The organism is Chryseobacterium daecheongense (assembly GCF_003729955.1).
Taxonomy (GTDB): domain Bacteria; phylum Bacteroidota; class Bacteroidia; order Flavobacteriales; family Weeksellaceae; genus Chryseobacterium; species Chryseobacterium daecheongense.
The window spans coordinates 346,030-461,372 of record NZ_RJTX01000002.1; the positions used below are offsets into that span (position 1 = coordinate 346,030).

A 115,343-nucleotide genomic window follows, 5' to 3' on the forward strand; every position below is an offset into this window, starting at 1 on the left:
AGGACCAGAGCAAACGTAATTACTTACAATTGGTGGAAGGTTCATTGGGTTCGAATCTAAATGCCGGACTTTTTAAAAAATAAATAAAAGTCATAAACTCTTTATAATAAGAAGTATGAAAAAATTAAGAACAGTCTTATTTCTTTTCCTATTAGTCTCAGAAAGTGCATACAGCCAAAAAATAGTTTTAGACGAGAGCAATCTTGTACCTAATAAAGTTTATATGCAAATTGTCAGCCTGGAAGGTGAAAAAGTTGTTAGGGTAGTAAAAGACAGTACGGTAAAGGAAGCGGACGAACCTACATTTGTTAAAATAAAGAATACAAAATTCAAAAATGGCAGTATCGAGGTAGAAGTTCTTAGCCGACTGCTCCCTACTGCAGCTCCAACCGACCGTGGGTTTATTGGATTGGCATTCAGAATCGATGACATGAATTCCAAATTTGAATCCATATATGTACGCCCAGCGAATGGCAGAGCCGAAGATCAGGTGAGACGCAATCACTCTATTCAATACTTTTCTTTTCCAGATTATAAATATGAACGTCTAAGAAAAGAAAATCCAGAGAAGTACGAGTCGTATGCCGATATGGGTTTGAATGAATGGATCAAGATGAAAATTGAAATCCAAGGCAGCCAGGCTAAACTTTTTTTAAATAAGAACAAATACCCTTGCCTTATCGTGAATGACCTTAAACAAGGCCCGGATGCGACGGGTGCTGTAGGCTTATTTGTCGATGTAGGAACAGATGGCTATTTCCGAAATCTGAAAATTAGCCCATCAAAATAAAAAAGGAGCATAAAACTTTATACAAAAATTTATACCGCTACGCAATACGAAAGCCTTGAAGCTACACTGCTGTACAACACCTCATTTGCAGATGTTGTCTTTACACTGAAAATTGAAGTGATCAGTAAATCTGGCATCAAGGGGAATTTTTCAGGAATTTTCAGGAATATGGTGAGAGAGGCAGTCAGTATAGCCGGGGGAACTATCAATCTTCCTTATCAGAGACAATCATTAACCCATAAATCAATATCATGAAGTTAAAAAAATATACTGTTGCAATCTTTTATGCATTATCATCAACAGCTATCGTTTCGGCTCAATATAAAGAGCCGGAGAAAAAGGATAAGATTGAAGCGCTTTACCCGCAGGTTCCTTTTGATTCATTACAGGCAAAACAGAAACTTGCCAAAGGTACGGCTGTCATTAAAGGAATAGCTTTTACAAAAGCGAAGAGCAAATGGGGACTCAAAGTGGGGCAACGCATCTATGCCAACCAGATAAAGGTTACCTTGTTCCCGGTAACACCATATCTGGAATCTTGGTATGCTTTGAGAAAGGAAAAAGAAAGCCTAAGAAAAAGACGTTATGTCTATCTTTCCAAAGATGCCTACAGGTACAGGTTTGAAGCAATTACCAATAGCGATGGAGAATTTACGTTTCCTAACATGAAGCCTGGTAAATATTTCCTGCAAGGTTTTCTGGGATATACGCACAATGGGACATATAATGAATATACCGGAACCGGGTACAACAATTATGGCGGTCAGACAGACTACTATCAACAAAAGAGCTATTCTGTTGACTACGAGGACAGAATAGAGGCATTTGTAGAGGTAAAGGAAGACGGCGAAATCGTTAGAGTTAACCTCCATTAGTTTACAAAAATATCTTACATCATGATAACAGATAAAAAAATCAACGGACTACTGTTCCTTGTACTATTGCTCTCAGGAATTGAGGTACATGCCCAACCCAGTGGTATATTTCAAAAAGCAAAAGATAAATCCACAAAAGCTATAGAAAAAAAAATTGACAACAATACCACTGGAGAAGAAGGGAAAACCGCAGATAAATCAGGGAACCGCAGTAGCACTGTAGTGGCTGGTGATTCGCTGATATTCGCAGAAGATTTTTCGGCATTTCAACCAGGTACCATTGCTACAAGCTTCAAAACCAATGGAAAGGCTACTATTAGAATGGTAGCAGATCAGAAAGGTAAATGGTTGGACTTAGGGGATAGGGAGATTTACAAATTTTCCAATCCGCTCAACTATCCCAGCCGGTTTACCTTATCTTTTGACATTATCGCAAAAGCAGAGCACGTAAAAGATATAGCGCCATTGTCGTTTGGTTTTGCCAGCGATAACAGTGTCCACCATTATGATAGCAATATCGGGACTTATGTACAACTGCACTACTACGATACCAATCAGGTTAATATAGGCAGCAGTAAGCCGGAAAAATTTGTAAATACGACCTTTGATCTTGAGCCATGGATCAATCGTCCGCTGCACATCGTCCTGTCGGTTAACGGGGAACGGATGGCGGTTTATCTCAATGATGTAAAGTTAGCCGATGCGGTTCTCTTCAGCCCTACAGAGGCTAAAAATTTTTATATAACGGCACCGTGGCGATATGCCAATGATTCGGGAGTACTGGTAAGTAATTTCAAAGTTTCAGGATTTAAGGAATAGAACTAAATAATATCCGCAGTCTGGCAACTATGGTAATCCACTTGAGGATGTTAAGGGATAAAAACATATATAATGATCATTCCTTTGCAATAGTTTGACAGTTTTTTATAACTTGCTGACATTGCCAGCAATCAATTAGACGCTAAAAAATATTGGAAAACTTTCTCGATATTATGAAGAATGGAAAATTCGATTTTGTTAGAGAATCGATACCAAATACACGTTATAATAAAAAAAATATTTATGAAGGCTTTTTTCAAATGGATTAAACGGATAGGATTAGGCTTAGTTGCATTGATTATATTGTTGCTTATTGCAGGATTTATCTTTGAAAGGATATCCCGAAATGATACTAAAAAAATAACGCCAGACGGCAATTTTGCAGAAGTTGACAATCATCGGCTGCATTATTACAAAAAAGGAAATGGGGGACCAACTGTTGTTTTTGAAACGGCATTCGATCCTGCCGGACATCTGCAGTGGTACCATATTCAACAGCAGTTACCGGTTTCTTATACAAGTTTTTCATATGATAGGTCAGGAATATTATGGAGCGAACGTGGCGAGAATCCAAAATCAGGTAAAAAGATGGCTGAAGAACTGCATCTTCTGCTTGAAAAATCTAACGTACCTAAGCCTTATATTCTGGTTGGGCATTCATTTGGAGGTACACTTGTCCGATTTTTTGTCAATCAATATCCTCAAGATGTTGCAGGTATAATATTGGTAGATAGTCAATGTCCTGACGATAAAAAATATCTGTCACCGGAACTTTTCGAAATGGTCAATCAGGGGTTGCCGAGTGGCTTTTTAAAATTTGCAAATACTTTTGGGGTGGCAAGATTAATGTTTAAAGGTATGTTTCCCGCTGAAAAACAATATAAATATCAAAATTCCATCATGCCCGCTTTGCTTTACAAAAGCGCAGATGCGGTGTTGGAAGAACAGGATCATATGAGTTCTATCAAAAAAGAAGCAGCAAAGATAAAGTCTTTCGGTACTATCCCTCTTTTGATACTTACCGCTTCAGATCCAAAGCGTTATGATTCTTCTATTAAAGATGAAGAATTAAAACTTGAAATGATCAATGCATGGGATAAAATGCAAAAAGACTTTTTACTTCTTTCTACGGACAGTAAGCAAGTCATGGCTCCCAATAGTGGTCACTATATCAATCAGGATAACCCAAAGGTCGTTGAAAAAGCAATCAATGATATGGTAGATAAAATATTACATCAAAAATAAGTGCGATTTGTATGTCACTAAATGCTAGAATTTTATTGAATCTTTATACATTAGTTAAAATATCAACTTCAGTTACCACTTTCGCTTAGCCCTAAACGTTATTTAAATTTTAAAAGTAACAAAATGATCAGAAAATTGTGCATTCCCATACTGTTTTTAATGTCCATTCAATTATCGTTTGCGCAGGAAGTTTCAATTTTTCAGGATAGTATTTCAGCTAATTTCAATGAAATAAAAATTGAGGCAGACAAGCATAAACAACTATGGGGAAAAGATTTATATGGACCGATGCTATTAGTCGATCCTGATACGAGACAAATATTTGCAAACTTTTCTGATAGCACAGGTATTCTTAAACAAGACGGCAAGATCTATTCCGGGATTTTACCTGCCGAAATTAATATTGCAAACACAGCTGTCAATTGGAATGGCAGACGTTGGGCTATGATTATGCTTCCATTGCCAGTCAATAAACAGGACAGAATAAATTTGCTTGCCCACGAATTGTTTCACGTAAGTCAACCATTGTTAGGGTTTCAACTATTTAACGTTGAAAACAATCACCTTGACGAAAAGAATGGTAGAATTTATTTACGTTTAGAACTGGAAGCATTAAAGAAGGCATTACAAGCACATAATGAAACTGAACGAAAAACGTATCTTACTCATGCTTTAACCTTTAGAAAATACAGGTATTTGCTTTATCCCGGAGCATATATTACCGAAAACTTGTTAGAATTAAATGAAGGAATTGCTGAATATACAGGTTCAGTGATTAGCGGAAGAGACAGAAAGCAATCATCCGAACATTTTATTGAAAGCATAAACTCTTTTTTAAGCAATCCTACATTTGTTCGGTCATTTGCTTATCAGACAACTCCTGTCTACGGTTATTTGCTTAATAATACAAAAAAAGGCTGGAACAGAGAAATAACAGTTAAAACAAATCTGACGGAGTATTTTATAAAAGCATTCAATATAACGTTACCAAATGATTTAAGGAAAGCAACAGCCTTAATTTTACATCAGTACAACGGAAAAGCAATTATTTCAGAAGAAGAAGCAAGAGAAAACAAAACGAAAAAGCTAATTGCTGAATATAAAAGTAAATTTATTACCCAACCCCATTTTGAACTGGTATTTGAGAAAATGAATGTATCATTTGATCCAAGAAATATTATACCTATTGAAGACAAGGGAACGGTCTATCCAAATATTAGAGTTACAGATAAGTGGGGAATACTTACCGTAGAGAATGGAGCGTTAATGAGCTCTAAATGGGACAAGATTTTAGTCACCAGTCCTTTGAAAATAGAGAATAAGATTATAACTGGAGAGGGTTGGCTACTAGAGCTTAATGACGGATACTCCGTAATAAAAGACGAAGTAACGGGCAACTATAAATTAACAAAAAAAAGAGAGACTACAAATATCAAATACCAAAAATAATAATGTGCTTGTTGATTAGCTATGTAGATTCTTTAAAATATAAAATGATTTTTTTGATATGAAGATTGATGGGATTTTTAATACAAAAAAGATATGAACACTAAGTTTTCGGAGGAACTGATTCGATTGGCAAAGAAAGATTTGCAGGTAAGAGAAAGATTATTGAGTGAGAACAAACTTTCAGACGGCTATCATCCTGAAATGGAAAAAATACACAAAGAAAACGCCCGACATCTAAGACATATCATTGAGCAAATCGGGTTTCCTACGATTTCTAAAGTTGGTAAAGAAGCGAGTGAAGCAGCTTGGTTGATTATACAGCATTCCATATCTGACCCTGAATTTATGAAAAGTTCTTACCAAATGATGTTTGAACATCAGTCTGACATTAATCTAAAGCATCTTGCCTTTTTATTTGACCGGATTCAGTTTTTTCAGGGGAAGCCACAGAAATTCGGTACCCAATTGAACTCAGATGGCAGCATCTATCCGGTCATCAATAAAGATGAAATCAATGAGCTGAGAAAAAAGCATCTTCTACCGGAACTTTCACAGAAAGAAATCGATAAAATCCTGCCAATAGAACAAATAGAATCCATCGAAAGCCAAAACCCGGATTATATCGCATGGAGACAGAAAGTAGGTTGGAAATAAAACAACGTATTTTTTGAAAATTGAAAAGTAAATAGATTTAATACTTTAGATGTTATATTTTAAAATTTTTATTATGAAAAGAGCTATTGTTTTGCAGGCTTTGCCATTGTTTATTTTTATGTCTTCTTGCGGGATCAATACAATAAATGTCCAGAATACTAAAGATAATACTATGTATTCTAAAACAAAAAAAAGTTCTGAACCATTTGAAAATGTAACGGATCGGGTTTTGATCAAGCATAATTCTGCAATCGATAGTATTATTGAACGCAAAATGAATTCTGCCGGAATTGTAGGAATCGGCGTAGCAGTGATCATTGACAAAAAATTGGTATGGCAAAATGGTTATGGTTATGCAGACAAAGAAAAAGGAATTCCTTTTACGTCTTCTACAATTATGAATATTGCCTCCATCAGTAAAACCTTCACCGGATTTTGCATCATGAAAGCTGTAGAACAGAGCAAAGTTTCATTGGATGAGGATATCAATAATTATCTACCTTTTAAAGTGATCAATCCCAATTTCCCTGATGAAAAAATCACCTTAAGGCAGTTGGCAACTCACACTTCCGGATTAGCAGACCGTTATCCTTTTTACACGGACAGTACGTATTTTTATGATGGAAAGAAACCGGAAGATTTGGGCGTTTTTTTGAAAAATTACTATGTCAAGGGAGGGAAGTATTATTCAAAAGATAATTTTTTGAATGCAAAGCCGGGAAAGATTCGTGATTATTCAAATATAGCAGCTGGCTTGGCCGGCTATATTGTGGAAATAAGAACGGGTAAAAAACTTAATGAGTATAGTAAGCAATTTATCTTCGATCCTTTAAAGATGAAAAATTCGGGTTGGTTTTTGTCGGAAATCGATATTAATAAGCACTCCAAACCTTATGAAAAGAAAGGTGATATTGTTGTGCCCATAAAATTATCTGAAGGTACAACCTATCCTGATGGAGGTGTAAGAACATCTGTAAATGAGCTATCCCGATTCTTCATCACCCTTTTGAACGATGGTGAATATAAGGGAAAGAAGCTGTTGAAGAAAGAACTGGCTGAAGAAATGCTAAAGTTCCAATACACAGAAACAAATAAGCCGGACAGCATTAATATAAAAAAGATGAATTCCGGGATTTTCTGGGCGACCAAAATGGGGGGTACAAGGATCGGACACAACGGTTCCGATGCTGGTGTGAGAACTTTTATGCTTTCTGACTTGGATAGAAAAATCGGAGTTATCGTATTTTTTAATACTTCATTGGCTGAAAAAGATGAAAATGTGTTCTTTGATATTTATGAAGAGTTGTACAAATATGCAAAGGGTATGGAAGAAGAATTCTAGCTTCCAAAAATCGAACTATAAATATCCCAATTGTAAAATTTTGGGTCACAGATTTTTATGATATATAAAAAAAGACACAATTATTTAATAATTGTGTCTTTAAGTGAGCGCGAAAGGATTCGAACCTTTGACCGTCTGCTTAGAAGGCAGATGCTCTATCCAGCTGAGCTACGCACCCTAAAGTGTTAATCAGTCGGGGCGGCAGGATTCGAACCTGCGACCTCCTGGTCCCAAACCAGGCGCGATGACCGGACTACGCTACGCCCCGATTAAGGCCATCTACTAACGAGTTTTACCTCGTTTTTTGTGGGTGCAAATATACAATAGTTTTTCAAATTAAAAAAGTAAAACTGAAATAAAAAATAAAATAATTCAAGATTGAATATTTACTTATTTGAAAACCAGCTGTTTATTTAATAATGATAGTGGGAAGACTTGCTAAATTTATCCTGAAAATTCATCGAGCATATCTAAACTTGGAACAAAAAATAATGTTCCGGTTTGTGCAGTACTGAAATCAAGAATTCGGTCATAATTTCCCGGCGGGTTACCAATGAACATATTGGTTAGCATTTTTTCAACTGTACTGAATGTACTCGCATAGCAGATAAAATAAGTTCCCATTTCATTAGTTGATACATTTCCGAAAGGCATGTTATCACGCACAACCTTAAAGTCATCCCCAATATTAGCCAATGCGATATGTGAATTTTTGGGTTTTACATCATCCTCCATTTCAATATCAAGGTCTTTGGATCTGCCGATTACTTTTTCCTGTTCTTCTACAGAAAGCGATTTCCATGCATCAAGGTTGTGGGTGTATTTCTGTACAAAAAGATAGCTTCCTCCTTCATATTGTAAATCAGAATCATCAACGATGGCAAAATGATCCCGGTCTTTACCGTGCGGGTTTTCAGTACCATCAACAAAACCTAAAATAGACCGGCTGTCCCAATAACGGAATCCCTGTACCTCAACGACACAATCCGCTATTTCCTTCATGTATCCGGAAATTGTAGAGGCCATATCATAAGCAAAACTCTTCTCATCGGCCCGGATGTGGAAATGCAAATCACCTTTCGTACTTACTGCTGTATGTTTACTGCCTCTTATTTCCTGGAATTTCTTAAATTCTTTAGGCAGCGGTTGAGGCAACTCAAGTTGTTGCCATGCTTCATATCCAATACCCATTACACAGCTGGCTTTGGAATCCGGAAAACGGTCAAGTGCTGAATTATTCAGGTTAATTACCAAAGCACAAACTCTTTGGAAAACCGATTTGATCTTATCAGGATCAGCACTGTCCTTAAAATTCCATACTAAAAAATAGGTGTTATTATTCGGATAATCTGTAACATTCTGAGCATTATAATCAGTAGAAAAAGTATTATTCATTGAGATAGGTATATCGGTTTTTAATGATCAAATTTAATAAATGATGTTGGATAATGAAATTGGTTTTGTAAAATAAACAATTCAGAATATTCTTCTCACAAATTACGGTAGAAACTTTTTACTATACCTTCGTATGGCGCCCTAAAAATGAGTATTATTGTAGGAAAATTAATTCTGCACAATATATGGGGCATTGGGAAATCTTTGTGTTTTTTTTAATCATCGCTTTCATTTATTCTTCTGTGGGATTTGGCGGGGGGTCAAGTTATCTTGCGGTTCTGGCAATGTACAGTTTTCCTTATCAGGAAATACGGTTAACAGCACTTATCTGTAATGTTATTGTGGTAGTGGGTGCAGTATTTATTTACATCAGAAATAAGCAGACTGACTGGAAGAAAATACTTCCGCTTGCGATTGTAAGTGTACCTATGGCCTATTTGGGAGCTGCTTTGAAAATAAGCCAGGAAACTTTTTTCCTGATATTAGGGGGTACTTTAATCATTGCTGCATTGTTGCTATGGGTAAAAACAGAAACAAAAAATGGTGAAGAACCTCAGGAATATACCAAAATTTCTCTTTTCAAAAATGGATTTTTAGGAGGGGGGATTGGATTTTTATCAGGATTGGTAGGTATTGGCGGTGGAATTTTTCTTTCTCCGCTGTTACATCTCATGAAATGGGATACCCCACGGAAAATTGCGGCTGCATCAGGTGTTTTCATATTGGTAAATTCAGTGTCGGGTATTTTCGGTCAATTATCCAAACTGTCTGCTGATATGAATTATTTCAGAATCCTGAGTTTGTGTTTTGCCGTATTCATTGGCGGACAGATCGGTTCCAGGATGTCCCTGAAATGGAATCCTTTGGTCATTAAAAGAATGACCGCTGTTCTGGTTTTGGTAGCCGGGATAAATGTTTTAATAAAATATTGGTAATAAGTTAAATGTAAAAATGATACTTAAAATATTAGCATTCGGAATAACGAAAGATATTTTCGGAACTTCAGAGAAAGAGATAGAAATACATGAAGGAGCAAGCGTCAAAGCACTCAAGGAACTTCTGGAAAAAGATTTTCCCGAACTGAAAAGATTAAAATCCTATTTTATTGCCATTGACGATGAATATGCGGAGGAAGATCAGATCATAACAGTCTCTAACGAAATAGCAATAATTCCACCGGTAAGTGGTGGATAACAGATATGATTGATATAAAAATAACAGAAAATATACTGGATCTGACGGATTGCTTTAGACTTGTGTCCGATCCTACGTGTGGAGGAATGGCATCATTCATTGGAACAGTACGAAATCATACCAAAGGTAAGTCTGTCAGCCGTTTGGAATATGAATGCTATGCATCTATGGCTGTGAAGGAAATACAGAAAATAGCAGATAAAGCCATTTCTTTATTTTCGGTAAAGAATATCGTAGTCCATCACCGCACGGGAATCCTGTTTCCAGGTGAGGCCGCTGTGATAATTGTGGTGAGTGATGGGCATAGAAATGCTGTTTTCGATGCATGCAGCTTTATAATTGAAAATATAAAAAAAACAGTGCCTATCTGGAAAAAAGAAATTTTCCAAGATGGGGAAGAATGGGTTTCAGCACACCCTTAATTTTAGGAATAAAAATTTTGTACCTTTACTAGGCCAGTCACTATGTCATGAAAACAAATCTGTTGTCAAGTAAATCTGTAAAGCAGATAGAAATCATTAAAGTCAAGGAAAGTAATAGTTTTCCTTATACAGATGATATCTCTGTAGAAGAACCTCTGGAGATCAGGGTTTCTTACAGCGCTGAAGGTAAAAAAGAGTCAAAAAATATTTCTGTGACCATGCGGACTCCCGGAAATGATGCAGAACTTGCTGCAGGATTTTTATTCACAGAAGGGATTATTTCCAATCGTGAACAAATTAAAGAAATCTATTCTCCGCAGGAAGAATGCTCCAGGAACAGCGAAAATATTGTTATTGTTGAGCTTACAGAAGGCATTGTTCCTAAACTGATGAAAGCCGACAGGAACTTTTATACCACTTCCAGCTGCGGTGTATGTGGAAAAGGATCTATAGAATCCATAAGAACAGTAAGCACTTTTCATAACCATACAAAAGAGAATACAGAAGTTTCCTTGGAAACTTTGTATCGGTTATCCGAAAAGCTACAGTCGTTTCAGAATAATTTTAGTGCTACGGGTGGTATTCATGCTTCCGGGATTTTTGATTTAGTAGAAGGCAATCTTTTGGCACTGCGTGAAGACGTAGGAAGGCATAACGCACTGGATAAACTCATAGGTCATGCCTTGTCCGCAGGAATGCTTCCTTTGCATGATACAATTTTGGTTCTGAGTGGAAGAGCCAGCTTCGAGCTTATTCAGAAAGCTGCAATGGCAGGAATTTCTATTGTTGCGGCGATTGGGGCACCCTCGAGTCTTGCGATAGACCTGGCAAAAGAATTTGATATCACTTTATTAGGCTTTCTCCGGGACAACCGGTTTAATATCTACCATTCCGGCAGCCATTTTAAAATTGAAAATTTGTTATGAAAATAAGAATTAAAGATAACACAGTGAGATTTCGTCTTACCCAATCCGAAGTGGCAAAATTAGGAGAAGACGGCATTATTTCAAGCTTTACTGAATTTGTAGACCGTCCATTTATATACGCTATTGAAAGAACAGAAGATACAGAACTTTCAGCAGCTTTCATCGAGAACAGAATGGTTCTGAAGATGCCTGCAACAATGATAGCCGAGTGGATTTCTACAGACAGGGTAGGCTTTGAAGGGCAGACTGGAAAGATTAAACTCTTAATAGAAAAAGATTTTGTCTGTATTGATAATACGTTGGAAGATCAAAGCGACAATTATCCCAACCCGAACCTAAAATGCTAATTTTTTCATTTTTTAAAGGTAGAGATCATGGAAAACAAAGATGTACTCAATAAAAAGGAAGAAGGCAGCCGATTACCTTCTGCAGAACCGCCCTATAAACTGCTGGATTTGAAGCTGAAACCGCCCAAAGCCTGGGCGGCGGGAGTCCCTGCGGTGTTTCATTCATTGGATCAGTTGGTGCTTAATGCCTCTGTTCTTCGTGGCGGAAGGGCTCTTTTTAGCATGAATCAGTTTGATGGTTTCGATTGTCCGAGCTGTGCATGGCCAGATCCGGATGACGAGCGTTCCAAATTGGGCGAATATTGCGAAAACGGTGCAAAAGCCTTGGCGGAAGAAGCTACCTCAAAAAAGATCGGAGCAGAATTCTTCAGAGAAAATTCGGTATATGATCTAGCGAAGCTGACAGATTTTGAAATCAGCCAGTTGGGAAGAATTGCAGAGCCCATGTATTTACCGAAAGGAGGAACGCATTATCAACCAATAAGCTGGGATGATGCCTTTACGAAAATTGCTGAAAAGCTAAATGCATTGGATTCTCCTGACGAAGCCATATTTTATACATCAGGAAGAACAAGTAATGAAGCGACTTGGGTCTACCAGTTATTTGCCCGTGAATTCGGGACCAATAATTTTCCGGACTGTTCCAATATGTGCCACGAAACTTCCGGTTATGCACTTTCCAGAAGTATAGGTATTGGGAAAGGAACTGTAAAGCTGGAAGATTTCTATGATACAGACCTTATCATGATCATAGGGCAGAATCCAGGAACCAATTCACCGAGAATGCTTTCTGCATTAACTAAAGGAAAGAAAAACGGCGCCAAAATTATAGCGGTTAACCCGCTTCCCGAAGCTGGATTAAAAGGTTTCAGAAATCCTCAGGAAGTTCGTGCTTTGCTCAATAAACCTTATGAACTGTCGGATCTGTATCTTCCTGTAAAAATTAACGGAGATATGGCACTTCTAAAGGCACTTCAAATTCTCGTATTGGAAGAAGAAGCTAAAAATCCGGGAAAAGTCCTTGACCAGGAATTTATAGAAAATAAAACTGCAGGCTTCAATGAATTGATTGAGGAATTAAAAAGATATGACCTTAATTTTTTATCAGAAGAATGTGGTATCCCGGTCGAAAACTTAAGAGAAGCTGCACAAATGATCGCCTATAAAAAACGGATTATCATTTGTTGGGGAATGGGAATCACACAGCAGCACAACGGGGTGGAAATGATTTACAATATTGTGAATCTCCTGCTCATGAAAGGAAGCATAGGGATCCAAGGTGGAGGAGCGTGCCCGGTTAGAGGACATAGCAATGTGCAGGGTAACAGAACATTACTTATTAATCACCATCCTACAACGGAACAATTGGATAGGCTGCAGGAGTATTATGGCTTTGAAGTGCCCAGAAAAGGAGGATATGATGTTGTAAATGCGCTAAAAGCAATGCATGAAGGTAAAGTGAAATTCATGTTCTGCATGGGAGGTAATTTTCTTTCTGCTGCACCGGATACGACTTTTACAGCAGAAGCGATGCGTAAATTAGAAATGTCCGTAATTGTTTCTATAAAATTAAACAGAGGTCATCTTATCCACGGAAAAGAAGCTTTGATCCTACCTGTAATTTCCAGAAGTGAAAAAGATATGATAAACGGCGAACTTCAACATGTAAGCACGGAAAATTCAATGGGGGTTATAGAATGGTCAAGAGGGGTTCTCGAACCTATTTCAAAACACCTGATCAATGAAACCCACGTTGCCTGCAGAATGGCAAAAGCCGTTTTAGGGGAACACTCCGTTGTGGATTGGGATAAGTTTATCAACAGTTATGATGCTGTTCGTAACGATATTGAACAATGTATTCCCGGATTTGAAAACTATAACGAAAGAGTAGTGCAGAAAGGAGGTTTCTATCTTCCGAACGGACCAAGAGATGGGATTTTCAATAGTGAATTTTATCCGGGAAAAGCTGCTTTCAATATAACCGCTGTACCAGATAATTCTCTTGCAGAGGATGAATATCTGATGGGGACTACCAGAACACATGACCAGTTTAATACCGTTGTTTATGGTTTGAATGACCGCTACCGTGGGATTTTCAATGAAAGGAGGGTGGTTATGATGAATGAAAAAGATATTGAAAAGGCAGGACTGAAAGAAGGAGATCACGTAGATCTTTTTAATTATGATGACGGAATCGAAAGGATTGCACCGCTTTTCATTGTAGTAAAATATCCTATTCCGCAGAAAAGTACCATGACTTATTTTCCGGAAACCAATGTTCTGGTATCCATCAATAACGTGGTAAATGGTGCCAATATGCCGGCTTCCAAATATGTCCGTATCAAAATCCGAAAGCACAGTCCCGAAATTTTTAAAAGGATTGATGATCATGTAGTTGCTGCAGCCGGAACAAGCCTTGAACAACAATAAAATATATATTACTTAGGCAAATTATCATTGAGTAATGATCATAAGAAAAAAGGAACATTGGTTCAGAATGCTTTTTGTGTGGCATGGTTCTGTTTTGCCGGCACTGCTTCCCCGTTTGGGATTGCTTTTAATCCTTTCTGTATTGGTGACCTATTTTCATGGAATAATTCTTTCGTTTAAGGTCCCGTTAAACCCTACACCACTTACACTGTTTGGTTTTGTATTGGCCTTGTTCCTCGGATTTCGGAATAGTGCCAGTTATGACAGGTTTTGGGAAGGAAGAAAATTATGGGGAGCCTTGTTGAATACTGTACGTGTATTGACCCGACAGGCAATGACTCTGAGTAATAGAAAGAACGATACTATTTCTGTCCACAACTTTGTTCAGCTCCTTAGTGCCTTTGTTTTTGCATTGAAGCATCAGCTTAGAGGAACAGATGCTTATGAAGATTTAAAATCAAGGCTTGATGAAGACCAGCTGAAAATCGTTGCGGGATCAAAATATCGGCCGGCCGTTATCATGCGCTTGCTTGCGGAATGGGTCCAAAAAGCGAAAGATGAAGGTTGCTTAGATTCTATCCAACAGGCTCGTTTTGATGAAAATTTTGATAAGCTTTCTGATATTTTAGGAGGTTGTGAAAGATTGGTTTCTACCCCAATTCCTTACAGTTACCGCGTTTTATTGCATCGAACGGTATATATTTATTGTTTCTTGTTGCCTTTCGGTCTTGTAGATTCGTTGGGATGGTTTACTCCTCTTATTGTTGTATTTATTGCTTATACATTTGTTGCATTTGAAGCGATTGCTGATGAAATTGAGGAGCCGTTTGGAACGGATGCTAATGATTTAGCCTTGAACAGCATGTGTATCATGATTGACGAAACTATTCATGAGATGGTAGGGGAGCGGGTTACTGTTTCTCAAAAAACGGATCAGAATATTATTGATTAATGCTTAAAAAGAAGATTATTGTCACTTCTGAATTATTAAGAAATTACTTTTATTTATTATATTTTTGAATGCCATCTTTTAAAGAATACACTTTCTTTTCAGGAAAAATGTTCTTGATTTTTCTCGCCGCTTCTGCACTGCGTTTCCCGGATAGACAATAGACTAAAATAGGCCTGTCACAACCTGAAATATAATCTGAGTGATTTTGTAATTCTTCTACAGGAAGATTGATTCCTCCTATATTAAACTGTTCATGTTCTTTTGGGGTACGAACATCTATGATTTCAAAAAGATCTTTTTCCTGCATCAGTCGTTCAAACGGAATAGTTTCAACAGTCTGAGGTAAGCTTGTAATCTGCATAGAAGTTTTTCTTAATTTGATAAACTGTGTTTTGCCGTTCAGAACATTCGTCATCCATAACTTTCCTGCCAATAAATCTTCAGGATTTGTAAAATATTTTATGGCTTCATTGGCCTGCATACATCCAACAATTCCTGCCAGTGTAGGCAGTACGCCGCCTTCTCTGCAGTTCGGAACCTGTGATTCTTCCGCATTCGGGAAAACATCACGGTAATTAGGAGAGTAAGTACCGTCTTTTTGTATAACATTCCATATACTTACCTGACCTTCGTATTGATAAATGGCACCATATACCAAAGGTTTTCCGGTCAATACACAAGCATCATTCAACAAACATTTTGTTTCAAAATTATCTGTTCCTTCAATAATCAAATCAAATTCAGAAATCAAATCCATGACATTTTTTGAAGTTACCCGGAAATTAAAAGGAATGATTTTTACCGATGGATTTTGTTGCTGTAATTTTTTAGCGGCAATGTTAACCTTTGATTTTCCTATATCTTCCGGAGTATATAAAATCTGGCGGTGCAGATTGCTTTCGGAGACGGTATCATCATCAACAAGACCAATGGTTCCTATCCCTGAAGAAGCCAGATATTGTGCTGAAGGACAACCAAGCCCTCCCATGCCTACGATCAGAACTTTAGCATTTCTGAGGAGTTCCTGAGAGGAAATCCCAAATCCGGGTAAAGCCATCTGGCAATGATAACGTTCAAGCGGGTTGCTCATATTCTTCCAATTAAATATGTTTTCTTAAAATTTCCTGTGCTTTTGCCATATCTTCAGGCGTATTCACATTCATTAAAGAATCCGGATTGCCTGGTTTCAGAATTAAGGTATCACAGTTGATCAGAACTTTTCTTGGGCAGGTAATTCCTGATCCTAAAAAATTCAGAAGCAAAGGATAACTTTTAGGTTCCCAAATCGTAATCAACGGCTCGGGGAAGCCATCAAAAGGGCTTTCGTAAGTGGTTGCCACTTTTTCTATATTTCTGTTTTCAATTAAAAATTCTAAGGATTTTTTGTCCAATAAAGGTAAATCGCAGGCTACAACCAGCCATGCCTTGTCTCTTTGGGATCGCAATGCCGAAAGTATTCCGCCGAAAGGTCCCATATTCAGAAAAGTATCGGTAAGAGCATTGTAATTGATGTCAAAATTTTCCAGCTGGTCTTGCCTGCAGGAAATAAAAACTTCATCACAAAATGGAGCTAAAAGATCAGCCGCATAATACCGCTGTTCTTTGCCATGCCAGTTGATTTTATCTTTAGGATTTCCCATTCGCTGGCTTTTTCCTCCCGCCAGTACCAATCCGTTGAGTTTTGGGATATCAGTCTCTTTTGAAATCATTTTTTCCTCCTGATTTTTCGATGAGTTGTATTTCTTTGATCACTATATCATGGCTCATTGCTTTGCACATATCGTAAATGGTAAGTGCGGCGACAGATGCCCCCGTCAATGCTTCCATTTCGATGCCTGTTTTAGCTTCAATCTCGGCAGTACAATAGATTTCAATTTCATTCTGAGAGTTGATTTCAATATCTATTTCACAGTTATCCATACCAATAGGATGGCAGAGCGGAATAAGGTCACCTGTTTTTTTTGCTGCCATTATTCCTGCAATGATAGCGGTTTGGAAAACAGAACCTTTTTTAGTTTTAAAATCATCCTTTTGAAGCGCTTCCAGAATATGTTCAGGGAGAATTACAATGGCTTTGGCAGTAGCTTTTCGATGGGTAATTTTTTTACTACCTACATTCACCATACCAGGATGTTCTTTTTTATTAAGATGTGAAAAGTTGGTCATGAGTACAATTAAAAATTATATTTCCATATTTTATACACTTCACCTTTCTTAAACTCGGTTTTTTCCAGAGGAAGTTCTATAAATGCATCAGTTTCCGCAAGATGGGAAAAATCTCCGGATCCATTAGTATTTATTGATTCTGCGATTAACTGTCCCGATGGATTCATGCTGAGTTTTACTTGGGCAAAATATTGTAATGAAAAAGAAAAATCAATATCATTTTGTAAAACGGCATATTGGGGATTTTCATTGATTTCCAAAGATTTTTCCAGCCAGGGAATAAAATACCGGTGCAGACACATAAATACGGAAACCGGATTTCCAGGAAATGCAAAAACCAATTTATCGTTTTGGCTTTTTCCAAACCAGAATGGTTTTCCTGGTCTTTGCTTTATTTTGTGAAAAAGCTTTTCTATTCCCAGCTCTTCGCAGGCTTTGGGCAGATAATCGAATTTCCCCATGGAAACTCCACCGCTCATCAGTAGAATATCATAATTGTCAATACATTGGGACAATTCCTTTTTTATGAATTCAAGATCATCATTCCAATGCAGCCAGTCAGCATTGATCCTGTATTTTTCCAAAACAGATTTTATGGTAATTCCATTAGAACGCCTTAGCTGAAATGGAGTAGGGATATTTTCAGACGGAACCATTTCGTCCCCTGTAGAAATAATAGCCACCCTGGGAAGTTTTTTCACTTTCAGAAATGTTTTTCCGACAGACGCGGCAATCCCAAGAATAGATGGCGTTATTACCTGATTAGTTTTTACCAATATTTCTCCTGCCTTTTTATCTTTTCCTTTCAGATGGATATTCTGTCCTTTTTTAATATCAATATTGATACTTGCTATATTGTTGTTTATCAAAATATCTTCATAACGAATGACAGTATCCATTGAAGAGTGCAATGCTGCTCCGGTCATAATTTCTATGCATTCATTGTCTTCATCAATAGAAAGCGGAGTTTCTCCTGCTGCCTGTACAGCTTTGACGGTAAAGTCCCGCAATCCTTTTTCATAGAATGATTTAAAGCTGATGGCAATTCCGTCTACCGTTGATCTGTCGAATGGCGGCAAATCGCGATCAGTCAAAATATCTTCCGCTAAAATTCTTCCTAAGGCATTTTCATAGAAAATTTCTTCTATTCCGAAGTTTTTAATTTGAGAAAGTATGATTTCTTCTGCCTGCTGTACACTGATCATTTCCATAATTATCCTCCTATTGTTGCCATTGACTGATGTATTTGCGAGGTGGTCAGGCTCAGTTTTTGAGCTTCCCAGCCATCTTTCGGTTTTTTGTGTATGCTACTGATGATGATGTTTTTCAGCGCTTCATCTGTTTTTCCCATACGGATTTCATCTTTCAGGTTTACGCCAGTTCCTTCATATAAACAAGTTCTGAGGATGCCGGAAGGAGTGATTCTGATCCTATTGCAATCTCCGCAAAATGAACGGGTATAAGCTGCAATTATCCCTACATCTCCTGTAAATCCTGGGATTTTATAGTTATATGAGGTTGAACTTTTAGGATCATCTATCTTTTGGATTTCAGGGAAATGATTTTTGATGTGATTATAAATTTGGGCAAAATTCCATTTCAGGGAAATATCATTATTGCCACCATTAAAAGGCATTTCTTCAATAAATCGGACATCTACCGGAAGTTCTTTTGTGAGCATTACCAACGGAATAATATCTTCAGTATTTTGCCCTTCCATGACCACCGTGTTGATTTTTACCTTTAAACCATACTGTAATAAGCCATCTAAAGTTTTCATGACTTTATCAAAGCTCTTTCTCCGGGTAATTTTGAAAAAGCGTTCCTTGTCAAGAGTGTCAAGGCTTAGATTGACAGATTTAATCCCGTATTTTTTTAATAGTGGAATGTATTGTTCGGTAAGAAGGCCATTGGTGGTTATGCTGAGATCAGTAAGTCCGGCTAATTGTGATATACTTTGGATAAGCCCAATACTGTTTTTTCGGACAAAAGGTTCTCCTCCTGTTATCCTGATTTTGTCTACTCCCAACTCCGTAAATACCGAACAGATTCTGAGCATTTCTTCGTCAGTCATTAATTCATTTTGCTTAATCCAGGGAAGACCGTTTTCCGGCATACAATAGGTACACCGAAGATTACACCGGTCTACGATAGCAAGTCGAAGATAGTTTATGCTCCTTCCAAATTGATCTGTCAACATTTAAATAGAATAAGTCTTATTACAAATATACTGAATGTTTCTCTCCTAAAAAGGGTATTCTATACTTACAGATAATAGATAATATTTATTTCACAATTTTGGATATTGACAGGTCTTAATATTGAATTTCATTAACTTTATCGAACATTAAACAAGAGATGCAACAAAAGAATAATTCAGCTGTTTTGAAAAGTTGGGATAAAAAAAATATCGATGTTATTTATCAGGGCGAAATAAGTTCTTCCGAACTTAACCGATTTCCTGATAATTCTTTCACAATCATTATCTTAGATGAATGTAAGGAAGGTAACTGTATTACGGATATTGATACATATCCCTTGAATTCCTGGCAGTTATTTGTTCATCTTCCTAAAAGAAAATATACTTGGGATCTGCCCCTGCAGGCGAGCGGAAGAAGACTGATCATTAATGATTCTATTCTGGAAACATTTTCTCCAACATTAAAACATACTTTTTCGCCTCACAGTACATACGAAATGATCCAGTCAAACGAAGAAGCCTATGAAAAATTCAGTATGGAGTTTGATGCGATCCGTAAAGAAATACATTCGGAGGTTGTGTTTCCGGAACTTATTAATGCAAGGGTGAGACTTTTGGCGCTGATGATTAATCTTTGGATAGAACAGATGTATGGAAAATCTGCATTAAGTGATCACAATAATCCTGCTTTCCGGTTCCATGAGCTTGTTGAAACCCACTACAAAACGCAAAAAGGTGTTGCCTTTTATGCTGAACAACTATGCATTACTCCCAATTATCTCGGAGTTCTGTGCAGAAAGCAATATAAAATATCTCCATTGGAATTTATAAGACAAAGAATATTATTGGAGGCCAAGAAATTATTACATAGTTCAAATAAATCAATTAAAGAAATAGCCTTTGAGCTTGGATTTAACAATTTCTCTCATTTTTCCTATTTTTTCAGATCCCAAACAGGCTGGACTCCGAAGAACTATAGGATAACTATGGAAAAAAGTTAATTAGATAGACATAAAAGTTAAGACATAAGGAACTTGACATGAGGACAAGCCTGATCTCAAAAAGCTGAAGTGTAAACTCCAGCTTCATTAATTTAGTCGTTTAAACGTTAACCAGTTATTTTCAGTGATTGGATATATCCATCAGACAATTGAAAATGATACTTCAACACAATAGGGCTGCCTGGAAAAGTTCCTGAAGCTTCCGCTGATAAGATGTTTTCTTTTTCGTTATAGTCTAGTGGTTTCATAACGGCATTGTATTCTTTGTTGGCTTTGTCAATCCAGTTTTCAATTTCAACTTTTCCGTTATGAGTTTTGCCTTCATCAAATACCTCTGCATTTTCAGTAAAACAGTTTGAATACGCTACACTGTCAAAATTGTTTTGCGCTTCAATTAAATCTATGATAACTTTTGGTAAGTTCATTTTATTGTATTTTAAGATTATTAAACTGTTGGCACTGTGCCACCATCGATTACAAATTCAGTTCCTGTTAAGTAATTGGCTCTTGGTGAAACAAGAAAACCAACTAATTCAGCTACCTCTTTCGGTTCGGCAGGTCTTCCGAAAGGTATTCCACCCAATGCATCCATCACACTTTGTTGTGCTTCTTCTACAGTACTATTTGCATTTCTCGCAATTTCACCCAGCCAGGCTTCCGATGCTGTTGTATTGATCCACCCTGGCGAAACAGTCAGTACCCGAACACCTTTGGGGGCAACTTCGTTCGATAAACTTTTACTATAGTTTCTCAATCCTGCTTTTGAAGCTGCGTAAGGTAAGGTTGAATCATACAGGGGTAATTTACCCTGAATTGAAGCAATATGAATTATAACACCGGTTTTGCGTTCGATCATTTGTGGTAAAAAACCTCTGTCCAGCCGAACAGGTGCAAGCAGATTAGCTTGTAGGGTCGATTCCCAATCTTCATCATTCAATGCGGCAAAGCCACCCGCAGGTGTTGATGAAGAACCAAGATTGTTTACAAGAATGTCTAGTCTGCCATAAGTGGCAAGCACTTCGCGGATTACTTTTTGTGTTCCTTCTGCCTTACTCAAATCGGAAGGGATGAAATGCAGGTTGCTGTTTTCTTTTTCAGGAGCGTTTCTTGCAGTAGTAATAACCGTTGCGCCGGCTTGTAAAAGTCTCTCTGCTATTGCTTTTCCGGCTCCTTTTGTTCCTCCAGTTACCAAGGCGATTTTACCCTGAAGTTCGTTGTTGTAATTAAATTGATATTCCATTGTTGAATTCTTTGATACAAATTTCCGAAGTATCACTTTTTCAGGCAATAACGGAAAACCGAATTGCATAGGGATAATTTATTCCCCTATTGTACAATTTGTTACATTGGACTAAATTTGTGTATGCATGAAAGAAAAATACCTTTGAATTTGAACTGTGGTCTTGACCTTATCGGTGAAGTCCTTTATGGTAAATGGAAAATCCGTCTGTTATGGTTTATTAATGAAGGCCACCGGCGCCCAAGTGAATTGCAACGTAAAATTCCGGATGCTTCAAGACGGGTTCTCAATATCCAGTTGAAAGAACTTGAAGAGCATGAACTCGTTACAAAGAAAATCTTTGCTCAGGTTCCCCCAAAAGTTGAATATTCCCTCACAGATTTTGGTAAAACCTTAATTCCTGTCATTTCTGCATTAGGAAACTGGGCAGATAAAAATGAAGATAGACTGAGAAGAGTAATTTTAAAGAGAATGGAAGAGCATGCTTGAGATTAAACAATATTCAATAAAAAAGGCATCACTTATCTTTAAGTGATGCCTTTTGTGAGCGCGAAAGGATTCGAACCTTTGACCGTCTGCTTAGAAGGCAGATGCTCTATCCAGCTGAGCTACGCACCCTTAAAATATGATTCTCGCTTAGTAAAATAAGCTCGTAAAGTCGGGGCGGCAGGATTCGAACCTGCGACCTCCTGGTCCCAAACCAGGCGCGATGACCGGACTACGCTACGCCCCGAATATATTGTTAAAGAAAGCGGAGGGTAAGGGATTCGAACCCTTGCGACACTTTCGCGTCGACAGTTTAGCAAACTGCTCCGTTAACCACTCCGGCAACCCTCCTTTTATCTTTGTTTTCTAATGATCGCTATTGCTTTATTGCGAGTGCAAATATAGAGCAGATTTCTTTATTTACCAAATATTTTTCAAGAAATTTTTGTGTATTTTTGAGGTGATAAACGACTTAAAAATAGACACCAATGCGTAAGATATTATATTTCATAGGATTAGGAACATTCATCCTTTCGTGTGCTCCGCAAAAAAATGTTAAAACAAGCTCTTACAGGCCAAAACCCACAACAACACAGCCAAAAACTGTAGTAAAAACACCCACTACTGAAAAAATAAAACCTCAGATTACGAATGATCGGGGAGTAGAATTTTTCACAACCAATATTGCTGATCCTACAAAGAATGATAATACCATAAGTTATGGTTCCATCGTTTCAGCAAAACCAACCGGATATAAAGTCGTGAAAACATATTTTCCCGCTATTGCCCAGAATTTCAGACAGCGATATTTAATATTACATTACACAGCATTACCTGATGATAAATCCATTACTGTCCTTACACAACAGGCGGTAAGTGCTCATTATTTGGTTAACAATACCGGAGATAATGAAATTTATCAGTTAGTGGATGAGAATAAGCGCTCCTATCATGCAGGAGTAAGCTCTTGGAGAGCAGATAAAAACCTTAATGATACTTCTATCGGTATCGAAATCGTTAATGCCGGTTATACAGCCGACAGCATAGGAAAAAGGCTATTTGTGCCTTTCAATGATGCTCAGATCAGAAAAGTGGCTGCTTTAGCTAAAGATATCATCACAAGATACCAGATTCCGGCAACCAATGTATTGGCACATTCAGATATTGCGCCAACAAGAAAACAGGATCCGGGACCATTATTTCCTTGGAAAAAACTCTATGATGAATATCAGATAGGAATGTGGTATGATGAAGCAACAAAACAAAGCTATTATGATCTTGCAACCGTAGATTTCGCTGCAAAATATAATGAACCGTCATTTATCTTTAATGTTCAGACCCAGTTGCAAAAATTCGGATATGGAGTAGAGCCAGGTGGAAAATGGGATGATGCTACCAAAAAAACAATTGAAGCATTCCAGTATCACTTCCGCCCTCAAAACTATGATGGAATTATGGATGCAGAAACATGGGCTATATTGCAAGCTTTGATTCAAAAATATCCTGTAAAATAAATCTAATGCGCATCGGTTAAGATGCGTTTTTGTCATCATTAAAACAAGAACATAAAAAATCAAAATACCTGTAATGGAAAATTTCAGAAAAGAAAGCGATTTATTAGGAGAGCTGAATGTGCCTGTAAATGCTTATTATGGAGTTCAGACTCAAAGAGCGATTGATAATTTTAAAATTTCCGGTCAGCTTCTTTCCTCCTATCCTGAATTCATTAAGGGACTTGCCTTTGTAAAGAAAGCGGCTGCAAAAACCAATTATGAATTAGGACTGCTGGACGAAAATTTATATTTCAAAATAGCGGAGACATGTGATGAACTTATTGAAGGCAAGCTTCATGATCAGTTTCCAGTAGATATGATTCAGGGTGGTGCTGGAACTTCTATTAATATGAATGCCAATGAGGTAATTGCCAACAGAGTGCTGGAAAAATTGGGCAAAAATAAAGGGGAATATGAATTTTGTTCTCCGAATGATCATATTAACCTTTCACAGTCAACCAATGATGCCTATCCTACAGCCATCAAAATGGGATTGCTTCAAATGAATGAAATTCTGGTGATCAAACTTCAGAAAATTATTGAGGCTTTCCGTGCCAAAGGAAAAGAATTTCAGGGAATCATCAAAATGGGAAGAACCCAGCTTCAGGATGCTGTTCCAATGACATTAGGGCAGGAATTTGAAGCATTTGCAGCAACTTTGGAAGAAGATATTTTCAAACTTAATAACAATGCCAACCTTTTTGTGGAAGTTAATATGGGAGCTACTGCCATCGGAACAGGATTAAATGCTCCGGTAGGCTATGCAAGACTTTGTGCGAAAAATTTGGCTCAGATTACGGGATATCCGGTGATTTCAGCTCCTGACTTAGTGGAAGCGACTCCGGATACGGGATCATATGTGATCTATTCCTCTGCAATGAAGCGTCTTGCCGTAAAACTTTCCAAAATATGCAATGATTTACGATTGCTTTCTTCAGGACCCAGAGCCGGCCTTTTTGAAATCAATTTGCCTCCGATGCAGCCAGGTTCATCTATTATGCCTGGAAAAGTAAACCCTGTAATTCCGGAAGTGGTCAACCAGGTGTGCTTTAAAGTCATAGGAAATGATCTTACCGTTACTTTTGCAGCAGAAGCAGGGCAATTACAGTTGAATGTAATGGAACCTGTGCTTTCTCATGCTATTATGGAAAATATCAACTTCCTTTGCAATGCTTTAGATACGCTTCGTGAAAAATGTGTTGTGGGAATTACCGCAAACAAAGAAGTATGCTTAAACATGGTAAAACACAGTATCGGAATTGTTACGGCTCTTAATCCGTATATTGGATACAAACAATCTACACAGATTGCCAAAGAAGCTTTGGAAACAGGAAAAAGCGTTTACAATCTGGTATTGGAAAAAGGACTGCTTTCCCAGGAAAAACTGGATGAGATCCTTGATCCGGCCAATATGCTGAAGCCTCATAACAAATAATATAAAATGATAAATGATCAGTTATGGTCATTTATCATTCATCATTTATAATTAACGGTGAGATTTTTAATTATTATTCCTGCACATAACGAAGAGAATAACCTTTCATTTACTTTACAATCTTTACAGCAACAAAGTTTTAAGGATTGTAAAGTAATGATCGTTAATGACGGTTCCACAGACAGAACTCCGGAAGTGATCAAAGAATATACTGATCATGATCCTCGTTTTCAAACCATCAATCTTCAGAAATCGGCGCATCAGCCAGGTTCAAAAGTGGTTAACGCCTTCAAAAAAGGGTTAGAAACTCAGAATTTAGATGAATTTGATATCATCTGCAAATTCGATGCGGATATCATTCTGCCTGAAAACTATCTTGAAAAGATTGAAAAAGCCTTTAGTGACAACCTTGAATATGGTTTGGTAGGAGGCTTATTGTATATTGAGAAAAACGGAGAGTGGGTATATGAAGGTAACTCCAATAAACATCACGTACGCGGTCCTATGAAGGCTTATAGAAAGCAATGCTTTGAAGCAATCGGGGGATTGCGAGAAACATTGGGATGGGATAACATAGATTCTGTTCTGCTTGAAAACTTAGGCTGGAAAGAAATGGTTTTACCGGAATTACATGTAAAACTAATTAAAGTCAAAGGTGCCGATTATACCGTAAAGGAATCACAATATTATGGAAGGTATTTCTACTTTTTGGGATTACAGCGCTTTTTAGCTTACGTTGCTTCTGCCAAAGAGGCTCTGAAAAGCAAATCTGTTGCATTTTTCTTCCAGATCGTGAAAACCTATGAAGAGTGCAGATCAAAAAAACTGGAATTAAAAATTACAAAAGAAGAAAAGCGAGTGATCAATGAGCAGCGATGGAAAGCTTTAAAGAAGAAATGGCTTAAGAAATAAGAAATTTGAAAAAAATAGCATACATAGAAATTGATACCCATGCGGAAATTGCACAGGGATTCATGGAAATCATACAAGGTTCGGAAGAATTTGCGGTAGATTATTATTTTTCAAAAAGAATTAAGGATAGAGTAAAGGAAGATGGAGAATCGGTTTATCTTTCAGACAGCTCCATGATCCTGGATCAATTGAAATTAAAACGATATGATCTTGTCATTATAGGAACCGTCCATCGTTATTTTAATACTTTCCTGACTATTGTTCAGCAGTATAATGCAGCGGTAATTACTCACAACCTTAATTTCATTAAGGCCTCAAAGCTGAAACTAATCAGTGCTATTTTCAGAGAAGATATTTTCTACAGACTTAAACTTTGGTGGAAAGAAGGCCTGGTTTCTGCTCCTGAAGTGTATAAAAAGGCGAAGAATCTATTGGTTTTAGATCAGGGACTGGTTGCCGGAAAGTATACATTCTTGCCGCTTTTTTATACAAAGAAGTATGATCAGCCTGAAAATAAGGCTCTTACAATAGTGATCCCGGGAGGTGTTTCTCAGAAACGCAGGGATTATGATCATATTTTTAAAACCATTCAAAATTCCAGGATGGCGGAGAAATACACTTTTATATTCTTAGGAAAAACACAAGGAGAAGAATTAAAAAAGCTTCAAAAACTTTCTCAATCCCTGAATGAAAATATTCAAATAAAATATTTCTCCGAAAGAGTTTCAGCAGAGGAGTTTGAAAGCTGGATGCAGAAAGCAGATGTGTTGTGGTGTCCTGTACAGCAGGAAACTGAATTTTTCAGCCAGAAAGAGATATATGGAGTTACCAAAATGACGGGAAATATTGGTGACGCTATTACATACGGTAAATTGGCTGTTTTTCCGTCCAAATATCCTTCGTCTCTGCCTTTTATTATTCCTGAACAAGACGATGTAATAAAGCAGTTTGAAGAACTTGGAAACAAGCATTTCAATTTTCAGGAAAGTTACAGTAAAGACACCGTACAAAAACGTTTGGAAGAGGTCTTGAAAAGCATGATGGCTATTTAAATTTCAAAATACTTTTAATGAAATTGATATTCAAATAATTCTCTACCGGAAATATCTTTGTAAAATAATTCCCAATATAGATCAAAGCTAATACAACTGCAGGCTTATAGATAAGATTAATGAAATTACTGTTGAAATTCGGAAGCACAATGGCAACTGTTATAGCCAAGGTGCAGATGATGGAAACAAAGATCATTTCAATACTCAAAGGCGACACCTTGAATACAATATAATTAAAAATGATTTTGATAACATTGTAAGTGGTCAGGGAAATAGCGGTAGATAAAGCAATTCCGATTAGCTTTAAGTCGGTGTTTTTGATGAAATAATAATTAAGTCCAATAGTAAGCCCGGCAAGCAGAAGCATCACCAGAATATTGAAGCGGTAATATTTGGAAAGGGAAATAATATTCCCATTAAAACCTGTCGCCAAATCTACTAAAACAGCAGAACCCCAGATCCAGACTACAGGTTCATATTCTCTGAGCATGGTTCCGTTTTTGGGCATAAACTGCGTCAAGTAAGGAAATCCGACCATAATATAAGAAAATAAAACTGCCCCTAAAAAATATAAAGATAAGGACGTTTTCTTATGAAACCTGTCAAGCTCTTCCATGTCACCGTCAATCAGCGTTTTGTTAATGATTGGTGCGGAAATATTGAACAAGCCCAGCTGTGGAATAGAAATAAGGGAAATCAATGCATACAAAACAGAATAGATTCCTACTTCTTCCATGCCCAGGAATTCACCGATCATAAAGCTGTTAATCGCCAGATAATTTCCGAAAGTTCCCAAAAAACCAAAAAAACTGTAATTGAAAAACTCTTTCCAGAAATTATTCTTCCTGAAATATTCCGTATTGAAATCCGGTTTTATTTTTTCTAATCTGTTCGTATAGTAAATATATCCGAAAAGCATCAGAGCAAATATTCCAAAGAAAAATGCAAAAGCCACCTTTTGGGATAACGCAAAATAGAAAAACAGGCAGAAAGCGCCAAGATTAGCTATTTTAGGAAAAAGATTATCAAAAATATTAGAAACAACAATTCTTTTATAATTGGAAGTGTATTTATTAAAAATAGCACAAAAGGAAAGAACCAGAATCAGTGGAAGAATCATCTCTTTGATCTTCCATGCTTCCGAACTTCTGAATTTCGGATAAATATAGGGGAGAAGAAAAAACACAATTGTAAAAACCAGGAAATTGACAAAAATGGTCAATAATGATAAAGAAAGCATATTTTGATTTTTGCCATCCTTTTCCACCTTATGAAAAAACTTCACATTGGAATAAGAGATTCCTAAGACCACAAAAGGGACCAGCATTTCTGCTGTGGGAAGAATGTAGCGAAGTTTCCCATAAAATTCAAAATCATTCGGGAAAATAAAAATTGCTGAAACCGTACCCAACAAAAAACCAATATACCCAATGATGGAATATTTGAATCCTTGTCTTGCCACTACACTCATAATACTGTTTTAAGGTTTTTGGGGAATAAAAATAATGTTGTTGATGTACTCGGTTTTGTTCTTTTCATCACTGGTATTCCGGGTAAGGATCTCTTCGGAAAGTTTTTCAAGTTCAAAACTCTTTCTGTTCAGGTATTTAGCTTCATATCCCCAACTTTCAATCTCCGAAATATCATTCCAGATAGGTTTTTCATGATGTCTTTGCTCCATTTCCACCATCAGTGTGGGAAGAAACTTCTTAATTGTTTTTTTTGCCCCTGAAAGGGTTTTCATTTCATTGCCTTCCACATCTATTTTAATGAAATCCAGCCTTTGAAAATGTTCCAATGTTGGCCAATCGTCCAACTTGATCACTTTTACCTTTTCCGTATAACTTTTTTGCTCGCCTTGTTCTTTATAGGTAGTATTAAGTGTTCCCCTTGAAGCGATGATTTTACCATTGATGACAGGAACTTTAAACTCTGCCGTAGTATTTTCGTCCGAAAGAGCTAAAGGTAACACCCTCATAGAAGAAAATATCCTTTTTAAACGTCGGAATAGCTTTTTATTGGGCTCAAATGCATACATGTTTTCATGATTCAGTTTGTCTTCAAGCTGATACAGAAAAGTTCCGACATTAGCGCCAATATCAAGAATAACAGCATTGTTGGGAAGGTATTCTTTGATCCATACCAGTTCCGGTTCCACATTTCTTTTTGAAAAATTATCCTTTGTAAGATGATTTAAATTCTTGAAATATCTTTTCTTATAAAAATCCGGACTTATATATTGTAATTTTTCTGCAATTCTTTGGTACAAAGACATCCTTTAGTTTTTGGCGAGTAGCAAATATACGTAAAAATGTTAAACTAATGTTAAATTGGTTAAATTGTAAATGATTGATAATCAGTAATTGATATTTATTGATGGTTTTCAAAAAATTGAATAACAGAACATTAAGTAACCCTATAACTAGAGCATACTGAAATACGTTCTACAAAAACGGAGCATTTAAAAAATCATTCAAAGGTTTCATCAGTTTAAAAATCTTAGCAAGGTTTTTCACCGCGTTTTTATCCAGTATTTCCTCATCTTTCAGGTTATATACTACAATGAAATTTTTAAGCTTTAAATACTCTGCCATTGGATCTTCCTTTTCAAAGCCCTGAGGTACCTTTTTCAGTTTATCATCCTGATCCAGTTCAGGGAAATGTTTTTTAAAATCCTTTTGATTTAAAATTTTCAGGAAATCCTCTCCGTATAACGAAATTTCTTTTCGTACTTCCTTTAGAACAGAAGATTCCGGCATGTAAATTCCTCCCGCAAGAAAAGATTTTTTAGGCTCTAGATGAAGGTAGTAACCTCCTTTCTGGCTGCCTTTTCCCATTCCCAAAGAAGCCCCGAAATTGGTTTTATAAGGAGATTTATCTTTTGAAAATCGTGTGTCTCTGTAAATTCTGAACAATGATTTCTTAGCATCAATTTTTGATAATTCTTCATCGAAGCCACCCATCTCTTTAATAAGATCTTCCAGAAAATTAATGACATTTTCCTGAGAATCTGTATAAAGACCTTTATTTTCAGTGAACCATTCCCGGTTATTATTCTGGGTAAGTTTTTTTAAAAAATCGAATGTTTTTGAAGAAAGAGTAGCTGACATTTTTTTATTTTTACTCAAATGTAATTAAAACTGTTCATACCCCCAAGTTGCATGCCGCCTACAAATTATATTTTTTTCGAGAAAAAAAATCCAATAATTTGATTATGAAAATATTGTTGAAATGTAATTAGATACCCAATAAAAAAAATACATTTTTTTTGAGAAAATTCTAAAATGAATATGCTTTTTCAAAATAAAATTATTAATCTCGTAATATTACTTGAAATATAATTCAAATAATAATTGTATCTTTGCAAAAATTTTAAAATATTTAATGAATTTATTTACGGAGTCCAATTTAAGTCCTGACATCCTTAAGGCAATTGGCGAAATGGGCTACGAAAGCCCGACAGAAATCCAAAAACAGACTATCCCTTTTATTCTTTCAGATATTCGCGATCTAATCGCACTTGCGCAGACTGGGACAGGCAAAACAGCAGCATTTTCGCTTCCGATTTTGGATATGATTGACGATACGAGTCGCAAAATCCAACTTTTGGTGCTTTGTCCGACACGGGAATTATGTCTTCAGATTGCTAAAGACATAAAAAACTATTCTAAATACATGCAGAACATCAAAACAACTGCGGTGTATGGTGGAAGTAGTATTACCGAACAAATGAGATCTTTAAAGGATAAGCCACAGATCATCGTGGGAACTCCGGGAAGAGTCATTGACCTTATCAACAGAAAAGCTCTTGATTTTTCAGCGATTCACTGGTTAGTATTAGATGAAGCTGACGAAATGCTTTCCATGGGTTTCAAAGACGAATTGGAAACAATTTTAAGCGAAACTCCTGAAACAAAGCAAACTTTCTTGTTCTCGGCTACGATGAATAAAGAAGTGGAGAGAATTTCTAAAAATTATCTTACAAAGCCACATCGTATCTCTGTAGGTTCTATTAACGAAGTTAAAAAGAACATTACCCACGAATATTATGTAGTAGGGTACCGTCAGAAAAAAGAAGCTTTGAAGAGATTAATTGATGCCAATCCAAATCAGTATTCCATTATTTTCTGTAGAACAAGAATGGAAACTCAGGAAGTGGCAGATTTCTTAATGCAGAATGGATATGCAGCAGATGCGCTTCACGGGGATCTTTCCCAAGCGCAGAGAGATACGGTAATGAAGAAGTTCAGACTGAAAAATATCGATATCTTGGTAGCAACTGATGTTGCAGCGAGAGGACTAGATGTTAATTCTCTTACGCACGTAATCCATTATTCTCTGCCGGATGATCCTGAAGTATTCGTTCACAGAAGCGGAAGAACAGGTAGAGCAGGAAAAGACGGTATATCAATGGCGTTGATTAAGCCTGAAGAAAGCAGAAAGCTAAAGCAGATCAAGTTCTCAACCAAAATTGAGATCAACGAGAAATTTATTCCTACTGGGGATGAGATCATCAAAGCTCAGGTTGGAGGTGTCTTTGAAAAATTATTTACTGAGCACGAAGATCTGTTTGAATTTGATGATAAACTGATTCCGGACTTAAGCAACTTTACCAAAGAAGAGCTTGTTCACCAGTTATTACAGTTCCAGTTAAAGGATTTGGCACTATATTATAAAGATAAGCATGACCTTGTTGAACAGAAGCTGAGCAACAGAGATGATGATTATTCAAGAAGAGACAGAGGTCGTGACAGAGATAGAGGAAGAGACCGCGATAGAGGTGGAGACAGAGGAAGAGAGCGCGGAGGAAAACCAAGAAGAAAGAATGAAAATATGGTAAGATTCTTCTTCAATCTTGGTAAAAAAGATCAATTGAAAAAGCTTGATGTTTTAGATATAATCAATAAAGCGACGGCCGGAAAAAGCAAAAAAAGAGCGGAAATCGGTGACATTGAAATTTTAGAGAAATTCTCTTTCTTTGAAGTGGAAAAATCGTTTAAAGGAGATCTTTTGAATAATATCCAATCAATGAAGTTCAGAGGAAAAGATATGAGAGCTGAAGAAGCTAACTAATTTATATCATAAATTTTATAAAACCGGCCTGAAAGCCGGTTTTTTTATTTGATAATCAGGTGTTAAGCTTATGTTAATAAAACTTAACATTAGATTGTTTCAGGTACCATGCTTTTTTAAGAAATTTGCAAACAAATTATAAAAACTTTACAATGGGAATTGGTAATATTTTCCACGCTTTTCAACCAAAAGATAAAATCTTCTTTGTACTTTTCGAAAAAGTAACTGAAAACCTAGTTGCAATGTCTGAAGAATTCAATAATGGAGTAAAAGACTTCGATCTTAATGACGACTCTATGTTGAAGAAAATGAGCGACTACGAACATAAAAATGATGAACTTACTCACGAGATTTTCGTAGAATTGGGTAAAAACTTCATCACACCGTTCGATCGTGAAGACATTCATACATTAGCTACAGGGCTGGATGATATTGCAGATTACATTTATGCTTCTACAAAATACATTTTCTTATATAAATCTCCACTAATGAGAGCGTACGCAGATTTCTCATTATTAATTCATAAAGCTTGTCTGGAAATCCAGAATGCAATGAAAAACCTGAAAGGGTTTAAAAATATGGAGCAGGTAAAAGAAGCTTGTATCAAAGTAAATTCTATTGAAAATATTGCAGACGATTTGCTTTCCAACTCAATGGTAGAATTATTTGAAACCAACGATGCTATCAATATCATCAAAGTTTCCTCTGTATTGAACTATCTTGAAATTGTAACTGATAAAGCAGAAGATGTTGCCAACACGATTGAAAACATCATGATTAAATACGCCTAAACAATAATAACAATGGAATTTCCGGTTTTACTTATAGTTATTATTGCTTTGGCCCTGATCTTTGATTACATCAATGGATTCCACGATGCAGCCAACTCAATTGCAACTATAGTTTCTACAAAAGTATTAACTCCATTCCAGGCTGTACTTTGGGCGGCATTATGGAACTTCGCGGCTTTCTTTTTGGCAGCGTATGTAATTGGAGAATTTAAAATTGGTAACACGATTGCCAAAACAGTTAATGAGAATTTTATCACCCTGGAAGTGATATTCTCAGGTCTTGTTGCAGCTATTGCATGGAACCTTTTAACATGGTGGTTTGGAATTCCTTCCTCATCATCTCACACCTTGATCGGTGGTTTTTTAGGAGCTGCTTTAACGCATGCTTTTATGATGGATTATCACGATGTGGTAGCAAGTCAGCCTGATCTTGGTTTTATAGATACTGTTAAGTTAGCTTTTCATCAGTTAACAACTCAGGATGTTGTGAAATTTAACAAAGTGATTCCTATCTTTTTGTTTATTTTCATGGCTCCGATTATAGGAATGATCATTTCGATTATTATCACTCTGATCATTGTTCATCTTTATAAAAAATCAAACCCGCATAAAGCAGATAAATCGTTTAAAAGATTACAGCTTGTTTCTTCCGCTTTATTCAGTTTGGGACACGGTTTGAATGATGCTCAGAAAGTAATGGGTATTATTGGTGCTGCGTTGATCTACTATCATGTACAGGTATTGAATGATCCTATTTATGTCAATCTTGAATCTGCAGCACGTTTCGATTATTTTGCGGAACATTACCTTTGGGTTCCTTTGGTTTCTTTCTTGGCAATTGGTTTAGGAACCATGAGCGGAGGATGGAAGATCATCAAAACAATGGGAACTAAAATTACGAAAGTAACATCATTAGAAGGTGTAAGTGCGGAAACAGCAGGAGCGATCACGTTGTTCATCACAGACCACTTCGGTATTCCGGTTTCTACTACACACACCATTACCGGTTCCATTATCGGGGTAGGACTAACAAAAAGAGTTTCTGCCGTAAGATGGGGAATTACCGTAAGCTTACTTTGGGCATGGGTATTAACGATTCCTATTTCGGCGATCGTTGCAGGAGTTACCTATCTTTTAGTAACCTGGTTATCGTAAAAAAAGCAGATATTTAAAATAAAAAAACTTTGCCTTTCGGGCAAAGTTTTTTGTTTTATAAAGCCCTGAAAAATTGTATTTTTGTTGAAATTATAGCATTTTATGGAATTTTTAGACAGATACCAACAAATGGTTGCCACAGCCATTACCAAATACACCTTCAAAGACAAGCCTACTGAATTGTATGAACCCATGAACTATATTATTTCTCACGGAGGAAAGCGCCTTCGTCCGATCATGGTTCTTATGGCTTGCGATTTATTTGGAGGTGATCTTGAACAGGCAGTAAAACCGGCACTGGCTATTGAATTTTTCCATAATTTCACTTTGATCCACGATGATATCATGGATGAAGCTCCATTGAGGAGAAATAAACCTACCATTCATACATTACATGGACTCAACGTAGGTATCCTTTCCGGAGACGGATTGATGCTAAAGGCGTATAAATTCTTTGAAGACCTTGAGCCTGAAATTTTCAAAGCCTGTATCAGGATTTTTACTCATACGGGATTGTTATTATGTGAAGGCCAACAATATGATATTAATTTTGAAACCCAAGAAAATGTGACGTTTGATGATTACATCAGAATGATTACCTACAAAACAGGGGTTTTGAGCGCTTCATCTTTTGAAATCGGAGCATTGATCGCAAGAGCAAACTTTAAGGATGCCAAAGCTATTTTTAATTTCGGGAAGCATATAGGAATTGCCTTCCAGATTATGGATGATTATCTTGATGTATTTGGGGATCAGGCACAATTCGGAAAGAAACATGCAGGAGATATTTACGAAAATAAAAAGACCGTTCTTTATTTATTGGCAAGAGAGCATGCTACGGAAGAAGAAAGAAAAGAATTAGATTACTGGTATTCTAAAAAGACGGACAATATTGATAAAGTATACGGGGTTGAAAAGATCTTCAGAAGAACTAAAGTAGACGAGAAAGCGTTACGTCTGATTGAAAAGCATAATGAGATCGGACAAAGTTATCTTCAAAAAATCAATATACCGGAAGACAAGAAAAAGCCGTTCATAGAGTTGGCGAATTATTTGCTAAGAAGAGAAAGTTAAATTAGGTAGCCGATTTTAGGTTGCAGGCAGCATTTAACTACAACCTAACACCTTCAACCTACCATCTATACCAATGAAATTCAGGACTGAAGTAGACATTTATGAATCGGAGTACAAAATAGAAATTGAAGATAAAATATTTTCAATTGGATCTTGTTTTGCGTCAGAAATGTCGGATTTGTTCAAACAAGGACAGCTTCAAACCGTCAATAATCCATTTGGAACCATTTTTAACCCGTTTTCAATCAATAACTCGATACAAAGGCTCCATGATTCAGAATTTTATACGGAAGAGGATTTAATCACGTTTAATGATGAATACATTTCGCTGGACCATCATACAGATTTTGATACACGATATATTCATCAGACCCTAGAGAAGATCAATGCCAAGATAGTTGAAGGCAATCAATTTCTTCAGGAGACCAACTGGGTAATCATTACTTATGGGACTTCGTTCATTTATGAATTTATTCCTAAGAAAAAGCTGGTGGCCAACTGTCATAAGATTCCTCAGAAATATTTTGAGAAGAGACTTTTAACGCAGCAGGAAATTACGGATTCTATTTATAATACCATTTTAAATCTGAAAGATATTTGCAGGGATGATGTACAGATTCTGTTCACTGTTTCCCCGGTTCGTCATACCAAAGACGGAATGGTTGAAAATCAGTTAAGCAAATCTAAATTAATCACTGCCATTCATGAAGTGATTTCAGGATTAGAAAATTGCCATTATTTACCTATTTATGAAATGGTAATGGATGATCTCCGCGATTATCGTTTTTATAAAGAAGATATGATTCATCCGAATTCCCAGGCGATCAATTATATTTTTGAAAAATTCGGGAAAGCTTATTTTTCTGAAGATACCCAGGATTTCATCAAAGAAAATTTCAAAATCAATAAAGCTCTAGAACATAAGACCGAAGATCCGAAAGATCCGAAATATATTGAATTCAAAGAAAAGCTGAATCACAGAATTGAAGTTCAGCGGAAGAAAGTAAAGCATAAAATTTTTTCAAATGATTGATTTTACAAGAATTGATTATTTGAAGGATGGTAATGAAAGACAGAGAAGAGCGTATGAAGTTTTGAGGAAATATAAAGTTTTTGAAAAATTAAATGGCTGTTCTCCCATTCTTACCGGGACAATTCCGATAGGGATTGATATAGAAACCAGCGATCTGGATATTATTTGTGAAGATGATCTGGAGTATGAAGAAGATTTTCTGGAAATTCTGGCATTAAGCGGTTTGATTCCACATGATGTTGAAGTTAAGGTTGAAAATATAGTTGTAGATGGTAAAAAATCTATTGTGATTAACTTTATGCTGGAAGAATTTCCCATTGAGATTTTCGTACAGAATACGCCAACTGTTGAGCAGAATGCTTACAGACATATGATAGCTGAATACAAAATCTTAGAAGAAAAAGGAGAAGAATTTAAACAGAAAATAATAGAATTAAAGAAAAAAGGAATCAAGACAGAGCCTGCTTTCGGAATGTTACTGAACCTTGAAAACCCTTATGAAGATCTATTAAAATGGTAAAAAAATGATTGATACACATACGCATTTATACGCAGAAGAATTTGATGAAGACAGAAAAGAGGCTATTCAGAGAGCTTTGGATAAAGGAATTACGGAGTTTTACCTTCCGGCTATAGATTCTGAGTCTCACGAAAAAATGCTTCAATTGGAAGCAGGATATCCCGGACAAATTTTTTCCATGATGGGATTGCATCCTTGTTATGTAAAGCCGGAATCCTGGGAGAGAGAACTGGAAATTGTAAAAAATTATCTTGATCAAAGAGATTTTCCTGCAATAGGTGAGATCGGGATCGATCTGTATTGGGATACAACGACATTAGACATTCAGGTGAAAGCTTTTGAACAGCAAATTGACTGGGCTATTGAAAAAGATCTACCTATCGTTATTCATACCAGGGAAAGTTTTGATGAAGTCTTTGAAGTCTTAGAAAGAAAAAAACACCCGAAACTTCGAGGCATTTTCCATTGCTTTTCCGGAAACCTGGAACAGGCTAAACATGCTATTGATCTGAATTTTATATTAGGAATCGGTGGTGTAGTCACTTTTAAAAATGGTAAAATAGATCAGTTTTTACATGAAATTCCCTTAGAAAAGATTGTTTTGGAGACGGATTCCCCTTATTTGGCTCCGGTTCCGCACAGAGGAAAGCGTAATGAAAGCTCCTATCTGGATTTAGTGGTAGGGAAACTAGTGAACATCTATAACTTGGATTTTGCTGAAATTGACAGGATTACTACTGAGAATGCAAAAAATATTTTTGTATAAAACTATAAATTGAGTCAAGCTTAAACACAAATGAGGAGAATTTCTAAAGAATTGAAATTGTATGGTTACTTAGGATTTCTTGCCATAGTTTTGTCCTATGTAATTGCCCAATTGTATGTGAAATCTCACCTTCCGGAATTGGGATGGACCATATCTGATTGGCTGATCAATTACGAGGATGGAGGGTTCAAAAGAAGGGGACTGGCTGGAAGCATCTTTTTCTTTATTCAGGATAGTTTAAAGATTCCGCTTAATACACAGGTGTTTATTATCCAGACGTTATTTTTTCTTCTCATCTTCTATTGTTTTGCCCGTTTATTACTTTCCAAAAAGCTTAATTGGGATATTTTAATCTTACTTTGTTCGCCGCTTTGTCTTCTGTTTATTCCTGTAAATATTTTTAATTCAGGAAGAAAGGAAATTATTTTAATGGCATTATTGGTGTTTTATGTGAATGGTAAACCAGACAGGTTTAAAAATGGATTACTCTTTACGGGCTATATTATCGGATTGTTTTTGCATGAATTATTTTATTTCTATCTGCCATTTGTAATGGCAGCTTATATGATAAAGGCGAAAAAAACAGATTTACAATATATAGTAAGCTTGTTTGCAGCATCCACACTGGTGGTGTTTGTATTGTTCTTTTGTGGAGGTGAACTGAATCAGGGACAATCATTAGAATTCTTACAACAGAGAGGGGTACAATTTAATAAATGGAATATTTTCACCTATGATGCCGTAAGAGAAAGAAAAGATATGCTGGATGCTTATCCGTCTTATATGCTGTTTGCCTCAGAACTATTGTTAATGATCTGGTTGTTTTTCCTTTTCGTGAAAAAATATTTGCCTCAAAAAGTCAATACATTCAAAGCATTTATTGTTATTTCCTTGGTATGGGTAAGTCCGCTTTACTTTTTAGGAGCTGACTGGTTCCGGTGGAATCATATTTATTCATTATTACTGATTATTTTGATCATTTCCTCATTACCGGATAACGAGAGCAAAACTCCTTATATAGAAGGGAAAATGAACCTTCCTTTACTGCTGCTGAATGTATTTTTCTTTATTGTTTTCTTCCTTCACATACAATATGATACTTCAGGCAATTCAATTAAAAGTGTAATACAATATATAAAAGGCAAAACTCCTTTTTAAAACTTAAAAAGCTTTCCATCCGGAAAGCTTTTTTCTATTTTTTTCTTGTAAAATTTTTATTCTTGGGCTTTTTATACCCTACAGCTACATCAGGATTCTTCTTTTTATTATTTCTGGATCTTGAAACCGGAGTGGTTTTAGGCTTTTCGGCTCCTGCCGGAACAGGCTTATTGTTGGAGTCTCTTTTTTGAGCTACCAGATTATCCGTGTGGAAAGGATGATCTTTGATTACAGGAATTTTCTTTCCGATCAGTTTTTCTGTATTTTTTAAGTTCAATAAGTCTAAACCGTCCACAAAAGAAATGGAAGTTCCTTCTGCACCTGCTCTTCCTGTCCTTCCGATTCGGTGGACATATGTTTCCGAAACATCCGTCAATTCAAAATTAATAACGAATTTCAGTTCATCAATATCAATTCCTCTGGCTGCAATATCAGTGGCAATCAATACCCTTGTTGTTCCGTTCTTGAAATTATTTAAAGCATTCTGGCGGGCATTCTGAGATTTGTCTCCATGAATAGCCTGAGCTGAAATATTGCTTTTTATGAGCTTTTTCGTAATCTTATCTGCTCCGTGCTTTGTCCTTGCAAATACAAGAACAGAGTCTGAAATATCATTCTGAAGAATATGGGTAAGAAGATTCAGCTTATCTTCCCTTTCCACAAAATAAACCGATTGTTTAATGGTATCAGCGGTAGAAGAAACAGGAGTTACTTCAACCTTTACAGGGTGGTGTAAAATGGAATCTGCCAATTTCTGAATTTCAGCAGGCATTGTGGCGGAGAAGAAAAGCGTTTGCCTTTTTTCAGGTAAAAGCTTTATGATTCTCTTGACGTCATGCACAAAACCCATATCAAGCATTCTGTCTGCTTCATCAAGAACAAAGATCTCGATGTTTTTTAAGCTGATAATTCCCTGGGAAATAAAATCAAGCAATCTTCCAGGTGTTGCTACCAATATATCAACTCCTTTTCTTAAGGCAGCTTCCTGGTTGCCTTGCTTTACCCCTCCGAAAATAACAAGTTTTTTTAGCGGAAGGTATTTTCCATATGCATTGATATTTTCTTCGATCTGTATCGCCAACTCTCTTGTAGGAGTAAGAATAAGTGCTTTTATATGTCGGTTAGGCGTTTTATTGTTCGTTAAATTCTGTAAAATCGGAATAGCGAATGCTGCTGTTTTTCCGGTACCTGTCTGTGCACATCCCAGAAAATCTTTTCCTTTCAAAATCTCCGGAATTGATTGTTCCTGAATTGGGGTGGGTTGAGTGTACCCTTCTTCCTTAATTGCTTTTGCAATAGGTTCTATTAAGTTTAAATCTGTAAAATTCAAATGAATTGTTTTTTAATTAAATGAAAATTCCTTCAATATGAAGGAATTAGCTTGTGCAAAGGTAGTTTAAATATTTTAAAACGTTTATTTTACTTTAGTCCACTGCTGATTATGTTTCAGATCTTCAAAAAACTGGTATACCTGTGATAACTTTTCACTTCCGTTTTTTCCATAGTCTTCTACATTTTTTGAGCTTCCATCGGCAAAACTGATTCTAAGATAAGATGAAGGAAGATCTGTAATATTGTGATTTCCATATTTATCCTGTAAGCTTTTAACATTCAATCCGTCCAGTAATGCAACCAGTTTATTATAGTCTGCTTCTTTGATCGTAGCTTTAAAAGTTCCTTCGCGGCCTTTGGAAAAATCAGCTTTTGAGGGGTTCTTACTGAAATTAAAATGCTCCGCTTCCAAAACTGCTGTTCTGTCCGGATTGATCGTCATTGTAAAGATGGGACAGAATCCAAAACATGCTCCGGCTTCATATTCAATTTTAGAATACTTTGATTGTGCTTTTTGAGTAGTGCATGAAAACAATAATACAAATGCAAAAAGACTTAATACATATTTCATAATTCAAAATTTACGGAGTTCAGTCAAGAACTGTTCCAAAATGAATTGCATTATATGACCAGGTAGGGATCATATAAAAAATGCAACGAATTATATAAATATTTTTTTATTATAGGATATATATTTAACAAAAAACAAATAATGTCTTATGAAAAAAATTATTCTTTTGCTGGGAGCAGTTTCTGCTCTTGGCGCAAATGCACAATCATGGAATCTTACAGGAAATTTGGGAACCAATCCGGGAACGGATTTTATTGGAACTACGGATAATCAACCTTTAGTTTTTAAGACCAACAATACGGAAAAAGTAAAGATCACACCCAATGGGAGATTTATATTTTTTAATGTGACAACGCCCGGTCAGATTTGGGATAAAAATCTTTTTTTTGGTGGCGGGTATGATAACCCGACCGGCTTTTATAATACTGCTTTTGGAATGGGATCGCTAACTCAAAATGCTTCAGGTAACGGAAATACAGCGTTAGGAAATAATACAATGTCTCTTATAACATCAGGGGATAATAATGTAGCTATAGGGCAAAATAGTATGAGGAATACACAATCCGGATCGTTTAATACAGGTGTAGGAATGAATGCTTTAGAACATTTTCAGACTGGAGTCGGAAATGTGGGGTTAGGAAATTCAGCTATGGGTTCCGGAGGGTTAACCGGTGATTATAATCTGGCTGTAGGAACCAGTGCTTTAAGATATATCAACAATGGGAATTTCAACGTGATAGTAGGAGCAGATTCTTTTAGAGCGGTTGTAAGTGGATCTAACAATATAAATGTAGGATACTCCAATGCAAGATACATTACCTCCGGAAGCAATAATATTTTTATTGGAAGCAATATTGTACCATATACAACATCGCCCAATAACGAGCTTAATATTGGCAACTGGATCATAGGAAACAACGGAACCATAGGAATCGGGGCATTTATCAATCCATTACCGTCAGATGGAATAGCATCCGATGGAAATAAATACAAACTCTTCGTAAAAGATGGTATAAAAACAGAAAAAGTGAAAGTAGATGTTTCTTCAGCTAACGGTTGGGCAGATTATGTCTTCGAAAAAGATTATAAACTCATGCCCTTAAAAGATCTTGAAAAATATATTAAAGGAAACGGTCACTTACCTGAAGTCCCTACCACAGAAGAAGCCATTAAAAATGGAATTGAATTAAAAGAAATGAATATTCTCTTGCTGAAAAAAGTAGAAGAGTTAACATTATATGTAATTGAGCAGCAAAAACGTATCGATGCTCTTGAATCTAAAGGACAAAATTGAAATAAAAAAGGATCAACAATTTGTTGATCCTTTTGTTATGATATGTCTATCCGTGTAATTTTTTCCAGATAGCATCCTTTAATTCTGTAAGTCCTTCTCCCGTAACTCCTGAGAAAAACAGAGGCTGTTTATTTTCCGGAAATTCTGCTGCGATTTCTTTTTTCAGTTCATCATCCAGAAGATCAGATTTTGAAATGGAAATAATGAAATCTTTATCAAGCAGTTCAGGATTATATTCTTTCAATTCATTTTCAAGGATTTTGAATTCCTGGAAATGATCTTCAGAATCTGCCGGAATTAAAAATAAAAGAATAGCATTTCTTTCAATATGTCTTAAAAATCGGTGTCCAAGACCTTTTCCTTCTGCAGCTCCTTCAATAATTCCCGGAATATCTGCCATTACAAAAGATTTGTAATTCCTGTAGTCTACAATTCCTAAATTGGGAGTTAAAGTTGTGAAAGCGTAGTTGGCAATTTTAGGTTTTGCAGCTGAAACTGACGCCAGAAGAGTAGACTTTCCAGCATTCGGGAATCCTACCAATCCTACATCGGCTAAAATTTTAAGCTCAAAAGTAATATAGCCTTCTTCACCCGGAAGTCCCGGTTGTGCATATCTAGGAGTCTGGTTGGTAGAAGACTTGAAGTGCTCATTTCCCAGACCGCCTTTTCCTCCATGCATCAGAATGATTTCCTGTCCGTCCTCTAAAATTTCCCCGATAATTTCCCCGTCTTCATTTTTAGCGATGGTACCAATAGGAACCTCAATATAAACATCGGCTCCAAAAGCTCCTGTCAACTGATTTTTACCTCCGTTCTCACCACGTTCTGCTTTGACGTGACGGGTATAACGAAGGGGAAGTAAAGTCCATTCGTGGGCATTCCCTTTCATAATGATGTGTCCGCCTCGTCCACCATCACCACCATCGGGCCCTCCTTTCGGGATATATTTTTCACGGCGGAGATGGGCAGAACCTGCACCTCCGTGTCCGCTTTTACAATGAATCTTTACGTAATCTACAAAATTTGACATTTCTTATAATTAGGAGTTATGAGTTATGAATTATGAGTATGAATTGTAAAAACTTATAACTCATCACTCATCACTTTTAACTATTTAATTTTCTCTACTTCAGCAAAAAGTTTCTGGGCAATCTCATCAATTTCTCCCACACCGTTTACCTCTACATATTTACCTTGCTGTTTGTATAGCTCGGCAACTTCTGCTGTTTTCGTATAATATTCTTTAATTCTGTTTTCAATGATCTCTACATTGCTGTCATCCGATCTTCCGCTGGTTTCCCCTCTTTTTAGCAATCTTTCCACTAAAATCTTGTCTTCCACGATCAGAGAAAGGCAAATATCAATCTCATCATTCAGCTCTTCTTTAACGATTTTTTCCAATGCTTCTGTCTGAGCAACAGTTCTTGGATATCCGTCAAAAATAAATCCGTTCGTATCGGTAGGCTTTCTGATCTCATCGATCAGCATATCTGTTGTTACCTGGTCCGGAACCAATTCTCCTTTATCGATGTAAGACTTAGCCAGTTTTCCCAGTTCAGTATCGTTTTTCATGTTATATCTGAAAAGATCACCGGTAGAAATCTGCTTTAAATTAAATTTTTCGATCAGATTTTGTGCTTGTGTTCCTTTTCCACTTCCTGGAGGGCCGAACAGAACAATGTTTATCATTTTTTACTTAGTTAGATATTTTTAAAATTGAATTTCAGATTTTGAAATTATTCGTTGATTTTTCCTTCTTCCAATTGATATAAATTAGGCAGGTTTCTTCCCAATTCATCATAATCCAATCCATAACCAAGAACAAACTTGTTAGGAATTTCTTTTCCAATGTAGTCCAGTTTGAAATCTTTCTTGTACACCTCTGGTTTTAATAAGAAAGAAGCCAGCTTTACCGATTTCGGACGCTGTGTTTCCTTGAAATATTTGAAAAGGCTTTCCACCGTATTCCCTGTATCTACAATATCCTCAACAAGGATAATGTGACGGTCTTTCACGTCTTTGGTAAGCTCCATTTTCTGGTAAACAATTCCGGTAGATTCTGTTCCTACGTAAGAACTCATCTGGATGAATGCAATTTCGCATTCTCCCGGATAATATTTTAAAAGATCAGAAAAGAACATGATCACTCCGTTCAAAACCCCAATGAAAACAGGAACTTCGTCCTTGTAATCTTCATAAATTTTTAAAGCCGTAGCTTTTACAATCTCCTGAATTTCGGCGTCCTTTAGATAAGGCACGAATGTTTTGTCGTGAACTTGAATGCTTTCCATAAATAAAATTAGTAGTTGGCAAAGTTACGGATTTTTGATGAAAATATTTTCCTGTTTTATTTCAGGTTCCGAAAAGGATTTAAGTTGAAATGTCATTCTGAATGAAACGAAGTGGAATTAAGAATCTATCGACAAGTTATTGATAGAGGATAAGAGATTCTTCGTCAGAAAGACAAAGTGAAAGATAAAAGGCAAATTTAAAAAATCACTATCTTTGTACTCACAAACCCAAAATAACAGACATGTAGGATACAGTTTCTTTCAGATTTAATTGAATAATAACCATTCGAGTTATTGAAGTTTAACCTTAATTAAGAAAGAAATCATGCTTTTTCTACATCATATATCCTTTGGGTTTCCCGCGGGAAATCTGCTTTTTAATTCTATAAATTTAACGATACCACCTCATACCAAATCTGCTTTGGTCGGAAGTAACGGCATGGGAAAATCTACCTTACTGAAATTGATTGCCGGCGAAATTGAACCTTTGGAAGGAAATATCAATATTCAAGGGGATCTGTTGTATGTTCCGCAAATGTTCGGGAATTTTAATCACCTGACCGTTGCCGAATGCCTTACAATCGATAAAAAATTAGACGCCCTTCAAAAAATTACCAGTGGGGAAGTGGATGACATCTATTTTGAAACGTTGAATGACGACTGGGACATCGAAGAACGCTGTCAGAACGCCTTACAATACTGGAAACTTGAGAATGAAGACTTGTATCAAAAACTGGGAAGTTTGAGCGGTGGTCAAAAAACAAAAGTTTTTCTGGCAGGAATTCAGATCAACCAACCGGATATTATCTTACTGGATGAGCCCACGAATCATCTGGATCTGAAAGGACGGAACCTGCTTTATGATTTTATAGAGAAAACAAGTTCTACTGTTTTAATGGTAAGTCATGACCGTAGTTTGCTGAATCTGACGGATACTATTTTCGAACTGAGCAACCAAGGGATTTCCATATACGGCGGGAATTATGATTTTTATGCCGAACAGAAAGCCATTGAAAATGAGGCGCTGCAAAACGATATTCATTCCAAGGAACGGGCGCTGAAAAAGGCCAAAGAAAAGGAACGTGAAACACTGGAAAGAAAACAAAAGCTCGATGCAAGAGGAAAAGGAAAACAGGAGAAGTCAGGCGTGGCGAGAATCATGATGAACACGCTCCGGAATAATGCAGAGAAAAATACTTCCAGATTAAAAAGCATTCATGCCGAAAAAATCAACGATATTTCCGGGGATTTGCGGGAATTGCGTTCGTCTGTAAGGAATTCTGACCAGATGAAAGTTAATTTTAATGATTCGAATCTGCATTCCGGAAAAATTCTGGTTTCTGCGGAGGAGATTAATTTTAAATATGGGGAAGAAAATCTCTGGAAAGAGAATCTCAGTCTTGAAATCCGAAGTGGTGACAGAATTTGCATCAAAGGTTCTAACGGCTCCGGAAAAACAACATTGATTAAATTGCTATTGGGAGATTTGGAACCATCTGCAGGGAAAATTACCAAAGCAGATTTTCAAACGATTTATGTTGACCAGGAATATTCTTTAATAGATGGAAATTCTACTGTATATGAGTTTGTCCAACAGTTCAATGGCAACGCCCTACAGGAATCTGAAGTGAAAACCCTATTATCCAGATTTTTATTCGGAAAAGAAACGTGGGACAAAAAATGTGATGTTCTGAGTGGCGGAGAACGTCTTCGCATCCTTCTGTGCGGACTTTCCATCAGTAATAAAGCTCCGGATATGATCATCCTCGATGAACCGACGAATAATTTAGATCTTCAAAATGTAGAGATCCTTACAAATTCTATCAAAGATTATCATGGGACTTTGCTGATGATTTCGCATGATGAGGTTTTTGTGGGGGAGATTGGGGCTGTGGGTGAGGTTTTGTTGGAATTTTAATTATTATTTGTCACCGTAAAATTTAAAAACGAATGATAAATTATTCAATTTTGTCATTCGTTTTTTAATATAATTAGTATTTTAATTAGAAATTTTATTAACCGTCAGATTCATATAAATAATCATTTAATTTATTAGGTATTGTTAAAAATTTTGGATTATTTATTCTTATATCTTCTTTTATCTTGATGAAAAAATTCTCATCGAAAAATAATTTGCTAGATAAGTTATGAATCATTCTATAATCACTGAAGAATTTATTGTCTTCCCATGTTTTTCCATATCCCGAAACCCAATTATAGAATAACATAACTTGTTCAAAATTGCTGAGTTGAGCTCTGAGTAATTGTAAATATTTTCTTTTATTTGTATAATCAATAATCTTATTATCATAGTTAACAACGAATTTAACTGTGTGATACAAATGCCTGTAGTAATGTCCTAGATTATTTTCATGTCCTTCAAATAATGGAAATGTAGATTTAATAGTAATACCATCAATTTCAGATGGTAGTTTGGTTTTAACTGTTCTATCTATAAATTCAGTTTTATGTATATTTTTAATTGCTAAAAGTTCATTAAAAAATTTATCCTCTTTTTCTAAACCGTTGAAAAATGTTTTATATGCTTCATCAAAAGCTACTTCTTTATCAGAATTAATTTTTAGAATGGTTTTATAAGCAATTTCTAATTCATTTGAGAAATAAATAAATACATCTCTTCCCTTTATTTCGCTGTAAGATTTAGTCCAATTAATATGTACTCCAGCTGAAGTCCTATTTGAAACTAAAGTGGTTTGTTCGATTTGAATTTCATTTACATTTTCTTTATGTAATCTTAGCATTTCATAAAAATGAGATTCAAATTGTTGAACTTTAAATTGATTAGTAATTTGCTTATTAGCAACAAATTGAATGTAGAACGCTAAAAAGGTTATAAAAGCTGCGCTTAAACCTATTATAGGATTCATAATTCCTCCAAAATAGTCACCAAATTCATTAGCGTCTAAAATCCTCTTGTTTGATATTAAATAATTTTTATAATCTATTGAGCATTCTGTATTTATGAAGTAACTAGTTAAATAAAAGCTACAAGCAAATAGTAAAAGAATGCTAATAATTGCGAGAATAGTTGTAATTGTCTTATCGAATTTCATGGATGTTAATTGTTTTAATTCTAAATATATATAATAATATTATTAATAAAAAAAGGGAAACCGTAACCATTTCCATACACACCCAAAAAATAAAATTCCTCACAAATTTGCTCACCCAATTTTTTAAAAGTAATTTTGCACGAATCTAAAAACAAAAGTAAAATATGTCAACTTACGTAGTTGTAGGTCTTCAGTATGGAGATGAAGGTAAAGGAAAAATCACGGATGTTTTATCGGCAAAATCGGATTATGTTGTACGTTTCCAAGGGGGAGACAATGCAGGTCATACCGTTTATGTAGGTGAAGAAAAATTTGTGTTGCACCTTCTTCCATCGGGAGTTCTTCAGTGCAAAGGGAAATGTATCATTGCGAACGGAGTAGTGGTCAATCCTAAATCTTTTATTAAGGAGGTTAATCAAATTGAAAGCAAAGGCTTAAGAACAGACCACATTTTTATCAGCAGAAGAGCGCATGTCATCATGCCTTACCACATTTTGCTGGATACGTACCGTGAAGAAGAGCACGGAGGAACACAAATCGGAACTACCAAAAAAGGAATCGGACCTTGCTATGAAGACAAAATTGCAAGAGTGGGGATCAGAATGGTAGACCTTTTAAATCCTGAAATTTTAAGAGAGAAAATTGAGAAAAACTTAAAAGTTAAGAACTCTCTGTTTGAAAAATATTATGGAAAGCCAACTTTAGACGTTGAAGAAATTTACAATGAATTTTTAGAGATCGGGAAACAGCTTCAGGACAGAATCGTTGATACAGAACTGGAATTGAACGAGGCGATCCACGAAGGAAAAAATGTTTTATTCGAAGGAGCTCAGGCGTTGATGTTAGACATCGATTTCGGAACATATCCTTACGTAACTTCATCTTCTCCGTCTACAGGAGGAGTTTGTACAGGAGCAGGAGTTCCGCCGACATCTCTTCAAAACCTAATCGGTGTTGCGAAAGCATACTGTACGAGAGTTGGAAACGGACCTTTCCCATCTGAACTTGATAATGAATTAGGCGAGAAGATCAGACAGATCGGTCATGAATTCGGAGCAACAACAGGAAGACCAAGAAGAACAGGTTGGTTAGACCTTGTTTCTTTGAAGCATGCTTGTATGATCAACGGAATTAATAATCTTGTCATTACAAAATTAGACGTTCTTACAGGAATTGATACCTTAAAGATCGCTACGAAATACAAAACGGAAGACGGAAAGATCATCGATTATTTCACATCTTCAACAACCAAGCTTTACGATTACGAAGCGATCTATGAAGAGCTTCCGGGTTGGACAGAAGACATCACAAAAGCAAGAAGCTATGATGAACTTCCTGCCAACGCTCAGAAATACATCGAATTTATTGAGCAGTACTTAGGAATCAATGTTTACCTTGTTTCTGTAGGACCTGAAAGAAGCCAGAACATCATTAGAAAAGAATTATTCTAAGATAAAAAAGAAAATCCTGCGAAAGCAGGATTTTTTATTAGGTCTCGTTGTTGGAAACAGTGCCTGAAGAAGAAAGTGAAATTTTTCTTACGTTAACGGGTTGGTTGATATAGTTCGGTCTTCTGGCGGTATAAAGCCGTTTTTTTTCAATTCTGGTAATGCAGACTTGATCACTTTGATTTCCTCCCAATACATGGAAGCAGGTGGAATCTTCACCCACATACAAGCCGACATGTCCGCCGCCGTTTCGGATGAAAACCAATACATCGCCTAACATGGGAGTAGGAGTGTGTTTCCCGAAATTTCCCCAGTTCAAGGCCCATAAAGGATCTTTAACGATCTGTTTGGAGCTTCTTTTAGCCACTACCGCCATAAAAAGTCCGCACCAGGGAATGGAATCGGCATTATAGAATTTCTTAACGCCATTGAACATCGGGTCTTGTCCCACTTCCTGTGCCCAGGATAAAATAGTAGCATTGTTGGCGGTGCCGGGAACTTCCGTAGTGCCATAAAGGTTTAATGCTTGTTTGATCATGATAGGCCCGTTCTCTTTCACAAGCCATTCATATTGTTTTGAAAGTGCCATGGTTACAAGTGTTTTAGTTTTTGGAATATTTAGCGTATGCTTTTGCAAGCTTTTCGTCATACTTATTGAGCTTGTAGCCGCCACCATTATATCCTTTGGCAAAATTCGCCCAGTTTTTATTTTGCAGATGAATTAAAAGCCCGTTCTTTTCAAGGAATTTTCCGAATGCTTTCAAATGTTCCCCTTCATTGATCTCCATTTTGGAAACAAATTCATTCACATCGAAATATCCAAGGTTTTTAGCATGGAATCCCATAATCTGGAATGATCCCCACGAAGCGGAAGATAATGCCGCATCTTTAAATTTCGGATCGTTTCCTAATGAAATGGCTTCATTGAGCCTGTCATACTCTTTTACACCTCCCTGATAGTAAATTTTAGTCCATTTCGGATATAAAACATCTTTATTATTGGCATTATAATAAGAGCTTGGATCAATTCCTCTTTTCTTAAGCTCGCTCCAGAAAACATGACCTTCAAACAGGATTTTAGGTTTATTATTGATCAGGAATCCTTTTCCGCTGCTTTCAATTTCGTTCACAGCTTTTACGGCAGCTAATTCAAGTCCGTATTGATTGGCAAAGCCTATCAAATCACTTTCTTTTAAGAATTTATCAGTGGAGCTTATGGAGCTTACCGGAGCAGCCGTTTTTTCAAGAAGCATTGTCCAGGTTTTTACGCCAACAATTCCATCCACTACCAAAAAGTTTTTCTTTTGGAAATCCTTTACAGCAGCATCTACCTCCAAAGTAAAAGAGTCAGAGATCTTAATATTATATCCTAGTTTATACAGAAGTTCACAAAGGGTGAGAACTTCCGGGGATTTTGTATAATATTTTAAAAGTTTCATGGTTTTAGTTTTTTAGTTAAAGTTTCGGTTACGAACTATTGAGTTTCAGGTTGATATTCTTATTCAACATCCAACTCTTTAATCATCAGTATAAATACTCCTACTGGTTCATAGGTATTTTAGGCATTCTTTCACAGATCATCCCGATCAGGAAAAAAGACTTGAATTTCACTTCCTCTCTCTGAAGTTTATATTCCAGTGTTAATGGATTCGCATTGGTGACACTGAAATTCTGTTGCAGTACAGCATAATCATCAATTCTGAGCTCAATACTGTAATCTCCGATAGGGATAAACTGATTGATGATTCCTATTTCATTGGATTCGATCTCAAAAATCCTGTTGTTATTCGTTCCTTTGATCGAAAGAGCACATTTATAAATGGGTTCGTTATTCATTTTATCAAGAACCTTGAACTGAACATTCGCTCCGGTAGGCGGTGGCGGAGTTGTTGGGATCGGAGTGGTTGGATACTTGGGTCCCCATGTTCCCCAAGGAACTTTTATAGGAGTGGGAGTAGGGGTTACAGGTTGTGGTGCCGGTTGTACCGGACTTGCTCCATGGGTTGCAGGTATCTTGATTCCGCCCATCATTCCACCCAGATTGATTTTATTGGCAAAAGCAGTGCTGGCTGCGGCTTTCATGGCTTCAGGTGCAGGTTCAGCGGCTGGTTTTACGGAGAAGTCATTAACGGGAGCCATTTTTACCGTTTCAACGGCAGCTGTTTTCTTAGCCATATAATTAAGCTGATCGGATTTAATGGTCTTCACATTGGTAATGGCTTTCAAAAACTTTTGATTGTTATTTTTATTCACAAAAACCTGTTGCTTCATCACCAGCGGACCGAAATATACCAGCTGATTCGGATTGCTTATCGCTTCACTATTGACAGCCGGATTCAAAATGATCTTAAGGTTTTTCATCAGCATCATTGTTTTAGGGAATGCCGGAAGCTTGAAATCATTGGAAATGGTTTGTCCGTCTGATATTTTTTTAGGCTCATTCCATTCAAATAAGGAAGAAAGCATAAAGTTTTTATTAAACCAGCTTCTTTTTAAATGCACGAAAGAGTATTCAAGTTCCACCGCTTCAATCATGCTTTCGTCATAATCGATGGAGAGAATTTCAGAAGGCAGGTTTTCCGTAGCATTCTTAGCTTCAGAGTGTAATCCTTCCAACTCGGATTTTTCAATTCTCATGCTGTTCCATCCTGATTCGTTTTCCATAAAATCGTACGGAATGAAATTAATATCATGGATCGATGCGTTATTGATTACATCGGTTTTTTCTGCGGCTTCAAAAGTATTTTTGGCATTTTGAGCCATGGCTACATAAAGATCTGCTTCCGTTGCTTTGTTGATCTTGGCAAGCTCTTTTTCAATGATATCTTTATAGCCTTTTACTTTCCATTCGGAAAAGGTAAGCTCTTTTATATTGTTAAGGTGGATCAGTTGATCGTTCCAGTTGTTTTTTTCTTCATCTGTGTCCAATCCGTCAAACAATTCCAGATGGGTAGTAATATTGTTGACTGCCGTTTCATGATTGGTTCGATACTTTTTATAAGCTTTAAATTCTTTAGTATCGTTGTTTTTTGCATCAAAAAGGATCGTACTTTTAGTTTCTAATACTTTATCCAGGTGTTCTTCAATATTTTTTAGATTATTTTTTTCAAGAATATCTCTATAAATATCAAACAGGGAATTGTTGGGATTCAGGTCCCAGAAATTGGAAGAAATAGGTACAGAATTAAGCTCGTAAGCCATATTCTGTTTTTTAATAATGGAGAGAGCTTTTTTTTGCTCATCATTAAGCAGGCTTTGAGGTTTCAGTAATTCAAGTTCTTCATTTTCATAGATTCTCAAAGAAGGGCAGATCATCGGTAAATCGTTTTCCATAGAGCTTTGAGACATATAAATGTTTTTCAGCTTTTGGTAAACGGCAATAAAATATTTCATGGCTATTAGTTTAGGTATTAGTTTTTGGAAATAACCGACAGGAAAAGCTCCTGCCGGTTACTCTTTATAGAGAAGATATTATGATTTTCCGTCTGTCCATTTCTTGATCTCCGGATTTGGATTTGGAGATTTTGGAACTACATGGCATTTGTAACCGATGATGTAGATTCCATCAGAAGTTAACTTTTTACCATTCCATTTTGCATTGGATTTTACATCCTGGTTGTCATAGCTGTAGCTGCCTCCGAATACGAAAGGCCCGATTCCCACAGCTGCTCCTGAGGTCACTGAATTTTTAACATCCGTGAAGGCAGTGCTGTTATTGGTAAAATCCAAAGAAACATCTTTTGCGATGATCAGTTCCGTAATGATAGAAGGCATTAATCCTTTTCCTTTACCGTCACTGATCATATCTCCGTTTAGTGTTTGCGGAGACTGCTCATGTAATTTCCAGTATTTGGATTCTACGAACTGTTGGTTGAACCAGCCTCTTTCCACTCTTACTTTTCCTAATTTGAAAGAAATCTTCATATTAGTATAGTCTGTGTTGATCTTAGTTTTTTCATGTTTTCCACCAGCTTTGGCTCCGATGGAGAAAATACCCATGCTGAATCCTGCAGCAGCTCCCCAGTTATGAACTGTTTTGGAATAGTCGTAATTAGACTCTCCTTCAGTAATGGTAATGGTCGGCCATCCTTTAGATTCTTTCAAGGCATTAGCTGCAACAGGAATAGAAGGAGAATAGTTGGTGTAATCCAATACTCTTGTTCTTTGGCTGTTTCTGAACTCAGATTGAATTCTTTTCTTGATGACAAGCATATGCTTTTCTTCAATTTCGCTCAGATAATTCTGGATTCTTTCTACAGCTTCCTTATATCCTAAAGACTGCCATGCTTTTAAAGCCGCATCTTCACGTTTTTTCATGTTTTTACCGTCGATGGAAAGCTTAGCCATGGCTTCAGCATCTCCATTGTCAGCAGCAGTTCTGATTTCGTTGTTGGCATCTACCACATCATAGTATTTCATTTGATACTCGATGTATTTAGCATAAGTAGGAGATACGAAAGTATGGAAGATTTCCGGCTTATTCATATCGTCTACCGGTGCATTTTCATCAAAATCCGGATTTTTTACTTTTTTAATTTTGAATAATTTATCTCTTAAAGAGTCCAGTTTCTTTTCAACCTTTTCATCAAACTGAGTATCAACAACTACAGACCATTGTAAAAGATCTTCATATACTTTAGAAACTCTTTTCTGAGAGTCATTCATGATGCTCATGATCGTCATTGATCTTCCATTTCCGTCCGGTGTAAGAGGTGGCAATTGAGAAGGAATAACATCTACCATTGCAGCAAACTGCTCCATTTGAAGGTACTTTCTGAATTTGCTGTTAGATAAAGCATTTTGGTATGCTTCCATATCCACTTTAGGATTTCCGTTAGCGTCAAGAATGGGTTTTCCTGTTCCATCTAACATTGGTTTTGGAGAAGGTGCGTCTCCGAAAAGCCCGTTAAGTGCATAGTCAAAAGTGTCTTCAGAAAGAGTAACCCCTACCGGATCAAATGCAATGAAATCATCTGGTCCTAAAGAATCAGGATTTCCTCCGTTGGTTACAGTGTCATAAACTTGCTTTAATAGCATACTCATTAATGAGTTGGATTTTGCTTCTTGTGTTAAAGTTGGCATAATTATCAGTTTTTAAATAGTGCTTACTCTGTTAGGTTTTCAGCTTTCCCTTTTTGTTATTGTTTTGTATGGTACAAATGTATTTCGGGTTCAAAAAAAAGATCTCAGTATTTTTCCGATTTTGGGGATGTGGTTTTTACTATTTTTTGATTTATGTTGAATTTTTAAAAATTTTTAATGGTTATGAATGTTAAATAAAAATTGCAATTACCTTATTGTTAATAGATTATTATTGTATACATAGTTAAATTAGATGGGTTGGTATAATTTTTTATAAAATGATGATGTTTTAGTAAAGTTTTGGCAAATATTTTGATATTGGTATAATACTTATTGATAAGGATTGAAAAACTAATAATCACAAGTATTAACAGTTTAAATATTTACTAGTGATGAAACACCTACACCAAAACCAGGAATTTCGCTTGAATGAAATTCTTTTTGAGCACCGTAACAAGGAATATGGTGCCTATGTATTAAGAAATGAATCAGACAGACTACTAACGAAAGCACTCTTTGTAGGTGTTGGTTTATTGGCTGCCATTTCAATTACGCCAATGATCATCTCGGCATTTAAAACAGTAGAACCTGTTCCTACCGGACCTGTTTATGTTTTGCCTCCACCTGTGGATGTAGAAACGCCTGAAGTAACTCCACCTCCGGTACAGCCTGTTCAACCAACTGCTCCGGAACAACAGACGTTTAACAGTGTGGTTCCTACCCCTTCAAGTGATGCTCCTGATACACCGGTTAAGGATATACCGGAAACAGCTAAACCCGGACTTGTTGATAATTTTAAGCCTGAACCCAATACATCAGATACATATACGCCTCCAATTTCAACTACGGGAACAGGACCTGCGGTTCCTTATGTGAAACCACAACCGCCAGTGGAGAAAAAAGATCCTAAAGAAATTGAAGTACCTGCTGTTGAAGCGGATTTCGAGGGCGGAATCAATGTATTCAGAAAAAAAGTAACTAATACCTTCGATGGATCCGGTTTTGAAGGAAGTGGAAAAACAACAATTACCTTTATAGTGGAGACTGATGGAACGATTTCAGGAATCAAAGCCAATGGAGAAGATGCAGATTTCAATAATGAAGCAATCAGAACTATTAGATCTATCAAAGGAAAATGGATTCCTGGAAAAAATAAAAAAGGAGAAGCTGTAAGAAGCTATTTCAAATTTCCAATTTCCATGAAATTTGAATAATATTATTAAATACAAATCTTGAACAGTTATCCACAAAGAGCTATTTTTTGTGGATAATTTTTTTAAGATATAAAAGACTTATTAACAATATTTTAACTCAATTTAGCTTTCATCGTTCACGAAGAGCAAAGAAAAAAAGTGTATTTTTGAAGCTTAAAGTTCTAATAATGGCAAAAATCATAGGTATCGCTAATCAAAAGGGGGGAGTTGGAAAAACAACAACAGCTGTAAATTTAGCCGCAGCATTAGGGGTATTGGAAAAAAAAATATTAATTATTGATGCTGATCCGCAGGCGAATGCAACATCAGGTTTGGGAGTTGAAGAAGTTCAGTATTCCACATATAATTTATTGGAGCATAGTGTAGATACAAAAAGCTGTATCCAGAAAACGAGTACACCTAATCTGGATATTGTTCCGTCACATATCGACCTGGTAGCGGCAGAAATTGAATTGGTGGACAAGGAAGACCGTGAATATATGCTTAAGCAGGCGTTGCAGAGCGTAAGAGATGATTATGACTTCATCATTATCGATTGTGCACCGAGTTTAGGTTTGATCACTGTAAATGCACTTACAGCAGCAGATTCAGTAATTATCCCAATCCAGTGTGAATATTTTGCATTGGAAGGATTAGGGAAGCTTTTGAATACCATTAAAAATGTACAGAAGATCCACAATAAGGATTTAGATATAGAAGGATTGCTTCTTACCATGTATGACAGCAGATTAAGATTGTCTAACCAGGTAGTGGAAGAAGTTAATGCGCACTTCCCTGAAATGGTTTTTGAAACCATCATCAGCAGAAATGTAAGATTGAGCGAGGCTCCAAGTTTCGGAGAAAGCATCCTGAATTATGATGCCGAAAGTAAAGGAGCGATCCAGTATATTCAATTAGCGGAAGAAGTGCTGTTGAAGAACGAAAAATTAGTAAAAAATTAAAATTAGCTTTAAGCCATAAGCTTAAAGCTTGAAGCATAATATGAAGGACAAAAAAAGAGCTATGGGACGTGGTTTAGGTGCTATTTTAAGTGCCGAATCCAAAGCAACAATCAACTCTGCTACAGATGAAGGAGCAGATAAATTTGTAGGGAATATCGTAGAAGTATCTATCGAGGATATCTATCCGAATCCCACCCAGCCAAGAACTTATTTTGACGAAAAAGCATTAAACGAACTTGCCCAGTCTATCAAGAACTTAGGCGTAATTCAGCCTATTACTTTAAGAAAAGACGGAGAGAAGTTTGAAATCATATCCGGGGAAAGACGTTACAGAGCCAGTAAATTGGCTGGTCTTACCTCTATTCCGGCATACATCCGTTTGGTTAACGATCAGGAATTGTTGGAAATGGCTCTTGTGGAGAACATCCAGAGAGAAGACCTGGATTCCATCGAAATTGCATTGACGTATCAGAGGCTTTTGGATGAGATTGGAATGACTCAAGAAAATCTTAGCCAGAGAGTAGGAAAAGACAGAAGTACAATTACGAACTCGATTAGATTACTAAGATTAAGTCCGGATATCCAGAATGCGATCCGAAGCGGTGAGATTTCCGCAGGACACGGTAGAGCTATCATAAGCTTGGAAAATGATGAACTACAGCAAATTCTTTTTGATAAGATCATTAAAGAGCAGTTGAATGTTCGTCAAACCGAACAGGCCTCCGCTCTTCTTAAAAATCCAAAATCACCCGCTGCAAAAAAAGCAAAGCCGGAATTATCGAACAATTATAAAAGAGCTCAGAAAACAATTGCTGATATCTTGGACGTAAAAGTGGAGATCAAAACCTCCGGAAATGGTAAAAAAGGTAAAATTGTTCTGGACTTCAAAAATGAAGACGAGCTGGAATATATTTTATCCCATATTAAATAAATGAAAAAAATACTTTTCACATTTTTCTTATGCCTGTTCGTAACAGCATATTCACAGGTTAATCCCAATGATACCATTCGGGTCGAATATCATCCGAAAGACAGTATTTCTGCGGCAAAACCTACCAAATCCGAACCCCAGATTATTGCAGATCTTGAAAGTGCGAACGGACCCACAAAACAGACCCTTAAACTGAATCCTACAAAAGCAGGATTATATTCTGCAGTTCTTCCGGGATTAGGACAGTATTACAACAAAAAATACTGGAAAATTCCAATTGTTTGGGGAGCTGTGGGAGCAGGAGTAGGAATTGCGGTCTGGAATGATAACCAATACAAAAAGTACCGGGAATATTACATTGCCAAATTAAACGGAACTCCTAACGAATTTGTTGATAGCCACCCTAACTTGGATAAAGTGGCGCTGGGAAATGCCCAGGACAGGGCAAAAAGACAAAGAGATTATGCTATTGCCTTTACGGCGCTTATATATATACTGAATATAGTAGACGCAGTGGTAGATGCTCATCTTTATGAAAGCCGTCATGACCCTGATTTGTCTCTAAATCCCGCAGTAATCCAGGATCAGTATGGAATGGCACCTCCTAAAACGGGCCTAAGTTTAAGTTACAGATTTTAAAACAGAAATAAGCATATGAAAGTTGCATTGGTTGGATATGGTAAAATGGGTAAGATCATCGATGAAATTGCCACCAAAAGGGGGCATGAAGTAGTTGCCCGCCTGAAAGAAACTCCAACTGCTGAAAATCTTAATAATCCGGATGTCGTTATCGAATTTTCTTTGCCCGAAGTGGCATTTGATAATATAAAAGCGTGTCTGGAAAACAAAATTCCGGTTATCTGTGGAACTACGGGCTGGCTGGAAAAGAAACAGGAAGTTGAAAAAATTGCTGTTGAAAATAATACAGCATTCTTATATGGGTCCAATTTTAGTTTAGGCGTAAATTTATTCTTCGCTTTGAACGAAAAATTAGCCGATTTAATGAAGAACGTAGATGAATACTCCTGTCAATTGGAAGAAATTCACCACATCCACAAGCTAGATGCTCCAAGTGGAACGGCTATTTCCTTAGCGGAAGGAATTTTCAAACATAACCCTAAATTTGAAGCCTGGAAATTAGACGATACACAAGGAAATCAATTAGGTATTTTTGCCATCCGCGAAGATGAGGTTCCGGGAACCCACAGTGTATTCTATAGAAGTGAAGTAGATGAGATTGAGATCAAGCATACCGCTTTCAACAGAAACGGATTTGCATTAGGTGCGGTAGTGGCTGCGGAATGGATTAAAGACAAAAAAGGAAACTTTACCATGAAAGACGTTTTGGGACTGTAAACTGTAACAAAACTTCATAATGATTAACTAATAATAAGTTGCTAAACACGAATTAACAGAATAGGCACGAAAATTTATGAATTACTTTTTAACTTATACAGTATATGTTCTCATCCTATCCATATTGATGGGGATCTCAACATGGAAGCTGTTCAAGAAAATGGGCTACAGTCCGTTATTCGCATTTATACCTTTCTATAATTATTTCATTATCCTAAAAGAAACAAAGCATCCGAAATGGTGGGCTATTTTATCCTACTTGCCGATTGTAGGGCCAATCATGATGTCTGTTTTTCATATTTACCTAATGAAGAAATTTGGAAAAAACCTTTTCCAGCATCAGCTTCTTACAGTGATTTTGCCGTTTATTTACATGGCAACGGTAAACTATTCCAAAGATGTAGAATTGGAAGATGAAAGTGCCAACGAATTATTTTTGACGGATGAAGAGAAAAATGTTAAAAAGAAAGATACTTTCATAGGTTCTATTACGTTTGCTGTGGTTTTTGCAACCATTATCCACGTTTTTGTAACCCAGCCTTTCGGAATTCCTACAGGATCTATGGAAAGAACATTGCTGGTTGGAGATTTCTTATTTGTGAACAAATGGAGCTATGGGTATAGATTACCGATGAGACCTGTAGCAATCCCTTTCTTACAGGGAACTATTTTTGATTCCGGAGAAAAAGGAAATCCTAAAGACGATCCTAAATCTTATGTTGAAGGCGTAAAACTACCATACACAAGAATATTTCAGTTCAATAAACCACAAAAGAATGATGTGGTAGTGTTCAACTATCCTCAGGATTCAGTGCATACGGCAATCGATAGAAAAGATCCTTATGTCAAAAGATGCGTGGCTACAGCCGGAGATACATTTGAAATGAGAGGTGGAAGACTTTTCGTGAATGGAAAACCGGAAACAGTTCTTGGAGACCAGGAAGTTCAGCATGCATACACGGTGAATACAGGAACACAATTGGATATTCCGGGAATGTACAACACCTACGGATTCTTGCCGGTAAGAGAAATGCAGACTGATAAAGGTTTTGTATATATGTTCCAAGGATTAACGGATAAAACGGCAACAGAAATTAAAGCTCTGCCGAATGTTATTTCAATGGAAGAAAACATTTATCCGAAAGACTCTGCAACCATTTCATATAAATTAAATGCTGATAAAACAGCCTATACAAAAAGCATTGATACTACTCAATCTATTTTTCCTATCAACAAACCTTGGAACCAGGATTGGTATGGTCCTGTAAGAATTCCTAAAAAAGGAGATGTAGTAGCCATCAATAAAGAAACACTTCCCATGTATCAGTGGATTATTTCCGAATATGAACACAATAGCCTGGAAAATAAAAACGGTAAAATTTTCATCAACGGAAAAGAAGCTAATCAGTACACAATCCAGCAGGATTATTATATGATGGTAGGAGACAACAGAGATGCTTCATTGGATGCAAGATTCTTTGGTTTCGTTCCGGAAGAAAATATCGTAGGAAAACCAATCTTTACATGGTTGAGTATACAAGGGGCATTTTCAGATGCTAGCTCTTCTTACCAGGCACCGCGCAAAATCCGTTGGGAAAGAATGTTCAAGGCAACCAATACTGGGGAAGCTAACAAAACCTCTTACTGGTGGATTGCTGCCATGATCCTTATCTTATTCTTTGGATGGGAATATTTTGTGAAGCTGTTCAGAAAGAAAAAAACAGAAGAAGATTTATAATTAAATAAAACTAGAAATAGAATGAAGTATTTGAGAAAATACTTCATTTTTGTATGATGAATATGAAGAATGTACTATTACCGGTATTTTATTTACCACCTATTTCATGGTTTTCAGTTTTCCTGAATCCTGAAAATAATATTGTATTGGAACAGTTTGAAAGCTTTCCTAAACAAACATATAGAAACAGAGCCAATATTTTTGGAGCGAACGGAAAACTTTCATTGATCATCCCGATTAGTCATAACGGAAAAAGAGAATTAAAGGATATTGAAATCTCCGAATCCGAAGATTGGAGAAAGCTTCATTGGAAATCTATTCAAACTGCCTATCAGAGTTCTCCGTATTTCGAATATTATGAAGATAAAATCAGAAAGATATTTGATATTGAGGAAAGGAATCTGATAAATTTTAATTTGAAAGGATTGGAAATCATCCAGCAGATTTTAAAAACAGAAAAGGCACACTCTTTGAATGTAGAATATATCAAAAATCCGGAAGAGATCAATTTCAGAGAACGTTTTTCAGCTAAGATTCCATCGGAATTTGAAATGGAAGAATACTATCAAACATTCTCGGATAAATTGGGATTTTTAAAAGATTTGTCAATTTTGGACTTAATTTGTAACAAAGGACCGGAATCTTTGACTTATATTAAAAATATTAAACAATCATACTAACATGAAAAAGGTATTATTAGCTGCTGTTTTTTTAGCGGGATTTAGCTTTACATATGCCCAGGAAGCACAGGTGAAAACCGTGGATCCTAAAGAGGATAAAGATTTAATGACGTGGTATCATAAAGATTACGCTACGGCAAAAGTATACGGAGTGAATACGGAAAATGCCTATAAATTTTTAGAATCTAAGGGTTTGAAGCCAACAACGGTAGTTGTAGGGGTTTTAGACAGCGGGGTTCAGGTAGATCATCCAGGATTGGTTAAAAATATATGGACAAATCCGAATGAAGTTCCGAACAATGGAAAAGATGATGACGGAAATGGATACATCGATGATATTCACGGATGGAACTTTATAGGAGGTAAAAACGGCGACATCGATGTGGATAATATGGAAGTAACCAGAGTGGTTGCCAAATATAAGCCCGTATTTGAAGGAGAAGACTCTGCGAAAAATAAAGCGAATCAGGCTAAAATGCCGGAAGAATTTGCGATGTATATGAAATCCAAGGAGCTTTTCAGCAAGAAAAGTATGGAAGCAAAGCAAAGTATGCAGACGTATACTATGATCAATGATTTGATTCCTAATATGGTTAAATTATTGAATGGTAAATCTGTAACGGCTGAAAATATTGCTGCTATAAAACCTTCAACGGATCAAAAAGATGCTATAGCCCTTCAGATTTTAAACCAGGTGGCTCAAAGCCCTGAATTCAAAGGAAAATCTGCTGCTGATTTTGAAAAAGAAATGAAGTCTCAAATGAAAGAGGCAATAGACCATTTCGGACCTCAGTCTAAGCAGTACGACCTAAGCTATGATCCAAGAAAAGAAATCGTAGGAGATAACTATGATGACTATTCTGAAAAAAATTATGGAAACAATCATTATGAAGGACCGGATGCAGAACACGGAACTCACGTTGCGGGTATTATTGCGGGACTTCCTCAGGGAAAAGAAGTTCAGCACGGAGTGGCTTCAAAAGTAGCGAAGATCATGTCTGTAAGAACCGTTCCAAATGGTGATGAAAGAGATAAAGACGTTGCTAATGCGATCAGATATGCAGTAGACAATGGAGCTAAAATTTTGAATATGAGCTTTGGTAAACCGGTTTCTCCTGGTAAAAACGTAGTTTGGGATGCATTCAAATATGCTCAGGATAAAGGCGTTCTTTTGGTAAAAGCGGCTGGAAATGAAAATGAAGATGTAGCTGAGCACCTTGCTTATCCTACTAACTTTAAGAATGTAACAGATGAAAAGCCGTTTGTAAACAACGTTATTGTTGTAGGAGCAAGTACCAACAGAAATAACGAGCTTAGAGCTGATTTCTCTAACTTTAATAAAAAGATGGTGAATGTATTCGCTCCGGGTGAAGAAATTTATTCTACCGTTCCTCATAATGAGTATAGATATCTTCAGGGAACTTCAATGGCTTCTCCTGTTGTAGCAGGTGCAGCAGCGGTTCTGTTATCTTATATGCCAAATCTTAAGCCTGATCAGATCATTGAATCTTTAGTAAAATCAAGCAATCCGAGTACAGAAAACCAGTTCGGAGATTTCTCTCAGGCAGGTGGAGTGATCGATTTGAAAAAAGCGGCTGAATATGCATACGCTAATTTCTATAACGGTAAATCATCTTCCGGTGCCAAAAAAGCTGTAAAGCCGGCTAAAAAAGTGAATAAGCCTGCTGGAAAAGCAATTAAGCTATAAAACAGTATACTTACATAAAGTTAACAATAGAAAAAGTTCCAATCTCTGGGACTTTTTCTGTTTTTTTATAATTTTGGCACGGTTTTTTGTAACTTTATTGTATCTAAAATAATAAACAGATATGAAAAAGTTACTACTTGCAGGAATGTTGGGAACATCACTTTTTGCAGTGTCTTGTTCCTCAGTTAACAATGCAAAAACATCACAAAACCAGAGAGCGGAATTCCTTAAATTAAAGGGAGATTGGCAAATCGTAAGTATTGATTACGATAAACAGTATAAAATCAAACCTTTTGATGAAGGAGCGGATGCTCAATGTTTTGTAGGAAGCCACTGGAGATTAATTCCTAACAACTATTCCGGGGCTTATACATTAAATGGGGGAGGATCTTGTCCTGCCGTTACTCAACCGATCAAAATTGATGCGACAGGAGGAAACACTTTCTCTTTCAAGAAAATTGCTGCCGGTACAAAAGCAAAGCAAAATACCGCAGGATATACTTTAAATCTGATCAACCAAAGTACAGACCAGTTTTCGCTTGAACAAAATGTTCCATTCGATGGCAGCACAGTTAGAGTTGTGTACAACTTCCAGAGAACAGGAATGAAATAATAACTAATAATAAATATTAAATAAGATGAAATTTAACAAAACATATATCGGAGCACTTTTTTTATCATCAGCATTGTTGTTAACAAGCTGTGAAGCTGTTCAGAACTCTAATCACCAACAGAGAGGTACGGCAGTGGGAGTGGCTTCAGGAGCAGTAATTGGAGGTATTTTAGGAAATAATGTAGGAAAAGGTAAAAATGCTGCTTTAGGTGCTGTATTAGGAGGTATTATCGGTGGTGTAGCAGGTAATGTTATCGGTTCTAAAATGGATAAGCAGGCTAAAGAGATTAAAGAAACTTTACCGGGAGCTGAAGTAGAAAGAGTAGGAGACGGTATTAAAATCACCATGAGCGAAAGTATCGTAAACTTTGCTTTTGACTCCTCAGATCTTACAGCTACAGCTAAAACCAATCTGGATAAACTGGCTCAGGTGCTTATCAACAACCCGGATACTAACATCAATATCTACGGACATACAGATAGCAAAGGTTCAGACGACTATAACATGAAACTTTCTGAAAGAAGAGCAAATTCTGTAAAAGCATATCTGTCAGCTAAAGGAATTGCTTCAAGCAGATTGTTCGCTATGGGAGAAGGAGAAAGCATGCCAGTGGCAACTAATGATACAGAAGAAGGAAGAGCAAAAAACAGAAGAGTTGAGTTTGCTATCACTGCTAATGAAAAAATGATTAATGATGCCCAACAGGGACAATAGTTAATTAACTATATAAATATTTTCTTAAAAGACCGCTTCGGCGGTTTTTTTTGTATTTTTATGCTATAAATTTTGAAATTACTATTTTTGCAATTGAAATAACATAAATGAAGAAATATCTGAAATTGCTGCGGGTAGAGCAATGGGTAAAGAATCTTTTCGTCTTTGTCCCACTGTTTTTTTCTGGCAATATTACCAATCTGGACTTGCTTATCAAAAGCATATTTGCTTTTATCATTTTTTCCCTCGCCGCAAGTGTAGTGTATATCCTGAATGATTATAATGATATTGAAGCGGATAAAAAGCATCCTGAAAAAAGGCGAAGACCTCTCGCAAGCGGAGCTATTTCAAAATCCAATGCCATAGGAATTCTTGTAAGCTTAATTGTTATAGACATAGCTCTTGTATTTTTTGCTCAAGCCTATTTCCATAAGGATTTATGGAAATTTGCCACCATTATCCTGTTTTATTTCATGATGAACCTGGCCTATACATTTAAGTTAAAACATGTTCCGATCATTGATATTTTCATTATTGCTATTGGATTTGTGTTACGGGTGCTGGCAGGAGGTTATATTACAGGAATCAGTATTTCTCAATGGGCTATTTTATTGACCTTTGTTCTGGCTTTGGTTTTAGCCATCGGAAAAAGAAGAGGAGAGCTTATTAATGCTCAGGTTTCAGGAAAAACAAGAAGAGCATTGGATGGTTATAATGTACAGTTTGCTGATATTGCACTTTCAATCTCTGTAACATTAGCTATTGTTTGTTATCTGATGTTTACCTTATCACCGGAAGTGCAGGACAGGTTTCATGAAAGGGTTTTCTATACTGTTATTTTTGTTGTATTTGCATTCTTAAGATACCTGCAGCAGACCTTGGTATATAACAGAACAGAATCACCGACAAAAATTGTGTACAGAGACAGATATATTCAAGTTACCTTATTATTATGGGTGGCTGCATTTTTAATTCAAATTTATTTTAAAAAATGAAGCCGAATTTTATACAAAAGGTTACCAACTGGGGCAATTATCCTATAGTGGAAAAAGAAATGAGGTCTGATGACAGCTTCAGTAAAATAAAAGAATTTGTACTCAGTCATAATGAAGTCATTGCAAGAGGAAACGGAAGATGTTACGGTGATGCTTCATTGGGAGAATATATATTTTCCACCAAAAAACTCAATAAATTTATCAGTTTCGACCGTTTAAACGGAATTATTGAATGTGAATCCGGAGTTCTGCTTTCAGAAGTATTGGAGGTAGTGGTTCCGCAGGGATATTTTCTATATGTAACTCCCGGAACCAAATTTGTTTCCGTAGGTGGTGCCATTGCATCGGATGTTCACGGAAAAAACCACCATGCAGAAGGCTGTTTTTCAGAATATGTGATTGAATTCAAATTGATGAACGAAAACGGGCAGATCATTACCTGTTCCCGTGAAGAGAATTCAGATAAATTCTGGGCGACCATTGGCGGAATGGGACTTACAGGAATTATACTGACTGCTAAATTCAAGCTTAAAAATATAGAGACTGCTTATATTCGTCAGGAAAGCATCAAGGCGGAGAATCTTGATGAAATTTTCAGATTGTTTGAAGAAAGTGAAAGCTGGACCTATACGGTTGCATGGATTGACTGTCTTCAAAAAGGAAAGAATATAGGAAGAAGTATTTTAATGAGAGGAGAACACGCTTTTCAGCATGAGTTACCTCAGAATTTAAAGAATAACCCATTAAGACTGAAAAAGAAGTTTCAGCCTACGGTACCTTTCTATTTTCCCAATTTCGTCCTGAATGCACTTACTGTAAAGATTTTTAACCTGCTATATTATAAGAAACAAGCTAAAAAAGAAGTTAAAAACTTTATTGATTACGAAACATTCTTCTATCCTTTGGATGCCATTAATGAATGGAATAAGATTTATGGAAAGTCCGGATTTATTCAATATCAGATGGTGATTCCGAAAGAAACCGGAAAAGAGGGGATGAAAAGAATTCTTGAAACTATTGCCAATAGTGGAAACGGTTCCTTTTTGGCTGTATTAAAGTTGTTTGGGAAAAATAATCCGGAGGCTTACAACTCGTTTCCTTTTGAAGGATATACATTAGCATTGGATTTTAAAGTTAATTCAAAGCTTAAAAAATTGGTGGATCAGCTGGATCAGATTGTTCAGGAATTCGGAGGGAGGATCTATCTCACGAAAGACAGCATGAGCCGATCTTCATTGACCAATTATCTTAAAAATATTCAAAATCCTAAATTTGTGTCTTTGCAGCACAAAAGAATCATAAATAATAACTAGCAAATGATAGTTCTGGGAAGCACGTCTGAAGTAGCACAGGCTTTTGTGGAAAAAGCACTTCAGGAAGGGGAAAAATTTGAAAAAATATATCTTTTTACCTCAAATAAAGAAACTACGGAAAGATTTGCAAGACATATTGATGTGAAATTTCTTCAGCAATCTGAAGTCATTGAGCTGGATTTGTTGAAAGAGATTGATTACAATACTTTTGATACCATTCAATCCAACCTTTTATTTTGTGCGACGGGATATTTGGGGGAAGGAACAGAAGAAGGTCTTTATGACAATAAGAATACGGAAAGAATTATTGATATCAATTATTCCAAATTGGTCCCTGTGATCAATTATTTTGCCCAGAAATTTGAAAGCAGAAGATTCGGAACTATTATTGGTCTCTCTTCCGTAGCAGGAGACAGGGGAAGACAGAGTAATTTTATTTATGGGAGCGCAAAAGCAGCTTTTACAGCCTATTTAAGTGGTTTAAGAAATTACCTATTTGATAAAAAAGTACATGTACTGACAGTAAAGCCTGGTTTTATGGCTACGAAAATGACGGAAGGACTGCCATTGAACCCGAAATTAACAGCTACTCCAAAACAGGCAGCTGATTGCATTTATAAAGCTTATAAAAAACAAAAGAATGTTGCATACGTTTTACCGGTTTGGGGCGTTATTATGATGGTCATCAGGAATATCCCTGAATTTATTTTCAAAAAATTAAAGCTTTAAGGTCCTATGAAGAAATTGTATTGTTTTGATTTTGACGGCACTATTACATATAAAGATACGATGTTTATGTATCTTAGATTCTATGATTCCACCAAATTCCGGATACAATTTATTAAGCATGTTCCGCTTTTCATTTTATTAAAATTAAAGCTCGCTGAAACTGAAAAAGTAAAAAAGAGTTTCATAGGTTCTATTCTTAAAGGACAGACCCAGGAAAAGATAGAAAAGAAATCAAAAGAGTTTTTCGAAAAGAATTATCCGGGTATTATTAGGGAAAATGCCCTCGATTTCATTAATAATATGGATCGCAGTAATATACAAAGCCTATTGGTTACTGCCTCATTGGATATTTGGGCAAAACCATTCGCAGATGCCCTACAAATGCGTTTGGTTTCTACAAAAGCTGAGTTTGAAAATGGCATTTTTACAGGAAATTTCATCGGGAAAAACTGTAATGGAAAAGAAAAACTGGTAAGGATAAAAGAAGAAATCAGCAATACAAAATTCGATAAAATCATAGCTTTTGGAGATACTTCAGGAGACAAGTATATGCTTAAATGGGCAAATGAAGGACATTATCAATTTTTTCACTAATTTTGGGTGGTAAAAATGTAATAATGAACAAACTGCTTGTCTGGTGTTTTGCGGTCTTTATGAGTTGCGCTAACACACCTTCCAAAACCCAAAAATCTCAGGATATGCAGGCTAATGCGGAAATTCTTATATCGGAATCGCAAGGTGGGGCAAGCCGTCCCGGATTTGTTATTTTGAAGAATGAACAGGAATTTCAAAAAGCGATAAAAGGCGGAAGCTTTACAATTGTAGAAGCTGGCAAAGAGCCCACAGTTAATTATCCGGATTTTCCTAAAAATAAAAAAGTTATTTTATACAATCTGGGAGAGTTCAGATCAGGAGATCATAAAATCACTGAGATAAAAAGTGTTTCAGTGAAGGATAATATCTTGTATATTGAAGTTCCACAATATATTTCTGGAGGAATGGAAATACAGGTGATTTCAAACCCTTGGATGATTTTTGCTGTTCCTTCCAGTTATCATTTCAATTCAGTAGAATTAAAATATTCAAAGTAAAAAGTAAAAGTAAAAATGAATAAAGTCTATTTAGATAACGCTGCAACCACACCTATTTCAGAAGAAGTTATTGATGCAATGATAAGCATTATGAAGACGAATTTTGGAAATCCTTCTTCTACACATAGTTTCGGTCAGGAAGCTAAAATCCTGATTGAAAATGTAAGAAGGCAGATTGCAGATTATTTACACGTTACTCCCGCTGAAATTATCTTTACCTCATGTGGAACAGAATCTAATAATATGATCATTAAATCTTCTGTAGAACATCTTGGAGTGGAGAGAATCATCAGTTCCCCTTTAGAACACAAATGTGTTTCTGAAAGTATCCTGGATATGAAAAGCAGAAAAGGGGTAGAAGTAGCTTATATCCGGCCTAATGAAAAAGGAGATATTGATCTTACTAAATTAGAAGAATTGCTAAAATCTTCCGATAAAAAAACTTTGGTAAGCTTGATGCATGCTAATAATGAGATCGGAAATATTGCAGATATTAAAAAAATTGCTGAATTGTGTAAAGCGTATAACGCTCTTTTCCATTCAGATACGGTACAAACTATGGCACATATGAACCTCGATTTTTCTGAAATCCCGGTTGATTTTGCCTCATGCAGTGCCCATAAATTCCACGGACCGAAAGGAGTGGGGTTTGCCTTTATCAGAAAAGCGACAGGTTTGAAAGGAATCATTACCGGAGGACCTCAGGAAAGAAGCTTAAGAGCTGGAACTGAAAATGTGAGCGGAATTGTGGGATTAGGAAAAGCTTTAGAATTATCCCTTGAACATATGGAGGAATATACGAATCATATGCAGGGAATTAAAGACTATACTATAGAAAGATTATCCGCTGAAATTCCGGGGATTAAATTCAATGGGAGAAGTGCAGAAAAAGAAAACAGCCTTTATACGGTTTTAAGTGCATTATTGCCTTATAAAAACCCTTTAATTGGCCTTCAGCTGGATATGAAAGGAGTAGCAATTTCTCAGGGAAGTGCTTGTTCTTCTGGGGCTTCAAAACCTTCTATGGTAATGATGATGGTTTTGTCTGAAGATGAAATGGACCAATGTACACCACTTCGTATTTCGTTTAGCCATTTAACGACCAAAGAAGATATTGACACTTTAGTAACGGCTTTGAAAGAAATTTCTAATGACTTCGTTATAGAAAAAACAAATGCTGAACATAGATAAGCTTATTGCTTAAAAGTGTTAATTTTGAACTGTAAATAATTGAGAAATATAATATTAATTTAAATAGAAAAATAAAATGGCTTTAGAAATTACAGATAGCTCATTCCAGGAAACGGTTTTAAAATCAGATAAACCTGTATTAGTAGACTTTTGGGCAGTATGGTGCGGACCTTGCAGAACGTTAGGACCAATCATTGAAGAGGTAGCAGCTGACTTTGAAGGAAAAGCAGTAGTAGGAAAAGTAGATGTAGATAACAACCAGGAAATTTCCATGCAGTATGGCATCAGAAATATTCCTACAGTTCTTATCTTTAAGAATGGAGAAGTAGTAGACAAGTTAGTAGGAGTAGCTCCAAAAGACGTTATTGCTGAAAAGCTAAGCGCACACTTGTAAAAAAATAACTTTGATAATGAACGCCTTCCAGCTATGGGAGGCATTTTTTTTGAAAATAATTTGCAGGTAACTAAAAAAGGTGTATTTTTGCAATCACAAAAAGAAACAAGCTCTTTTAAATTTAATGATCCGGTAGTTCAGCTGGTTAGAATGCCGCCCTGTCACGGCGGAGGTCGCGGGTTCGAGTCCCGTCCGGATCGCATAAGTTTTATCAATTTACTTCAAAAAAATTGATCCGGTAGTTCAGCTGGTTAGAATGCCGCCCTGTCACGGCGGAGGTCGCGGGTTCGAGTCCCGTCCGGATCGCATAAGTTTATCAATTTACTTTAAAAAAATTGATCCGGTAGTTCAGCTGGTTAGAATGCCGCCCTGTCACGGCGGAGGTCGCGGGTTCGAGTCCCGTCCGGATCGCAACTATTGAATCAAATAGTGCAAAACGCTTTAAAACATTTGTTTTAAAGCGTTTTTTTATTTTATATCGGTTTCAAGCGTTAAAAATTAATAATCTGAAAGTGACCTATTCGGTGACTTGTCAAAGCAGGTTCAAAGCAGGTCGCCGAAAATTTAAGAAAACCTTTTTGAATAGACCATTCATAAACTGAACAGTTTGTAAATAAATTCTTCAGGAGAATCTCCAATTATTTAGGATTACCATTGATGGTAAAATATCAGAAATTAGTACAAAACGAACAATTATACCATCAAAATGGAATTCTAAAGCACAAAAGATCAGTAGGCTCCTCGAAGAAAGCCGATCGTTTATGGTATGGATGACCTCTTAATTATTTCTGCTTACTAGCCGGCAGGTTCAATAAAAGCATATAGATGTTTTACTTTATCGTTCTCGGTCAGGAAAAAGTCCATGCTGTTAAGTGTCCCCTTTCCGGTCTGGATACGCCCAAAAAGTCTTGCACTGTTCTGAAGTGGCTCTATATGTTTTACTGCGGAAAACGTATAAGCAGGATCTTCTGCAATAAGCTTTCCTATAAAATCTGAAACAGCTTTCAAACCCTCAAGGATAAACTCATTATCATACATCTTGACATCATCCGCGTAAATCTTTTTAAGAAACTCTTCACGTTTTTTTATATCTTTTTCATTCCAGGCGGCAATGTGTAATTCTTGTAGTTGGTCAAATAAATTTTCCATTATATTTTTTATTTTTTGTTTAAAATGTTTTATTAAAGATAATAACGTTAGTCGGATTGACATTACAACAACTTCAACTTACTGAAGCGTATCCTTCAGAAATGCCCCGGCCTGTAATAAAGCTGTTTGCACTACGGGAACATTTGCGATGGGGTTAAGCAAACCATAATCGTGTATAGTACCTGCATATCTAGTCAGTGTTACAGCCACGCCTGCCTCATCTAATTTTCTCGCATAAGCCTCACCTTCATCACGTAAGACATCATTGTCCGCTGTTTGAACCAACGCTGGGGGAAGCCCTTTTAATTCTTCGAGAGTTGCCTGCAGCGGAGAGGCATAAATATCATTGCGCTTCGTGGGGTCAGGAAGATAATTATCCCAGAACCATTTCATCATTCCTTTTGTCAGAAACCTTTCATTGGCAAAAAGATTGTACGACTCTGTTTCAAAATCAGCATTCGTCACTGGCCAGAGTAATACCTGCGACTTGATCTTAGGTCCTTTTTTATCCTTGGCCATCAATGTGATTACAGCACTCATATTTCCACCGACACTATTTCCGACAACAGCAAGGTTGGTGGCGTTTACACCGATCTCGCCACCATTTTCCGCTACCCATTCCAACGTAGCATAAATCTCGTTGATAGCAGTTGGAAATTGTTTTTCAGGGGATGGGCTATAATCCGGGAAAATAGCGACAGCACCGCTGCTCACCACAAGGTCTCTTACCAGTCTCCTGTGGGTCGGGTAATCGCCCAGAACCCAACCGCCACCATGGATGAATATAAAGACCGGTGCTCCCTCCTTTACACCTTCCGGCTTGGTGATATGGATATTGACCTCGTATCCATTTTGTGAGATCTTTTTTTCCGATTCTGTTATACCTGCATAACTAACCTCCACCGAATTTTGGGCGTCAATCAATACCTGGCGAGCATCGGCAGGGCTTAAAGTTTCCAATGGCGCACCTCCACCACTGTTAAGTGCTTTTAGAAAAGCCTTGATCTCTGAAAATATCAACGGGTCATTTTCTCCTTTAAAAGGACGTTCCTGATGTGTGTTGTTCATAAAAATAGTTTTTATTATGTTTTAAAAATCGTTTCTTGCAATTTTATCAAAGAGGGTTTCCGTATCTTCATCGAAGTATAGCACCTCCGTATAGTAGCCTAGAAAAGGCCTTGTATCAAAATAGTGGAAAGTACTATGATCCCCAAACCTTCCGGATTGGATTAACGGTATATTTTTTTCCGCCATGTCCGCAGATGCTTCATCAACGTTATGTACCTTAACACAGATGTGATGGATGCCAATCCAGTCAAAAGTTTGAAGTGTTTCATTATAAGAGCTTTCACCCTCGATAGGCTGTATAAGCTCAATATTCAAATTTCCCCACTGTCCAAACGCAAGATCAACCACTATATCGATCGGTTCCTCGTTCCATGTCTGATCACTGATCTCTGGTTTTGAAAGTTTCATGAATTTGCCGGTACCCATTGTACCAGTCAGAAAATCGGCGGCTTTATCGATATCCCTGGTTACAAAGCCAATTTGGAATAGTCCTGCAAAAAAAGGATTGATATTGATGTTTTTAAGCATAAAATGTGAGTTTTTATTTAAATAGATCTAATCCTGAAATGTTTAAATAAGCCTTTGCCCTCCATCCACATGCATCGTTTCTCCAGTCATTATTTCATTGGCCATAAGAAATAAAATAGCTGATGCCACATGGTCCGTCGTCGCAACACGTTTCAATGGAAGCTTTTCTCTGATCGAATTGACAAATGCCTCCTTGCCGGAACCTAGAGACTTGGACAAAAGAGGTGAGTCAGTAATTCCCGGTGAGACAGTGTTCACACGGCGTGGTGCAAGCTCAAGGGCAAGGCCTCTGGCCAAAGACTCCACCGCGGATGATGCAGCTGCTAATATCGCAGTTCCCGGCCCTGGACGGTCTGCCAAAACACCGGAGGTAAAAGTGATCGATGCCTCCGGTGATAGCTTTTCACCAAGCGAACGTATAATATGCAATGCTCCCCAAATACGTTCATCGAATGCTTTATGCAGATAATCTAAATCTGCCTCTAAAATTGTTCCGGCAACAAAAGTGCCTGCCAGTAGTACCAAATGGTCAACCTGCCTAACATCGGATAAGGCTGCCTTGACTGCTTCTTGTTTTGTAACGTCAGAAGCCTTCCATTCAAATCCATTTTCGTTGGCTATGCGCTCTGTCTGATCGGGATTAAAACCCACAATCGTAACTATTGCACCTTCTGCTTTTGCCTTCTTAGCCGTAGCAAGTCCGATACCCGAACTTCCCCCAACGATCATTACATGTTTACCTTTCAAAATTCCTTCTGTTCTGTTCATATTATTAGATTTAATATTTTAAAGTATGTATAAGCTTGTCCAGTTTTTTATTAAACAAAGGTATCTGGGATCAACTTTAGCCTACGATGAGATATGATAAAAAATTATGTTGATCTAAATCAACATTTTTCCATAGTGCTCTGCGAAGATTATTATATTCCTTTTATTTATCTTTACAATATGTTTACTGCGCTTTTAAATTACCTTGACCAACAAACTTCCGTTCCACTCTCAGAAGAGGATATCAAGTTGATACGTGAGGCATTTATTCCCAGAAAGTTCAGAAAAAGGCAGTTTCTATTACAGGAAGGAGATGTATGCAAGTATATTTCTTTTATTGTAAAGGGAGCTGTCCGCCAATATACAGTAGATGAGAAAGGGAATGAGCACGTACTGAACCTTGCGATAGAGAATTGGTGGACCTCGGACAGGGAAAGTTATCATAAATTAACGCCATCGATATATAATATCGATGCGTGGGAGGAAACCCAAGTCCTGATGCTTCCAAAAGCAGACGGATGGTATGATAAAGTCAATACTATTCCTGCATTTTGTCAATTGCGAATAAAATTTGACGACGCCCATCATATGGCTATGCAAAGTAGATTACACTCTTCCATCAATTATACTGCGGAATACCGATATGAGGAATTGCTGCGAAAATATCCCGATTTTCTGCAGCGGTTCCCACAGCACATCATCGCTTCCTACCTAGGAATTACCAAAGAAACGCTTAGCCGAATCCGCAATCAGTCTGTCAAAAGGTAAAATACGATCTCCTTAAAAAAAACTGTTGATGTAAATCAACGGTTTTTATTGCTGCATATCATCGATCCTTACCAGGAAATTATAGGAATTTTGCATGTAATAATTCAGCAGTAAAATATTTATGAAAAAAATCACACCCATTTCAAGAATATTGCAAGGCAAAAGGGCCGATATTGGAAATTATAAAATTGACAGAGTTCTTCCCAATCGTTTTATTGAGGCAGTGGGACCAGTTGTATTTCTTGATCACCTGTTGCCATTAATCGAGATAAATATAAAACAGGAATGGATGGGAGCCCATCCACACAGAGGTATAGCAACGCTTACCTATATACTGAATGGTGAAGCAGAACATTTGGACAGTAGAGGCCATCACGCCAAGGTACATTCCGGTGGCGTGCAATGGATGAAAGCAGGAAACGGCATCGTGCATGATGAAAGTATTCACGCCGATCCCACAACAGATACTGCATTAATACACAGTTTCCAGTTTTGGATTAATCTACCCGCAAAAAATAAAGCTGAAGATCCATTCTATTTGCCAGTGGAAAAAACAGATGTCCCATTGAAGGTATTCCCCAATAACAGTGGGTGGATAAAAGTTGTAGCTGGTGATTTTGAGGATATGAGATCAGAAATCCCGGCTTATTCAAAACAATTTATATATCATCTACACCTTGAAGGAAGACAGTTATTTTCCCTGCGAACGGAACCAACAATGGAATATGCCGCATACCTTCCTTTACAAAGTTTAGTAGTCAATGATAATGAATACTACATGGGTGACCTCCTCGTGTTTGAACAAAGGGAAGGGGAAATTGAAATAAAGAATATCGGTATCAATCCCGTGGATCTTATATTTTTTGGAGGTGAAAAATATATGGAGCCTGTTGTCGCAACGGGGCCTTTTGTGATGAATACGCACCATGAAATTTCGCTGGCTTACAACGATTATTATGAGGGCAAGTATGGCGTAATCAGATATGACAAATAATAACAGTCACTACATTATGTTTTTACTTATCAGAGATTTCAGGTATAATTTACAATTATTGTTCGAGCCATTTCTTAAATTCTGCCACCTTATTTTTGCTGATGAGTATTGTTTCAGTATGCTCAGGTTTTACAGTAAGCTTTAGTTGGTTTTTACCATAAATAAGAATCGTAGTAATTGCTTTTACATTAATGATAAACTGCCTGTTGGCTCTGTAAAACATTTTTGGGTCCAAAGTTTTGATCAGTTCATCAAGACTTGAGGTAATACTATACTGACTTTCTGAATTTGTTTTGATATAAACAATATTATTTTCTAAAAAGAAGTAAGCAATATCCCTGGAATCCAAAGAGATAAGCTCATCTTTATGGTAAGTAATAATCCTTCTTTTTGAATTCTCGGTCAGGTTTCCTGTATTAAAGTTGTTATTACTGTTTTGATATTTTTCATGAATAACATTAAGCTGTGTATTTAATGCAGTTAAACCGTTGATCTCATCATTAAGATTTTTGATTTCATTGTCTGTCTGATTTTGATATTTTTTATAAATTACTCTGATCAGGAAGAAACTGATTCCGAGAATCAATAGAGTAGAAATTAAAAATACCAGCGAAAATTTTAAGTATACATATGAAATCTGTTGTTCTATAACTTTGATATTTGCGTGGGAGGCCACCATCCAGTCGCTGCCTTCTACCGGGAATACACTTACAATTTCGGAACTGCGCCCTGAATTTCCATTAAAATTACGTATTCCGGTATTTGCTTTACCTGCATTCAGTATTTCAATAAAATCAGATTTTTTATTGCCGGAGGTGTAACCGGAATTATTTTTATTGATTTTTTGTCCAATCAATGCAGGATTCGGGTGGCAAATTTCAATGCCTTTTCGATTATACATACAAATGAAACCACTTTGGGTATCTGTATTAGAAATGCTGTTTTGAAGATTTTGGATGACGGTTTCTTTGGGAATTCCTTGTTTCAACTGGAATTCTAATAACATACCAATTTCCCGTGCTTCCGTTTTTCCTGCTTCCAGCTTGCTGTTGAGAAGATCTTCTTTAGATGAAGAATATAGATATCTGAATGAATAAAAACTGACCAGCAAAATCACAATGCCTATGGCAAGAAAGGTAGTGATATAAAGATTGAATTTTTTCATTAAGGAAGAATAGTTCTTTATTTTTCAAAAATACGGATTTATTCACGGGGAAATATTCGCTTTTACACTTATATTTTTCCTTTTCATTAACAAAATAGAGTTGTAATGTATTGATTTTCTATAATTTTGGTTCAAATCTAAATTATAAGTTCTTTTCCCATGAAAAATAAATTGATCTTGATTTTACTTATTGGCTTTATAGGACTGCAGTTTTTCAGACCCAAAAAAATAGATCAGGGAATGAAGACCGAACATCTTGTAAATGTTCCCAAAGAAATAGATGCCATCTTAAGGAATTCGTGTTTTGATTGTCATTCTTCGGAAGTCAATCTTCGGTGGTATGATGAAATTACTCCTGCCAATTTCCTAGTTAATTCCCATGTAAGACAGGGACGTGAAGTTCTTGATTTTTCAAAATGGAATTCCTGGCCGGAAGCTAAGCAGAATTCTACTATTTATTACTCGATCAATAAAATATTATCCGGTGAGATGCCGGTTCCGAGTTATGCATGGATACATTCTTCAGCAAAACTGAATAACGAGCAAATTTGGATTTTAAAAGACTATGCCTTGTCACTTTCTTCGAAAAAGCCTTCCGAAGCCACCCTTGTAAATGATATTGAGAAACAAAATGATCTAACCATTAGCAATGAAATGAAAGATACCCACGTAAAGCCCGCATTAAATGGCTTACAGTATATTCCGGGTTATCGTAACTGGAAGGCAATCAGTATAACCGATCGTTTTGATAATGGTACAATGCGTATTATTTTTGGGAATGATGTTGCCGTAAAAGCTATTCAAGATGGTAAGATAAGTTCATGGCCTGATGGAAGTATTTTAGCAAAAGCTGCCTGGAAACAAAATCTTCAGAAGGATGGGAATAGTACGCCAGGGGAATTCATTCAGGTAGAGTTTATGGTAAAAGATGCCAAAAAATATGCAGCAACAAAAGGCTGGGGTTGGGGCAGATGGAAAGGGAATGACCTGAAGCCTTATGGAGAAACACCGGATTTTGATAAGGAATGTATTGAGTGTCATAGGCCGGTTGCAAAGCATGATTATACGTTTACGTCGCCTTTGTACCTAATTTCTCAACTTAAAAAAAATCAGACAAAATGAAATATAGCTTGAATTTAATTTTTGTACTTGTTTTGTTGATTTCCTGTCAGCAAGATTCTAAGGAACTGATCAATAAGAATGCTTCTCTTCATCAAAATGATGTATTGAAAGATAACCCACTGCTGATGCATCCGATCACATTGGCAATTCAATCAAAAGACAGTACAATGTCAACATTATATGGAAATGAGATAGCTTTCAGCCATGTAAAGAAAAATTTTAATTCCGATTATCCCCGAAATGCTGTTTTTTATGAAGTTACCTGGAAACAAAAGCCCGATGAGCTTTGGTTTGGAGCAAATATTCCAAAAGAGATCGTATCCATTGAAAAAATAACTTTTGTAGGTAAAGGAGAAGCTGTTTATGAAAAGTATCAGGGAAAACCTTTAAAAAAGGTACAAACTGATAAAAAGACGGAGCCCTCGAGAATAAATTTTATTATTTCCCGAAATAGGGTTGTTTCTCCTTAAATTTTTGTTACCGTATTTTCACGATATTTTTATGAATAATTAGCATTATTCAATTTAAGGTCTGATATTTGTACTGCAGTAGCGGAACTAAATGACCTGTTTTATTTTATGAACATATTTGTGAAAAAATCATTTCTATATGCCTCTTTATGCGCTTTATTGCTGGTTTCATGTAAAAAAGAAATAGAGAAAATAAGCGATACTTTTAAAGATACTTCTTCCATAGAGACTCCGGCGGAGAAGCAGGATTCTATTAAAAAGGATTCTGTAGTACAAAAAGAGTCTATTCCTGCTCCCATGAAGGATAATGGATTTTATGGAGCATTTATACTTCCGAAAGATAAAAAACTTCGAGATTCCATGTTTTCTGTCTTCAGTAAGCAGTATACTGAAAAAGAACGTTATGTTATTCTTGCTTTGAACAGGCTGGATTCTAAAAATAAATGGAATGCAGATACATTGGTGGTTCCAGTGAAGATTGATAGTACATTGATGTCTTATTCACCTTTCCCGGCACAGCTTGACGTATTGAGTCCCGTAAAAAAGTTTGTGGTTTTTTCATATCCTATTCAAGCTTACGGAGTATATTCTAATGGGACATTGGTGAAATGGGGGCCAACAAGTATGGGTAAGAAAGCTGCAAAGACAAAAACCGGCTTAACGTTTGCCAACTGGAAGAAAAAACTGGCGATCTCCACCGTAAGCAGCGAATGGAAATTGCCTTATAACTTCAATATTTTTAATCATGACGGAATTGGATGGCATCAGTATGACCTTCCGGGTTATCCGGCATCGCATTCATGTCTGAGATTGCTTATGAAAGATGCTCAATGGCTGTATTCCTATGCAGATACGTGGGTGTTAAATCCGGGTGGAGCGACTACAAAAGCAAAAGGAACACCTGTTTTGGTATATGGAGATTATCCGTGGGGTAAAAGAAAACCTTGGAGAAAACTGTTGGATGATCCTAATGCCAATAACATTTCTGTAGAGGAAATGACCAAAATGATCGAGCCGAATATTGAAAAAATAGTACAGGAGCAGGATAACAGAGAAAAAGTGGTGGATTCTATAAAAGCAGCAAAAGCAGTGCTGGAACAAATGCCAGAAACTCCGAAAACTGTAGAACCTTAATTCATGATTAAGGTTTCTTCTCAAACTGCAGGGTAGATTCTTCTGCAAACTTTCTCAGTTTCAGCATTTCACCTTTGGCCTTGTTTTGTCCGAATCTTGCTGCGGCATACGTTAATCCTATACACACAAGCATAACAAAAGAAGCATTTAAAGCCCATGGGAATTCTTTGCTGTTGATTTGCTTTTCAACGTAGTACATGGTGAAAAAAGTCATCCATAATATGGTGAAAGAAAAATAAAGGAACATGAAGAACGTCCATACTGCTGAACTAGGTCCGAATACACCTCTTATGGCGGTTTGCTCGTCCTCTGTTTCTATTCTTAATGAGAGCCTGGGTTTCCAGTAATTATCATCTTCTGTTTCTACACAAATAGTAGCCACTTCCTTGTTGATGTTGCCGGAAAACTCATCTTTGTGCTCATTAAGATAAGTTTTCAGGTTTTCTGCATATTCTTCTTTGGTAAGGTCTGTAAACATTTTGAACCTCGGCCGGGTTCTTATTTTGTCTAAAGTGGTTTCTTCGGTTTTCATATTAATCTTGATCTTGATAAGGAATAGGGTCTTCCAATATAAAGCTTAAGGTCAGTTTTTCTGTTTTTCTCTGTACCACCATAGTGATGGTTTTCCCTTCCTGGGATTTCATGATTTCCATGATTTTTTCCAAGGTCATATCGGAAGTTTTGCTTCCGTTGATGGTAATGATCTGGTCATCCTTTTTAAAGCCAGCCAGATCAGCTGGTGAATCTTTTCTTACTCCGGAAATAGAGAAAATAGGTTTTAAGACAAATTTATATTGAAATCTTTCACCCGCTGTCAATTCAGCGGCAACTTTATTGGTTTTGGTAGTTTCTATGGAAACAAAATCTTTTTCCCACTGAAGTCCGTCCTGTCTGAAATCAAGCCCGCTCATGTTAAAATGAAAAGGATCGCCAAAACTCCTGTTTTTTTTCAAATACAGCTTCTCATTAGGATAATCAAAAATAACTGTAAAACGGCGCATTATTTCGCCTCCTACGGAACCTTTTCTATTGTCTACTATGGTTACATGCTGGATCGAGTACTCATCCGGCATTGCAGTAAGGGGTTTTTCAAATTTAAAGTCACCGATATAAAAATTGTGAATGCGGCTTCTTTTGCCAAAAATGTCGCCATTAAAACCTCTTCCTAAAAAGTCATCGATATTAGGCCGGTTATATACAAAATTTTTGATGAGGGTAGGGAAGAGCCAGATAGGATCACTGTTTCCCAAATCGATCAGTAGTTTGGAGCTTTTCTTTTCATTCGTCATTTCTACATCTGCATAGATGTAGGGTTTGCTTTTTTCAATGGTGATAGGGAATTCTTCAAACTTTTGTGCTTTCTTTCTGAATAAACGGTCATCATTATAAACAGTGATTTTTTTTGAAAGATAATCTATGGCAACAGGATGATTTTTAAAGAAATGATAGCCAATAACTCCATTTACAGGAATTCCAACATGAGTAGAGATGTTGAATTCCTGATTGGTAATGATGAAAACCGTCATGGAGCCATTGATGAAATTATCTCCCACTTTTCCAACATTGTGATCCGATCTGAACCCATCGATGCTTAGATCTCCGCCCAATCCGGAAAACCTGATCTTTTCCACATTGCTTAATCTGACCTCTTTATTCTCTAAACTGAAAAGCAGTGTCTCAGCCACCCCTGTATCCAGTAAAAAGGTAAGCTCTGCTCCGTTAACAGTAATAGGAATGAAAATAAGATTATTGATAAGTTTGAAAGGTATAACAGTTTTTTTAGCGTCTTTTATTTCAAAAGCGTTTTGTGCATTGATGAAAATGCTGAAAAATAGAGTAAGAATAAAATATCTTAAATTCATTTACTGAATTTAGTGAAATTATCCTTACGAAAAATAAAAAAGATTCTCAATGGTGAGAATCTTTGTATAAACTGCAATATAATGAGTTATTATTTGATTAATATGGGTTATTTTGAGAAAAACTCCATTAAATCCATATAGTTTTTTTGGTTGACTCCGTGTCCGCTCATGTATTCGCGGAACGTAAAATAACAGTTGAGATCATATAACAGGTCTGCTGCTTTTCTTCCCCAGTCTAATGGAATTACGGCATCATCTGTTCCGTGAGAGATAAAAAAACGCAAGTGCTCCAGCTTCTTTTTGTCTTTAATGATGTTGCCCAATAATTTATTTTCAGGATAAGCGCTCATACAGGCCACACGATTAAACAGTTCAGGATATTGTAAAGCTAGAGCATAACACAAGATTCCTCCCTGGCTGAAACCGCAAAGATGAGTCTGCCCTTCAGATAGCCCATAACGGTTAATGATATCAAGAATACTTTCCAAAACAGCCCGAAGAGATTCCTTGGCCTGATCAACATTTATAAAATTTTCAGGGTTATCAAAATCTATATCGTACCAGGAATATCCGTCAAATTGAGTTGTTCTTGGCGCCCTGAAACTTACGATAAGCCAATCTTGAGGAAGTGTTTCTCTGAAACTGAAGAGGTCCTGTTCATTACTTCCATATCCGTGAAGCATAAAAAGTACAGGTGTATTGGGAGTTATATTTTCCGGTTCTCGAATGATGTAATCTAAATTCATAAAGCAAATATAGTTATAAATTGAATTAAAAAAAGGACTTGATATTAGAATATTTTGTATTTAAAGTTATCATTTAAATTAATTTTATTTTAACAATTGATTAGTAATTATTTATGAACTTTATTTGAATTTTGATTTAATCAATAAATTGCAAAATTTGACTCTGTTTTTTCTTTTTATTGATTTGATATTGTTTGGAAAACTTTATTGGAAATTTTTCAAAAAAGTTATTTTTATATTGATAAAAAACTTATATTTGGAACATTAAAAATCTATTTGGAGAAATGAAGCAATTTTACAAATCAAAAAGTTTACTTAGACTTTCTTTTTTATTCATCGTATTATTCTCGGTAATTTCTGTTGTTAATTCTTGTAAAGATGATGACGATGAAGAATTCACAGATCATATTGTTCAGTTTGAAGCGAAAATAGTGAATGGGGGACCATCTACTCCGCCGCCAACTACATTTAGTAAATTCAAGACGATTTTTACACAGGTTGGAACAAGTGCAAACAACATCTACGATACACCAGGTTTTACATGGACAAGCGGAGAGTTTTTTGTAAACTCAAGTCAGTCTCAATTAAATTTAGCAGCTAACGCAGAATTGTTGCATGCAGATTCTAAGTTAACAGTAACGATCTGGATTGATGGTGAAGTTGCGGAAACTAAAACGGTTGAAGGAAGTGGAACGAAAAGTGTTTCAGTTGCCCATAGTTTCTTAGAGCTATAAATCAAAGCAAGTTATATTACAATACAAAAATACCGCCCAACAGCGGTATTTTTTTTATCTAATCATTCTTCTATCATATTTTGTTGCAGGGCGATGGTAATAAGTTCTGTGGAGTTCTTTGCCTGGAATTTCTGTAAAAGGTTTTTCCGATGGGTATCCACAGTAAGAGGACTCAGGAAGAGCTCTTCGGCGATCATACTGCTTGTTTTTCCCTGGGCGACAAGTTTCAGAATCTGTTTTTCCCGCTTGGTAAGTCTGGGTAATGAAAGCTCGCTTTGAGAAGGTTTGCTGATGATCTGTTTCGTTTCATTACAGAATACAATATTTCCGGAAAGTGCTCCCTTGATACATTCTATGAGCTCTTCGATAGAGGTATTCTTTAATAAATAACCGCTGGCTCCGTTTTGGATACATTGCATGATAATGCTGCGCTCAGAACGGTTGCTGAACATGATAACAGAAGTATCGGGGGATATCTTCTTAATATCCTTGCATAATTCAATACCATTGGCATCAGGCAAAGTAATATCAAGTAGGATAATATCAACGATATTGGATTTTACATATTGAGTGATCTCCGAAGCTGAAGTAAAACTTTCGGAGATGTTAAAGAACGATTGGTTTTTAAGCATCATTTTCAACCCTTCAATAACGATGGGGTGATCATCTACAATGACGATATTTATTTTATGAGATTGCATAGGTGTTTAATTCAATATTGATAATGGTTCCTTCATGATCTGAGTTGATCTCCATTTTACCTTTGAGGTAATTCACCCTGTTTTTAAGATTATGGAGCCCCATACTTTTGGATTTTTTAAAATCTTCTTCTTTAAATCCTTTCCCGTTATCTTCAACGGTAATCATGAAATATTCTTCAGATTGGGAGCATTGCAACAATATATTGGTTGCCTTTGAATGCTTTACTGAATTGGTCAATAACTCTTGGGCAATTCGATAAATATTGAGCTGTATGGATAAAGGAATGTTTTTACTGATGTTAATAGGCTGAAAATCCACTTCCAAGTCTTTCCTGGTATAAAAGTCACAGAGATCTTTTAATGCGGTTTCCAGGCCGAAATTCAACAAGGATTCGGGCATTAGGTTCCGGGCTACATGTCTTAATTCCGTAACAGAATGATCCAGTTGATTTAGAATTTTATAGAAATCTTTATGCTGATCCGCTTCCAGGTTATTGGATGACCAGGTGGAAAAGTTGATTTTAACGCCCGCAAGCATTCCGCCAAGACCATCATGAAGATCTTTGGCAATACGTTCCCTTTCCCTTTCTTCGCCTTCCAGAATAGCTTTTGTAAGCGATAATTCTTCCTTTTGCTGGATGTCTTTTATTTTTTGCTGAAGATTGATCTCCTTTTGTTCAGACAGTTTTTTGTTTTTTCTGTAGAGAAGGAAAAGGAAAATCAGCAAGCTGAGAAACAGTAGTAAAACCAATCCTAAAATCCATAAATAGGAGTCTTTTTTATTGACCTCCAATTGTTTTTGAATTTTTTCCTTATTGAGCCGGGCGATTTTTCTTTCCGTTTCTGCTTTTTTGTATCTGGCTTCGAGGTCGGCTATATTTTGATGGATAAGCACAGTATTGCTACTATCAATAGAATTGATAAGTTTTTCCCCATATAAATTAACATTGGCTGTGTCCTTGAGAGCAGTGAAGTTTCTCACCAATTCTTTTAACGTTTCTTGCTTGTTCTTTTTATAAGGGGATGTTTTGCACACTTCGGCCAGGATCTCATTGGACTTATGATAGTCTTTCATCTCCCGGTAGATTTTCTGTTTAAACAAGTTTATTCTTTCAATGATAGCAGTATTCTTATATTTTTCGGCATTATTGAGACCTAAATCAAAATCTTTGAATGCTTCAGAAAAGTTCCCCAGTTTCATCTGGTAATATCCCAGAGTACTGAAGTAAAAAGAGTGAAAATTGGATTCCGGATAGTCTTTAATGATGGCATAGGTTTTATTCAATTCTTTTTTCGCTTCTGCCATCTTATTTTCTCTCATGAGGCACTCTGCTTTTACCAAAAGAGTTTCTCCGAGAAAACCTTTCGATTGTGGAGTCTGTTTTTTTAACCTGTTAAAAAAAGATTCAGCAGTATTGCAATGCTCTATAGCTTTTGTAAAATCCTGCGAATTGTAAAAAGAAAGAGCAACCCCTTTATACAAGCTGCCAATAAGTTCATTATCTCCAATGGATTGTGCCAAAGGAATCGCTTTGGTGATAATGATATTCATAGATTCCACCTCTTTACTCTGCATCCTTTTAAATAAGGACAGATTCTGAAGCATAATAACCCGTATCTTTTTTGCTTCTTTACTTTTATATTTTTTCAGGATGGATTCTATACGGGTAAAATCTTTCTCAAGAAGGTTGACTACGTCCGGCTTAGTAAAATTGATCAAAGATTGGTAATACAGCCCTATATCTTTATACAATTGGCTTTTAGAAGCGCTGCTGATCCCTTGTTTAAGGTATTTGTTATAATTTTCTATATCCTGCCTTGTGAAATAGGTAGCCGCAATCTGATAAGATTTAAGCGCTTTTACTGTATCTATGCTTTCATTATTGGTAGCGGCAACCAGACTGTCAAAATTGCTGTTCTTTTTTTCCAGATAATAGAAATAACTACCCTGAGCACTTGCTTTATATGAGCCCAATACTGAAAATAGTAAGAAAAATACATATTTATTTATCATAATCTGTGTAAGGATTGCTGCCATCCAAAAATAGAAAAATACACCAAGAACTGTGGTATTGCTTCGTGTTATTTTATGATGGTATATGTTGTCAAATATACGAGATCGGCAAATTATACAATATACCTAAAAATAGGTAGAAAAAATTACTGTTTTTTGAGGATTGCAGCTTGTGTGGGGTATAGATAGCTTTGCCTAAGTCACAATGACATGATTACTCAAATTAAACATTAAAATTAATATTAAATGAAAAAGAAGATCTTTTTACTGGGCCTGATTTCACTTTTTGGAATGATGAATGCACAAAGAGTACAGAAAGGGGAAGCCCAGGTAAATGCAGGTATCGGATTAGCAAATGGATGGGGAATGCCTGTTTATGCGGGTTTTGATTATGGAATTCATAACGACATCACCATAGGAGCCGAAGCGAGCTTTACTACCGAAAAATATACAGGAGATATCAAAGGAACCTGGATCGGAATTGGAGTGAATGGGAACTACCACTTTAATACTCTTTTTAAAATACCGAATAAGTGGGATATTTATGCAGGGGTAACATTAGCTTACAACTCATTCTCTTACAAGTATAAAGGCTCAGACTATGACTATTTTGGAGGAGAATCTTCAGGAGTTGGTTTTGCAGGGCAAGCCGGAGCAAGATATTATTTTACGGATCATTTCGGAGTAAATGTGGAATTCGGGGGTGGTACGATAGCCTCAGGAGGAAAAGCAGGGATAACTTATAAATTTTAAACCAATAGTAGTATAATAAACCAAAAATTATGAAAAAAATCAATATACACCAAACGCTCAAGTATACATTTGTTGTTTTATTAACGGCATTATTTTTAGGCATTACATCTTCATGTAGCAATGACGATGATGACAACGGAACAAGCCATAAGGTAGTTTTCAAAGCTACTGCTTCTGCTGGAAGTGATATGGATATGGTGACTTATGGTTATGATACCACTCTTACCACAGCAACGAGCCTTAGCGGTACCACATGGACAAGTCCGGAAATCACCGTTCCTGCAGGCGCTATAGGAGTAAACGTAGGAATGAACGCAATGGGTGCTGATGCTTCTTCTACTTTGAAAGTTCAGATTTTTGTAGACGGAGAACTAAAAAAAGAAGCAACTGCCACAGGACAAGCATTATCAGCACATGCGAACTATAACTTTTAAAAAATGATAACTTTCTCTAAAGCCGTGATGCTATCCGCACGGCTTTTTTACTTGAATTGATTTTCAACAATGAAGTAGTTTTTTCATGCGGTTAATTTTGTATTAAAAAGAAACACTTTGGTTCCACAAGGTGTTTCTTTGATTATACATAAAGTGTCTGAACATTGTTTGATATTTTATCTCTTTAAGAAGAAAATTAATTATATTGGTCTCATATATCCGGAATTAAATAATGTGGAAAAGAATCATTGTATTTATTTTTTTTGCCGTGTCTGTTTTCCTGTTCTCACAACAGAAAAGCACACAATTTTATAAGGATAAGTTCTTTATCTATCAGAAAATTGGTGTAGACAGTGCATTGATATACCTGAATCATGTTTTCTCTTCAGAAAAGGACATTGACCAGGCGTTTGCTCTTACAGCAAAAAGATACCTTCTGACCCTTACGGGAAAGGAAAAGGAAAGCAAAGAATATCTTCCAAAAATTAATCTATACTTACAAAAAATACCGGAAGCGAAGGAAAATTATACTGATCTTTCGCATATCTATAATATATTGGGGAATACCGATATGGCCAATCAGCTTCCGAATGAAGCCCTGAAAAAATTCATTAAGGCTGATTTTTTTGCCCAAAAGAACAATGATATCCGGCAGCATATAAAGATCAAGGGAAATATAGCTTTCGTTAAGCTCAATGTAAAACAAACTGATGAAGCCATACAGGAAACCAAAGAAGTTCTTCAGCTTTTGAAAGAGAATAAAAACTTGTATGAGAAAGAGAATTTTGAAATCATATACAACAATCTGTTTTCTAACCTGGGACATTTATATTCTGATAAATTTATTGCGGATCCGGATAAGAATAAGAAATATGCAGACAGTGCATCAAACACACTGTTTCGATTGCTTGAAGTGGCAAAAGATGAAAAATTATTGGCAGGAACCTATTTGATGTTAGGGACGCTCAACAATAAAAAACAAAATTACGGAGGAGCAACCCGGTATTATCTAAAGAGTTTGGACCTGTATAAATCGCTGAATTTTAAAGACGAAATCTTTAACCTGAAGTATAATATAGGAGTCAATTATTATGAGCAAGGAGATTATAAAAAATCCAAATCCAATTTCCTTGAGATATCCCGTTCAATGGAAAAAGAGGATGTAACGAATATTGATTATATTTTTGCCCAGGATTACCTGTCTAAGATTTATCTGAAAGAAGGAAAAACAGATTCGGTAGAATTTTACAGCAATCAATTTGTAAACTTATATAAACGAAATTCGGAAGCGGAAAAAAAAAGTATAGCTGATCTTTATAAACAAATCAATTCCAAAAATCTGAATGACGAAATTTCCAAGAGTTCTTCCATACAGACCAATCAATTGGTTTTAATTATTGCCTTACTGGTAGTATTAGTAAGCATAACTATTTATTTGCTCTATCAGGTACGCAAAAAGAAACATACGGAGCAAAAGCTTAATGATCTGCTTTTGCAGGTAAAAAACAAGGCATTGAATGAGGAGAACCCCAGTAAGACTACTTATACCATAAGCAATGAAAAGGAAGCCGAGATCATGAATAATCTTCTGGAGCTGGAAGAAAAAAAGCTGTATCTGAAGCAGGAGTACAATCAGGCGTATGTAGCTAAAAAATTAAATACAAATACTACCTATCTTTCCCAGACGATCAATAAATACATGAAAAAATCCTTCAGTGAATATACCAATGAGCTCAGGATTAATTATATCCTCAAAGAATTATCAGAGAACAAAAAAATCAGAGGGTACACTACTCAGGCATTGGCTGATCTGGTAGGATATAAGAACGGAATTTCCTTTGCAAGAACCTTCAAAGAAAAAACGGGAGTTACCCCGTTTCAGTATATTGAAAAATTAAATGCTGAGAAAGTTTCTGAATAGATCATTGGATACGTTTTTCTGCTTTAACAAGTTCGTACATATTCTTTAGTGCATTTATTCTGAGAAATACATTCCGCAATCGGTATCAGAATACAAGGATCTATTACATTTCCTGATCCGCCACCATTATTGGTTCCGCCACCTGTCCCACCACGAGGATCATCACCGGTATTAATAGATGTATCTCCGGCAATAATCGCTGACTGTTCTTTTCTGGATAGCTTTTTTAAAGTAAGTTTCGTTTGAGTTTTCATTTCATTTTTTTTATTTTTAATCTCCAACAGGTGGATCGATGCAAGGACATCCTTCCGGCAGTTCATAGCAGAAAATAAGGGTGTCAAGGCATACAATGTTTCCTGTTCCGCCACCATTATTAGTTCCGCCGCCATTCGTTGTTCCACTGCCTTCTTCACCGCCTATAGCCTCATTTCCACCAACGATAAGCATTTGTTCCTTTCTTGATAATTTTTTAAGCTTCGAATTGGATTTAATTTCTTTTTTATTCATATGCTCTAATATTTTATGGTATTGTTCTTTATAAAACTGAATAACGTAAAATTAAAAATTAATGATTGTTCTTGTAACGGATTATTTGGTAATGATACCATTAATTTCGGAATTGTTTTTAATGTCCAGTAAATGAATGTGTTGTGTTGGGTTTTGTGATTGACTTTTTATAAAAAGTTATAGTCTTTTTTATAAAATATCAGGTAACGGCCTTTTTTTATAGTCCGGCTTGAACAACATTTGCAATAGAATTTCTTGCAGGAATATTCCAACAGATTATATAAATCATTCAACCAGATCCTAAATATTACAATTATGAAAACTAAATATTTACTCATTATCATTGCCTTTTTTTTCAAAGTTAAGGCACAGCCCACGATCACAAGTGCAGATATTATTAATGGGACTTTTCAATTTACAGAAATCAGTTTTAATCAGGGAGTTTATACTCCGGGTAATGGAGGTGCTAATGTAACCTGGGACTTTTCTAATGTTCAGGGAACTGTAGGAGGAGTAAAACTTCTTTACGGAAACTGTTCTTCGTCTGTTCCTGAATGTGCATCATTTCCGACGGCAAACAGATATGTGGTAAGTTTAGACAATAGCGGAAACCAAAGTGATGACAAGAATTTATTTAGAGTGACCAGTACTCAGTTTGAAGCCATAGGGGCAAGGAATATTGCCAATAACTTTACCCTTACTTATACGGATACTCCTATTGAACTAAAATTTCCCACCACTTATTTACAGTCTTTTACGGATACCTCTTCCTATACGGTAAATGGAGTAACTACCAATACCAATGATGTAATTACCGTAGACGGATATGGTACTGTGAAAACTCCGGCAGGGACATATACTAATGTTCTGAGAGTAAAAAAAGCAAGTACCGTCAATATAAGCATGGGAGGTTCTACTGTATCAACCACTCAAATTACTACCTATACCTGGTATAAAAATAACAGGGAACAGATTGCAGGATTTTCGGTTTCTAATATGACATTTCCTATGCCACAGGCACTGCCTTCAACATTTCAGTATACTACCAATGCAACGAATTTAGCGGTTAAGGAAACTTTTGTAGAAAAACCGGCGGTTTTATATCCCAATCCTACAAAAGACGGAAAAGTATGGATCGATATTAAAAACAACAGCATGAAATCCATTTCAGTATATGATATCTCCGGTAAAAATATACTGACTCTGCCAGCAAGTCAAACAAAACAGACAGAAGGGAAGTATATGGTTGATCTTCAAAGCTATCCGGATGGAAGTTATATCATAAAAGTGGAAACAGATCAGAATACGGTTTCCAAAACCATACAGCTGATGCAAAAATAAAATTTTAATTAAATAAGAATTATGAAACGAATCAATTTACGCCAGACACTTAAACAGGTATTTGTTTTTCTATTAACAGCATTATTTTTAGGTATTGCCTCTTCATGCAGTAATGACGATGACGATAATGGGAATGGAGAGGGAAATGGTGGCGGAACTAGCGGAGCCAATTATAAAATAACCGTTACATTGAATGGAGTAAATTCTACGGACGATTATGTTTCGGTGGTCGCTTCAGGCAGCAATCATCAAAACAGCAGTTCTATCTGGAAAATCAATGGAACCACACAAAACGGACAGACAGCAGTAGGATTGGATAAGAATAATTTTTCAGGTTCCACTAAAACCTATATTATTGAGACCAATTCTCCTATCGCAGCTTTATCTGCCTCCATTCAGGTTGTTAATTTTAATTCCACGATTACCGGGTCTTATAAAATTGAAAAAAATAATGATACAGTAGTTAATGAAACGATCAATCTAACCACCAATGGTGCTGATTTTACCAAACACTATACATTCTAAATGATAACTTTTTAAGAAGCAGTGATGTTTCGCATAACTTTTGTACTTGAATTATTTTAAGAGATGAAGTAGTTTTTTCATGCTGATAATTTTGTATTAAAAAGAGACACTTTGATTCCAAAGTGTCTCTCTCATTATAATGATATTGTTTGAAGCTTGTTTTACTGAACTTTAATGACAAAGTAGTTTTTCTTACCTTTCTGAAGCAATAAAAACTTACCGTTCAGTAGATCGCTTTCATTGGCGATGAAAGTATCGTTCACTTTTTGTTTGTTTATAGAAATCGCATTTCCTTTTATTTCTCTCTGAGCTTCACTTTTGGATTTTAGAAATCCAGATTTTTCAGAAAGAAGATCAATGATATTAATTCCTAAAACATCAGCTTTGGCAATTTCTTTTTGGGGAACTCCATCAAACACTTCCAAAAAAGTTTCTTCATCAAGGCTTACAAGATCTTCTGCAGTAGAACGGCCAAAAAGAATCTCGGAAGCTTTTAAAGCTTTTTCATATTCTTCCTTTCCATGAACCCAAACGGTAACTTCCTCCGCAAGTTTCCTTTGAAGCTTTCTTTCGTGTGGAGCGGTTTTATGTTCTTCAATTAAACTTTCAATTTCTTCTTTACCTAAGAAAGTATAAAATTTAATGAACCTTTCTGCGTCATCATCTCTTGAATTGAACCAAAATTGATAGAATTTATAAGGAGACGTTTTCTTTTTGTCCAGCCAGTAATTTTCACCACTTTCAGATTTTCCAAACTTCGTTCCATCCGCTTTGGTGATCAAAGGAACAGTTAAAGCAAAGGCTTCACCCTGTGCTTTTCTTCTGATCAATTCCGTACCTGTAGTAATATTTCCCCACTGGTCCGAACCTCCCATTTGTAGTTTTACATTATTATTCTGGTATAAATGAAGAAAATCATACCCCTGAATAAGCTGGTATGTAAATTCCGTAAAGCTCATTCCTTCTGCGCCTCCTTCTCCGGTAAGTCTTTTCTTTACAGAATCTTTGGACATCATATAGTTTACCGTGATGTTCTTTCCAACATTCTTAGCAAAATCCAGGAATGAAAAATTCTTCATCCAGTCATAGTTGTTCACCAATTCTGCTTTATTCGGTTCGTTACCTTCAAAATGTAAAAATCTTGAAAGCTGGTTTTTAAGACAGTCTACATAATGAAGTAAAGTGGCTTCATCCAAAAGATTTCTTTCTGCAGATTTCCCGGAAGGATCTCCGATCATACCCGTTGCACCACCTACTAAAGCGATAGGTTTGTGGCCATGCTGCTGAAAGTGTGCTAAAATTTTTATCTGAATAAGACTTCCGATATGCAAAGAATCCGCTGTTGGATCAAAACCAATATACGCAGTAGTCACCTCTTTATTCAGTTGCTCATCGGTTCCGGGCATCATATCGGCAAAAAGACCACGCCATTTTAGTTCTTCAATAAAGGAATTCATTTATATTTTCTTTAAAATTTAACGGTGCAAAGATAATAAATTCAATGGTAATAAGGTGAAACCGGAATAGTTAAAAGGTAAAATTGCAAAATCGTGAAATCGCTTAGAGCCGGATTGCTTCAAGGTAAGCGTACTTTTGGTCATTCAGAATGAAGAATCTCATTGCGGAATGACTTTTGCGATTTCACTCAAATACGTTATATTTGTTAGTAATGAACGACGAACAACTATTCCTGCTTATTCAGAAAGCAAAGGACAAAGACCAGAAAGCCCAGACGAAACTCATTAATGTTTTTTGGGTGGATGTTTTTTCTTTTGTCATGAAAAAGGTGAGGGACGAGAATGATGCTGATGAAATTACCGTTAACGTTTTCTCCAAAGTATTATCGAAACTGGATATGTATGATCCACATTTTCAGTTTAAAACATGGATTCTGACCATTGCTCAAAATACAGTGATTGATTTCTGGAGAAAACGAAGCAGGGAAAACCAGGATGCTACGGAGAATCTTGAAGAGGTAAAAAACCAATATGCAAAGTCCCCTGAAGAACTGATGATCTCTGAAGAAGAGCAGAAAAAGATCATTAAAACTATAGAATCTTTAGATGCCAATTACCAGGATATTATCAGACTAAGGTTTTTTGAAGAAAAAAGCATTAAGGAAATTGCTGATGAATTAGGGATTTCCGTTGCCAATACCAAAGTAAGGGTAATGCGTGCTAAAAAAGTCTTAGCGGAACTTTTGAAAAATAATGAGTTCGAAGAAGATTAATATAAATTAAATCTTTAATGGTTTAACTATATATAAATTTCCGCCTTTGTTTTTGGTAAAACAATTTTTCTCTGATCTTCCAGGTTCCTGTTTTGCAGATTAATCTTCATTCCTTTTTTAATATAAGTTTCCTGCTGGGATTTTCCGTTTTCAGGAATATCGGTGCTCTCAACTTCTTTAGTGTATTTCAGTTGCCCGGTAGAAAGATTAAAATCTACATCTACCCAATAATCTCCGGGTCTTCCGTAAGAGGAAGAATGCCCGATCAGTTCAAAACGTCCGTTCTGAAATCTGTATTTATCTGTATATCCCCATTTCCAGCTGCTTCCACCGGATTGGGAAATCATGAGAATGCCCTTTTCAATTGTAGTGTCACCATAAGGATCTCCCATCATTCCGCCGCCTTTACTTTCCAAAATTGCTTTTCGGGATTTTTCTAAAATAGTCCATTTTCCATTTACCTTTTTCAGAATCTGGATTTCCCGGATATTTCCCATATCGGTAGTATCTTTTGTATTGTATATGATAACTTTTTCAGGAGTTTTATCGCCGTCTAGATCTCCGTCTACGGTTTCAATAATCTCCGAACCTGTAGGCTGAAACTCTTTTTGAGCGAAGCAAAATATCCCGGATAATACGGTTAAAAGGAAAAATATTTTCTTCATTGGTTGTAAATTTGGTAGCATCAAATATACAACCATATTTCAATTATCTGTTCCATCAATTTTTCTGTTAGATGGTTTCCATTAAAAAATCCTTAACTTTGACATTCAATTTTAGAAATGGAAAATTCAGTAGATACTACCGTTCAAAAACCAAAGTGGATTCGTGTAAAACTTCCTACAGGAAAGAACTACAGAGAATTGAGGACTTTGGTAGATAAATATAAATTAAATACGATTTGCCAAAGCGGAAGCTGCCCGAATATGGGTGAATGTTGGGGAGAAGGTACAGCTACCTTCATGATTTTGGGGAATATTTGTACCAGAAGCTGCGGATTTTGTGGGGTGAAGACCGGAAAACCATTGGATGTCAATTGGGATGAACCGGAAAAAGTTGCCCGCTCGATCAAATTAATGAAAATCAAACATGCAGTTCTTACCTCTGTAGACCGTGATGATCTGAAAGATATGGGGTCTATTCTTTGGGCAGAAACCGTAAATGCAGTGAGAAGAATTTCCCCGGGAACCACTATGGAAACCTTAATTCCGGATTTCCAGGGAATCACCAAACATTTGGACAGATTGGTAGATGTTGCTCCGGAAGTAATCTCCCACAATATGGAAACGGTGAAACGTTTAACCAGAGAAGTAAGAATCCAGGCTAAATACGAAAGAAGCCTTGAAGTGTTAAGATATTTGAAAGAAGCAGGACAAAGAAGAACAAAAACAGGAGTAATGCTTGGATTGGGTGAGACAAAAGATGAGGTGTTTCAAACCATCGAAGACATCAGAAATGCCAATGTGGATGTAATTACTTTAGGACAATATCTTCAACCGACGAAGAAGCACTTACCGGTTAAAAAATTCATTACGCCGGAAGAGTTTGATGAATTCGGGGATTTTGCAAGAAGCTTAGGTTTCAGACATGTTGAAAGCTCTCCTCTTGTAAGAAGCTCTTACCACGCAGAAAAGCATATTCATTAAAATACAATCGCTCCCAACCGGAGCGATTTTTTTATTTAATAACCGAATCAGCTTCAACCTCAACCTCAACCTCAACCTCAACCTCAATCTCAACCTCAATCTCAATCTTATCCTATAATATCTATCTTATCTAAATGCCTTTTCCTGAACTCCGAAGGTGTTTCTCCCACATACTTTTTGAATAATTTATTGAAATAAGAAAGGCTCTCAAAGCCCACCATGAAACAGACTTCCGTAATGGAAGATTCTTTCAGTAAAAATATTCTGGCCTGGTTGATCCTGTAGTTATTCACGAAATCCGTAAATGTCATATTGGTTTGCTTCTTAAAATAACGGCAAAAAGCAGGTGTACTCAGGCTTACGATCTTTGCAATTTCATTCACATTAGGTCTTCTGTCATAATTTCCATGAATATAATCATAGATGGTACCCATTCTGATCTTGTCATTCAGAAACCATTTAATCCGGGTATCTTCACTGTTCAGTTCCTTGACTTCTTTGGATTCTGCCAGGATTTGTAATATTTCAAGCAATCCCAATAATGCATCAAGCGAATTCTTTTTTCTGAGGAAATGAAGCTTTTCTACCACCAGCTTTTTGGTTTCTCCATAAAATGACAATCCCAGATAAGAACGTTCCAGAAGAAGTCTTATTTTTTCAAATTCAGGAACGGGAACAATCATATTCTGAAGAAAATCTTCCCTCATCTGCAAGACCATTTGCCAACAACCAGTCTGGATTCCGTAATCGAAATTAAGATGCGGGACATTGGAGCCGATCAAAAGAAGATCACTTTCCGTAAATCCGGAAATATCTTTTCCCACGTGACGGATTCCACTTACGGCTTCTACATAAACCAACTCAATTTCGGGATGATGATGCCAGAAAAAGCAATTCTTTAATGAAGGAGAAAAAAGCTTGAAAGACTTGCCGTTTTCAAACTCAATAATTTCTTTCTGGATTTTCATTTGGTTCTATTTTAATGATTTGGTAGGTTAAAATTAATAATTAAGGTTAATACAGAACAAATTTATATCATTCAAAGAGAAGTAAAAACCAATATTTCTCTCGATTTTTGCACTTTCAAACTATACAATTGATTAGAAGGTTGATTTTTTTCTAAAAAATGTTCAAAATCATACCCGATCAATTGCTGAACTTTAAAATATAACAGGAATGATTGATAAACGGATAATACCACTGGCCATTGGTGGTTTGGGGATTGGAACTACAGAATTTACAATCATGGGATTGCTTCCCGATATGGCCAAAACATTACAGATTACCATTCCGGAAGCCGGGCATTTAATTTCTGCCTATGCTTTAGGGGTAGTAATCGGGGCACCCATATTAATTGGCTACTCAGTGAAGTTTCCGCCAAAGAAAGTGTTGATTGCACTAATGATTCTTTTTACATTGTTCAATGCATTATCAGTGGTAGCACCTGATTATACGACGATGATGATCATTAGGTTTATGGCCGGATTACCTCATGGGGCATTTTTCGGAGTAGGAACGGTAGTTGCTTCAAGATTGGCCGGAAAAGGAAAAGAAGCGTTTTACATCTCTTTAATGTTTACCGGACTCACAATAGCTAACCTTGCGATGGTTCCATTGGTTACTTATATCGGACATACTTTTCACTGGCGGTGGTATTTTGCTATTGTAGCAGTGATCGGCTTATTGACTTTATTATCTCTGAAACTCTGGCTTCCCGTGATGGAAAGAAAAGAAGACAGTCATTTCCTGGAAGAGCTGAAATTCCTTAAGCGCAAACAATCATGGCTGGTTTTATTGATTACTGCGATAGGATTTGGAGGGCTTTTTACATGGTTCAGCTATATTACACCTTTAATGACGATAGTTGCAGGGATTAAAAGCAGTCAAATAGCCTATGTTATGATCCTCGCTGGAGGAGGAATGGTGGTGGGAAATTTAGCCGGAGGATTTTTATCCGACAGATTAAACCCTGAAAAAACCTGTTGTTTATTACTTTTTTTAATGATGTCTTCATTAGCAGGTGTTTATTTCCTTTCGGAATATCAAAATATAGCTTTGGCGCTCACTTTCGTTTGCGGTGCATTATCTATGTCTGTTTCGGCACCTATTAACATTATGATGATGAAAGCTGCTCCCAAAAGTGAAATGATGGCAGCCGCCTTCATGCAGGCTGCTTTTAATATTGCCAATGCAATGGGGGCATTTTTAGGAGGAATTCCTTTGGAATATGGATTATCATTCAATTATCCTGCATTGGTAGGAGTGGGGATGACTTTTATAGGGTTGATGATCAGCATCAGATATATGTATTTATACAGATCAGCAAACAACGAGGAAGAAGAAATAATGGCGGAATACGTTTCTTAGATCCATAATAGATATGGTTTTCATTGAAATATTTATACGTCAAAAAAAGCTGTCTTCCATGATCTCACAGAAGACAGCTTTTTCTCTTTTATTTAATTGTTTATGCCTCTACCTCATCGCCGTTTTTACACCAGTAAAGGGCGTTGTATAGGTTTTCTTTCGGAAAAGATTTAAATTCTCCGGGCATTAAAACACTGAAAATATCAGTGAAGTTCTGCACTCCTTCCTTGTCAGTGACAATGGCGGTGCGGTTCCACTTTGTTAGATTCTTCAACCCTAAAAGTGCGTCCTGCAACCATGCTCCCATGGTAAACTTATTCAGGTCTGTATCCAGATAAAGCAGATAATTGAGTTCTTTGAACTCATCTACTTTAGCTTTTACACGGGGAATAACAACACTTTCAAAATCCTCTTTGGTTACTTCACCGGTTGCGTTGAAAGCCGCAACATTCTCCGGTGCTTCAGGAATAATCGTAATCATACTCTAATATTTAATGTGGTTGATTTTGATGAAACAGCAATAATTAAACCAATGTTTGGTGAAAAATTGTTAAAAAAGGTATAAATATTGATTATTCTGGTGTAAAATATCAATATGGATCTTAAATCGAATGAGCCTTTCTGGCTGTTGAAAAATGGACTTTTTGCTTCTTATCCCTCGTTAAAATCAGATGAAGAATGCGAAGTGCTTATTATTGGAGGGGGAATTACGGGAAGTTTAATTGCTCGTCAGATGATAGAGGATGGCTATCATACCATTCTCATTGATAAGCGGGAAATCTGTAATGGAAGCACTTCAGCAACAACTTCAATGCTTCAATACGAAATAGATGTCCCGCTTTCCTATCTTATTGAAAAAATAGGTGAAAATGGGGCGATAAGAAGTTATCTTGCTTGTTCGGATGCTATTGATAAAATTGAAAAGCTGTCCGCAAAAATTAAATCTGATGCAGGATTTAAGAGAAAAAAATCTCTTTATTTTGCTTCTAAAAAAAGTGATGTTTCATGGTTGAAAAACGAATGCGATGTCCGCAACAAAGCAGGTTTTAAAGTACAATGGCTTGAATCTGAAGAAATCCTGCATCAATTCGGTTTTGAGAATACCTATGGAGGAATACTTTCTGATCAGGGTGCAAGCATTGATGCTTTCAAATTGGCTCATGAACTATTCAAACTCAATATAAAGAAAGGCTTAAGGATTTTTGATAAAACTGAAATGAAATCCGTAACCTATCATAAAGGCTATAACTTAGTTTCAACAACCAGTGGCTATACAATCAAAGCCAAAAAAATCATTTATTGTATAGGCTATGAAAGCAAAATCCTGATCAAAGAAAATTTCGTAAACCTTAAAAGTACCTATGCCATAGTTTCAGAGATCGATAAAAAGAAGTTCAGGAATATGACGGATATTTTGGTCTGGAATACGGATGAACCCTATCTCTATATGCGTACCACAGATGATGGGCGTTTACTGATCGGAGGTGGGGATGAAGATTTTTACGATGCCGGAAAAAGGGATGCTCTTCTTGATCAGAAGGAAAAAGAAATCCTGAAGGGATTGAAAAAAATGAAGCCGGACTATCGGTTTTATACAGATTTTGTCTGGGCGGGAACTTTTGGTGAAACTAAAGACGGGCTTCCTTATATCGGAGAACATAAAAAATTTAAAAACTCTTATTTCGTTCTCGGTTTTGGCGGAAACGGAATTACTTTTTCAGTAACCGGAATGGAGATGGCCTCTTTATTCATGAAAAACAAAAAGCACCCTTTATCCAGATACTTTAAGTTTGGGAGATAGAAAAAGTGCTTCAATTGAAGCACTTTTCCAACAATCAAAATTATAAACTATATCCATTTTTCTTGGCTAATTCTATAATAGACTTCTCAATAGCTTTTCCAAGATCATCTGCATCTGAATTTCCTCTTTTTTTCATCTCAGCATCTATGTAGGCTTGTCTTTTTTTAGAAAGTTCCTCAATCTCTTTCTGGATTTTTTCGCGTTCGGCAGATTTTGCAGCCACTGCTTTTTTTACCTCTTCTTTGCTTTTGCCTTTTAATTCAGCTGGAAGCTCTTCTTCTTTTACATTTGAAATAAAGTTGGCATCTTTCTCTGCCCTGTCTACCAGATCCCAGTTGTCATTTTTATAAGCATTTTTCTTGGCTTTGGCTACCGTTCTTTCTGCAGCATTGGATGCAGACTGCATTTCAGCGTTTTTGTCCTGTACCAACTGCATTTGTTTATATTCAGAACCTTTGCTTCCATAATATATATAAGTATCATTCAATTTTGAATTGCATTCGGAGATTCGGATGTCATAAGGAGTTTCAATATAAATCACTTTTTTATCGCTGTCTATATTAAAATACTTTCCGTCACCCATCACTGCTCCATTTTGCCATGAAGTCTGGATTCCTTCATTTCTATCGCCGCAGAAAATAGTATTGGTGTAAATTCTTTTGGCTTTGGCAGAGGATACAGATTCTTTATAGTTCACTCTTCCCTGATCGAAAGGTTCGTTTCCTGCAATGTAAATCAGCTTCATGCTCTTATCGTTGTCGTCCCAGTTAAGGTTCATTGAAGCATCACGGATCACGGCACCGCAGAATTCATTTCCGCCATTGGTTCTCAAAGCAAACAATTTCTCAGAGACAAGGTCAAGGTTTTGAGTGAGCGGAGTAACCTGCCGGATGTAGTTTTCATCTCTGATTCCGTCATTACCATATTCATATAAGGCAATTTCAATCTGTGGAGACTGTCCGTTGTATTTCAATGTGGTTAAAGTATTCACAATATTCCACAATCTGGATTTGGCTTGATCGATGAGACCGTCCATACTGTTAGAAGTATCTAATAAAAGCGCTACCTGTATTTTATTTTCTTTACTTACAGGTGTTGAAGAGCTTGAAGACGCTTCATTCTGAACAAATGTTCTTTCATTTTGAACATTTGGATTTCTTTTAATGCAGCCTATCTGTGAAGGGTTCTGGGCACTTAGGAATGCCGCACCCGCTGCTAATGTTAGGAATTTTAAAGTTGACATGATGTTATTATTTAAAGGATTTCGTATCTCGTTTTGATGCTGTATTTCAGCTTGATGTTTTCAATATTGTCGAAAGAATAGTCTTGTGTTGCTTCCGCTTCCATCTGGATATTGCTTACTTTTCTTTGAGCATAAGCGGGTAAACTGGCATCACTGGTGTAATCTTCTATTTCAATAATTTCTAAAGGATTTCCTGTTTTTTTACCAATGCTTTCTAACAAATAATCTGCTTTTGCTTTGGCAGCTTTTAAGGCATTTATTTTTACAGCCTTTTTATAATCTGCAATTTTGGTATTCTTTACCTCCGCAATGTTGATATTGCTTACCCATTTTTGGTTCAGGTCTTCAAACAACTGAGTGACTTCTGTTTTTGTATTGACTTTGAACTGATAGCTTTTGACAAATGTTTTAGGTTTTGAATACATGTTCTGATACATGGATTTGAAATCTATGTCCTCATTTTTCACCGAATTTTTTTTCAGGATTTCAAATAATTTCTTTTCGTTTTCGGCCAGATCATTTTTATTATCCGCTTTTATTCCGATGTTGAAAATAATTTCATCAGGCTTCACTTCCATTTCGGCAATACCGGTAACTTCAATTGCATTTTTCTTTACTTCCTGCGCATGGATGAAATTCCCTAGTGTAAAGAATCCGATCAATAAAAAATGTCTCAATTTCATAATTTTTGGTTTTAAATTCTGAAGTAAAGGTAGCCGGATTAAGAACCGGAATTCGGGAGACTTGGTGAAACGGAACTTTGACTTGGTGAGTGAGTTTAAGGAGTGGAATTCATATTCAATTCCTTCATTTCACCGTTCGAAGTAATCAATAGGTAGGATTTATGATCTTTACTGTCCATCTTTTTCTCTTTATTAATGACTAATTTGACTTCATACATCACCTGAATCACAGGTTCAACTATGGTAGGATTGATTACAAAATCAAATTCCTTATCCAACACCGGCTGATAATATAGAGTCGTGGATTTGTTGGCCTGGTTGACGTTGGCAAATTTGTTTAATGCTAATGTGGAACTGTTGTAGGCTTCATAAGATTTGTAGCTTTCTACAGGCAGAATGGTTTTATATCCGTCATTAATACTTTTATTGGCAGTCGCGAAAGACTCTCCAAGTAATGCTTCATAGGTTTTTATTTTTTCCTGTAATGTAACTTTAGCTTTATTCATCAGGTCTTTTTTGATGATTTCCAGATTGTCGGCAAAATAGTCTACTCTTACAAGATCATATATTTCGTGTCCGGAAAGAATGGTAATGAGTTGATTTAACTGAGCTGGATCAGAAAATTTGATGTGCAGGTTTTTCTTTAATTCAAAACCTGTAGGAACTTCATTGTACGTTTTTTTGCTGAAGATCTTTTTCTCCACATTGAACTGGTAAACAGGAACAAAAGAAATCATATCAACATAGGTTTCAACACCTTTGTTCAGTTTGATCTGAGCTAATGAAGAAGTAAGCCTTTTGTCCATTAATTCATTCACCTCTTCTGCAGTTTCTCCAACCTGCGTAAGGCTGAAAATAGCAACATATTGGTTGGCTTTTATATTAGCGAGACCTTTGATGCTGATCACAATATCATTGGGAGATGGCGGAGCAATATTAATAGTGGTATCGGCATACCTCACCTGGTTTTGGTAGTTGATATTGCCGGAAAACTGACCAAAAGCAGTTTGAAATACTACTGCTGAAATACATAAGAAAAGTTTTTTCATAATGATTAAGATTAAATTATTGATGCAAACTTAATCTCATAATTCCGGCGTTTCCCTAATGACTTGGTGAATGGCAGTGTTCACTTGGTGAATAGTTTTGAGTGAACTACAGATATGTATATCTTTGTTTTATGAAAACAATTCAGGTTTTTATACTTTTCATTTTATTGCTTTCTGCGAATACATTCTATTCTCAGAGCAATACTGTGACCAAAGAAGTCCAGCAGGAAACCTCGAAGCTTAAAAAAGCAGTAGACAATAAGGACGAATCGGCACAGGCAGATTCCTATTATAATATTGGAGAAACTTTTTTCAATAATGGGAATTTTCCAAAAAGTGAAGAGTATTTCATCAAGTCAAAAAATATTTATGAAAAGCTGAATGATAAACCCAATATCGAAAAAGTAAGCCGTAAACTTGCACAGTCCCAGGAAAAGCAGAATAAAATAACTCCGGCAATTTCCAATTACAGCCGTGCTGCACAGGTGAACTTTTCAAAAGAAAACAGAGCCATCAATTCTAATGATGCTACAAGATTATCCACTTCCTCCCCTGAATTGAAAGCTGAAGTCATTCAAAGCAATATTGATATCAGCCGGAAAGAAAAATGAAAAAGGCGATTTGGCGGCGGGGTATAGCCAAATGGCAGATATCAATATTCAGCAAAGAAATATTCCGAAAGCAGAAGAAAACCTTAACAACGCTTATCAAATATCCAAAGAGCAGGCTGCTCCGCAACAGGCATTGGAAATCAATCAGAAGCTGACGGATTTTTATGTTGACAATAAAAAATTCGATAAAGCGATCGAGGCTAAAAAGAAAGTGCTGAAAGAAGATTTCGTCAAGGAAAATACAGAGGAGAAAGTCAACCAGATCCAGGAATTGGCAGATATTTATATCAAAAAGAATGATCCGCAGGAAGCGGTTAATTTATTGAAAAATGCTTATGCCATCGCAATTGAAAAAGGTCATACGCTGGAAGCACAAAAAAGTGTTCAGAAATTAGACAGCTTATATAATGTCTCTGAAAATACAGAAGCTTCCATGCAGCTTTACAGGGATTTTTTAGGTAAGCTGCCCATCCTTGTGTCCAAAGACAGAAGTCTCGTAGACAACAAAATATTGGAAGACACTGAAGAAAGGATTTCCCAGCTGGAGAAAGAGAAAAAGCTGAAAGATGAGCTCATTCGCAAGAAAAATGTATTCAACTATAGTTTGATAGGAACTTTGATTCTTTTATTGGGATTAATAGGATTCATTTTCTGGACCCTGAAAAAAGTTCAGATCAAGAATAAAAAAATTGCATTGCAGTCGCTTCGCCGGGAGATGAATCCGCATTTTATTTTTAATAGTTTAAATAGTGTGAATCAGTTTATTGCTACGAATAACGAATTGGAAGCTAATCAGTATCTTACAAAATTTTCAAAGCTGATGCGTGGAGTGATGGAAAATTCCACAGAGGATTTTATTCCATTTCAGCAGGAACTGGATCTGTTACAAAATTACTTAGCTCTGGAAAAAACGCGTTTTGCAGACAAATTCGATTATGAGATCCATGTAGATGAAGGGTTGAATATGCAAAGCCTTCAGGTTCCGGGAATGCTTGTACAGCCGTTTCTGGAAAATGCAATCTGGCACGGATTGCGATATAGAACTGAAAAAGGGTTTTTAAAACTGAGTTTTGAAAAGCTTGATCATCACTTGAAAATCATCATTGAAGACAACGGAATAGGTATCGAAGAAAGCAAGAAACAAAAAACACAACATCAAAAAACAAGGCAGGGCCGCGGAATGAAAAACACGCTGGAAAGAATAGCATTGTTAAACGATTTATATAACCGCGATATTCAGTGCAAGATCACAGATAAGAAAAATGAACCTGGAGTTTTAGTGGAATTGAGCCTGAAAACAGTATCGTCTAATAAATAATTAAAATTCTCTAATAAATATCCAATACTGTAACAATTTTTAGAAATTATCGTCTTATCATTCAAAAACAGACGATGACCACCAAAAACAAAATAGCGAGATTAGCAGGATTTTTATACCTAATTGTTGTCTTAACTGGACTTTTCAGTTTAATGTATGTGCCTTCAAAACTCATTGTTTGGGAAAATCCCGCACTTACTTTTCAAAATATTTCTTCATCGTCACAATTGTTCAGATTGGGTATTGCAAGCAGTATGCTTTGTTATATTGCATTTCTGTTGCTTCCTCTGGTTTTGTATCAGCTTCTTAAAGATGTCAATAAAAACTATGCAAAGCTGATGGTTATTTTTGCTTTGATCAGTGTTCCTATTTCATTTTTCAACCTTGAAAATAAGCTTTCGGTATTAACGGTTGTAGAAGGGGCAGAATACGTAAAAAGTTTTGATAAAAAGTTCTTGGAGGCTTTGGTGATGCAGTTTCTCGATAATTATGATTCAGGAATTTTGATTGTTCAGGTCTTTTGGGGATTATGGCTTTTACCTTTTGGATACTTGGTCTATCAATCAGGTTTTTTGCCTAAGATCCTGGGGATTTTTTTAATGTTGGGTTGTTTGGGATATCTTATCAATGTTTTTGGCAGAATATCCATTCCGGATTTTTCTACTTATGCGGTCTCAAAATTGATAACAATTCCTGCTTCTATAGGAGAGATAGGAACCTGTCTTTGGCTCCTGATCATCGGAGTGCGAAATAAAAAATCATAAATAACTCATATAGAATCTAAGCTTAATTGTGGTGAGTTTTATATTTTTACATTAAAATTGGAAAATTCCCGATTTTAAATACAATGAAAATAAAAGCCGTAATCGTAGACGACGAAGCCATTGCAAGGGATGTTTTAAGAAACTATCTCACTAAATACTGTCCACAGGTTGAAATTCTGGGCGAAGCGGAAAATATAAAAGAAGCGGTTCCCCTGATTGCAGATAAGCAACCCCAATTGGTTTTCCTGGATGTGGAAATGCCTTTCGGAAATGCTTTTGATGTATTGGAAGCTACCAAAGAGTTCTCTTATGAAACTATTTTCATTACCGCATTTTCACAATATTCTTTACAGGCGCTGAACAAATCTGCAAGCTATTATATTTTAAAACCTATTGATATCCAGGAGCTCATTGTTGCTGTGAATAAAGTAGTAGAAAGTATCGAAAAGAAGGAAGAGCTCAACAGGAATAAGATTTTGCTTGAGAATTTGAAATTAAAACCCGAAAAACAGCAGCTTATACTGCCGACACTACAAGGTTTTGATGTGGTAAAAACAGAAGATATTGTACGGCTTCAGGCAGACGGAAATTTCACTCAGGTTTATCTTACCGATCATTCCAAAAAGATGGTCTGCCGGTTTTTAAAACATTTTGATGATCTGTTGGAAAATCCTTTTGTAAGAGTACATCGTTCCCATATCATCAATACCAACTTCGTAAAATCCTACCATAAAAGCGGAACAGTAACGTTATCCGACAATACGGAAATAGAAGTTTCAGGAAGTTTTAAAGATAATTTCCTGAAAGTTTTCTCGTAGATTGATAAGGTAAAGGCATTGTTTTTGAAGCCTTCATACCATCACCAAGCTATACGATTATGAAAAGTTTTCAAAAAATAATAATCCCTGTTTCGTTAGGTGTTTTAGGAGTATTTCTCTTTAATTCCTGTTCAGTAGGCATTCCGAAAGGAGCCACAGCCGTAAAAACCTTTAATGCTCAGAAGTATCTGGGAAAATGGTATGAAATTGCCCGTTTCGATTATAAATTTGAGCGGAATATGGATAATGTTACCGCTACCTACTCGCAAAGCCCTGATGGAAGTATCCGTGTGGAAAACAGAGGGTATAATGTGGTAAAAAAAGAATGGAAGGAAGCAATAGGAGAGGCCCGATTTGTAAAAGATAAAACAGAAGCCCGTCTTAAGGTATCCTTCTTTAAACCCATCTGGTCCGGATATAATGTGATCGATATCGATGAGAATTATCAATATGCCCTGGTTGCCGGAAACAGCTTGAAATACCTTTGGATACTTTCCCGAACCAAAGAAATCCCGGAAAGCATCCGACAGAGATTCCTTGAAAAAGCAAAAAGAATCGGGTATAATACAGATGAATTGATCTGGGTGAGACATAATTAGTAGTGAAGCAAAATCGCAGAATTGTAAAACTGCCTATATGCAGAGTAGTTATAATAATTCAACAGTTTAGAGATTTCACGATTCATCTTTTCTGCAATTTCACTCCGAAAATATTGTCCGCCACATATATTTTCCCGTCATTTGTATAAGAATTTTTTTCGAGAATATACTTATGGAAAAAGCTGTTCTGATTACCATTGGTGATGAGATTCTTTCGGGAAATACCGTGGACACCAATTCTAATTTTATTGCTGCCGAACTTAAAAATATAGGGATACAGGTATCACAGATCTTCACTATTTCAGATGAGATCGAAACGATAAAGAAAACACTGCATTCCGCACTGGAATTAGGTAATGTTGTGATCACAACAGGAGGATTAGGCCCAACCAGGGATGATAAAACCAAAAAAGCCCTTGCCGAATTTTTCAATGATGAAATAGCGTTGGATGAGGTTACTTTTGATCATCTGAGAAGATATATGGAGAAAAGGGGTCGGCTGGAAATTCTTGAAAGAAACAGAGAACAGGCCTTTGTTCCTACAAAATCTTTGGTGTTTCAAAATTATTACGGAACCGCTCCGTGTATGATGATGGAGCAGGATGGAAAACTATGTTTCAGCCTTCCCGGAGTTCCTTATGAAGTAAAACCATTGATCAAGGATCAGATCATTCCTTATTTAAAAGATAAATTCCACCTCCATTATATCAGTACCAGAATTGTTTCCGTGGTAGGAATCCCCGAGAGCATTTTAGCGGATACGATTGAAGACTGGGAACTTGCTCTTCCGGATAATATGGCTTTATCTTATCTCCCGGTTGGAACCCGTGTGAAGTTGAGGTTAACGGCCAAAGGAGACAATGAAGAGATTTTGCAACAGCAATTGGAAGATCAGGTGCAAAAACTTCTTCCACTAGTACAGGATCATACCATTGCCACATCCGAAGATAAAATTGAAAAGATCTTAGGCGATGTGTTGAGTGAAAAAAAACTGACTATTTCCACAGCAGAAAGCTGTACAGGAGGAGAACTGGCCAAAATGATCACTTCCAACTCAGGAAGCTCAAAATATTTCCTGGGCGGAATCATTACTTATGCCACCGAAAAGAAAGTGGATATTTTAAAGGTCTCCCAGGATACAGTGGACCAATACACGGTAGTAAGCGAACAGGTGGCTCAAGAAATGGCAAAAGGCTGTCAAAAATTATTTGACACCAATATCTCTTTGTCTACAACCGGAGTGGCTGGTCCTGGAAAAGGAGAGGATGGAAAGGAAGTGGGAACAGTTTACTACACCATCAGAATCAATGAAAGAGAACAGACGTTAAAATTATATATGCCTCATCTGGAAAGGCTTGATTTTATGAATTTTGTTTCCCAGAAAATCCTTCAGGACCTGATTGGAATGCTGATATAAACTGAAGATAATCAGAGTGTAAAACAAGTTACTGGAAAATAAAATACATTCCGTAACAAATTGAAGAAAAAACATACATATTGTATAAATTGTAATTATAATGAAAAAATTAACGCTTTCTCTGTTCTTATTAACAGGGATTTGTTCACAGAACGTATTGCAGGCGCAGGCTAACGCAACGAAAACTGCTGTGAGTGCTACGGATAAAGGGTTGGACCTTAGTTTGATGGATAAATCTGTACGTCCTCAGGATGATTTTTATAACTATGTGAACGGAACATGGATGAAAACTGCCAAAATTCCGTCTGATAAGCCAACTTGGGGAAGTTTCAACAAGCTTGCTGATGATACGGATAACAATTCCATGACGATTTTGAACTCTCTTTTGAAAGATAAATTTGCGGACGGAACAGAAGGCAAAAAAATCCAGGATTTGTATGCTACCTATATGAATATGCAGAAGAGAAATGCGGATGGAATCAAGCCTATTCAGGCTAATATCAACAAGATCGACGCGATCAAAAACCTTACAGACCTTCAAAATTACCTGACTTCCGTAACGAAAGAAGGAGAAAATACTTTCTATGGATGGGGTGTGGATGCAGACTTGAAAGACTCTAAAATGAATGCTGTTTACTTAGGTAATGCTTCTCTGGGTCTGGGAAGAGATTATTATCAGAAGGTAAATGAAAAAAATACAGAAGCTATTGCAGAATATACCAAATATGTAGCTTCTATGTTGAAAGAATTGGGGTACAAAAATGCTGATGCAGCGGCAAAAGGAATTGTTGATTACGAAAAAAGCATTGCACAAACGTATTTAACAAACGAGCAAAGCCGTGATAATACGCTTCAGTATAACCCGAAAACAATGTCAGAACTTTCCGGATTAGTGAAAAATGTAGACCTTCCTGCTTATCTTAAAAAAGTAGGAGTAAATACAGATAAAGTAATCATTGGAGAAATCGGATATTACAAAAATATGGATAAATTCATCAACGCTCAGAATCTTCCTGTGATCAAGGATTATCTTAAATTCCACATGATCCATGGAAGCGCTTCTTATTTAAGTGAAAAACTGGGTGACATGAAATTTGCTTTCTATGGTAAATATTTAAGAGGTCAACAGGAACAAAGAGCATTGAACAAGAGAGGGTATGAGCTGATCAACGGAACATTGGGTGAAGCTTTCGGAAAATTATATGTTGAGAAATATTTCCCGGCTGAAGCTAAAGCTCAAATGGTTGAGTTAATTGACTATTTGAAGAAAAGTTTCGCTGTTCACATCAACGGTTTGACTTGGATGTCTGCTACCACAAAAGAAAAAGCAATGCAGAAGCTGAACAAGTTCACTGTGAAAGTTGCTTATCCTGATAAATGGAAAGATTATTCTAAATTAAATATCGTTTCTGAAGCTAAAGGTGGAAACTTATATTCCAACCTTCAGAATATTGCAGAATGGCAGTACAATAAAGATCTGGCGAAAATCGGAAAAGCAGTAGACAAATCAGAATGGGGAATGACGCCGCAGACGGTAAATGCGTATTACAACCCGGTAAATAACGAGATCGTTTTCCCGGCTGCAATTCTTCAGCCTCCTTTCTTCAATCCTAATGCTGATGCAGCCGTTAATTTCGGTGGAATCGGTGCAGTTATCGGACATGAAATGAGCCACGGATTCGATGATTCAGGAGCACAGTTCGATGCTGATGGAAACTTAGTAGACTGGTGGACTCCGGAAGATAAAGCCAACTTTGAGAAAGCAACAAAAGCTCTTGCTGCTCAATATGATAAGTATGAGCCTGTAAAAGGAACGTTCGTTAACGGAACTTTCACGAACGGTGAAAATATCGCTGACTTAGGAGGTGTGAACATCGCTTATGATGCCCTTCAAATGTATTTGAAAGATAAAGGAAATCCTGGATCCATCAGCGGTTATACACAAGATCAGAGATTCTTCCTAAGCTGGGCAACAGTTTGGAGAACATTATCAAGTGAAAAATACATGGTAAACCAGGTGAAAACAGATCCACACTCTCCGGGATATTTCAGAAGTTTCGGTCCGATCATCAACGTTGATTCTTTCTATAAAGCATTCGACGTTAAAGAAGGAGATAAACTTTATAAAAAGCCTGCAGATAGAATTAAAATCTGGTAATCAGTATCAAAAAGATAACAGAACCGTTCAGCAATGAGCGGTTTTTTTATTAATTGATAATTGATAATTGATAATTGATAATTGATAATTTTTATCAGTAAGTGTCTAAACCTCGTATCCTGAACCCCGAACTCGAACTCCGGAATTCATAACCGTCAGCGTTGCATCATTTATCAATTATCATTAATCACTTATTATTAAAGTTCGTATATTTGGTAAGTTTGTGTTCAATCAAAAATTATTTTTAATGAAAAAGCTAAATATCGGAATACTTGCCTTCACAGGTATTGTATTTTTAAACTCTTGCGGTACCAAAAAGACTGTTGATGCAAGTACGAAAACAGAGACAGCGGTAGCTGTTGCAGAACCTGTGAAACAAGAAGTAAAAGAAGAGGGGATCAATTTATCTTATATGGATAAAAGTGTTCGTCCGCAGGATGATTTTTTTAGCTATGTGAACGGAAATTGGGTGAAAACCACTCAGATTCCTTCCGATAAATCAAGCTGGGGCTCTTTCAATGCGTTAAGAGAGAATGTGGATGATGCTTCCCTGGATATTTTAAATAAAATTCTTTCCGAGAAATATCCTGAAGGTTCAGAAGGACAGAAAATCCAGAATCTGTATGCTTCTTTCATGGATACCAATAAGAGAAATGCAGAAGGTTTAGCGCCTATCAAAGGAGATCTGGCAAAAATTGATGCGATTAAGAACCTTAATGATCTTCAGAAATATCTTTTGGAAGGAACAAAGTTCGGAGATAATTCTTTCTATGGATGGAACGTAAGAGCAGATATGAAGGATTCTAAAATGAATGCCGTATATCTTGGCGGTCCTGATCTTGGTTTGGGAAGAGACTACTATCAGAAAGAAAATGAATCCAACACTAAAACTTTAGCGGAGTATCAGAATTATGTCGCTAAATTATTCGGGGTTTTAGGATATAAAAATTCAGCACAGGCAGCCCAAAATGTAGTAGCTTTTGAAAAACAGTTGGCTAATTATCTTTTAACACTTGAACAAAACAGAGATGCCAACTTAAGATATAATCCTAGAAAAGTATCGGAATTATCAGGCTTGGTTAAAAATATCAATTTAGCTAAATACTTAACCGAGGCAGGTGTAAATACGGATAAAGTAATTATCGGAGAGCTGAAATATTATCAGAATATGGATCAATTCCTGACTCAGAAAAACCTTCCTTTATTAAAAGATTACCTGAAATACCATGTCATCAATGGAAATGCTAGTAACCTTGATCAGAATTTAGAGCAGATCAGGTTCGATTTTTATTCCAAATATCTTCAGGGGCAAAAAGAACAGCGCCCGATGGATAAAAGAGGATTATCTCTTGTTAATGGAGTTCTCGGAGAAGCTTTCGGAAAATTATATGTTGAAAAATACTTCACTCCCGAAGCAAAACAACAGATGGAAACCTATATCGATTATCTGTTGAAATCATTTAAAACCCATATTAATAATCTGGACTGGATGTCAGCAACCACTAAAGTGAAAGCTCAGGAGAAGCTGTCTAAATTCACTGTGAAAATTGCTTACCCAGACAAATGGAAAGATTATTCTCAATTAAAAGTAAATTCTCCTGAACAAGGAGCAACATTATATTCCAATCTTCAGAATGTTGCAGCATGGCAATATCAAAGAAGCTTGGAAAAAGTAGGAAAACCGGTTGATAAGACAGAGTGGGGAATGACTCCGCAGACAGTAAATGCTTATTACAACGGATCAAATAATGAGATTGTTTTCCCTGCTGCTATTCTTCAGCCGCCTTTCTATAATCCTAAAGCTGATGCCGCTGTGAATTTCGGAGGAATTGGTGCTGTTATAGGTCACGAAATTTCTCATGGATTCGATGACAGCGGTTCAAGATTCGATGGAGATGGAAATCTGAATAACTGGTGGACAGATGAAGACCGTAAAAACTTCGATGCAAAAGTAGGACAATTGGCAGCACAGTATAACGCTTATGAGCCGGTAAAAGGAAGCTTTGTGAACGGTAAATTTACAAGCGGTGAAAATATTGGGGATTTAGGCGGAGTGGCGGTTGCTTATGACGCTCTGCAGATGTATCTGAAAGACCACGGAAATCCAGGATTGATCAGCGGATTTAGCCAGGATCAGAGATTCTTTATGAGCTGGGCTACAGTTTGGAGAACCAAATCAACCGACCAGCATATGGTGAACCAGGTAAAAACAGATCCGCATTCACCGGGATATTTCAGGGCATTCGGTCCATTGGTGAATCAGGATTCATTCATTAAGGCGTTTGATATCAAGCCCGGTGATAAAATGTATAAAGCTCCTCAGGACAGAATAAAAATCTGGTAATAAGATTACCAACAATTGTTAGAAAAGAAAACGCATCATTTTGATGCGTTTTTTTATTTATTTTTCATAGTTTAGTGACATCATTAAATGTTGTTTTTGGATTGATATTTAATGAATTAAATTAAATATTTCAAGAAAAATCTTAACAAAATTTTGTATGTTACAGTTTTTTTTTAAATTTAAACATTGGATTGGTGACTTGTTCGATTCTGCAACAGGTTATTTTAAAAACAATCCTCACCAAAACCAAAAATCTCAAAATAATAATAATATGGCAATGTTCAATTATGGTGTTGGCGGAAACGAGGTCAAAGTTGACGCTAATGAAGCTATTCAGGAGATACAAGAGAATAAATCACTCATTGTAAGCCAGCTTACCACTGAGGAATCTTATACCCCTGAAATTGTAACAGGATTAAAGACTGTGGATGATGTCTTCAAACATTTTCAACCTTCTGTAAGCGTACAGCATGAAACAGAAGACGGAGGAGTAGTAGAAGAAGAATTCCGTTTTCAAAATCTTGCGGATTTCACTCCCAAAAATCTTACCCAGAATTCAAACTATTTACAGCAGCTTAGCATGGAGCAGGAGCAGTACAATAAAATTGTGCGTCAGCTGAAAACTAATAAGATTCTGCGTAATATGTTGGAAAACGAGCAAACGAGAGCTGCGTTTGTGGAAGTATTGAAAGAAGTGGCACAAGAACTTGAAAAATAATTAAAAGACTTTAATCATGGACAGTAAACTACAGGCAGCAGAAGGCCAACAACAAGGCCAACAGCAACAGGCGGGTAAACCGAAAGGGAACCCACTGGCCGAACTTAATAAAATGGGAGGTTTCGGCTTTGTTGAATCCGTTGTGGACGGCATCGCCAATATGAACCCCACTAGAAAAGCGAGGAAAGAAATTTTCCTTAACGATAGTAATAAAGCAGAAGAAAGAAAAGAATTACTTCAGAAAATTAACCTTTGGGTGAGTCTTTTGGAAGGAAATGAATCTGCTGATAAAATGGCTGAAACCTGTAAAAACAAAGCTCAACAGGCTGATCAGAGTTTAAAAAGAAACCTGAAAAACACCCTTGATGCTGTTCGTCAGCTGGAGACCAATTACAGAACTGTAGCACAATTCTATAAAAATACGGAATTAGACAAAGTAGACAATGTAAATATCGTCAATGCCAGCCTTGAGCAGGTAACAGATTTGGATAATCCGCTTTTCATTGATGCGATTGCTGAAGAATTCAAAAATTACTACGATCGTCTTGATCTTAGGGATAACTATTCTATCCTGGCTATTCCCGGATATTTAGGATCTAATAAGGTTATTGAAAAATGGGCGAAGATCTGTAATGAAAACAAAGTAATGATGGTTACGGATTTCGCCAACCTTGATAAACCGGATGATGTGGTAGACCTTTTCCACTCAGCTAATCTTACAGGAGGTGAATTGCACAGAAGTAACGTGATTATGACCTGCAACTGGCTTGTAGGACGTGGTAAGGCTGAAGAAGTAGGGGAAGAAGAAAATGTAGAGCTTCCGCCTTCAACATCATTAGCCGGAAAAATCCATAAAACATTGATGTCTCAGGTTGCTGCAGGTAAAAAGCATGGTAATATCAATGAAGTAGATGCCGTGAAATTCGAATTGAAGAAAAGTGAAATTTCTCAATTAGAAAAAATGGGATTGGTACCTATGGTGAATGAATATGGTAAAATCATGGCTTTCTCTGCAAAAACATTATTTACAGGAGACAATATCGGACTTCAAACCTATTCTGTAGTTCGTGTATTTGATTATGTAACAAAAGTTTTACTGGATTTCTTAAACAGAAGAGCCTTCGAGAACTGGAATGCAAGAAACGAAGACGATTTGAGAAGACAGATCGTAACATTCTTAGACGGCATTAAAGGTCCTGATAAACTGATTGAGAAATTCAAGATCGTTCGTTTTGAACAGGACAAAGTAAATAAAGACAGAGTATGGCTGGATATCCGCTTGACTCCTTATTTTCCTACCAAAAGTTTCGTTATTAAATTAGACGGGCACAAAGGGGATGATGGAAACGAATGGGATGCAGAATACACTCAGGAATAAATTTGAACTCAATTTTTATAAAAAACCGATGCATTTTTTACATCGGTTTTTTTCTACCATAGTATGAAAATTAATATGATTAAAAGTAGAGTTATTAATGCTTTACCTTTATTATTTGTAGCTTTTCTGATAAGCTGTGAAGATAAAAAACTTCAAAGTCCTGAACATAAAATAGACCTTTTTGCGGATGAACGGCATGAAGGAACGGCTTATGTGATGAGTGAAGAAGAATGTTATGATCAGAGTCAAATGGTCATTGCAAGCTCAGACGTAAAACTTGTAGACAGCTCTTCCGGACGGGGAAAAGCAGTTTTTATTTATAAGATCCACTCAGGAGAATTAGTGAAAACAACCCGTGATTCGGCTGTTAATTATCCTTTGGAATTCCTTTCCAATTACAAGCTGAAGCTGCCAAAAGACTCCATGTATTTATATCTTCAAAAGCTTAATGGTTATCGCTTTATTGCCAAGGAAAAGAACCTTAAATACCAATGGCTGAAAGGAGCTTCCGTATATACTGTAGGTAAGGAAAACAAATAAGCTTATCTTTGCGGGATTAAATGAGATGACTTTTTTGGACAAGAATAATATAGACTCGAATCTTCTGCATATAGGAAATAAACTTCTGAGCTGGTATAAGAAAAATGCCAGAGACCTGCCTTTCAGGCAAACAAAAGATCCGTATAAGATATGGATCTGTGAAATCGTTTTTCAACAGACCAGGATCAATCAGGGACTGAATCATTATAATAATTTTATCCGAAGATTTCCTGATGTTCAAACTTTGGCCGAAGCCGAAGAGAATGAGGTATTATTATACTGGAAAGGTCTGGGATATTATTCAAGAGCAATCAATGTACATAAAGCTGCTCAACAGGTAATGAACGATTATGATGGTGTTTTTCCTTCCGAATATGAAGAAATCCTGAAATTAAAAGGAGTAGGAAAGTATACAGCCGCCGCCATTACAAGTATTTGTTTCGATGGCAAAATTCCGGCGGTAGACGGAAACTTTTATAGAGTATTGAGCCGCATTTTTGCAGATGATTTTGATATTTCCAATTCCAGAGCATTTGCTTATTTCTCAGAACTGGCTACACTCATTCTCCCTGAAAACGTAGGTGATTTCAATCAGGCCATGATGGATCTCGGCTCAGAAATCTGTAAACCGAAAAATCCATTATGCGGGGAATGCCCTTTACGTGAAAACTGTTTGGCCTATTCACTTAATAAGATTTCAGAATTCCCGGTAAAAACCAAAAAAGTAAAAAGTGAAGACCTTCATCTGAAATACTATTTTGTTCATAGAAACGGACAGTTTCTCGTGCGGCAAAGAAAAGATGACTTTATCTGGAAAAAATTATTTGAATTTCCTGTTGTTATTCCTGAGGAACTGGAGGCCTTCAGTAAAGAAGTAAAAACCATCAATCATAAACTGACACACAAAAACCTGACAATTGAAATTTCTAATGTGGAAGTAGCTTCAGAACCTGCCTGGAATAACTTTATAGCCCAAAATCAATATCTCATTACTGATTTTGAAGCTTCCCATGAAAAATCCTTTCCTAAGCCTCTGGAAAATTATATCCAAAACAAAAATCAGAAATAAAGCATTTCAAAACCACAAAAGACACAAAAGTTTTTAAAGTATAATGCTTTGAAAAATAAGAACGCATAAGGAGAAAATCAAAGATTTTCAAAAAAGGCTTTAGTGAACTTTGTCAACAGCTGTGTTTTAACTTATATAACTAAAGTGTTCAAAACTTTTGTGCCTTTTGTGGTTAAACTTATTTTTTAAATATAAACTCACTGAAAGACTGAAATTTGTCTTCTTAAATCTAAAATCTAATTTGTACTTTTGCAAAATGATTAAAAAAGTCATTTTTATTTTCGCATCGTTACTGTTATTGTCTTGTGGAAAGGATCCTGTTCCCAAGCCATATGGGGAACTTCGTTTGGAATATCCCGCACCAAAATATCAGAAACTGGATAAGGATTGTGCTTATAGTTTCGAATATTCTGATTTTGCTACCATTACGGATGCCAAAAGACCTTGCTGGTATTACCTTAATTACCCGAAAATGAAAGCAAAAGTTTTCATTACTTACTATCCCATCCAAAATGACTTTGCAGAGCATATCAAAGAAGCGGAGAAAATGGTGTATGAGCATACGATCAAAGCAAGTGCTATTGATACAAAATCTTTCGAATATCCTGAAAGAAAAGTATACGGAAATTTTTATGAGTTAAAAGGGCAGAGTGCCTCTAACCTTCAGTTTTACGCTACAGACAGCACAAGACACTTTGTGACTGCTTATTTATACTTTAACACAAGACCA

General features: G+C 36.5%; 118 protein-coding genes and 8 tRNA genes (2 of these 126 only partly in view). 81 read left to right on the forward strand and 45 right to left on the reverse strand.

All coding sequences use genetic code 11. From position 1 onward, the window contains the following. The 8 genes from EGI05_RS10000 to EGI05_RS10035 form a co-directional block, all read left to right on the forward strand. A protein-coding gene (locus tag EGI05_RS10000; RefSeq protein WP_123262918.1) for a hypothetical protein crosses the window boundary here: on the forward strand, positions 1-83 show its end. It extends 970 nt beyond the left edge of the window; the window shows 83 of its 1,053 coding nt (coding positions 971-1,053); its start codon lies beyond the left edge, outside the window; the stop codon is at positions 81-83. A 32-nt stretch (positions 84-115) separates the two neighbouring features. Then, complete coding sequence (locus EGI05_RS10005; protein ID WP_185144970.1) at positions 116-790, forward strand: family 16 glycoside hydrolase; 675 nt, start codon at positions 116-118, stop codon at positions 788-790. A gap of 251 nt (positions 791-1,041) precedes the next feature. Next, positions 1,042-1,665, forward strand: coding sequence for a carboxypeptidase-like regulatory domain-containing protein (locus EGI05_RS10010; protein WP_123262919.1), 624 nt, complete (start codon positions 1,042-1,044; stop codon positions 1,663-1,665). Between the two features lie 21 nt (positions 1,666-1,686). Beyond that, on the forward strand, positions 1,687-2,484 hold the full coding sequence (locus EGI05_RS10015; RefSeq protein WP_123262920.1) for a hypothetical protein: 798 nt from the start codon (positions 1,687-1,689) through the stop codon (positions 2,482-2,484). A 243-nt stretch (positions 2,485-2,727) separates the two neighbouring features. Beyond that, positions 2,728-3,729 carry an alpha/beta hydrolase gene (locus EGI05_RS10020; RefSeq protein ID WP_166668347.1) on the forward strand — a complete coding sequence of 334 codons (1,002 nt, stop codon included), beginning with the start codon at positions 2,728-2,730 and terminating at the stop codon, positions 3,727-3,729. 123 nt (positions 3,730-3,852) lie between these two features. Beyond that, entirely contained in the window at positions 3,853-5,178 is a 1,326-nt protein-coding gene (locus tag EGI05_RS10025) for a hypothetical protein (RefSeq protein ID WP_123262922.1), read from the forward strand. 93 nt (positions 5,179-5,271) lie between these two features. After that, positions 5,272-5,832, forward strand: coding sequence for a DUF6624 domain-containing protein (locus tag EGI05_RS10030; protein ID WP_123262923.1), 561 nt, complete (start codon positions 5,272-5,274; stop codon positions 5,830-5,832). A gap of 73 nt (positions 5,833-5,905) precedes the next feature. Further along, complete coding sequence (locus EGI05_RS10035) at positions 5,906-7,174, forward strand: serine hydrolase domain-containing protein (protein WP_166668346.1); 1,269 nt, start codon at positions 5,906-5,908, stop codon at positions 7,172-7,174. 104 nt (positions 7,175-7,278) lie between these two features. Here EGI05_RS10035 and EGI05_RS10040 read toward each other — a convergent pair. The 3 genes from EGI05_RS10040 to EGI05_RS10050 form a co-directional block, all read right to left on the reverse strand. After that, positions 7,279-7,352, reverse strand: a tRNA-Arg gene (locus EGI05_RS10040). Positions 7,353-7,367: 15 nt separating this feature from the next. Beyond that, a tRNA-Pro gene (locus tag EGI05_RS10045) sits at positions 7,368-7,442 on the reverse strand. 176 nt (positions 7,443-7,618) lie between these two features. Then, a complete protein-coding gene (locus EGI05_RS10050) occupies positions 7,619-8,569 on the reverse strand; it encodes a Dyp-type peroxidase (RefSeq protein WP_123262925.1) in 951 nt (316 codons plus the stop codon). 185 nt (positions 8,570-8,754) lie between these two features. Here EGI05_RS10050 and EGI05_RS10055 point away from each other — a divergent pair, with 185 nt between their 5' ends. Genes EGI05_RS10055 through EGI05_RS10085 form a run of 7 tightly spaced genes read left to right on the forward strand, consistent with a single transcriptional unit; the run spans position 8,755 to position 14,840 of the window. Further along, positions 8,755-9,504 carry a sulfite exporter TauE/SafE family protein gene (locus tag EGI05_RS10055; RefSeq protein WP_123262926.1) on the forward strand — a complete coding sequence of 250 codons (750 nt, stop codon included), beginning with the start codon at positions 8,755-8,757 and terminating at the stop codon, positions 9,502-9,504. Positions 9,505-9,520: 16 nt separating this feature from the next. Beyond that, on the forward strand, positions 9,521-9,763 hold the full coding sequence (locus tag EGI05_RS10060; protein ID WP_123262927.1) for a MoaD/ThiS family protein: 243 nt from the start codon (positions 9,521-9,523) through the stop codon (positions 9,761-9,763). A gap of 5 nt (positions 9,764-9,768) precedes the next feature. Then, complete coding sequence (locus EGI05_RS10065; RefSeq protein WP_123262928.1) at positions 9,769-10,185, forward strand: molybdenum cofactor biosynthesis protein MoaE; 417 nt, start codon at positions 9,769-9,771, stop codon at positions 10,183-10,185. A gap of 47 nt (positions 10,186-10,232) precedes the next feature. Then, the gene (gene fdhD, locus EGI05_RS10070; protein WP_123262929.1) at positions 10,233-11,111 is read left to right on the forward strand and encodes a formate dehydrogenase accessory sulfurtransferase FdhD; all 879 of its coding nucleotides are present in this window, start codon (positions 10,233-10,235) and stop codon (positions 11,109-11,111) included. Beyond that, complete coding sequence (locus EGI05_RS10075; RefSeq protein WP_123262930.1) at positions 11,108-11,458, forward strand: DUF7009 family protein; 351 nt, start codon at positions 11,108-11,110, stop codon at positions 11,456-11,458. The genes fdhD and EGI05_RS10075 overlap by 4 nt, the downstream gene beginning before the upstream one ends. Before the next feature lie 27 nt (positions 11,459-11,485). Beyond that, the gene (locus tag EGI05_RS10080) at positions 11,486-13,888 is read left to right on the forward strand and encodes an FdhF/YdeP family oxidoreductase (RefSeq protein ID WP_123262931.1); all 2,403 of its coding nucleotides are present in this window, start codon (positions 11,486-11,488) and stop codon (positions 13,886-13,888) included. 34 nt (positions 13,889-13,922) lie between these two features. Then, entirely contained in the window at positions 13,923-14,840 is a 918-nt protein-coding gene (locus EGI05_RS10085; protein WP_123262932.1) for a bestrophin family protein, read from the forward strand. A gap of 49 nt (positions 14,841-14,889) precedes the next feature. Here EGI05_RS10085 and EGI05_RS10090 read toward each other — a convergent pair whose 3' ends face one another. The 5 genes from EGI05_RS10090 to moaA are packed head-to-tail and all read right to left on the reverse strand — an operon-like array spanning position 14,890 to position 19,206. Continuing rightward, the gene (locus tag EGI05_RS10090; protein WP_123262933.1) at positions 14,890-15,930 is read right to left on the reverse strand and encodes a HesA/MoeB/ThiF family protein; all 1,041 of its coding nucleotides are present in this window, start codon (positions 15,928-15,930) and stop codon (positions 14,890-14,892) included. Between the two features lie 10 nt (positions 15,931-15,940). Further along, positions 15,941-16,549 (reverse strand): NTP transferase domain-containing protein, encoded by a 609-nt coding sequence (locus EGI05_RS10095; RefSeq protein ID WP_123262934.1) that lies wholly within the window; start codon positions 16,547-16,549, stop codon positions 15,941-15,943. Further along, positions 16,530-17,006 (reverse strand): cyclic pyranopterin monophosphate synthase MoaC, encoded by a 477-nt coding sequence (moaC, locus tag EGI05_RS10100; protein ID WP_123262935.1) that lies wholly within the window; start codon positions 17,004-17,006, stop codon positions 16,530-16,532. The genes EGI05_RS10095 and moaC overlap by 20 nt, the downstream gene beginning before the upstream one ends. Before the next feature lie 8 nt (positions 17,007-17,014). After that, positions 17,015-18,217: a molybdopterin molybdotransferase MoeA gene (locus EGI05_RS10105; protein ID WP_123262936.1), complete on the reverse strand. Its 1,203-nt coding sequence runs from the start codon at positions 18,215-18,217 to the stop codon at positions 17,015-17,017. 2 nt (positions 18,218-18,219) lie between these two features. Next, positions 18,220-19,206 (reverse strand): GTP 3',8-cyclase MoaA, encoded by a 987-nt coding sequence (gene moaA, locus EGI05_RS10110; protein WP_123262937.1) that lies wholly within the window; start codon positions 19,204-19,206, stop codon positions 18,220-18,222. Between the two features lie 158 nt (positions 19,207-19,364). On the opposite strand from moaA, the gene EGI05_RS10115 reads away from it, so the two are divergent. After that, a complete protein-coding gene (locus EGI05_RS10115) occupies positions 19,365-20,207 on the forward strand; it encodes a helix-turn-helix domain-containing protein (RefSeq protein WP_123262938.1) in 843 nt (280 codons plus the stop codon). Between the two features lie 107 nt (positions 20,208-20,314). On the opposite strand, the gene EGI05_RS10120 is transcribed toward EGI05_RS10115, so the two are convergent. Then, positions 20,315-20,632: a nuclear transport factor 2 family protein gene (locus tag EGI05_RS10120; protein WP_123262939.1), complete on the reverse strand. Its 318-nt coding sequence runs from the start codon at positions 20,630-20,632 to the stop codon at positions 20,315-20,317. 20 nt (positions 20,633-20,652) lie between these two features. After that, on the reverse strand, positions 20,653-21,483 hold the full coding sequence (locus EGI05_RS10125) for an SDR family oxidoreductase (RefSeq protein WP_228428583.1): 831 nt from the start codon (positions 21,481-21,483) through the stop codon (positions 20,653-20,655). Positions 21,484-21,570: 87 nt separating this feature from the next. Here EGI05_RS10125 and EGI05_RS10130 point away from each other — a divergent pair, with 87 nt between their 5' ends. Then, positions 21,571-21,936 (forward strand): winged helix-turn-helix transcriptional regulator, encoded by a 366-nt coding sequence (locus tag EGI05_RS10130; protein WP_123262941.1) that lies wholly within the window; start codon positions 21,571-21,573, stop codon positions 21,934-21,936. Between the two features lie 55 nt (positions 21,937-21,991). On the opposite strand, the gene EGI05_RS10135 is transcribed toward EGI05_RS10130, so the two are convergent. The 3 genes from EGI05_RS10135 to EGI05_RS10145 all read right to left on the reverse strand — a co-directional run bounded on the left by EGI05_RS10135 (position 21,992) and on the right by EGI05_RS10145 (position 22,284). Next, a tRNA-Arg gene (locus EGI05_RS10135) sits at positions 21,992-22,065 on the reverse strand. Positions 22,066-22,105: 40 nt separating this feature from the next. After that, positions 22,106-22,180 (reverse strand) — tRNA-Pro (locus EGI05_RS10140). Positions 22,181-22,199: 19 nt separating this feature from the next. Beyond that, positions 22,200-22,284, reverse strand: a tRNA-Ser gene (locus EGI05_RS10145). A 137-nt stretch (positions 22,285-22,421) separates the two neighbouring features. On the opposite strand from EGI05_RS10145, the gene EGI05_RS10150 reads away from it, so the two are divergent. The 4 genes from EGI05_RS10150 (at position 22,422) to EGI05_RS10165 (ending at position 26,885) form a co-directional block, all read left to right on the forward strand. Further along, a complete protein-coding gene (locus EGI05_RS10150) occupies positions 22,422-23,447 on the forward strand; it encodes an N-acetylmuramoyl-L-alanine amidase (RefSeq protein WP_123262942.1) in 1,026 nt (341 codons plus the stop codon). Positions 23,448-23,520: 73 nt separating this feature from the next. Continuing rightward, positions 23,521-24,921: an aspartate ammonia-lyase gene (aspA, locus tag EGI05_RS10155; RefSeq protein ID WP_123262943.1), complete on the forward strand. Its 1,401-nt coding sequence runs from the start codon at positions 23,521-23,523 to the stop codon at positions 24,919-24,921. Between the two features lie 57 nt (positions 24,922-24,978). After that, positions 24,979-25,833: a glycosyltransferase family 2 protein gene (locus EGI05_RS10160; protein ID WP_123262944.1), complete on the forward strand. Its 855-nt coding sequence runs from the start codon at positions 24,979-24,981 to the stop codon at positions 25,831-25,833. 5 nt (positions 25,834-25,838) lie between these two features. Next, a complete protein-coding gene (locus tag EGI05_RS10165) occupies positions 25,839-26,885 on the forward strand; it encodes a hypothetical protein (RefSeq protein ID WP_123262945.1) in 1,047 nt (348 codons plus the stop codon). On the opposite strand, the gene EGI05_RS10170 is transcribed toward EGI05_RS10165, so the two are convergent. From EGI05_RS10170 to EGI05_RS10180, 3 genes are all read right to left on the reverse strand, one after another. Continuing rightward, positions 26,878-28,356 (reverse strand): lipopolysaccharide biosynthesis protein, encoded by a 1,479-nt coding sequence (locus EGI05_RS10170; protein ID WP_123262946.1) that lies wholly within the window; start codon positions 28,354-28,356, stop codon positions 26,878-26,880. The two genes, EGI05_RS10165 and EGI05_RS10170, sit on opposite strands and share 8 nt — an antisense overlap. Before the next feature lie 9 nt (positions 28,357-28,365). Beyond that, positions 28,366-29,160 carry an FkbM family methyltransferase gene (locus EGI05_RS10175; RefSeq protein WP_123262947.1) on the reverse strand — a complete coding sequence of 265 codons (795 nt, stop codon included), beginning with the start codon at positions 29,158-29,160 and terminating at the stop codon, positions 28,366-28,368. A gap of 169 nt (positions 29,161-29,329) precedes the next feature. Further along, positions 29,330-29,995: a DUF2461 domain-containing protein gene (locus EGI05_RS10180; RefSeq protein WP_123262948.1), complete on the reverse strand. Its 666-nt coding sequence runs from the start codon at positions 29,993-29,995 to the stop codon at positions 29,330-29,332. Positions 29,996-30,269: 274 nt separating this feature from the next. Between EGI05_RS10180 and EGI05_RS10185 the strand changes: the two genes are divergently transcribed. The 8 genes from EGI05_RS10185 to EGI05_RS10220 all read left to right on the forward strand — a co-directional run bounded on the left by EGI05_RS10185 (position 30,270) and on the right by EGI05_RS10220 (position 38,455). Then, positions 30,270-31,958 carry a DEAD/DEAH box helicase gene (locus EGI05_RS10185; RefSeq protein WP_123262949.1) on the forward strand — a complete coding sequence of 563 codons (1,689 nt, stop codon included), beginning with the start codon at positions 30,270-30,272 and terminating at the stop codon, positions 31,956-31,958. Positions 31,959-32,110: 152 nt separating this feature from the next. Then, complete coding sequence (locus tag EGI05_RS10190; RefSeq protein ID WP_121461250.1) at positions 32,111-32,749, forward strand: DUF47 domain-containing protein; 639 nt, start codon at positions 32,111-32,113, stop codon at positions 32,747-32,749. Positions 32,750-32,761: 12 nt separating this feature from the next. Then, complete coding sequence (locus EGI05_RS10195) at positions 32,762-33,904, forward strand: inorganic phosphate transporter (RefSeq protein ID WP_123262950.1); 1,143 nt, start codon at positions 32,762-32,764, stop codon at positions 33,902-33,904. Between the two features lie 102 nt (positions 33,905-34,006). Continuing rightward, on the forward strand, positions 34,007-34,978 hold the full coding sequence (locus EGI05_RS10200) for a polyprenyl synthetase family protein (RefSeq protein WP_123262951.1): 972 nt from the start codon (positions 34,007-34,009) through the stop codon (positions 34,976-34,978). Positions 34,979-35,051: 73 nt separating this feature from the next. Further along, complete coding sequence (locus tag EGI05_RS10205; protein ID WP_123262952.1) at positions 35,052-36,011, forward strand: GSCFA domain-containing protein; 960 nt, start codon at positions 35,052-35,054, stop codon at positions 36,009-36,011. After that, a complete protein-coding gene (locus EGI05_RS10210) occupies positions 36,004-36,531 on the forward strand; it encodes a DUF4269 domain-containing protein (protein ID WP_123262953.1) in 528 nt (175 codons plus the stop codon). The genes EGI05_RS10205 and EGI05_RS10210 overlap by 8 nt, the downstream gene beginning before the upstream one ends. Positions 36,532-36,535: 4 nt before the next feature. Further along, positions 36,536-37,297 (forward strand): TatD family hydrolase, encoded by a 762-nt coding sequence (locus EGI05_RS10215; RefSeq protein WP_123262954.1) that lies wholly within the window; start codon positions 36,536-36,538, stop codon positions 37,295-37,297. A gap of 30 nt (positions 37,298-37,327) precedes the next feature. Then, positions 37,328-38,455: a hypothetical protein gene (locus EGI05_RS10220; RefSeq protein ID WP_123262955.1), complete on the forward strand. Its 1,128-nt coding sequence runs from the start codon at positions 37,328-37,330 to the stop codon at positions 38,453-38,455. Positions 38,456-38,489: 34 nt separating this feature from the next. On the opposite strand, the gene EGI05_RS10225 is transcribed toward EGI05_RS10220, so the two are convergent. After that, positions 38,490-39,785 carry a DEAD/DEAH box helicase gene (locus EGI05_RS10225; RefSeq protein WP_123262956.1) on the reverse strand — a complete coding sequence of 432 codons (1,296 nt, stop codon included), beginning with the start codon at positions 39,783-39,785 and terminating at the stop codon, positions 38,490-38,492. An 84-nt stretch (positions 39,786-39,869) separates the two neighbouring features. After that, positions 39,870-40,358 (reverse strand): DUF6438 domain-containing protein, encoded by a 489-nt coding sequence (locus tag EGI05_RS10230; protein ID WP_123262957.1) that lies wholly within the window; start codon positions 40,356-40,358, stop codon positions 39,870-39,872. Positions 40,359-40,506: 148 nt separating this feature from the next. Here EGI05_RS10230 and EGI05_RS10235 point away from each other — a divergent pair, with 148 nt between their 5' ends. Continuing rightward, the gene (locus tag EGI05_RS10235; protein ID WP_123262958.1) at positions 40,507-41,652 is read left to right on the forward strand and encodes a hypothetical protein; all 1,146 of its coding nucleotides are present in this window, start codon (positions 40,507-40,509) and stop codon (positions 41,650-41,652) included. Between the two features lie 46 nt (positions 41,653-41,698). On the opposite strand, the gene obgE is transcribed toward EGI05_RS10235, so the two are convergent. The 3 genes from obgE to EGI05_RS10250 all read right to left on the reverse strand — a co-directional run bounded on the left by obgE (position 41,699) and on the right by EGI05_RS10250 (position 43,943). Then, positions 41,699-42,682, reverse strand: a complete 984-nt coding sequence (gene obgE, locus EGI05_RS10240) for a GTPase ObgE (protein ID WP_123262959.1) — start codon at positions 42,680-42,682, stop codon at positions 41,699-41,701. 80 nt (positions 42,683-42,762) lie between these two features. Beyond that, a complete protein-coding gene (locus EGI05_RS10245) occupies positions 42,763-43,341 on the reverse strand; it encodes an adenylate kinase (protein ID WP_123262960.1) in 579 nt (192 codons plus the stop codon). A gap of 47 nt (positions 43,342-43,388) precedes the next feature. Next, positions 43,389-43,943: a phosphoribosyltransferase gene (locus EGI05_RS10250; RefSeq protein ID WP_123262961.1), complete on the reverse strand. Its 555-nt coding sequence runs from the start codon at positions 43,941-43,943 to the stop codon at positions 43,389-43,391. Between the two features lie 325 nt (positions 43,944-44,268). Between EGI05_RS10250 and abc-f the strand changes: the two genes are divergently transcribed. Further along, a complete protein-coding gene (abc-f, locus tag EGI05_RS10255; RefSeq protein WP_123262962.1) occupies positions 44,269-45,861 on the forward strand; it encodes a ribosomal protection-like ABC-F family protein in 1,593 nt (530 codons plus the stop codon). Between the two features lie 97 nt (positions 45,862-45,958). Here abc-f and EGI05_RS10260 read toward each other — a convergent pair whose 3' ends face one another. Then, entirely contained in the window at positions 45,959-47,017 is a 1,059-nt protein-coding gene (locus EGI05_RS10260) for a putative phage abortive infection protein (RefSeq protein ID WP_123262963.1), read from the reverse strand. A gap of 164 nt (positions 47,018-47,181) precedes the next feature. Here EGI05_RS10260 and EGI05_RS10265 point away from each other — a divergent pair, with 164 nt between their 5' ends. Then, complete coding sequence (locus tag EGI05_RS10265) at positions 47,182-48,468, forward strand: adenylosuccinate synthase (protein ID WP_123262964.1); 1,287 nt, start codon at positions 47,182-47,184, stop codon at positions 48,466-48,468. A 37-nt stretch (positions 48,469-48,505) separates the two neighbouring features. Here the strand turns inward: EGI05_RS10265 and EGI05_RS10270 are convergent, their stop codons facing one another. The 4 genes from EGI05_RS10270 to EGI05_RS10285 all read right to left on the reverse strand — a co-directional run bounded on the left by EGI05_RS10270 (position 48,506) and on the right by EGI05_RS10285 (position 53,547). After that, a complete protein-coding gene (locus EGI05_RS10270; protein WP_123262965.1) occupies positions 48,506-49,054 on the reverse strand; it encodes a TIGR02594 family protein in 549 nt (182 codons plus the stop codon). Positions 49,055-49,067: 13 nt separating this feature from the next. Then, positions 49,068-49,904, reverse strand: coding sequence for an N-acetylmuramidase domain-containing protein (locus tag EGI05_RS10275; protein ID WP_123262966.1), 837 nt, complete (start codon positions 49,902-49,904; stop codon positions 49,068-49,070). Positions 49,905-50,004: 100 nt separating this feature from the next. Further along, positions 50,005-51,858, reverse strand: coding sequence for a hypothetical protein (locus EGI05_RS10280; RefSeq protein ID WP_123262967.1), 1,854 nt, complete (start codon positions 51,856-51,858; stop codon positions 50,005-50,007). Between the two features lie 78 nt (positions 51,859-51,936). Beyond that, positions 51,937-53,547, reverse strand: a complete 1,611-nt coding sequence (locus EGI05_RS10285; protein ID WP_123262968.1) for a hypothetical protein — start codon at positions 53,545-53,547, stop codon at positions 51,937-51,939. 392 nt (positions 53,548-53,939) lie between these two features. Between EGI05_RS10285 and EGI05_RS10290 the strand changes: the two genes are divergently transcribed. The 21 genes from EGI05_RS10290 to EGI05_RS18210 all read left to right on the forward strand — a co-directional run bounded on the left by EGI05_RS10290 (position 53,940) and on the right by EGI05_RS18210 (position 69,938). Next, entirely contained in the window at positions 53,940-54,761 is an 822-nt protein-coding gene (locus EGI05_RS10290) for an energy transducer TonB (protein WP_123262969.1), read from the forward strand. A 167-nt stretch (positions 54,762-54,928) separates the two neighbouring features. Beyond that, positions 54,929-55,702, forward strand: a complete 774-nt coding sequence (locus tag EGI05_RS10295) for a ParA family protein (RefSeq protein ID WP_123262970.1) — start codon at positions 54,929-54,931, stop codon at positions 55,700-55,702. Positions 55,703-55,742: 40 nt separating this feature from the next. Beyond that, positions 55,743-56,633, forward strand: coding sequence for a ParB/RepB/Spo0J family partition protein (locus EGI05_RS10300; protein WP_123262971.1), 891 nt, complete (start codon positions 55,743-55,745; stop codon positions 56,631-56,633). Further along, on the forward strand, positions 56,634-57,272 hold the full coding sequence (locus tag EGI05_RS10305) for a DUF5683 domain-containing protein (protein WP_123262972.1): 639 nt from the start codon (positions 56,634-56,636) through the stop codon (positions 57,270-57,272). 15 nt (positions 57,273-57,287) lie between these two features. Next, positions 57,288-57,989, forward strand: a complete 702-nt coding sequence (gene dapB, locus EGI05_RS10310; protein ID WP_123262973.1) for a 4-hydroxy-tetrahydrodipicolinate reductase — start codon at positions 57,288-57,290, stop codon at positions 57,987-57,989. 76 nt (positions 57,990-58,065) lie between these two features. Beyond that, entirely contained in the window at positions 58,066-59,727 is a 1,662-nt protein-coding gene (gene lepB / locus EGI05_RS10315) for a signal peptidase I (RefSeq protein WP_123262974.1), read from the forward strand. A 56-nt stretch (positions 59,728-59,783) separates the two neighbouring features. Continuing rightward, on the forward strand, positions 59,784-60,407 hold the full coding sequence (locus tag EGI05_RS10320) for a WbqC family protein (RefSeq protein WP_394337981.1): 624 nt from the start codon (positions 59,784-59,786) through the stop codon (positions 60,405-60,407). Between the two features lies 1 nt (position 60,408). Next, entirely contained in the window at positions 60,409-62,115 is a 1,707-nt protein-coding gene (locus EGI05_RS10325; protein WP_123262975.1) for a S8 family serine peptidase, read from the forward strand. Between the two features lie 121 nt (positions 62,116-62,236). Further along, positions 62,237-62,728, forward strand: coding sequence for a lipocalin family protein (locus EGI05_RS10330; RefSeq protein WP_123262976.1), 492 nt, complete (start codon positions 62,237-62,239; stop codon positions 62,726-62,728). A gap of 25 nt (positions 62,729-62,753) precedes the next feature. After that, entirely contained in the window at positions 62,754-63,443 is a 690-nt protein-coding gene (locus EGI05_RS10335) for an OmpA family protein (RefSeq protein WP_123262977.1), read from the forward strand. Between the two features lie 107 nt (positions 63,444-63,550). After that, entirely contained in the window at positions 63,551-64,438 is an 888-nt protein-coding gene (locus tag EGI05_RS10340) for a decaprenyl-phosphate phosphoribosyltransferase (protein ID WP_123262978.1), read from the forward strand. After that, entirely contained in the window at positions 64,435-65,751 is a 1,317-nt protein-coding gene (locus EGI05_RS10345) for an FAD-binding oxidoreductase (protein ID WP_123262979.1), read from the forward strand. The genes EGI05_RS10340 and EGI05_RS10345 overlap by 4 nt, the downstream gene beginning before the upstream one ends. 3 nt (positions 65,752-65,754) lie before the next feature. Then, positions 65,755-66,480 carry an SDR family NAD(P)-dependent oxidoreductase gene (locus EGI05_RS10350; protein ID WP_123262980.1) on the forward strand — a complete coding sequence of 242 codons (726 nt, stop codon included), beginning with the start codon at positions 65,755-65,757 and terminating at the stop codon, positions 66,478-66,480. 6 nt (positions 66,481-66,486) lie between these two features. Beyond that, entirely contained in the window at positions 66,487-67,074 is a 588-nt protein-coding gene (locus tag EGI05_RS10355; RefSeq protein WP_123262981.1) for an HAD family hydrolase, read from the forward strand. Positions 67,075-67,097: 23 nt separating this feature from the next. Next, positions 67,098-67,571 carry a hypothetical protein gene (locus EGI05_RS10360; protein WP_123262982.1) on the forward strand — a complete coding sequence of 158 codons (474 nt, stop codon included), beginning with the start codon at positions 67,098-67,100 and terminating at the stop codon, positions 67,569-67,571. 15 nt (positions 67,572-67,586) lie between these two features. After that, entirely contained in the window at positions 67,587-68,762 is a 1,176-nt protein-coding gene (locus EGI05_RS10365) for a cysteine desulfurase family protein (protein WP_123262983.1), read from the forward strand. A gap of 76 nt (positions 68,763-68,838) precedes the next feature. After that, positions 68,839-69,156, forward strand: a complete 318-nt coding sequence (gene trxA / locus EGI05_RS10370) for a thioredoxin (RefSeq protein ID WP_123262984.1) — start codon at positions 68,839-68,841, stop codon at positions 69,154-69,156. Positions 69,157-69,282: 126 nt separating this feature from the next. Then, positions 69,283-69,356: transfer RNA gene (locus EGI05_RS10375), tRNA-Asp, on the forward strand. Positions 69,357-69,388: 32 nt separating this feature from the next. Next, positions 69,389-69,462, forward strand: a tRNA-Asp gene (locus EGI05_RS10380). Positions 69,463-69,493: 31 nt separating this feature from the next. Then, a tRNA-Asp gene (locus tag EGI05_RS10385) sits at positions 69,494-69,567 on the forward strand. Positions 69,568-69,830: 263 nt separating this feature from the next. After that, the gene (locus EGI05_RS18210) at positions 69,831-69,938 is read left to right on the forward strand and encodes a hypothetical protein (protein WP_394337982.1); all 108 of its coding nucleotides are present in this window, start codon (positions 69,831-69,833) and stop codon (positions 69,936-69,938) included. Between the two features lie 13 nt (positions 69,939-69,951). Here the strand turns inward: EGI05_RS18210 and EGI05_RS10395 are convergent, their stop codons facing one another. The 4 genes from EGI05_RS10395 to EGI05_RS10410 form a co-directional block, all read right to left on the reverse strand. Continuing rightward, the gene (locus EGI05_RS10395; protein WP_228428584.1) at positions 69,952-70,305 is read right to left on the reverse strand and encodes a nuclear transport factor 2 family protein; all 354 of its coding nucleotides are present in this window, start codon (positions 70,303-70,305) and stop codon (positions 69,952-69,954) included. A 78-nt stretch (positions 70,306-70,383) separates the two neighbouring features. Then, positions 70,384-71,373 (reverse strand): alpha/beta hydrolase, encoded by a 990-nt coding sequence (locus tag EGI05_RS10400; protein WP_123262985.1) that lies wholly within the window; start codon positions 71,371-71,373, stop codon positions 70,384-70,386. 21 nt (positions 71,374-71,394) lie between these two features. Next, complete coding sequence (locus EGI05_RS10405; RefSeq protein ID WP_123262986.1) at positions 71,395-71,901, reverse strand: VOC family protein; 507 nt, start codon at positions 71,899-71,901, stop codon at positions 71,395-71,397. Positions 71,902-71,943: 42 nt separating this feature from the next. Beyond that, positions 71,944-72,669: an SDR family oxidoreductase gene (locus EGI05_RS10410; protein WP_123262987.1), complete on the reverse strand. Its 726-nt coding sequence runs from the start codon at positions 72,667-72,669 to the stop codon at positions 71,944-71,946. Positions 72,670-72,849: 180 nt separating this feature from the next. Here EGI05_RS10410 and EGI05_RS10415 point away from each other — a divergent pair, with 180 nt between their 5' ends. Then, on the forward strand, positions 72,850-73,437 hold the full coding sequence (locus EGI05_RS10415; protein WP_123262988.1) for a Crp/Fnr family transcriptional regulator: 588 nt from the start codon (positions 72,850-72,852) through the stop codon (positions 73,435-73,437). 151 nt (positions 73,438-73,588) lie between these two features. Next, positions 73,589-74,431 (forward strand): pirin family protein, encoded by an 843-nt coding sequence (locus EGI05_RS10420; protein WP_228428585.1) that lies wholly within the window; start codon positions 73,589-73,591, stop codon positions 74,429-74,431. 55 nt (positions 74,432-74,486) lie between these two features. Here EGI05_RS10420 and EGI05_RS10425 read toward each other — a convergent pair whose 3' ends face one another. After that, positions 74,487-75,596, reverse strand: a complete 1,110-nt coding sequence (locus EGI05_RS10425; RefSeq protein ID WP_123262990.1) for a LytTR family transcriptional regulator — start codon at positions 75,594-75,596, stop codon at positions 74,487-74,489. Positions 75,597-75,755: 159 nt separating this feature from the next. On the opposite strand from EGI05_RS10425, the gene EGI05_RS10430 reads away from it, so the two are divergent. From EGI05_RS10430 to EGI05_RS10440, 3 genes are all read left to right on the forward strand, one after another. Then, positions 75,756-76,718 carry a cytochrome P460 family protein gene (locus EGI05_RS10430; protein WP_123262991.1) on the forward strand — a complete coding sequence of 321 codons (963 nt, stop codon included), beginning with the start codon at positions 75,756-75,758 and terminating at the stop codon, positions 76,716-76,718. A gap of 8 nt (positions 76,719-76,726) precedes the next feature. Beyond that, positions 76,727-77,188: a cytochrome P460 family protein gene (locus EGI05_RS10435; protein ID WP_166668345.1), complete on the forward strand. Its 462-nt coding sequence runs from the start codon at positions 76,727-76,729 to the stop codon at positions 77,186-77,188. A 120-nt stretch (positions 77,189-77,308) separates the two neighbouring features. Then, the gene (locus EGI05_RS10440) at positions 77,309-78,322 is read left to right on the forward strand and encodes a L,D-transpeptidase (protein ID WP_123263379.1); all 1,014 of its coding nucleotides are present in this window, start codon (positions 77,309-77,311) and stop codon (positions 78,320-78,322) included. A gap of 7 nt (positions 78,323-78,329) precedes the next feature. Here the strand turns inward: EGI05_RS10440 and EGI05_RS10445 are convergent, their stop codons facing one another. From EGI05_RS10445 to EGI05_RS10455, 3 genes are all read right to left on the reverse strand, one after another. Continuing rightward, positions 78,330-78,854, reverse strand: a complete 525-nt coding sequence (locus tag EGI05_RS10445; protein WP_123262993.1) for a hypothetical protein — start codon at positions 78,852-78,854, stop codon at positions 78,330-78,332. Between the two features lies 1 nt (position 78,855). Beyond that, entirely contained in the window at positions 78,856-80,184 is a 1,329-nt protein-coding gene (locus tag EGI05_RS10450; protein WP_123262994.1) for a PDZ domain-containing protein, read from the reverse strand. Between the two features lie 107 nt (positions 80,185-80,291). After that, the gene (locus EGI05_RS10455; RefSeq protein WP_123262995.1) at positions 80,292-80,930 is read right to left on the reverse strand and encodes an alpha/beta hydrolase; all 639 of its coding nucleotides are present in this window, start codon (positions 80,928-80,930) and stop codon (positions 80,292-80,294) included. Positions 80,931-81,214: 284 nt separating this feature from the next. On the opposite strand from EGI05_RS10455, the gene EGI05_RS10460 reads away from it, so the two are divergent. Beyond that, positions 81,215-81,664, forward strand: a complete 450-nt coding sequence (locus EGI05_RS10460) for a hypothetical protein (RefSeq protein ID WP_123262996.1) — start codon at positions 81,215-81,217, stop codon at positions 81,662-81,664. Positions 81,665-81,726: 62 nt separating this feature from the next. Here the strand turns inward: EGI05_RS10460 and EGI05_RS10465 are convergent, their stop codons facing one another. Both EGI05_RS10465 and EGI05_RS10470 read right to left on the reverse strand, forming a co-directional pair. Beyond that, a complete protein-coding gene (locus EGI05_RS10465) occupies positions 81,727-82,365 on the reverse strand; it encodes a response regulator transcription factor (RefSeq protein ID WP_123262997.1) in 639 nt (212 codons plus the stop codon). Continuing rightward, a complete protein-coding gene (locus tag EGI05_RS10470; protein ID WP_166668344.1) occupies positions 82,352-84,379 on the reverse strand; it encodes an ATP-binding protein in 2,028 nt (675 codons plus the stop codon). The genes EGI05_RS10465 and EGI05_RS10470 overlap by 14 nt, the downstream gene beginning before the upstream one ends. Positions 84,380-84,625: 246 nt before the next feature. On the opposite strand from EGI05_RS10470, the gene EGI05_RS10475 reads away from it, so the two are divergent. The 3 genes from EGI05_RS10475 (at position 84,626) to EGI05_RS10485 (ending at position 87,487) form a co-directional block, all read left to right on the forward strand. Continuing rightward, entirely contained in the window at positions 84,626-85,132 is a 507-nt protein-coding gene (locus EGI05_RS10475) for an outer membrane protein (protein WP_123262999.1), read from the forward strand. A 29-nt stretch (positions 85,133-85,161) separates the two neighbouring features. After that, positions 85,162-85,566 (forward strand): hypothetical protein, encoded by a 405-nt coding sequence (locus EGI05_RS10480; RefSeq protein WP_123263000.1) that lies wholly within the window; start codon positions 85,162-85,164, stop codon positions 85,564-85,566. Between the two features lie 232 nt (positions 85,567-85,798). Next, complete coding sequence (locus tag EGI05_RS10485) at positions 85,799-87,487, forward strand: helix-turn-helix domain-containing protein (protein ID WP_123263001.1); 1,689 nt, start codon at positions 85,799-85,801, stop codon at positions 87,485-87,487. 23 nt (positions 87,488-87,510) lie between these two features. Here the strand turns inward: EGI05_RS10485 and EGI05_RS10490 are convergent, their stop codons facing one another. Further along, complete coding sequence (locus tag EGI05_RS10490) at positions 87,511-87,741, reverse strand: hypothetical protein (RefSeq protein WP_134197432.1); 231 nt, start codon at positions 87,739-87,741, stop codon at positions 87,511-87,513. Between the two features lie 16 nt (positions 87,742-87,757). Continuing rightward, entirely contained in the window at positions 87,758-87,994 is a 237-nt protein-coding gene (locus EGI05_RS10495; RefSeq protein WP_123263003.1) for a hypothetical protein, read from the reverse strand. Between the two features lie 315 nt (positions 87,995-88,309). Between EGI05_RS10495 and EGI05_RS10500 the strand changes: the two genes are divergently transcribed. Together EGI05_RS10500 and EGI05_RS10505 are read left to right on the forward strand one after the other, a co-directional pair. Beyond that, positions 88,310-89,335: a T9SS type A sorting domain-containing protein gene (locus EGI05_RS10500; RefSeq protein WP_123263380.1), complete on the forward strand. Its 1,026-nt coding sequence runs from the start codon at positions 88,310-88,312 to the stop codon at positions 89,333-89,335. A gap of 21 nt (positions 89,336-89,356) precedes the next feature. Continuing rightward, a complete protein-coding gene (locus EGI05_RS10505; protein ID WP_123263004.1) occupies positions 89,357-89,860 on the forward strand; it encodes a hypothetical protein in 504 nt (167 codons plus the stop codon). A 161-nt stretch (positions 89,861-90,021) separates the two neighbouring features. Here EGI05_RS10505 and tyrS read toward each other — a convergent pair whose 3' ends face one another. Beyond that, the gene (tyrS, locus tag EGI05_RS10510; RefSeq protein ID WP_123263005.1) at positions 90,022-91,317 is read right to left on the reverse strand and encodes a tyrosine--tRNA ligase; all 1,296 of its coding nucleotides are present in this window, start codon (positions 91,315-91,317) and stop codon (positions 90,022-90,024) included. Positions 91,318-91,529: 212 nt separating this feature from the next. On the opposite strand from tyrS, the gene EGI05_RS10515 reads away from it, so the two are divergent. Continuing rightward, complete coding sequence (locus tag EGI05_RS10515; RefSeq protein ID WP_123263006.1) at positions 91,530-92,090, forward strand: RNA polymerase sigma factor; 561 nt, start codon at positions 91,530-91,532, stop codon at positions 92,088-92,090. A 26-nt stretch (positions 92,091-92,116) separates the two neighbouring features. On the opposite strand, the gene EGI05_RS10520 is transcribed toward EGI05_RS10515, so the two are convergent. Then, complete coding sequence (locus tag EGI05_RS10520; RefSeq protein WP_123263007.1) at positions 92,117-92,755, reverse strand: hypothetical protein; 639 nt, start codon at positions 92,753-92,755, stop codon at positions 92,117-92,119. A 117-nt stretch (positions 92,756-92,872) separates the two neighbouring features. Between EGI05_RS10520 and lipA the strand changes: the two genes are divergently transcribed. Continuing rightward, positions 92,873-93,736 carry a lipoyl synthase gene (gene lipA / locus EGI05_RS10525; RefSeq protein ID WP_123263008.1) on the forward strand — a complete coding sequence of 288 codons (864 nt, stop codon included), beginning with the start codon at positions 92,873-92,875 and terminating at the stop codon, positions 93,734-93,736. A 107-nt stretch (positions 93,737-93,843) separates the two neighbouring features. Here lipA and EGI05_RS10530 read toward each other — a convergent pair whose 3' ends face one another. Then, the gene (locus EGI05_RS10530) at positions 93,844-94,704 is read right to left on the reverse strand and encodes an AraC family transcriptional regulator (protein ID WP_123263009.1); all 861 of its coding nucleotides are present in this window, start codon (positions 94,702-94,704) and stop codon (positions 93,844-93,846) included. 208 nt (positions 94,705-94,912) lie between these two features. Between EGI05_RS10530 and EGI05_RS10535 the strand changes: the two genes are divergently transcribed. Continuing rightward, positions 94,913-96,103, forward strand: a complete 1,191-nt coding sequence (locus EGI05_RS10535; protein WP_228428586.1) for an MFS transporter — start codon at positions 94,913-94,915, stop codon at positions 96,101-96,103. Between the two features lie 100 nt (positions 96,104-96,203). Here EGI05_RS10535 and EGI05_RS10540 read toward each other — a convergent pair whose 3' ends face one another. Next, entirely contained in the window at positions 96,204-96,584 is a 381-nt protein-coding gene (locus tag EGI05_RS10540; RefSeq protein WP_123263010.1) for a SpoIIAA family protein, read from the reverse strand. A gap of 114 nt (positions 96,585-96,698) precedes the next feature. Between EGI05_RS10540 and EGI05_RS10545 the strand changes: the two genes are divergently transcribed. Next, positions 96,699-97,904, forward strand: a complete 1,206-nt coding sequence (locus tag EGI05_RS10545) for an NAD(P)/FAD-dependent oxidoreductase (protein WP_123263011.1) — start codon at positions 96,699-96,701, stop codon at positions 97,902-97,904. Positions 97,905-97,944: 40 nt separating this feature from the next. On the opposite strand, the gene EGI05_RS10550 is transcribed toward EGI05_RS10545, so the two are convergent. From EGI05_RS10550 to EGI05_RS10560, 3 genes are all read right to left on the reverse strand, one after another. Beyond that, on the reverse strand, positions 97,945-99,147 hold the full coding sequence (locus tag EGI05_RS10550) for a VWA domain-containing protein (protein WP_123263012.1): 1,203 nt from the start codon (positions 99,145-99,147) through the stop codon (positions 97,945-97,947). An 11-nt stretch (positions 99,148-99,158) separates the two neighbouring features. Beyond that, positions 99,159-99,830: an SIMPL domain-containing protein gene (locus EGI05_RS10555; RefSeq protein ID WP_123263013.1), complete on the reverse strand. Its 672-nt coding sequence runs from the start codon at positions 99,828-99,830 to the stop codon at positions 99,159-99,161. A 95-nt stretch (positions 99,831-99,925) separates the two neighbouring features. Beyond that, positions 99,926-100,879, reverse strand: a complete 954-nt coding sequence (locus EGI05_RS10560) for an SIMPL domain-containing protein (protein ID WP_123263014.1) — start codon at positions 100,877-100,879, stop codon at positions 99,926-99,928. Positions 100,880-101,010: 131 nt separating this feature from the next. Between EGI05_RS10560 and EGI05_RS18095 the strand changes: the two genes are divergently transcribed. The 13 genes from EGI05_RS18095 to gldD form a co-directional block, all read left to right on the forward strand. Next, positions 101,011-101,490: a tetratricopeptide repeat protein gene (locus tag EGI05_RS18095; RefSeq protein WP_228428587.1), complete on the forward strand. Its 480-nt coding sequence runs from the start codon at positions 101,011-101,013 to the stop codon at positions 101,488-101,490. Beyond that, on the forward strand, positions 101,465-102,808 hold the full coding sequence (locus tag EGI05_RS10565; protein ID WP_228428588.1) for a tetratricopeptide repeat-containing sensor histidine kinase: 1,344 nt from the start codon (positions 101,465-101,467) through the stop codon (positions 102,806-102,808). Before EGI05_RS18095 ends, EGI05_RS10565 begins: the two co-directional genes overlap by 26 nt. A gap of 74 nt (positions 102,809-102,882) precedes the next feature. Next, the gene (locus tag EGI05_RS10570; protein ID WP_123263015.1) at positions 102,883-103,572 is read left to right on the forward strand and encodes a DUF4386 domain-containing protein; all 690 of its coding nucleotides are present in this window, start codon (positions 102,883-102,885) and stop codon (positions 103,570-103,572) included. A gap of 83 nt (positions 103,573-103,655) precedes the next feature. Next, positions 103,656-104,390, forward strand: coding sequence for a LytR/AlgR family response regulator transcription factor (locus tag EGI05_RS10575; protein WP_123263016.1), 735 nt, complete (start codon positions 103,656-103,658; stop codon positions 104,388-104,390). 59 nt (positions 104,391-104,449) lie between these two features. Beyond that, positions 104,450-104,989: a lipocalin family protein gene (locus EGI05_RS10580; protein WP_123263017.1), complete on the forward strand. Its 540-nt coding sequence runs from the start codon at positions 104,450-104,452 to the stop codon at positions 104,987-104,989. Between the two features lie 172 nt (positions 104,990-105,161). Continuing rightward, positions 105,162-106,406: a CinA family nicotinamide mononucleotide deamidase-related protein gene (locus tag EGI05_RS10585; RefSeq protein WP_123263018.1), complete on the forward strand. Its 1,245-nt coding sequence runs from the start codon at positions 105,162-105,164 to the stop codon at positions 106,404-106,406. Between the two features lie 100 nt (positions 106,407-106,506). Further along, positions 106,507-108,564: a M13 family metallopeptidase gene (locus EGI05_RS10590; protein WP_123263019.1), complete on the forward strand. Its 2,058-nt coding sequence runs from the start codon at positions 106,507-106,509 to the stop codon at positions 108,562-108,564. 247 nt (positions 108,565-108,811) lie between these two features. Next, the gene (locus EGI05_RS10595; RefSeq protein WP_123263020.1) at positions 108,812-110,908 is read left to right on the forward strand and encodes a M13 family metallopeptidase; all 2,097 of its coding nucleotides are present in this window, start codon (positions 108,812-108,814) and stop codon (positions 110,906-110,908) included. A gap of 157 nt (positions 110,909-111,065) precedes the next feature. Beyond that, entirely contained in the window at positions 111,066-111,626 is a 561-nt protein-coding gene (locus EGI05_RS10600) for a type VI secretion system contractile sheath small subunit (protein ID WP_123263021.1), read from the forward strand. Positions 111,627-111,642: 16 nt separating this feature from the next. Beyond that, positions 111,643-113,004 carry a DUF5458 family protein gene (locus tag EGI05_RS10605; protein WP_123263022.1) on the forward strand — a complete coding sequence of 454 codons (1,362 nt, stop codon included), beginning with the start codon at positions 111,643-111,645 and terminating at the stop codon, positions 113,002-113,004. A 75-nt stretch (positions 113,005-113,079) separates the two neighbouring features. After that, complete coding sequence (locus tag EGI05_RS10610) at positions 113,080-113,544, forward strand: hypothetical protein (RefSeq protein ID WP_228428589.1); 465 nt, start codon at positions 113,080-113,082, stop codon at positions 113,542-113,544. Positions 113,545-113,569: 25 nt separating this feature from the next. Further along, a complete protein-coding gene (gene mutY / locus EGI05_RS10615; RefSeq protein ID WP_123263024.1) occupies positions 113,570-114,613 on the forward strand; it encodes an A/G-specific adenine glycosylase in 1,044 nt (347 codons plus the stop codon). A 256-nt stretch (positions 114,614-114,869) separates the two neighbouring features. Beyond that, positions 114,870-115,343, forward strand: the 5' portion of a protein-coding gene (gene gldD, locus EGI05_RS10620; protein WP_123263025.1) for a gliding motility lipoprotein GldD. Its footprint extends 84 nt past the window's final position; only the first 474 of its 558 coding nucleotides appear in the window; its start codon is at positions 114,870-114,872; its stop codon lies beyond the right edge, outside the window.

What these genes read in the sequence shown, in the direction of transcription:
- EGI05_RS10555 (WP_123263013.1), bottom strand. Translation starts at nt 99,830, where the DNA reads ATGAAATTGAGACATTTTTTATTGATCGGATTCTTTACACTAGGGAAT.
- EGI05_RS10505 (WP_123263004.1), top strand. Translation starts at nt 89,357, where the DNA reads ATGAAACGAATCAATTTACGCCAGACACTTAAACAGGTATTTGTTTTT.
- EGI05_RS10120 (WP_123262939.1), bottom strand. Translation starts at nt 20,632, where the DNA reads ATGAACTTACCAAAAGTTATCATAGATTTAATTGAAGCGCAAAACAAT.
- EGI05_RS10545 (WP_123263011.1), top strand. Translation starts at nt 96,699, where the DNA reads ATGGATCTTAAATCGAATGAGCCTTTCTGGCTGTTGAAAAATGGACTT.
- EGI05_RS10280 (WP_123262967.1), bottom strand. Translation starts at nt 51,858, where the DNA reads ATGAAATATTTTATTGCCGTTTACCAAAAGCTGAAAAACATTTATATG.
- EGI05_RS10410 (WP_123262987.1), bottom strand. Translation starts at nt 72,669, where the DNA reads ATGAACAGAACAGAAGGAATTTTGAAAGGTAAACATGTAATGATCGTT.
- EGI05_RS10200 (WP_123262951.1), top strand. Translation starts at nt 34,007, where the DNA reads ATGGAATTTTTAGACAGATACCAACAAATGGTTGCCACAGCCATTACC.
- EGI05_RS10035 (WP_166668346.1), top strand. Translation starts at nt 5,906, where the DNA reads ATGAAAAGAGCTATTGTTTTGCAGGCTTTGCCATTGTTTATTTTTATG.
- EGI05_RS10535 (WP_228428586.1), top strand. Translation starts at nt 94,913, where the DNA reads ATGATTGATAAACGGATAATACCACTGGCCATTGGTGGTTTGGGGATT.
- moaC (WP_123262935.1), bottom strand. Translation starts at nt 17,006, where the DNA reads ATGACCAACTTTTCACATCTTAATAAAAAAGAACATCCTGGTATGGTG.
- EGI05_RS10195 (WP_123262950.1), top strand. Translation starts at nt 32,762, where the DNA reads ATGGAATTTCCGGTTTTACTTATAGTTATTATTGCTTTGGCCCTGATC.
- EGI05_RS10425 (WP_123262990.1), bottom strand. Translation starts at nt 75,596, where the DNA reads ATGAAAAAATTCAATCTTTATATCACTACCTTTCTTGCCATAGGCATT.
- EGI05_RS10460 (WP_123262996.1), top strand. Translation starts at nt 81,215, where the DNA reads ATGAAGCAATTTTACAAATCAAAAAGTTTACTTAGACTTTCTTTTTTA.
- lipA (WP_123263008.1), top strand. Translation starts at nt 92,873, where the DNA reads ATGGAAAATTCAGTAGATACTACCGTTCAAAAACCAAAGTGGATTCGT.
- EGI05_RS10610 (WP_228428589.1), top strand. Translation starts at nt 113,080, where the DNA reads ATGATTAAAAGTAGAGTTATTAATGCTTTACCTTTATTATTTGTAGCT.
- EGI05_RS10450 (WP_123262994.1), bottom strand. Translation starts at nt 80,184, where the DNA reads ATGAATTTAAGATATTTTATTCTTACTCTATTTTTCAGCATTTTCATC.
- EGI05_RS10030 (WP_123262923.1), top strand. Translation starts at nt 5,272, where the DNA reads ATGAACACTAAGTTTTCGGAGGAACTGATTCGATTGGCAAAGAAAGAT.
- lepB (WP_123262974.1), top strand. Translation starts at nt 58,066, where the DNA reads ATGAATTACTTTTTAACTTATACAGTATATGTTCTCATCCTATCCATA.
- EGI05_RS10285 (WP_123262968.1), bottom strand. Translation starts at nt 53,547, where the DNA reads ATGCCAACTTTAACACAAGAAGCAAAATCCAACTCATTAATGAGTATG.
- EGI05_RS10475 (WP_123262999.1), top strand. Translation starts at nt 84,626, where the DNA reads ATGAAAAAGAAGATCTTTTTACTGGGCCTGATTTCACTTTTTGGAATG.
- EGI05_RS10290 (WP_123262969.1), top strand. Translation starts at nt 53,940, where the DNA reads ATGAAACACCTACACCAAAACCAGGAATTTCGCTTGAATGAAATTCTT.
- EGI05_RS10005 (WP_185144970.1), top strand. Translation starts at nt 116, where the DNA reads ATGAAAAAATTAAGAACAGTCTTATTTCTTTTCCTATTAGTCTCAGAA.
- EGI05_RS10500 (WP_123263380.1), top strand. Translation starts at nt 88,310, where the DNA reads ATGAAAACTAAATATTTACTCATTATCATTGCCTTTTTTTTCAAAGTT.
- EGI05_RS10515 (WP_123263006.1), top strand. Translation starts at nt 91,530, where the DNA reads ATGAACGACGAACAACTATTCCTGCTTATTCAGAAAGCAAAGGACAAA.
- EGI05_RS10495 (WP_123263003.1), bottom strand. Translation starts at nt 87,994, where the DNA reads ATGAATAAAAAAGAAATTAAATCCAATTCGAAGCTTAAAAAATTATCA.
- moaA (WP_123262937.1), bottom strand. Translation starts at nt 19,206, where the DNA reads ATGTTGACAGATCAATTTGGAAGGAGCATAAACTATCTTCGACTTGCT.
- EGI05_RS10080 (WP_123262931.1), top strand. Translation starts at nt 11,486, where the DNA reads ATGGAAAACAAAGATGTACTCAATAAAAAGGAAGAAGGCAGCCGATTA.
- EGI05_RS10185 (WP_123262949.1), top strand. Translation starts at nt 30,270, where the DNA reads ATGAATTTATTTACGGAGTCCAATTTAAGTCCTGACATCCTTAAGGCA.
- EGI05_RS10230 (WP_123262957.1), bottom strand. Translation starts at nt 40,358, where the DNA reads ATGAAATATGTATTAAGTCTTTTTGCATTTGTATTATTGTTTTCATGC.
- EGI05_RS10175 (WP_123262947.1), bottom strand. Translation starts at nt 29,160, where the DNA reads ATGTCTTTGTACCAAAGAATTGCAGAAAAATTACAATATATAAGTCCG.
- EGI05_RS10430 (WP_123262991.1), top strand. Translation starts at nt 75,756, where the DNA reads ATGAAAAATAAATTGATCTTGATTTTACTTATTGGCTTTATAGGACTG.
- EGI05_RS10270 (WP_123262965.1), bottom strand. Translation starts at nt 49,054, where the DNA reads ATGGCACTTTCAAAACAATATGAATGGCTTGTGAAAGAGAACGGGCCT.
- EGI05_RS10570 (WP_123263015.1), top strand. Translation starts at nt 102,883, where the DNA reads ATGACCACCAAAAACAAAATAGCGAGATTAGCAGGATTTTTATACCTA.
- EGI05_RS10550 (WP_123263012.1), bottom strand. Translation starts at nt 99,147, where the DNA reads ATGTCAACTTTAAAATTCCTAACATTAGCAGCGGGTGCGGCATTCCTA.
- obgE (WP_123262959.1), bottom strand. Translation starts at nt 42,682, where the DNA reads ATGTCAAATTTTGTAGATTACGTAAAGATTCATTGTAAAAGCGGACAC.
- EGI05_RS10465 (WP_123262997.1), bottom strand. Translation starts at nt 82,365, where the DNA reads ATGCAATCTCATAAAATAAATATCGTCATTGTAGATGATCACCCCATC.
- EGI05_RS10115 (WP_123262938.1), top strand. Translation starts at nt 19,365, where the DNA reads ATGCAACAAAAGAATAATTCAGCTGTTTTGAAAAGTTGGGATAAAAAA.
- EGI05_RS10190 (WP_121461250.1), top strand. Translation starts at nt 32,111, where the DNA reads ATGGGAATTGGTAATATTTTCCACGCTTTTCAACCAAAAGATAAAATC.
- EGI05_RS10340 (WP_123262978.1), top strand. Translation starts at nt 63,551, where the DNA reads ATGAAGAAATATCTGAAATTGCTGCGGGTAGAGCAATGGGTAAAGAAT.
- EGI05_RS10235 (WP_123262958.1), top strand. Translation starts at nt 40,507, where the DNA reads ATGAAAAAAATTATTCTTTTGCTGGGAGCAGTTTCTGCTCTTGGCGCA.
- EGI05_RS10400 (WP_123262985.1), bottom strand. Translation starts at nt 71,373, where the DNA reads ATGAACAACACACATCAGGAACGTCCTTTTAAAGGAGAAAATGACCCG.
- EGI05_RS10590 (WP_123263019.1), top strand. Translation starts at nt 106,507, where the DNA reads ATGAAAAAATTAACGCTTTCTCTGTTCTTATTAACAGGGATTTGTTCA.
- EGI05_RS10055 (WP_123262926.1), top strand. Translation starts at nt 8,755, where the DNA reads ATGGGGCATTGGGAAATCTTTGTGTTTTTTTTAATCATCGCTTTCATT.
- EGI05_RS10060 (WP_123262927.1), top strand. Translation starts at nt 9,521, where the DNA reads ATGATACTTAAAATATTAGCATTCGGAATAACGAAAGATATTTTCGGA.
- EGI05_RS10075 (WP_123262930.1), top strand. Translation starts at nt 11,108, where the DNA reads ATGAAAATAAGAATTAAAGATAACACAGTGAGATTTCGTCTTACCCAA.
- EGI05_RS10015 (WP_123262920.1), top strand. Translation starts at nt 1,687, where the DNA reads ATGATAACAGATAAAAAAATCAACGGACTACTGTTCCTTGTACTATTG.
- EGI05_RS10480 (WP_123263000.1), top strand. Translation starts at nt 85,162, where the DNA reads ATGAAAAAAATCAATATACACCAAACGCTCAAGTATACATTTGTTGTT.
- EGI05_RS10470 (WP_166668344.1), bottom strand. Translation starts at nt 84,379, where the DNA reads ATGATAAATAAATATGTATTTTTCTTACTATTTTCAGTATTGGGCTCA.
- EGI05_RS10335 (WP_123262977.1), top strand. Translation starts at nt 62,754, where the DNA reads ATGAAATTTAACAAAACATATATCGGAGCACTTTTTTTATCATCAGCA.
- EGI05_RS10025 (WP_123262922.1), top strand. Translation starts at nt 3,853, where the DNA reads ATGATCAGAAAATTGTGCATTCCCATACTGTTTTTAATGTCCATTCAA.
- EGI05_RS10365 (WP_123262983.1), top strand. Translation starts at nt 67,587, where the DNA reads ATGAATAAAGTCTATTTAGATAACGCTGCAACCACACCTATTTCAGAA.
- EGI05_RS10585 (WP_123263018.1), top strand. Translation starts at nt 105,162, where the DNA reads ATGGAAAAAGCTGTTCTGATTACCATTGGTGATGAGATTCTTTCGGGA.
- EGI05_RS10300 (WP_123262971.1), top strand. Translation starts at nt 55,743, where the DNA reads ATGAAGGACAAAAAAAGAGCTATGGGACGTGGTTTAGGTGCTATTTTA.
- EGI05_RS10250 (WP_123262961.1), bottom strand. Translation starts at nt 43,943, where the DNA reads ATGGAAAGCATTCAAGTTCACGACAAAACATTCGTGCCTTATCTAAAG.
- EGI05_RS10540 (WP_123263010.1), bottom strand. Translation starts at nt 96,584, where the DNA reads ATGATTACGATTATTCCTGAAGCACCGGAGAATGTTGCGGCTTTCAAC.
- EGI05_RS10325 (WP_123262975.1), top strand. Translation starts at nt 60,409, where the DNA reads ATGAAAAAGGTATTATTAGCTGCTGTTTTTTTAGCGGGATTTAGCTTT.
- EGI05_RS10595 (WP_123263020.1), top strand. Translation starts at nt 108,812, where the DNA reads ATGAAAAAGCTAAATATCGGAATACTTGCCTTCACAGGTATTGTATTT.
- EGI05_RS10600 (WP_123263021.1), top strand. Translation starts at nt 111,066, where the DNA reads ATGTTACAGTTTTTTTTTAAATTTAAACATTGGATTGGTGACTTGTTC.
- EGI05_RS10345 (WP_123262979.1), top strand. Translation starts at nt 64,435, where the DNA reads ATGAAGCCGAATTTTATACAAAAGGTTACCAACTGGGGCAATTATCCT.
- EGI05_RS10350 (WP_123262980.1), top strand. Translation starts at nt 65,755, where the DNA reads ATGATAGTTCTGGGAAGCACGTCTGAAGTAGCACAGGCTTTTGTGGAA.
- EGI05_RS10580 (WP_123263017.1), top strand. Translation starts at nt 104,450, where the DNA reads ATGAAAAGTTTTCAAAAAATAATAATCCCTGTTTCGTTAGGTGTTTTA.
- EGI05_RS10605 (WP_123263022.1), top strand. Translation starts at nt 111,643, where the DNA reads ATGGACAGTAAACTACAGGCAGCAGAAGGCCAACAACAAGGCCAACAG.
- EGI05_RS10085 (WP_123262932.1), top strand. Translation starts at nt 13,923, where the DNA reads ATGATCATAAGAAAAAAGGAACATTGGTTCAGAATGCTTTTTGTGTGG.
- EGI05_RS10320 (WP_394337981.1), top strand. Translation starts at nt 59,784, where the DNA reads ATGAATATGAAGAATGTACTATTACCGGTATTTTATTTACCACCTATT.
- mutY (WP_123263024.1), top strand. Translation starts at nt 113,570, where the DNA reads ATGACTTTTTTGGACAAGAATAATATAGACTCGAATCTTCTGCATATA.
- EGI05_RS10330 (WP_123262976.1), top strand. Translation starts at nt 62,237, where the DNA reads ATGAAAAAGTTACTACTTGCAGGAATGTTGGGAACATCACTTTTTGCA.
- EGI05_RS10405 (WP_123262986.1), bottom strand. Translation starts at nt 71,901, where the DNA reads ATGCTTAAAAACATCAATATCAATCCTTTTTTTGCAGGACTATTCCAA.
- EGI05_RS10010 (WP_123262919.1), top strand. Translation starts at nt 1,042, where the DNA reads ATGAAGTTAAAAAAATATACTGTTGCAATCTTTTATGCATTATCATCA.
- EGI05_RS10415 (WP_123262988.1), top strand. Translation starts at nt 72,850, where the DNA reads ATGTTTACTGCGCTTTTAAATTACCTTGACCAACAAACTTCCGTTCCA.
- EGI05_RS10020 (WP_166668347.1), top strand. Translation starts at nt 2,728, where the DNA reads ATGAAGGCTTTTTTCAAATGGATTAAACGGATAGGATTAGGCTTAGTT.
- EGI05_RS10210 (WP_123262953.1), top strand. Translation starts at nt 36,004, where the DNA reads ATGATTGATTTTACAAGAATTGATTATTTGAAGGATGGTAATGAAAGA.
- EGI05_RS10575 (WP_123263016.1), top strand. Translation starts at nt 103,656, where the DNA reads ATGAAAATAAAAGCCGTAATCGTAGACGACGAAGCCATTGCAAGGGAT.
- aspA (WP_123262943.1), top strand. Translation starts at nt 23,521, where the DNA reads ATGGAAAATTTCAGAAAAGAAAGCGATTTATTAGGAGAGCTGAATGTG.
- EGI05_RS10105 (WP_123262936.1), bottom strand. Translation starts at nt 18,217, where the DNA reads ATGGAAATGATCAGTGTACAGCAGGCAGAAGAAATCATACTTTCTCAA.
- EGI05_RS10530 (WP_123263009.1), bottom strand. Translation starts at nt 94,704, where the DNA reads ATGAAAATCCAGAAAGAAATTATTGAGTTTGAAAACGGCAAGTCTTTC.
- EGI05_RS10260 (WP_123262963.1), bottom strand. Translation starts at nt 47,017, where the DNA reads ATGAAATTCGATAAGACAATTACAACTATTCTCGCAATTATTAGCATT.
- dapB (WP_123262973.1), top strand. Translation starts at nt 57,288, where the DNA reads ATGAAAGTTGCATTGGTTGGATATGGTAAAATGGGTAAGATCATCGAT.
- EGI05_RS10265 (WP_123262964.1), top strand. Translation starts at nt 47,182, where the DNA reads ATGTCAACTTACGTAGTTGTAGGTCTTCAGTATGGAGATGAAGGTAAA.
- EGI05_RS10170 (WP_123262946.1), bottom strand. Translation starts at nt 28,356, where the DNA reads ATGAGTGTAGTGGCAAGACAAGGATTCAAATATTCCATCATTGGGTAT.
- EGI05_RS10050 (WP_123262925.1), bottom strand. Translation starts at nt 8,569, where the DNA reads ATGAATAATACTTTTTCTACTGATTATAATGCTCAGAATGTTACAGAT.
- trxA (WP_123262984.1), top strand. Translation starts at nt 68,839, where the DNA reads ATGGCTTTAGAAATTACAGATAGCTCATTCCAGGAAACGGTTTTAAAA.
- EGI05_RS10395 (WP_228428584.1), bottom strand. Translation starts at nt 70,305, where the DNA reads ATGGAAAATTTATTTGACCAACTACAAGAATTACACATTGCCGCCTGG.
- EGI05_RS10355 (WP_123262981.1), top strand. Translation starts at nt 66,487, where the DNA reads ATGAAGAAATTGTATTGTTTTGATTTTGACGGCACTATTACATATAAA.
- EGI05_RS10445 (WP_123262993.1), bottom strand. Translation starts at nt 78,854, where the DNA reads ATGAAAACCGAAGAAACCACTTTAGACAAAATAAGAACCCGGCCGAGG.
- EGI05_RS10220 (WP_123262955.1), top strand. Translation starts at nt 37,328, where the DNA reads ATGAGGAGAATTTCTAAAGAATTGAAATTGTATGGTTACTTAGGATTT.
- abc-f (WP_123262962.1), top strand. Translation starts at nt 44,269, where the DNA reads ATGCTTTTTCTACATCATATATCCTTTGGGTTTCCCGCGGGAAATCTG.
- EGI05_RS10295 (WP_123262970.1), top strand. Translation starts at nt 54,929, where the DNA reads ATGGCAAAAATCATAGGTATCGCTAATCAAAAGGGGGGAGTTGGAAAA.
- EGI05_RS10150 (WP_123262942.1), top strand. Translation starts at nt 22,422, where the DNA reads ATGCGTAAGATATTATATTTCATAGGATTAGGAACATTCATCCTTTCG.
- EGI05_RS10275 (WP_123262966.1), bottom strand. Translation starts at nt 49,904, where the DNA reads ATGAAACTTTTAAAATATTATACAAAATCCCCGGAAGTTCTCACCCTT.
- EGI05_RS10455 (WP_123262995.1), bottom strand. Translation starts at nt 80,930, where the DNA reads ATGAATTTAGATTACATCATTCGAGAACCGGAAAATATAACTCCCAAT.
- EGI05_RS10065 (WP_123262928.1), top strand. Translation starts at nt 9,769, where the DNA reads ATGATTGATATAAAAATAACAGAAAATATACTGGATCTGACGGATTGC.
- EGI05_RS10130 (WP_123262941.1), top strand. Translation starts at nt 21,571, where the DNA reads ATGCATGAAAGAAAAATACCTTTGAATTTGAACTGTGGTCTTGACCTT.
- EGI05_RS10205 (WP_123262952.1), top strand. Translation starts at nt 35,052, where the DNA reads ATGAAATTCAGGACTGAAGTAGACATTTATGAATCGGAGTACAAAATA.
- tyrS (WP_123263005.1), bottom strand. Translation starts at nt 91,317, where the DNA reads ATGAATTCCTTTATTGAAGAACTAAAATGGCGTGGTCTTTTTGCCGAT.
- EGI05_RS10485 (WP_123263001.1), top strand. Translation starts at nt 85,799, where the DNA reads ATGTGGAAAAGAATCATTGTATTTATTTTTTTTGCCGTGTCTGTTTTC.
- EGI05_RS10095 (WP_123262934.1), bottom strand. Translation starts at nt 16,549, where the DNA reads ATGATTTCAAAAGAGACTGATATCCCAAAACTCAACGGATTGGTACTG.
- EGI05_RS10490 (WP_134197432.1), bottom strand. Translation starts at nt 87,741, where the DNA reads ATGAAAACTCAAACGAAACTTACTTTAAAAAAGCTATCCAGAAAAGAA.
- EGI05_RS18095 (WP_228428587.1), top strand. Translation starts at nt 101,011, where the DNA reads ATGAAAACAATTCAGGTTTTTATACTTTTCATTTTATTGCTTTCTGCG.
- EGI05_RS10180 (WP_123262948.1), bottom strand. Translation starts at nt 29,995, where the DNA reads ATGTCAGCTACTCTTTCTTCAAAAACATTCGATTTTTTAAAAAAACTT.
- EGI05_RS10305 (WP_123262972.1), top strand. Translation starts at nt 56,634, where the DNA reads ATGAAAAAAATACTTTTCACATTTTTCTTATGCCTGTTCGTAACAGCA.
- EGI05_RS10245 (WP_123262960.1), bottom strand. Translation starts at nt 43,341, where the DNA reads ATGATAAACATTGTTCTGTTCGGCCCTCCAGGAAGTGGAAAAGGAACA.
- EGI05_RS10560 (WP_123263014.1), bottom strand. Translation starts at nt 100,879, where the DNA reads ATGAAAAAACTTTTCTTATGTATTTCAGCAGTAGTATTTCAAACTGCT.
- EGI05_RS10090 (WP_123262933.1), bottom strand. Translation starts at nt 15,930, where the DNA reads ATGAGCAACCCGCTTGAACGTTATCATTGCCAGATGGCTTTACCCGGA.
- fdhD (WP_123262929.1), top strand. Translation starts at nt 10,233, where the DNA reads ATGAAAACAAATCTGTTGTCAAGTAAATCTGTAAAGCAGATAGAAATC.
- EGI05_RS10520 (WP_123263007.1), bottom strand. Translation starts at nt 92,755, where the DNA reads ATGAAGAAAATATTTTTCCTTTTAACCGTATTATCCGGGATATTTTGC.
- EGI05_RS10215 (WP_123262954.1), top strand. Translation starts at nt 36,536, where the DNA reads ATGATTGATACACATACGCATTTATACGCAGAAGAATTTGATGAAGAC.
- EGI05_RS10360 (WP_123262982.1), top strand. Translation starts at nt 67,098, where the DNA reads ATGAACAAACTGCTTGTCTGGTGTTTTGCGGTCTTTATGAGTTGCGCT.